This window comes from Stenotrophomonas sp. STEN023 (assembly GCF_056760135.1).
The window spans coordinates 1-90635 of the sequence record NZ_JBRREF010000009.1 but is presented as its reverse complement, the minus strand read 5'-3'; the positions used below and the strand labels follow the sequence as shown (position 1 = coordinate 90635).

Genomic DNA, 90635 nt, shown 5'->3' with positions numbered 1-90635 from the left:
GGCCGTGCCTGGTCCCCCGCCCCGGGGGGGTTGGGGGGGGTGCCCCCCCACAACCCCCCCCCCCCACCCCGGTTTTGCCGGTTTCCCGCAGAACTCACCGCGTCGTATTGAACTTCACTTCCACCCGCCGATTGGGCAAGAGGCACTCCCTCAGCTTCGCTCCGCTCATGCCGTCGCAGGCCTGTACCTGCTCGCTGTCACCGCGCCATTGGTAGCTGATCACGTCCGCAGCAATTCCTCTGCTGATCAGCAGCTGACGCACGGTCTGTGCACGGCGTTCGGACAGGCCCTGGTTGTACTGATCGGTTGGCCCCTTCAGGCGGTCGGCATGACCGACCAGCTGCACACCGGTAATGGTTCGCTTCTCTTCGCCAATGCGGCGTAGAACATCATCCAATCCGCGTAGCGACTCGGCACGGATATTCCGCTGCCTGTCCTTGTCGAAGTCAAACACCACGTTGGCGGTGAGCACCGCTTCCTGTGGTGCGGTGATCGCGGGCGCAACGACACACTGCCTGGCCAGCGCCTCGGCGTCATTGGTGAGGTCTTCGGCAATCTGGATATATGGCTTCGAGTGCCGCCACTGCTGCTGGTTGAATTCGTTGCCGGCATGCACCAGCTCGACCTCGCCACAGGCCACTGCCTGCTGCGCGCATTCAAACCCCGGGGTTCCGTGGATGACGCGCAGACGCTTCCACAAGTCCTCGCGCAAATAGCGCGCATCGTTCACCAGGGGTGTGTCCGTCGGCATCGGCGAAACGCTGCGCTCCATGCCATCAATCAACTTCACCGACTCATCCAACGCCAGCTGCGGGAAATCGCTGCGGTCATTGCGGCTGTACTCGTGGAAGGACACATCCAGCCAGCATTGCGCCTTGGACAGGTGGTAATCGCGTACCGGGCGCCCACCGTCGTTGAGCGCCTGGATCCTGTTCTGGGTGGCCTGGTAGCGGGAATGATCCGCGTACAGCGCCTCATCGGTGATACGGGCCTTCTGCGGCAACAACGCGGTGCGTTGTCCCGCATCTGGCTGCTGCGCCGCCAACGGTGCCGTGCAGGCGGTGCCCAGCAGTATTCCCATCATCAGTCGCGTGCGACGAAGTGTCATGTCAGGGTCCTCAATGCTGCGCCGGCTTGCGGTAGCGGTTGTCGTCGCGACGGAAGAGATCCTCGTCGAATTTGAAACGCAGGCGGATGAAGGCGCCTTCGTCGGTGTACTCGTAGCCGGCCAGATCCGGATCGGCCTCGAAGCCAACGAAGTTGTAGCCCGCAGACAGCCACAGGTTCTGCCGCAATAGCCGCCCAACCTCCAAGCCATAAGCGTACTGGTTGCTGCCGTAGTCACCACGGAAGGTGGTCCCGAGCAGGCCAACATCCCAGTTCTCGGTGATGTCGTACACCACGCGGCCGGAGAGCAGCACGCCACGGAAGCTGTCATCCACTCGCGTCCCGTCGTTGTAGGCGAAACGGTCTTTCTGCCACTTGGCTGCAATGCGGCCGGTCAGCCACCACGGCCGTGACGGATGCCAGTCGGCATGCGTCGAGACGATGTGGGCGGCAGTGCGGATGTCCTGGCCCACGTCCTGCAGCGAGGTACCATCGGCACCCATGCCGCTCTTGTCGGACTCCAATTTGTACTCGTACCTGGCCAGCGCATTGATGCGGTTCCTGTCGGTATCGCGGTAGGCAACGCCAAACTGGAAGCGGTCCTGCATGACGTCACCGCGTGCCTTGTAGTCGGTGGCAAGCAGGTAGTTGCGGGCAAGCAGCGTCCAGTCACGGTTGAGCTTGCGTGCCCACATCAGCTGGAACAGCGTGGTGTTGAACTCCTCGTTGGTGGCGGGCGTGCTGTCTACGTCACCTGAGATGCGGTACTCCAGGCGCATGGCACCACGCCAGAGCGGGTTGGCGCTGTAGTCCAGACCCAGGGCCAAGGCCGTGGAATCGCCACTGTCGCCGTCGTAAATCTTGACGTGCTCAGCGGCGGTGCTCAGGCGCAGGCCTTCGCGCACGCTCCAGTCGTTGCGGATACCCGATGCCATCTGCACATCGCGTCCGGCAATGGCATCGCGGAGGCGGTACTCGCTGAACACCTGGGTGTCCTTGAGGTACGTGCTGTCCACACCGAATACCAACGCATCACTTTCCCTGTCGGTGGTCGTGATGCCGTAGGCGCTGGTCAGGCCGGTCTGCTTCTCGTAGCGGCCATACAGTCGATTGCGCTCGCGCAACTGGTAGTCAGCACCCAGGGCAACCCGGTTGCGGTCCTCGCCATTGACGTCCTGTTCGTACTCGCCGCCCAGCACCAGCTTGTCGGTGACTTTGTAGCCTGCACCGACATGCACGCTGTCCGACTCCAGCTTGGTGCCAATCGGCAGGCTGCTGGTGGGCACCGTGCCGCCGCTGCGGATGATCGGCAGGCCGGTCAAGGGATCCAGTGGTTGCTGGCCATACCCCAGCGCACCGCCGGCCGCGCCTGTGGCGAAGCCGCCACTAAGACCACCGGTACTGCCAAAGGGCGCCAATGATGACCACGGCGAGTAGGCACCAATGGTCTCGCGAATGCTGCGCACGCCCAGATCAAACGTCAGCCGCTTGGTCGCATCGATGCGCACACCTGCACCGCCCGCATCGCGATCACCACCATCCGGGTTGCGGTCCTCGCTGCGCATGGCCTCCACGTAGATCTGGAAGCGCTCGTTGACCGTCCAGTTCAGCTCCAGGTCGTACTCACCACGCCCGCCATACAACGGCGAGGACGGGTTGTTGAAGGTCGGATCACTGCGGCCAGCAAACAGCCGCGCATCGAATGCCTTGCCATCGTGGGCGAACTCAAGCCGGTAGGCGTTGCCTGCGATGTCACCGCTAAGGTTCTGCAGGCCGGGCGTTGCGTACTGGTTGATGGCGTTGGTATTGACCTCGCTCTCGGTACGCGCCGCTTCCAGCACCATCCAGGTGTTGGGCCCGAAGCGGAAGCCCAGGTTGGCGCTGCCCATTTCGAATGCAGCGAAAGGATTCTCGTCCTTCACATACGACGCGCCAGCTTCGACGTACTTGTTGACGCGGAACTGGGCATCCACACCATACACCCAGAACTTCTCGGTGCCTTGGTCCAGCTCATAGGTCACCCGCAGCGAAATCGGGTTCAACTCGCTGTCGAAAGCAGGCAGGAAGCTGTTGAGCAGGATGCGCCCGGAGAACGGCTCAAAACTGTAGTCGATCAGCCGCCCCAAACCACGCACATTGATGATGCGACTGGGCTGGTTGCGGTCGCGGGTGATCACCTCTACCCGCTCACTGCCTTCCAGCACGGCGCTGTTGCGCAGCGCATACGGCCCGCTACCCTGGCTGGGGAACTCATCGATCACCTGCCGCAATGAATCCTCCATGGCGAACACATTGCCGCGCACACGCTTGCCCTCGAAGTGCCAACCGAATCCAGTCGCGGTGCGGTTATAGGTGCCCAGGCTGCGCATCACCGCCTTGCCGCTGGCACTGATGCCGGTTTGCGTGGTCAACGTATCGCCGGTCTGGAAATCGCCATACATCATGTAGCTGCGGTTCTTGTCGACGCGCACGTACAACCGCTCGGCCGAGCGTGCATCGAAGCCACGCAGGGACGAGTCACCGTAGACCGGATAGAACTCTTCCGGCTGGATGTCACGCAACAAGCGGCCGCGCACCTCCTTGTCCGAGTCGTAGGCGGCGGTAAGCAGGTACTCGCCTTTGATCTTGCCCTTGACGAAGAAGGCGGTGCGTGCGGCTGCGTTGGCCTTGCCGCTGTTGAAGTTGCGCTCCCAGCGGCGGATGTCACGGTCGAAGCCATCGTCACGCCGCGCCGTGTCCAAGGTGGCACCGTTGCGGAAGTTGACGACGCCTTCGACCAGACCGGTTGCCAGCAGCTCGCGCATCTCCGGCAGGAAACTGACCGTGTTCTCGGCGGTGACACCTCCGGAGGTGATGCGCACCAGCACGTCCTGCGGCACGTCAGGCGCCAGCAGATCGAACTCGGCGCTGCCGTTCTCGACCGGCAGCTGGATACCCGGCGTGCCACGGTCGGCATCCAGGCGACCCGGCCCGAGCTCGTCGGTGCGGCCACCCATCAAGCGCACCCGCCCACCGCTGTATTCGATGGTGGCGAAGCGCTTGCCCGCCAGCAGCTTGCCATCGGCGCCCAACAGCTGGACCCGCACATGTACCGGCGACTGCCCATCGGCGGGCACGCCATCGCGATCCACGTCCACCCGCAGCGTATCCACATCCGAATTGACGCTGTAATCGACGGCGCCGGACTGTAGATCGATCGCCTGCGGCTGCCCATCGCTTGAACCCAGCGACTGCGGGTTGGCAACGGTGCTGGAGCTCAATGCTCCGTCGAAGCGATGGCTGTCCGCCAACGTCGCAACCTCTCCTGCACCTGGCCGACCTGCGCAGCTCCTGCGACCGCAGCTGCCGGCGGACCTCCCTCGGCCGTGACTGCAGCCGCGTTGGCGCCGCCCTGCACCACCGGGTTACCGGCTCCGCGCTGTGCAGCTGTCAGCCGCTCGGTGCCGCGCGGCGCAACAATGCCCGGCACCTGGTTTGCCGAATCGGTCGCACCAATCGGCGCGCGCAGCGGCTGTGCCTGGAAGCTCAGTGGCAGGCCCGGCAGTTCGGTTTCCGGTGCGCCGATTTCGCCCTGCGTACGGCGGGCCTTGACCTGCTCCAGCACTTCGTTTGAGCCGCTGCCTTCAATGAAGTCGGCACGGTGCAGCTCGCCGTTCTTCAAATCGATGAACAGGCTGTCAGCATCACCCAGATTGCGGTTGCTGCTGGTGGTCAGGCGCGAGCCGCGCGGCAAGGTGCTGGCATCCACCTTCAGCGTATGGCTCTTCGGTGGCAAGCCGCAGTAGCTGTACTTGCCTTCCGAATCGGACACCATCCAGGTGCCGTCATTGAAGTACAGGCGCACGCCCGGGATACCGATCTCCTCGCGGTCCTGCAGGTGGTTGTTGTTGCTGTCCACGTAGATCTTGCCCAGTACGCAGGCCTCGTCGGTGAACACGCCCCCCGTCACCCGCACCCGGTACTGCGCCGGGTTGGAGGTCACCCCACCCGGATACGGATACAAGGTGCCCGGGTCAACGCAGCCACCCACCGTGGAACAACCATGCGCCTGCGCGCGATTGATGCCGTCGCCCTGCATCGCACCCACGCCGATGCGTACGCGGTAGGTCAGCAGCTTCTGCTGGCCCAGGCTGATGCCGCCAACATTGAACACCAGCCGCGGGCCAGGCTTGCCGAACGGATCGGCAATGCCGCCGCCGTCCACCCGCGCCGTGCCGTTGATATAGGTGAAGCCAGGTGGCAGGTTGTCGATGACATTGACCGTCTGCAGCGGCTCACCCGCCGTCTGGCGGATGCTGATGGTGTACAGCATGGTGTCACCGATCTCGACGACCTGCTTGTCACCGGTCTTGCTGATCACCAGACCCGGCGCCACCGCCGGATCCAGCGGCAGGTGGTTATGCACGATGCTGGCAGTGGCCGAACCGGCAAACAGGCCCAGGAAGTACTGCGTGCCAGTGCCAACCGGCGCGGTCGGCGCCGTCGCCTGCGGCTGCACCTTGAAGGTGGTGCCCGATATGCCTGGCGGCGAGAGGCTGCTGGCTTCGGCCGGGATGATCGCCGACCGGAAGGTATAGCCGGCCGGTGGTGTCACCGTCAGCTGGAACTCGCAGCGGCTGGGCGCGGCCGGCCCCAGCAGGAACTGGTAGTAGCCATCGCTGCCAACCGTCATCGATATCTGGTTGCCACTGATGCTGTAGCCGCCCTGCCCGCCATTGAGCACGCCGGTCGCCGGGTCATAGCCAGCACACATGCCCACCGGCGCCAGGGTCACGATTGCACCCTGCACCGGGTTGCGGGTTACCGCGTCATAGACAACGCCGCTCGGGTCCACCGGCAGGCTCTGCTGCGGCAGGTTCTCGCCAGCGCGCAACACCACTTCCAGCTGGGTGATGCCGTCGCCGTCAACGCGACAAGTGCTGCTGGTGCCGTTGTTGATCGCGTTGCCCGAGTTGCATGGTGCAGGCGGGCCGGCAGCGGTTTCGCCGGTTACCGGGAAGCCCCATAGCACCCCGCTCTGCGGATGCCGGAAGCGTACTTCGTAGCGCGTGCCCGGCAGCAGGTCGTTGAAACGATAGCTGCCATCTGCACCAGTGCTGGCGGTGCGGATGACCTGGCTGCTGGCCGGGTCGTACAACTCCACGGTCCAGTTCGGCAGGCGCACGTCGCCACCATCAAGCAAGGCGTCATCACTGCCGATGTCGAACCAGACCGTGCCTGACAGCGATGCGGCATCCTGCACCTCGGTGAGCAGCTGGCAGGCATTCTGGGTTATGGCCGGGTCGCACAGCGGCAGCTGGGTCACGTCACCGTCGAACGCGCCCTGTTCGGCCGGCGACGGCGCATGGTCGGCATCTTCACCACCACCGCGCACGATCACCGCATTGTGGATCGGCGATGCCGCTGCGGCTGCAGCACTCACGGCCACGCTTACCGTGATGGCATCGGGCGAGGTAGCACCGCTGGCCAGCACCGTGCTGCTGGTGCAGCTGAACCGGTCTGCGCCAGGCGCACCTGCGCAACTCCAGGCATTGCCGGTCGGGGTTGCGGCCAGGGTGATGCCTGTCGGCAAACGGTCATCCACCTGATAGCTGCCCACACTGGGCTGCGGGCCGATGTTGCGCACGCGCACGGTGTAAGTAGCCGTATTGTTGACGGTGAACCGGATTGGTTCAGCACGCTTGCTGACCACAAGATCCGGCGTATCGGCTATCTCGCCAAAATTCTGCTCGATCGATACCTGACCCAAGGTCAGGGTGATCGCGCTGATTGCCGACGGCACCGTGGCCACCGGCGTGGCAACGCCCATCGGCGCACCATTGACCGTCCCCGCTGTGGTGATGCCGTTGGTGGTGTCCGGCGGCTGGTTGGGTTCGGTGACGGTATAGGTGCCCGGACGCAGGTTGTCGAACAGATAGGCACCATTGGCGTCGGTGACCACGCTGACCGGCGGCACGATCGCACGCAGATTGCCTGCTGGCAGGTCGTCGTCGCCGGTGAGCTGCAGGGTGACATTGGCAATACCGGATTCACCCGCGTCGATGACGCCGTTCTTGTTGTTGTCGTAATACACCCGGCCGGCAATCGACGAACTGGCGATCTCGCCGAAGTTGTTGTCGATGCTCGCCTCATCCAGGTCCAACACGATGGCACTGATGACCGATGGGGTAACGCTGACCGCTGTTGCCGTACCACCGGTGCTGCCGGCGACCGTGATGCCGTTGCGGGTATTGGCGGGCTGGTCGGGCTCGGTGACGATGTAAGTACCGGGTACCAGCCCGGCGAACAGATACGCACCATTGGCATCGGTCGACTGGCTGAGCATCACAGGACGGTTGTCGCGGTCGGTTCCGGTGAGCTGGATGTCGACGCCGGCGATACCGGTTTCGCCGTTGTCGATGAGACCGTTGTTGTTGGCATCCAGCCACACCTTGCCGGCCAGTGAGCTACCCACCGGCTCCTCGCCGAAGTTGAAGTTCAGGCCTTCGCTGGCACCGATACCCAGGCTGAGATCAATCTGGCTGATGCGATCGGTGGTGGAGGTGTCGCCAGACACGGCAGTGCCTGGCACACAACCGCTGGGGCAGGCCGCGCCATTGACGGTGCCTGGATTCACCGCCGTCGAGCGGTTCCGGTACATGCCCGCAGGCAGCGGCTCGCGCAGCGTGTAGCTGCGGCTGGGATCGAGATCGATGAACTGATACGCGCCAGTTGCATCAGTGGTTGTGGTCCGCAGCACGGCCGAGCTGGCAGCGTCGAGCAACTCGACGGTTGCACCGGCAATCGCCGGGTCGCTGCCGGCGGTGCGCAGATTGTTGAAATCGGCATCCACGTAAACAAAGCCAGACAAGCGCGCGTTGATGAACTCGGGGAAGTTGTAGCGCACGCCATTGCTGTTGACCGGCACCGGAATGGCGCTGTAGCTGGAGTTCGGCGCACCGGCCGCATAGATGCCGCCGAGCGACGGTGCCAACGGTCCGCTGACCGGCGGATCCACCGGACCATTGGCAAAGCCCAATGGTTGCGTCTGCGCGATGCTGTAGCCACTTGAGTTCGATGGTGACAGATTGCCGAAACTGTAGTCGCCATTGGCATCGGTGATCGTAGTGAGGTTGACCGGGTTGTCATATTCGTCGGTGCCGCTCAACGCCAAACTGACATTGGCGATACGCGGTTCGACCGCAGCCGCCTGGGGAACGCCACCGTTTCCACCACTACGGTCACGGTCCTGGAATACCGTACCGGTGAGCGTGGATGCGGTGACATTGATCGGGGCGGTGGCGGTATTGTTGCCCGCATCGACGTCAACCTGCTCGGTGCTCACGGCCACGGCATTGATTGCATTACCGCCGGGCGGAAGCACATCCCAGCGCACCGGAATGATCACCCGCACGCGCCCGTGGTTGGCGCCCTCCGAAGTCACGTCACCTACATTGCAGATGACGTTCTGCCCGTTCTGGCTGCAGCTGCCAGTGCCATTGGGTTGATCATCCAGCAGACTGGCAATATCCGGCCCGATCTTGCGCCAGCTGATCGACGTGCCGGTAACCACCATGTCCGGTGGCAGCGTATCGACAATCACCGTGCCGGTCCCGTTGAGCGGGCTACTGCCACTGCGGTCTCGCGACAAGCTGTTGCCCGGGCCGTTGTTCTGCACATCGAACACCCAGAAGAACGGCTCGCGTATCGACACCGTGCTCACGACCGGCGGCAGCGCCACGCTGGGATCAGGATCCGGCGGCGTGAGCCTGGATACGGCGCGTTTGCTGATCGAAAGGTCCACCTTGCTGCGGATCGCCGTGGTCTCGCCTTCGCTGTTGTTGGCCGGATTGCGCTCAGGCTCCGCAGAGTCAGCCACCGCCACGTTGGTGAGCACGTCGCCGCCCGCGCCGGGCTGCGACGAATACTGATAGCGCAGATACAGGAAGGAAGTGGCGTTGATGCCAATCACACCCACGGTATCGTTACCGGGGAAACCTGCGCCAGGCACTTCGCATTCCACCGTCATCGTAGCGCCGACGGTTGGGTTGCTACCCGCCGTCAACGGGCATCTGATCGCTGCGAACGGACCGGTCGGCGATGGCGAGGAGCCGACGAAGTGCAAGGTCTTGCCTGCTTCCGGGGTGATGCTGTCGGTGATGGTCACGCTGCTAGCCACCGACGGCCCCAGATTCAGCACACTGACCCGATAGGTGATGAAGTTGCCGCTGGGATCGTTGGGATCGTAGGGCAAGGGATCCACGCCGCCGGTAAAGCCGGTGTCGTCCTTGTTGACTACCAGGTCCACGTCACCGTCGGCCACCGTCAGGATGGCGGTTTTTTCGTCATCCGCCTCAGTAGCAATGCTGTTGTACTCGAACTCGCCATTGACATCGACGCCGCCGCTGGCGTCAGGCGTGCCGTCACCATCACGATCGAAGAAGAAGTCGGCGGTATTGGTGTAAACCCGCAATGGACCACCGGCGATTGGATCGTCCAACGGCCGGATCTGCACGGTCATCGTGTGTTGCTGTCCCCCCGGTATATCCAGTGGCGTACAGGTCAATATCAGCGTACCCGCGGCGGCGCCATTGGAGGTGACATTGAGCAGACCGCCGCTGCCCGGCGACAGCGTCACGCCACCGGTTGCGGTCGGAACACACACCGTGCTGCCACCACCACTGCGGGTGTCGTTGACCAAGGTAAAACCGGGGTCATCCGCGCGCAGGTTGATCACATCGCGGAACACCACAGCCGGCGCCAGCGATGGGCCTTCGTTGAGGTAGTCGATGCGATAGATGGTGTCGATGCCAACGCCACCCGTCGCGCCGGTGGTGATGTTCTTGGCCACGGTCTTTACGTTGGACACCCGCGGCACGCGCACATAGTCCGAGCCGGTGTTGTTGCCCGGGTCGATCTCACCGGCAGCACCCGGCACCGACGGGTCAATGCCTGCACCGGCGGTATTGCACCAGGAACCTGCCGGTGCGGTACTGGAACCGCAGGTAGCCGCCGGACGCGAGGCACTGTCGGCCAAGGGGCCGCTCAGATTGACCACGATATCGATTGATGTATTGGCCGCCAGAGCCGTTGTGCCGGACTCGCAATGCAGGCCACCCGACGCACTGACCGAGCAGGTCCAGTTGGCCGGTGCCTGCACGCTGGCACTGGTGCGCCCGGCCAGGAAACCCGGCAGCGTGTCCTCGACCACCACACCGGTGCTGGCATCCGGTCCGGCGTTGCTTACCGTGATGGTGTAGCTCATGCCGGTATAGCCGATCGGCAAGGTGTTGTCGGTGGTGCCTACGCCGTTGGTACGCTTGGCGATACTCAGGTCGGCGCGCAGCGGCGACGGGGTAATGCCGGCACCGTTGCAGTCGTTGACGTTGTTCGGGTCGCCAAGGCCGCTGCCGGTACCGGGCTCCAGCGAGTTGCCGCTTCCACCTGTACAGGCGGTATTGGTCAATGTGGAACCTTCGGCCTCGGGATGAGCGAAGCTCTGCAGCCGCAGTGGCGCGGCGCTTTGGCCCATCGCCAGCGGATACTGGTCCGGGTTGAGGTTGCAGGTGACTATCTGCCGCGTACCTGCAACATACGGTGTCGCCGTGCAGGTCCAAGGTGTGGTGTTGGATGGGAAGTACTCTTCGCCGATTGCCAGCGTATCAACCACCTGCACATCGCTGAGCGCCGGTGCCGGGCCCTGGTTCGTGACGTTGATCGTGGAGGTGATGATGTAGCCGCTACCGGCCGGGGGCTGGCCCGGTCCAGGCCAGGTAGGCACCAGCTGCGGCGCCTTGGTCTTGCCGAGACTCAGGTCGGCACCGTTCGGCAGCACGGTGAAGTTCGCGGTGCTGTCGTTGTTGACGGCATTGGTATCGGGCAGGCTGCCGCTGACGGTTGCGGTGTTGGCCACCGCGCCATTGCTGCCGGGGCCGGTCAACGGTACCCGGGCGACAATGGTGAACGTTGCACTGGCACCTACTGCCAAGGTGGCCGGGGCCGGCAAGACACAGCCGTGCACGGTGCTGGCGCCATTGGTTGTGCAGTTCCACCCAGGCGCATTCGCGGTACTTTCGATCAGGAAGCCGGCCGGCATCGGGTCGGTCCAGGTCACGTTCTCGGCCGGACTCGGGCCATTGTTGGTCACCGTCACCGTGAACGTGATCAATTCGCCTGGCAAGGCTGGAACAGGCGTCGCGGTCTTGTCGATGGCAAGGTCGGCGCCGGCAGCGATGGTTACGGCCGCATCATCGGTGTTGTTGCCGTTGTTCGGATCAGGGGTACCAACCGCGTTGACCGTGGCGGTATTGACCACGCTGCCACTGGCCACGTCGACCCTGCCCCTGAAGGTATAGGTCGCGCTCTGGCCCACACCGAGCGCGCCCGCATGGGTGCCGTTCTGGTTGTTGAAGTTCCAGCTGCCAGCAACAGCCTGCGCACTGCCAGGCACGTAGGTAACACCGCTGGGCAAGGTATCGGCGACGTTGAAATTGGTTGAGATGCTGGGACCGTTGTTGGTGACGGTAATGGTGTACGTCACTTCACTGCCGGCAACGACAGGATCAGGAGTGGCGCTCTTGGCCATGCTCAGATCGCCGGACTGCGTCAGGGTCGTGTTCTGCGTTGCGAGGTTGTCACCTGCGTTGGAATCACCGGCGAAGAACGGATCGGTGGGTTGCAGGCTGGCAAGCGGTGTGCCGGCGGCAGGTGCAGGTTGGCGGCCCAACGCAGCGACGATATCAACGGTACCGGGTCCAAGCCCTGCTGTACTTACCTGCAGGTCTATCTCGAAGGAGTCACCGTTATTGAGCGCCTGGGGAATGACGCAGACGACGCGCGTGCTGACCACGGCATCGACGCTGCAGTAAGCCGGCAGGTTAACCGCAGTGGTCCCGGCCGGGAGATCGAATGCAGCAATCGCATCTGGCACCGCTTCAGGGCCACCGTTGGAGAGCACCAGCTTGTATTCGATGACGCCACCTGCCGGCACCGGATCAGCAGTCTCGGAAAGGCTGTTGATTCCCAGGTTTGCCGCAGCGGCCACTGGCGCCCAGCCCAGCAGAATCAGCACACGCATCGAACCTAAAAGATATCTGCCCAAAAGGCGCGCAGCGCCATCAGGCCGTACCGGAGAACCCGCCACAAGCAACTGCGACATCGCACCTCTCCAGAACACCCATTACACGAAAGAAGGCGCTGCCATCATTCCCACGCAACAGCGCCAAAAGTCAGCCTTGATCTACAGCGCGAAGCGATCACCGCGCTTGCGCGGTGTCGCTTTCTCAAAACCCTGAGCAACCTGAATGCCCCGCGGCGAACGTTGCATGCGGATCCGTGAAGCGGATGTCAAAAAAATGGCTTTTATTTTGCTGAATACACGAGCACTTGGTGTGTGATCGGAATTACCAAAAATAAACCGCGTTCCGATGCTCAACACACGCCGCCTCTTTTAGTTTCACTAGTAAAACTAGAGGCCATAAAACCAAATCCCCTCCAGCGATTGAGGCTCTCGCCGGCAGCCTGTTCGCAGGTTGACCCGGAAAGCCAACACCTGCAGGTCATTCTTCCGCAACCAGCCGCATCGGCCAGCGAATCAACAATTTATTGGGAATGGAGAAACACGAACCGCAAACCCAACAAGCGACGTTTACCGATGTGGTCACGCATCGGCTAAAGCGCCGATCGTACTCACTTGCGATACCTACCTTGTCGGAGCTGTTGCCGCTCGTCACAACCGACAACCCGCATGAATTATTTTCTGGAAGGCAGTGATGTCAGCCCACGATTCTCGGCTTTCGCTGCTGAGCCCTGCTTGGTCTGCGCAGATCATCTGCCGGAGCCGTCGTGTCGCGCCTTGATCTGCACGCACACACTGTTCACCCGATTCCGAAGCATCCTGCGTAACGCTCCCCTTTACAGGTGCCAAGGCAAGCCTCGATGGCTGGGAAAGGTGCAATGCACGCCATCCCCCACCCGGGTTTCGCCTGTTACTCTTGGCCGCCATGGAAGCCTCCTGCGCCACCAGCTCCGCTGCGCTCACCATCCTTGCACTGCCCACGGCAGCTGCAATGCTGCGCAATGGCACACCTGCAGCTGTCGACGGCGCATCGGCATGCAGGTCCTCCGTCATGATGCCTGCCCTCCCGGCCTTCCCATCGCCGCGTCAGATGCACTGCCCCCGACAACACAGCTCTCATGTCTGACCTTCAGCCTGGCACGCCCCTGCACTACCGTCTCGATGACCTGCGTATCGATGTAGCGCGGCAACGCGTGGTGCGCGATGACGGCCAGGTTCTGGATGTCGCCGGACTCAGCTTCCGGCTGCTGCACTATCTGCTGACCCAGGGCACTCGGGTGGTCGGCTTTGATGCTCTGATCGCCAACATATGGGCACCGGCCATCGTCAACGAGGAAACCGTCACCCAACGTGTGCGCCTGTTGCGCCAGGCCCTGGGCGACGACGGCCGGCAGGCACGCTACCTGCGTTCGGTGCGCGGCCAGGGCTACCAGCTCTGCAGCGAGCCACGGCTAGACGATGCGATGGCAGCATTCTCGCCTCCGGCTGCGCCCTCTTCGGCAGCGGCAGCAACCCGTCGCCTTGCAATCGCAGCGGCTGCTGGTCTGCTCATGATCACTACCGGTCTGGTCTGGTGGCAATGGCCGGGACCGGCTACGCCAGCGACTTCACCACTGCTGCAACGCGCCGACTATTACGCAGGCATCGGCCAGCACGAGAACAATGAACGCGCCTTGGTCTTGTACCGCCAACGCCTGCAGGAAGCGCCCGACGATGCACAAGCGAAACTCGGGATTGCCCGTGCCCTGGCCGCCCGCACCTGCCTGTACAACGGCAGCAGCTCCGATGCCGAGCAGGCCCAGGCCTTGGCCGAGGCTGTGATCGCCCGGCAACCAAACTCGGCTGCCGCCCATGCTGCGCTGGCCTATAGCCACGATTGCCGTGGCCAGATCCAGGCCGCGCTGGTCGGCTATGAGCGTGCAGTGCAACTGGACCCGAGCGCCGATTCCAGCCGTGCATCGGCGGCCTACCTGTATGCGCGCCAGGGACGCTTGGGCGACGCCCTCGCCGCCAACATGGCGGTGCGTCATCCCGAGCGGGTGCGCTTCTGGGAGCTGCAGGTTGCCTCCAACCTGGACCTGCTCGGCTACACCGCAGCCGCTGAAGCCCGATACAAACGCAGCTTCCAGTTGTACCCGGACAACGTGTTTTCCAACATCGCCTGGCCGGAGTTCCTCCACGAACACGGCCGCAGCGGTGAAGCGCAGGCCGCGATGGAAGAGGCGATAGCACGCGGTACCGAACACGCACAGCTGTATCTGCTTGCCGCCGAGCTGGCACTGCGCCGCGGCGACCTCGATGCAGCACGCAACGCGGCGCGGCAGGCACGCGTGCTCAAGCCACATGCCAGCCTGCCAATGACGATGGCGTGGATCGTGGCTGCGGAAGCCAAACCAGCCGCATCGGTACTGCGGGCCCGTTCGCTCGAGCTGCGTTCTGGGCTCGGCAAGGGCAGCGATGCGCAGGATGGCATCGATGCCGCACTGCTGGCCGAGCTGGCCGGCGACCGCGATGCAGCGCTGTCGGCATTGCAGGCCGCAGTAGCCGCCGGCTATCGCAACGCCGGCTACCTGCGGGTGTCGCCATTGCTGGACGGGATTCGCAGCACGCCGGGCTACGCACAAGTAGTGCAGGCCGTTGATACGGCAGTGGCCGCCGACCGGGCGCGATTGATCGCATCCGGTCAGCTACCAACCGATGCCCTGGCGGTTACGGCAACGCGCTGAGGATGTAGTCCTGCAGCAGCTTCTGGGTTTCCTGGTGCATGCCCCGCTGGTTGAAGCGGGTGCGCGTGACCACCACCACCAGCTGCTTCTCCGGCACCACGAACACCGCATTGCCACCATTGCCGGACATCGCCCAGGCATGCACCTGCTTGCCACCGGCCGTGAATGGGAAGCGCCAGATCTGGTAACCATAGTCGGCATCGAACGGGGTCTGCGCGCGCACCTGGATCATGGCCTGCGTCCACGCAACGGGCAGCACCTGGCGACCTTTCCAGCGGCCACCGTCGACCAGCAACTGGCCCAGCTTGGCCAAGTCGCGGCTGCGGTACTCGGTGCCGCCACCGCCCATTCCCACCCCTTCGGACGAACGGTTCCACACCGATTTCTCGATTCCCAAGGGCCGCTCCAGCACCTCGGCGGCGAAGCGCTGCAAGGGCATGCCGCTGGCGCGTTCGACAATGGCTCCAAGCATGAAGGAGTTGGCCGTGCAGTAGGCAAAGGCGCGCCCATGCGGACTATCTGCAGGGCGCTTGTTCCACGACGCATAGCCGCGTTCTGGCAGGTCCAGGGCGAAACCGGTCCAGTCGGCGCTGACATACATGCGCTCCTCATGCCCGGCCGAGTACTCGTTGTTGTCGTCGCACTCCCACTGCGCGCTCATCGTCAGCAGGTCTTCGAGCGTGATTGCGCTCTTGAACGCACCTGGGTGCGCGGGCGTCCTGTCCGGAAAGAAACCCAGCACCGGCGCCTTCACCCCACTGATCATGCCGCGGTCAATGGCAGCACCTACCAGCATCGCGGTCACGCTCTTGGTCAGCGAGCGGGTGTTGTGCAGGGTGCTGCGATCAGCGCCGTTGAAATAGGTCTCATGCACCAGCGCTCCCCGGTGCACCACCAGCACGCTGGTGGTATCCGGTGTCTGGCCGCTGTTGATGGCAGCGTCCAGGGCGCTGAAGCGGGCGGCATCAAGGCCATGCGTGGCGGGAGCGGCGAGCGTCCAGTCATCAGCTGACGGCGACAACGACGCGGCGGTGACGGAGACCGTACCCAGCAACAGGGCGGTGAACAGGGGAAGGCGGATCAACAATGACATCGGGGTGCTCCATGGGTGGAGCGCCCAGCCGAACATTCCCGCGAATGAAGCACCTGATGCCTGCATGAAGATTTATGAAGTCTTTCGCGATCAACAACTTGGCGAAACCAAAAATGCGGCAGCAGGTCTATTGGATTTGTGGGAGCGGCGTAAGCCGCGAAGCCGACGTCGCTCGAACATCTGCACCATGGCATCTGATCATGTGCTTGCTTCGCGGTTTACACCGCTCCCACAAAGGTCCGAAAGCCGGGGCCAGCATCGGGTTTCCTTGGAACCCAACCCTGACCCCGGCTTGGCCCTTCAACTACAGCGCCGACCGGTCAGTGATGAACACCGGCAGCGGTACATCCAGCACTTCAGCACTCAGCCCGCGCCCGGCCAGGAAACCGGCGATGTTGTCAGCGATGGCAGGGTTGCCTACCCACATCTCGTTGTCATGGCTGGCGCTGCGCACCAGCAGCTCCTTGCCATTGCTGAAGCCGGGCAGCAGCGCCTGGGCATTGGCATGCGGGGTACGGCCGTCCAGCGTGCCGCTGACGAACAGCACCGGCACGTTGCTGCGCAGAGGCGCACGGAAGGCCTCACCCAGGTCCAGCATGCCCAGGCCATCAGCCACCTCCGGGAACGGGAAGTTCAAGGCATCGCCAAGCAGGCTTTGGCGCGCCTGGGCCGCGGCCAGCGCACGCCGTTGCGGGCTCTGCCCGGAAGCCACATCCATCGCCGTCGGCATGGCGCGCCAGCCACCCAAACCCTCACGCACCATCAAGGCGATGGCACCGAGCAGGTCGTAGTTGCCAGCCTCGGCCTCACGCAGTGCCAGCGGCAGCATGCGCTGGGTGGAGCGGCGGCCAAGTGCAATCGCTATTGCCATCTGTGCATCGAACTCGCCGATGGTCACCTTGCGCCCGTCATGCATCGGGCTGCTGCCCTGCCCCGGCTGTTGCCGCAGCTTGGCCAGAACACGCTGTGCCGACCCCTGCAGATCCTCGAAGCCGTCTTTCCTGGCGATGACCGCCAGATCAGCCAACAAGGCATCGCCAGCCAGCGGCAGCTTGAGCGTGTCGTCGGGGCCTTCACTGCCCATCAGTACCACGCGCTCCAGGCTGTCCGGGTGCCGGCGCACGGTGGCCAGCGCCAGATGCGTGCCGTAACTCATGCCCCACAGGCTCAGTTTGGGCAGCGCCATCGCCTTGCGCAGGTACTCGATATCGTCGGCACTCTCGGCGGTGGTATAGGCGCCCATATCAACCCCGGCGTCCTTCCAGAACGCAAGGCAGCTGGCCAGTGCGGCCTTTATTCCGACCAGGGCTGCGTCACGCTGCAGCGGCTGGGCATCGGCAAACTTCTGCTCGTGCGGGCACTCGGGCGGCATCTCGGAGAAATCGGTGCCGCGCTGATCAAGCAGCAACACGTCGGTCTCGCGGCGGACCCGGTCGAATACCGGCCAACGCGGGCCGAGCGCGGTCCCAAAGCCAGAGCCACCCGGGCCACCGGCCAGATAGACCACCGGGGCAGCGCTGCGATTGCCACCGGTCGCCGGCAGACGCACGACGCGCAGGCGGATACGCGGTCCGTCCGGCTCGCTGTGGCGACGCGGAACTTCGAGGAAGGCCTCTTCGGTGGCGATGGTGCCGTTGCTCTTGGTCTGCATTGCATAGGGTGCGAACACCAGCGGTGCAACCGAGTCCTTGGCCAGCACCGGCGAGGCGCAGGCCAGCGCCAGGCACAGCACCAACAGGCGACCGGTACGTCCCAGCTTCCCCTTGCCGGTCACACGCACGCCGCCAGCGTCGTGTCGATGCCCGGCGACAAGTGATGCGTTTGAACGAGCCGCCAAGGACTGCAGGCAAGGACGGCAAGCACTGGAAACAGACAGAGAGTTGTTGGACATGGCGGGCTCCGACTAGATGGGAAGGTGGGTGTTGCCGTGGCCTCGGCAACCCGGAGAAACCTCCCGTTGCCCTCACCACGGAGCCAGCATCCCTCCCCCAACAGCGCTTGCGGGGCGCGCGTCCGCCGAACAGCTCCAACTCACCGCCCAGCGTCTCCACACAGCCGATACGATAGGCCCATGCCGATCCTACGAATCCTGAGCGTACTGGCCGTGCTGGTCTTCGCGGTCGCCGCGTGGCTGGCCGTGCTGCTGCGCGACGTCAACAGCGTGCAAGTGCTGAGCGGAGAGATGGCGCCCGCCAGCGTGACCGCGGCTGGCGGCCTGCCGCCCTCGCCGCTTGCGAACACCAAGTGGCAGCCAATCGATCAACAAAGGCTGGCCAGCTGGCGCGGCCCGTACTGGCTGCGCTGGCAATCACCCGCGTCCACCCAGCCGGACGATGGCGGCCGCGCCCTGCGGCTGTCATTGCGTGGCGCCAGCCAGCTCTACTGGAACGGCCAGCCGATGCTGGGCAATGGCGTCGTCGGCACCAGCGCCGAGCAGGAGCAGCCCGGCCAGGTCGACATCACCCGGGTACTGCCGCCCTCCTCGCCCACTGGCACCGATGAATTGCTGGTGCTTGCGTCCAGCCACCATCAGCAGTTCGGCCTGTACAGCGCCGATGCACTGGTTGCGGTGGCGCCGGCCGTGGTGTTGTACCAGCGCATGGTCCTGCCCTGGTTGATCGCGGCCCTCGCCACCGGTGCACTGGCCGCAGCCTGCCTGTACTTCCTGGCGTTGCAGCACGGCCGGCCGCAGATGCCTGGCGGGCGACTGCTGCTCGCCCTGTGCGCGGTTGGAATCGCCCTGCCGGTGATCGAAGGATGGCGCCCGTTGCTCGGCTATCTCTACCCATGGCACGGCCTGCGCCTGTATGCCCTACTGGCGTTGCATGTGGCAGCAGCCATGCTGCTACCTGCTTATCTGGCCCGCCGCTACAGCGTGTCCGTTCCCAAGGGTCTGGGCATCGCCTATGCGACCGCACTTGTACTGACTGCCGTGCTGCTGCCCAGCTTCGATATCCGCTCGGCAGTAGCACTGCTGCTGAGCCTGTTGGCCTCGGCAGCACTACTGTTGCGGGCACATGGTGAGCGCGAAGAACGCTGGCCGATCCTGGCCCTGCTGGTCGCCGGCGTCCTGGCCTTGCTGTTTGCGCCCGGGGCATTCCTCGATGGCCCCTACTTCCTGCTGCTCGCGGTGCTGATGGGCTTCCTGCTGCTGTGCCACGCGGCCCAGGTGCGGGCACTGGACCTGCACAACGCACGTCTGCGCGAAGAGCGCGCAAACCTGTCACTGCAACTGCTGCAGCGTGGCATCCAGCCACATTGGTTGATGAACACGCTCACCTGCCTGCAGGAGCTGATCGAACAAGCGCCGACAAAGGCAAGCCGCCTGGTCGAATCGCTGGCCGAGCAGTTCGACCGCCTGCGTGAAAGCAGCAGCCGCCAAAGCGTTCCACTAAGCGAAGAACTGGCCCTGTGCCGCAACCATCTGGATATTGTCGGCCAAGCCCTGGATCAGCCGATGACGCTGGAGGTCGACGCCAACGACCTGCAACTGTCGCTGCCGCCGGGCGTGCTGCATGCACAGGTCGAGAATGCCTTGACCCATGCCGGCGCAGTGGCCTGCGCACAGCGCCCGTTCCGTCTACGCGTGCAGCGCGAGAACCAGCATTGGATTCTGGAACTGCGCAGCGCACGCGGCTCCGCACCACATCGTGGCCAGGGCACCGGCACCCGCTATATCGAGGCCAGTCTGGCCGCCTCCCATCCCAACCGCTGGCACTACAGCCAAGGCGCCGATGGCGCCGACTGGTGCAGCCGGATCGAGCTCACATGCGCATATTGATCGTTGAAGATGAGCCGCTGGTCCGCCAGCGCCTGCTGCGCCTGTGCGCTGAACTGGCCGGCGCCCGCGCCCGCTTCGATGCGGTTGCCGACCTCGATGCCGCCGGCGACCGGCTGCAGCGCAGCGTCTACGACGGCCTGCTGCTGGACCTCAACCTCGGCGGCGAAGATGGCTTCGACCTGCTGCGCAGCGCGGTGGCTGGCCGCTATCACTGTGTGGTGGTGTCCGCCCATCGCGAACGCGCCCTGCAGGCTTTCGAGCACGGCGTTCTCGATTTCGTACCCAAGCCATTCTCGCGCGAACGCCTGGGCCAGGCACTGGAAAGGCTACTGGATGTGGGCCGCTACAGCTCGGGCCGCGCACGCTATCTCGGCATCTGGCGTGCGCAGGGCACGGCGCTGGTTGAACTCGCCGATGTGCAGTGGATCCGTGCCGACGGCGACTACAGCGAACTGCGCATGCGCGACGGACGCAGTGAGCTGCACGACAAATCATTGGCAGGACTCAGCGCCGTGCTGCCGCCGGACTTCATCCGTTGCCATCGCTCCTACCTGGTCAACCTGCGCCACATCAGTACCCTGCATTCGGGTAGCGGCAGTCGCTACTGGTTGGTACTCAATGGTGGTGGGGAACTGCCGGTCGGGCGCGCCCATGTCGCCGGCTTGCGGCAGGCGCTAGCGCTTGAGTGAACCAGCAGGGCACTGGATACACATGAGCTCCGTAGCCCGGGCAAGCGCAGCGCCCCCGGGGCAGAGCGGATTGCTGATGGAGCGCCGGCGCTCCCATCCAGGGAGAGCCAGCAGCTGACGGACGGGAAGTCCCGGGTGCGCTGCGCTTACCCGGGCTGCATGATCCTGCTGAAACTGTACGACCTTGGTGAAGTCGGCGCTGGAGTCTCCAGCCGCTGCTCAAGGGCGCGTTGTTGGTAAACCAGCCTTGCTCAGCGCCTCTTCGAAATCTGCCTTGTGCTCGTCCACCAAGCGGGCGAGCAGGCCTGGAGCAACAAATGCATCCTGGTCACCACGCATGCGTCGTTCTTGCCGTTCAAGAATGCCGGTGGTATCCGGATGCCCGCTCAAGACGATGTCCGCATGCATCGCACCAAGTTTGGCGAAGGTCGTGCGGAAGTCCTCGACGATACCGGGATAGCTGCGATTGCCAATCAAGGTATTGCCGGCAACCGTGATGCTGCACAGGAACAACAGCTCGCGCGGCGTGCCGCGATCATTCACGGTCATGCTCCAACTGGTACAGCCGGCGGTATGCCCCGGGGTGAGGTGTGCAGTCAGTTCGACATCACCAACCCGGACCTTCTGCCCGTCGCTGACGATCTGATCCACCTTGATCGGATCGAAGGGCTGGATGCCGTAGTTGTTGTCACCCTGGTTCCTGCCATTCTCCAGTGCCCAGCGATCCCCCGCGCTGGCGGCATAGCGGGCACCGGTGTCGCGCTTGAGTGCTGCCATCGCACCGACATGATCGGCGTGAGCGTGACTGCTGAGCAGCAGCCGCACATCATGCAGTGGAACGCCGATGCTCTCGATGCTGCGCTCAATCTGCTCGGCGTTGGCAGCGAACGGCGCATCGAGCAGGATCGAACCCTGCTCCGACACAATCAGGTACGCCGCAAGTCCTTCCGTGCCTACGTAGTAGACGTTGTCGACGACATGAAACGGCTTGATCGGCGCCGTCCAGTCCGCCGGCGGGCCTGCAATTGCGGACGCCACCATCACTCCGGAAGCCAGCACTGCCGTCATCCGCAATCCCCAACGAATCCCCTGCTTCTGCATCATCTGCGCACCGTGCCTGTAAGGTGCAGGAACTGTGCGCCGCGCAGGCATATGCGACAAACGCGTAGAACTGGGCGGAGGCATGAATAATTCCTGGGTCTTGCCGCCCAACCGCGCGTGGCGCGGCACAAAACGTGCCAAACACCCCGCCAACCGACATTGGACGGCCGGCGTTCCCGGTGCACTGTAATTGCGATTTTCCGGCGCACAATCTTTACGGTGTTTTCACCGCTTCGTATCACCACCGGTGTGGGGCCAGCAGTATCTTCGCGTCCATCCACCCCGAGAAGCCACAATGATCCGTCGATCCTTGGCCCTGCTGCTTCCGTCCCTGCTTGCCATGGCAATGCTATCGGCCTGCGACTCCTCCAATACGCCAACTGCAGCCGCTGGAAAACCACTGGCGGCGGGAACCAGCGAACTACCGTTGTTCGAAACCTTCGGCGACCTGCATCGCGACATCGGCAGCAACGTGCCGTTGGCGCAGCGCTACTTCGACCAAGGCCTGCGTCTGGCCTATGGCTTCAACCATGAGGCTGCCGGACGCGCCTTTGCCGAAGCCGCGCGCCTGGACCCAAGCTGTGCGATGTGTATCTGGGGCCAGGCATTGGTGCTGGGGCCGAACATCAATCTGCCGATGGAACCAGCGGCCGCCAAAGACGCAACCGCTTTCGCAGCGCGTGCGGCCAGCCTGGCAGCCAGCGCGCGCCCAGTAGATCAGGCCTTGATCCTGGCGCTGCAGAAACGCTACACCGATCCCGCACCGGAAGACCGCAAGCAGCTGGACCGCAACTACGCCGATGCGATGGCTGCGGTAGTGGCGCGGTTCCCTGGAGACGATGATGCCGCCACCCTGTACGCCGAGGCCTTGATGGATCTCTCGCCGTGGGCCTACTGGCAGGACGGCAAGCCCGCCGAGTTCACGCAGACACTGGTCGGCGAACTGGAGCGCGTACTCGCACGCAATCCGCGCCACATCGGCGCGATGCACTACTACATCCACGCCATGGAGTCCTCGCCCGAGCCCAGGCGCGCCGAGCCCTACGCCGATGCATTGGCCGCGTTGGCACCGGGTTCCGGCCATCTGGTGCATATGCCCGCGCATATCTACATCCGCACTGGCCGCTACCACGATGCAACCCTGACCAACCTGGCCGCAACCAGCGCCGACAAGGACTTCCTTGCTGTCTGCCGTGGCAGCAATGGCGTCTATCCACTGGGCTATGTGCCGCATAACTGGCACTTCGCCACCATGACCACCGGCCTGACCGGCTCGCGCACGCTGTCCATGCAGGCCGCCAAGCAGACTGCGGATAGGGCCGATCGCGCGACCATGGGCGAGGCGCCGATGCAGTTCATGCAGCAGTTCGTGGTGACACCGCTGCTCACCCAGGTCCGCTTCGGCGATTGGGACGGCATCCTTGCCGATACCAGCACCGCACCCGAACTGCCCTATCCTGCCGCGATCCGCCACTTCGCCCGCGGCATGGCTCATGCACGCAAGGGCGCATTGGACCAAGCGGCCCGGGAAGCCGGAGCGCTGCATGCCATCGCCACTGATACGGCGATGGCACAGGTCAGCTTCTTCGACATCAATCATGCCGACAGCGTATTGCGCGTGGCCGATGCATTGTTGCGTGGCGAACTGCTGCGCGCGCAGGGTAAACACAGCGAAGCAATCACTGCCCTGCGAGAAGCAGCAGCCGCCGAAGATGCCCTGGCCTACAACGAGCCCGCCGACTGGCCGCTACCGGTGCGCACCTATCTTGGCGCTGCACTGTTGGAGACAGGTGATGCCAAGGCAGCCACCGAAGCCTTCAATCAGGACCTGAAGACCTATCCCGCCAATGGCTGGTCGCTGTATGGCTTGGCGCAGGCGCAACAGGCCTTGGGCCAGACCGATGCCGCCGCCGAGACCAGGCGTCAGCAGGCTGCCGCTTGGCAATGGGCGGATGCGCCACTGGCTGCCGCGCGCTACTGAGCCAGCACCGCTTGCAACGGCATGGGCCAATCCGCCTCTGCCGATACCTCGGCCATCGCCGCAAGTGCGGCTGCCTCACGCTGCTGCCAGCTGCCGCGCAGCTGGCGGCAGGGAATCTTGCGGGCTTCAAGCTCGCGCAGATACCAAGCGTGTTGCCAGCAACGGAATACCTCATCGCGCCGGGTACCGTCCTGCACGAACGGAACGTCCGGGTCACATAGCAGCACCAGGTCATATCGCCGCGTTGCCAGCTCACGCAGCTCCGGATCGACCCGACCAAACATCGCCTCGGCGTACAACAGGGTCGTCAACGGCGAGGTATCGCATACCAGCCAACCGGTGGCGGACCCCAGCAGATCCATCTCGCGCGCCACCTGGGTCTGCGCGATATGCAGCAGGTCCGTCTCCTGCAGCTGCCCATCCTGCGCCTCCCATAGCTCGCGCCCATATTCGGCCGCGTGCACACTGCCGCAGCGTTCGGCCAGTATCCGTGCGAGCGTGGACTTGCCGGTGGATTCCCCCCCCAGCAGCACAACCCGTTTGACGAAATGCCGGTATACCTGCGGTGCCAGCTGATGCCGCCGCGCATGCAGATCGGCGCGCAATGCCGTGCCCGATACCGGCACCGCTCGCCGCGCTGGGTCCACTGCCACATGTGCCACCACACCGCCACCATGCAGCTGCTGTTGCTGCGACAGGAGCGCGGCGAAACCTGGACCGTAATCCTCGCTGGTAAAAACCAGATCCACTTCGCTTTGGATTACCTCGCGCAGCAACCACGCCATGAACAGCCGATGTGTCTGGTCGCCGGCGTCGTTGTCCGGCAGGCATTGCGGCGGCAGCGCCAGACGCTGGCAATGCGCGGCCAAGCGCGCGTCATCGAGCACCCATAGGCTGGCATCGGGATACAGCGCACGCAGCCAGGCCTCACGGCGTGCAGGCCCCATGCCGGGAAACTCGGGCTTGGTGTAACTGACCACGACCAGCTGATCGCAAGCGGCCTGTGCATGATCCAGCAGCAACTGGTGCCCGCGATGCAGCGGGCAGAACTTGCCCACCACCAAACCGATCCGCATCCTGCTCACACAGTCGTGCCCTGTTCGCGCCACAGCCGGCGCCAATGCCGCCAGGCCAACCAGGCGTTGATCCAATATGCCGCATACGACACGGACGTCAGGGTGAGCCCGCGCGAGGCGTACAGCGGCACCGCGATGGTATTGACCAGCACCCACACCGGCCAGGTCTCGATGCGCCTGCGCATCAACAACAGCTGCGCCAGCACCGACAGGCACAGCACCGAGGAATCGGCGAACGGCGCGTAGGCATCGGTGAAGCGATGCAGTACCAGCCCGTAAGCGGCGCCAGCCAGCAGGGCACCTGCACCCATCAGCAGGAAGCTGCGCATCGGCGTGCGCTTGATCGGCAATGCGGCGTGGCTGGCACTGGCGTGCCAGTTCCACCAACCGAACATGCTGGCGACGACGAAGAACACCTGCAGCAGCACATCGGCGTACAGCTGGGTATGCCAGAACAGCAGGCCGAACAGCGAGCACCCAATGATCCCCGTCCACCAGGTATGCACGCTGTTGCGCGCCGCGCACAGGATGGACGCGGTGGCGAAGGCGTTGGCGGCGATTTCAAGTGCGGTCATGCGCCCAGGCCTTCGTTGAGATCGGTGGTGTATTGCAGCACTTTGTCCTCCGCGTGCATCAGCACGACCTGCACAGGCAGCTCGTCCAGGGTGTGTTGCAGGGCTGCTTGCGCCTGCTGTGCGTAGCCGGCCTCGGCGGCCGGCAGATGCAGGTTGACGCTGCCATCGCCCTGCTGGTGCACACGGAAGCGCGACAGCGGCAGCGCCGCCAAGGCGTGGGTGAGGTCGATGTTGTTGATCCAGCGGCCACTGCGGGTGCGGTAGCGTACCGGTCGCCGGCCCTGCAGGTCGACAATCATCGGCACATCGCCACACATTGCAAGCGCGCCACGGTCGCCGCTGCGGTAGCGCAGCAACGGCAGGCAGAAATTGAAGCCACCGGTCAGGGTGATCTCACCGACCTGGCCATCGGCAACGGCACGACCGGCATCGTCCAGTACCTCCACATACATGCCCGGCTGCAGCAGCACGTGGCCACCGGCGGCGGCGTCATGCACCGCCAGCGGGCCGGCTTCGTTCATCGAGTAGATGTCCAGTACCGGGCAGTCGAATTGCTGTTGCAGCATCTGCCGCAAACCAGGCGACAACGCCATCGAGACCGACAGCAGCGCGCGCGGCCGGTGGCTCAGTCCCAACTCCAACAAGGTCGCGAAGGAGATCGGATCACCGGCAATCACCTCCGGCTGCAGCGCATCGATATAGCGCGCGCGGTCATCAGGATGGCGCCACTCATCCGGATGCAGGTTGATCTTGGCCAGCCCGGATTCGTCCATGCTTGGCGTCACCGATACATAGGTGAAGCAGCGTTGCTGCATGCCCAGCAGCATCACGCCCATCTGCCCGCGACCGTTGCGCAGCTGTACGCCCGCGCGAGCCAGCGCACGCTTGTGGTAGGCCAGATAGCGACCGGCCACGATTGGATGCGAGGGCAGCACCAGCGGGTGGCCGGTAGTACCGGTGGTACGGAAGTTCATCATCCGCTGCAACGGCACCGGATCTGGCACGAACTGAGCGATGTCGGCGGCCAGGTCACCGCGGTGAGTGGTGGCGATGTCCTCGAAACATGCGGCGCGACCGCGCGCGCGGAAGTACGGCACCTGCGCGGTCACCTCGTCGACGAAGGCTCCCAACCACGACGGGGGGGAATCCGGCTGCCACTGGAAACCAGCGCCGAGGATGTCGTCTTCGTACCCACGCAGTTGTTGCACTTCCTCGGCGAGCAGTCGATTGCCGCTCTGGTTGCGGTAGCGCGGTGCTGCCGGATGCTCACGCATCCGCTGCAGCATCGCCCTGCCCGCTTCGCTCAAGGTGGGATAGCGTTCGCCGTCTTGAGGGTCCTGATTCACTCGCGCGTTCACTCGCGCGTCCATTTGTCCGCCGATTCCTCGGCGGCCTTGCGTGCCAGCGCCTCGCGGATGGCACGCGCGCGCGCTTCAGCAGCGCGGCTGGCTTCGAGCAGGCGACGACGCTCGACACTGCTGACGCTGGCCAGGCGATCGGCTGCCTGTGCCGCGGTTTCACCGGCAGGCAGCAGGCCAAGGCGGGCGACGGCCGTACGCACCAGTTCCTCGCGCCGGTCCGGGTCGTGCAGGTAGCGGTTTACCGCGGCTTCCGCTGCCAGTGCAGGCACCGCTTCGGCAAACACCGGCAACAGCGCCTCGCGCGGGAAGCGCAGCGCGTGCCAGGCCTCGTCGGCGAGCAGCCAGGCCATCACCGCGGACAGGCTCAGCTGATTGGCGGTGACCGCCGCCAGGTTGCCGGACAGGCTGGCCTGCAGCGCAGCAGGCAAGGCGACGCCGTGCAGCGCCAGCACGTCATTGACCACAGCGGCGACCTGCAGCTGCCCGTCGCGGCCACGCCGTGGCGGATCGAGGAAGTCCGGTGGTGTATCGATCAGGCGACGCAGCAGGGCGTCCAACGCGGCGCTGTTGCTCATGGTTGGTTCCGTAAGGTGTTCTTCATTGACCTGCACCGCCCAGCGACTGGTAATGGCGTTGGCTGAAATCACGGGCGAAGGCCAACAGGTCGGTCATGTCGCGCACGACGTGGATATCCCAGCCCTGCTCGCGTGCACGCAGCAGGTCGGCGGTCCAGCCTTTGGCGCCGGCCAGGCTTGCCGGCAAAGGACTGTAGAGATTGAGCGCCATGGTGCCGCCGGCCCGGCCCGCACGCAGCGCCTGCGCGGCGACGTCCCAGCCGCTATTGCCGCGCTCGTCCTGCTCGAACATGGTGGTGATGCCGTCATCGGAGATATGCAGGATATGCACGGCACGCGCAGCCGCCGGCCGCTGTGCGTAGGTGCTGCGCAGGCGATGGATGGGAAAAGCCGTTGCGCCACCGAAGTAACCCACCAGCACCTTGAGGATGTCGTCCTCGCTGCGCACGAAGCCATCGGTGTGCAGGCATTGCTGCTTGCCGCTCCACAAGGTGGCCTGCACGCGCGCACCCGCCCGCAATGCCGACAACGCGATCACCGCACCGGCCAAGGTCAGCCAGGAGGTGACCTGCTGCGGATCGGGCATAGAGCCGGAGCTGTCCACGTACAGGTCCAGATCAATCGGATCGTTGGCAGCTTCGTTGCCCGGCGCCGGCCCCATCACCCGCTGCACCGTGGTCACCCCCGGCACCACGGTGGGCGACTGCATCAAGGTCTGCAACCAATCCACCGCGTCCAGCGGATCGCCAGGCTCCCAGGGCTCCAGCCCTTCAAGTTCGAGTTCCTGTGCCTGCGGCTGCGGGCTCACCGGGAAACGGATCAAGTGCGGCAAGGCACGTTCGCGGTAGTAGCGCACGGCGAATTGCTGCGGGTCCATGTCCAACCCGGCCGCTCGCAGGATCTCGCCGTACTCGAACGGCTCGCGGGTCTGGCCGTGACCGGGCGCGCTGGTCGGCAATGCGTCCTCCGCCACCACGTCTGCTGCACCAGCATCTTCCTCCCCAGTGATGCGCGGATCGAGCGCTGGATGCAGCACCGGCGCAAGTTCGTCTTCTTCCAGCCGATCCAGTCCCACCGGTTGACTGCCGCGCCCGGCATGGCGGGTATCCATCAGCGCATCCACGCGCGCGTCGCTGACCGTCTCCAACAGATGCGGCAACAACAAGGCACTGAAACGACTGGCACCTTCCATCCATTCGCCGGCATAGGTGCGGATCACCCGCGCGCCCAGCCAGGCATCGCCGCGCAGGCCTGCAGCTTCCAGCGCTGGCCCGCCCAGACTACCGGCGGGCTGCTGCCACAGCTGTTCGTAGATGCCCATGTACAGCTGCCACAGCGGTGAACTGCCGCTGGCGCCGCTGGCAAGGCGCTGGTAGATCTCGGCCATGCGCAGGCCGCATTGGCGTTGCAGGCGGTCGTTGATCAACAGGTCGGTATAGAGGTTGGCGACCATCGGCGCATGTGCTTCCAATGTCGGCAATGCGCGATGGATGCGCGCCAGCAGCCGCGCGTGATCGGTGGCCGTGGCTGGTGCCAGCACGTGATGGCCGATCTCGTGGGCGAGGATCTCGCGGGCGTGATCCTGCAGCCCCAAGCGCTGCACCTGTGGCAGATCGATCACCACCCGCTGGTCGGCCAGGCGGATCATCGCGAAGCTGCCGGTAAGGCCCTCCTTCGCTGCCTCGACACTGCTGTCGCACAGGCGCGGGTCCTGCAACCTGGTGAAACGGCTCCAATCAGCCAAGGCCAGCGGCCAGGCGGCGCGCCAGTTGGCCAGCAGGCTTTCCTGTTCGACGCTGCTCATGCCACGCCCGGTAGCAGGCGCACATGGTGCGACCAAGGCGAATACAGGGCGATTCCCGCCGGCCCAGCCACTGCCATAAGGCCATCAGCGGGTGCAGCGTAAGCGATGGCAGTCGCGCCAATGCGCGCGCCCTGGCTGTCGATTGAAAGCTGCGTGGCCGGCGCGACCCGCGCGGCAGCAAACTCTGCTGCATTGGCGGGCAACACCACGCCACCGAAGGCATCGGCAATCAGCAGGTAATGGCGGTCGCCGCTACGTGCGATGAAACCTTCCGCGCTGGCGCGCAGCTCCGGCGGTGCAGCGAATGGACCGCCCAGGCCGCTGAAGCCGCCAACCGTCTGCCCCTGCACGCTTGCCGCTGCGCCCTGCGGATGCCACCAACGCTCACTGCCGAGCCGGCTGCGTAGCGACGGCCACTGCGCTTGGTCGACGCCCAATGCGTCCGCCGCCAAGTCGGCAGGCAGATCGTCGGCCTGCGCCAACGCTGCCACACGCAGATGCGCCATACCGACCTGCCACGCACACAGCGCGCCGACGCTGCGCAAGGCCGCCGTACTCTCGCAACGCGGCGCCAATGCCGCCATCTGCTGCAACCATGCGCCAACGCGCACGCCCGGTACCTCGTGCATGCGCACGACCGCATTGCTCAGTGCGCCCAGCGTCTCCAGCGGTGCAACTGCGATCAGTGCTGCAGCCGGTGCGGCCAGCTGCTGCCACGCGGCATCCACCCACGGTAGCCGAGCTGCCGGCCCTGCCAGCCCCTGTGCAACCAGCTCCAAGCCCAGCTCGAAGGCCACTTCAGTGGCCGCCGGCATTGCCGCTTCGTCCACTGCAGCAACCGCCAGGCACAAGGGGTCCAGCGTCTGCGCGACGAAGACCGAGAACGCCGCGGTATCCAGGGTGGGCCAGCGCTGCCGCGCTTCGGCAACCTGCTGGTTGAGCAGGCTGCGGCGCGATGCCAGCAGGCCGGTCAGGACGGGCGACAGCATCTCAGCGCGCCTGCTGCCAATGCAGGTAATTGGTATAGCGCTGGTGCAGGTACTTGAGCTTGAGCAGGTCGTCGTACAGATGACCGTAGAGCTTGCGGCCCTTCACCCGTTCCTCCACCAGCCGTTCGATGCGCGTGAGGCGCGCACGCGTCTCGCGCTCGCTGACGCCATCCAGGCCACGCGCGAACTGCGCGGACAGCTCGCCGACCGGATCGTTGCGGTCCAGGTCCAGACGGTCGTATTCGGCATTGGAGCTGTCCAGCAGCCAGCGCAGCCAGCTGAGCCGATCGCTGCGATAAGCGGCGTTTTCCGGCAGCGCGAAGAACGGTGCATCCAGATCGGGCTGCAGCTTGTCGTTGAGCACGAACGGCAACACCTGGCGCACATCGTCCAGCGCGACCGCGGCATTGCCACGGAACCATGCCAGTGCCTTGGCGAACATCAGCAAGGTCATCAGGTTGCGTACCGACAAGCCATTGCGGGTCTGGCAGCCGAGGTCCTTCATGCGATCACGGCCGGAATCGGCGGCGATGGCCTGGGCCCAGTCAACGCCGGCCAGGCGCACGGTGTCCTTGGTCAGGTACTCGAACTGCGCTCCTGCCGTTTCCATCAATTCGAACTGGCTGCTGAAGAATTCGATGCGCCTGCGCACATCCTGCGGCACCTCCACCGCACGGATCTGTTGCAGCATCTGATCGCCTTCGTCCTCGCTGAAGATGATCTCGCGCGGCACCACTTCTTCCGGACGGATGTTCTGCTCGATGCGCAGCAGCATCTCTTCCAGGAAGCGCGGATTGAAGGCCAGCGCCTGCACCACCACGTCGATACGGTCGCGCAGCGCCTCGATCACCTGATAGGTGCCACCACCACGGTCGTCATTGGCGGTGAGGTACCACGCCGACTCCGGGCATTCGTAGACCTGGTTGAGCACTTCGGCGTAGTTGTCGCCCATCACCGTCAGCAGCGCGCTCTGGGTGCGGGTGGGAATGCGGTTGTACTCGTCGATGATCTTGACCCGCATGCCCAACCAGCTGCGCCAGGCGATGCGGATCTGCGACATGTCCTGCGCGGCGACCAGATCGGCCGGCAGCGGATTGCCGAGCAGGTCGGCGATGGTCATCTGCGGGTGACCATGCTGCATGGCGCGACGCACCTCGCGCACCGGGTAACCGGCAAGCACGCCCATCAGGATGGCGCTGGCGGTCTTGCCACGGCCGGGGCCGCCGACGAACAGGCATTTGCGGCGGGTGGCGAAGGTCAGCAGCGGCAGCAGCACGTAGCTGGAATAACTCTGCGCCGATGGCAAGGTCAGCTGGCGGCGGGTATCACCAACATTGAAGCTGGCCGAGGGACCTGCGTGGTATTCGATGTCGTAATGCGGGCTGATGATGGCGTTGTTGACGATCCAGAAGTAGGCCTGGCGCAGCTTCTCGTCCAACGCCAGCGGCGCGGCATCGGCGGCGCCGGCCAACTGCACCGGTCCTTCATACAGTTCGGCCACATCGAAGGTCCGCGCCACCGGCTCGGCCTTCGGGTTGGTTGGCGCCTGCGACAGGCGCTGGAACAGGTTGAATGGCGACACCGGGCGTCCCTTCATCACGGAACCCGGATTCTAACGTGGGGGCCGTGAGCTCGGCCGCCGCTCAGTCAGCCGCCTGCGCGGCCTGCTCGAACTCGAACACCTGCACGCGTTCGCCAGCGGATACGGTGGCCGTCAGCTGCCGGCCATTACGCTGATAGGCGATCCGCTGCGGAAAGTCATGCTGGGGGTTCTCGAACACTACCGACTGCGCGCCCTGCTCCACCAGCGCGAACCTGACCGGTGCGGGATTGCCGGCAACATCGGCGACGTAGTACAGCTGCCCGCCTTCGTCGACGATGCGCAGACGCTCCTGGAACCGCAGCTCGTCCTGCCGATAGCTGCGGCCCTCACCTTCCAGCGCATCCGCCTGCCGACGCCAGTGCTCTTCACCGCTCGTACCGGCCGCCATGCCGGTGCGTTGCCAGCTGCCCAGCAGCCAGTCCAGCGATGCCAGCTCCGCCGCAGCTGCCGTCACGGCACTGGCTGCGCCGATCAGCAGGATCAAGCAGAGCAAGGACCTGCGCATCAGCCGCGCGGCGGGATCAATGCATCATCCAATGCGCTTGCCCGCTGCCATGCCGGACGGGCACGCAGGCGCTCGCCATAGGCGGCAAATGCGTCGCGCGCAGGCATGCTCTTGAACATCTGCCCCCACAGGATCTGGCTGCCGACGTAGACGTCGGCGGCGCTGAAACGCTCGCCGAGCAGCCACGGCGATGCCGACGCGGCCACCTGCTCCAGGGTATCAACGGTCTGATCGAAGCTGCCATAGCCGACCGTGCCCGCCTTCTCCAGCGGCGCAAGCAGGCCCAGCGCCTTGGCGCTGACAGCAGCCTCCACCGGCCCGGCGGCAAAGAACAGCCAGCGCAGGTAACTGCCACGCAGCGGATCATCCAGCGCGGGCGCCAGTCCCGCGGCGGGGAAGGCATCGGCCAGATAGGCACAGATCGCGGCAGCCTCGGTCACCACCACGCCACGGTGCACGATGGTCGGCACCTTGCCCATCGGATTGATGGCGAGGAATTCCGCGCCTTTCATGCTCTGGCCGTATTCCAGCACCTCGGTGCGATACGGCTGGCCCAACTCCTCCAGCATCCAGCGCACGATGCGCCCGCGTGACATCGGGTTGGTATAGAAGACGATCTCTTCTGCCGTGCTGCCCATGCGCCTGCCTCCGGAGGATGAGGCGGCAGTCTAGCAACTGCGCCCCAGCGCCGGGACAGGTGAATGTGCAGGACTCAGCCTTGCTCGCGCGGGCGCGGCGGTGGCGCCGGTGGCTCCACGCCCTTGCCCTTCAGGCAGGCGTCCATGGTTTGCCGGTCAATCCTGGGCCGGGCCGATCCGCCTTGCTCACCAGCCGCAGCTGCAGCACCGCCGCCTTGCTCGGCCAGGCAGGCATCAAAGGCCTTGGTGAATGCCGGATCACGCGGCGGTGAATGCGGCGGCGGACCACCGGGGCCGCCACGGTGCGCGTCGGGCGGTGGGCCATCCTGGCAGCGCCCAAGTGCAGCGCAGCCGGCAAGCGACAACAGCAGCAACGAAGCCGCAAAGGGTGTGATCTTCTGCAGTGATCTACGCATGGAATGCTCCGGGTTCAATGAGGAAAGGGACGCCGCATTGCGGCGAGCAGGTTGTCGGACAACGGGACCAGGCGCGCACGGATGTGCTCGCGTCGTGCGGCATCGAAACAACGCTGGAATTTGCGGCGATCACGCAATGCCTCGCCCGCGCCCTGTTTCCAGGGTTCATCGCTGCGCACCAGAGCGCTCAGATCGGCTGATCCCGCAGTCGCGCAATCGACGACGTCGCAACCGAGGAACGCAAATATCCGCGCCAGCTCCTGCTGCGGCTGTGCGATGAGCTGCTCGTAGCGCACCCAGAGATGACGACGATCATGCAGCCACATCTCGCTTTCAGCGACGGCGCGGTTCCAGCGATCAATCGCGCGATCGACATCCGCGTAGACATGCCAGGGCCGATAGCGCGCGGCGGCCGCATGCAGCGATGCCACGACTTCTTCACCATCACGCAGCAGATGGATCACCCGCGCACCCGGCAGGTGCCTGCTGATCGAGTGCAGATAGAACAGGTGGTCGGGTGTCTTCTCCAACCAGAGTTGTCCGCCGGAATCATCGCAATGCGCCGCCAGCGCATCGGCAAACGCCTGCAACTGTGCGCCGACCGGGGCCAACGCCGATGGCGATGCCGCTGCCAGCTCGGGAACGCCGGCCCAGGCACGCCGAACCTGTCCAGCGGGAACCCAACCCAGCCAGGCCTGCAGCGAATGCCGCATGCCATGCAGCTGTTTCCAGCGCCACGCCCGTGCTGACTCGCGATGGCGGTCGCCGTAGCGCAGCAGCCGCTGCAGGAAATGCGTCTCCGGCAACGAGACGATATCCGGGTGCGTACTCAGCAAACGCTGCAGCAAGGTGGTTCCCGAGCGCGGGCAACCCACCAGGAATACCTGGCCGATGGCAGCGCTCATTCCTTCACCCGCAGCAGCGCCGGCAGCGACCGCCGCCGCAATGGCAACCCTTCCGTTACCACGCGCTGGAAGCGATGGGTGAAGGCATCCTGGTTGTCCACGAAGTGCTCGCGCGCCTGCCGTGACAAGGTATTCAAGGCGCCGTCGGAAAGCTGCAACGCGCGTGTCACCGCGAGCTCGATGCCAGCCGGGTCGACGTAGTAGCGCCATACAAGATCGCGCTTGACCGCCTCGCCCGGCAACATCAGCAGCCCGCGCCGCGCGCTCACCAGTTCATTCATTGGTTCGCCATCGGTGGTCAGCGTCACCGCGCCCACGCTCAAGGCTTCCATCAGATAGTGACCGTAGCCTTCGGTCTCGGAGGGACAGATATGGAACAGGCATTGGTTCTGCAATCTGCGCAGCTCGGCCTCATCAAGCACCGCAATGCGATGGTCGATATTGTCCGCCGTCACCTTCGGGCCGGCAGTGCGCGGGTTCTGCACCACGACCAGCAGTGGCCATTGCGGGTGCCTGCGCCATGTATCCAGCAACACCTGCGTGCCTTTGGCACTGCTGCGTCCGGCCAGATGGAAGAACACACGCTGACGCCGCACATCGGGCAACATGCGGTCCTCGCTGGTGAAGCCGATATAGCGGGTGGTGCAACCCAATCCGGCGAAGATGCGCTCGGCGTGGCGGGTCTTGCACAGCACCGCATCGAACCGGGCCAGGCTGGGGTGCCAACGCGGCAGGAACCACTCCGGATTGGGCAGCAGGAAATTGCGTTCGGCCAAGGGCAGGCAGCGTGGGTATACGCGCTCGGAGAATATCTGCAGCGGCACCCGCCCCTGCAGCAGGCGACGTCCCCACAGACCGGCGACTTGCACGCGGGTGCGGCTCGTACTGCCAAGTCCCACCCGCTCGGTTGCAAACAACGGCGCCAACAAGCGCTGCATCAGATCCAGGTCACGGCTCAGGCCAACGCCGTTCTCGCGACTGATCAAACGAACGCACGGAGTTGTCATCGTGGAGGCGCCAGAGTGGGATGGCGCACTCTAGCCAGCAGCTTTCACCTTCCGATGCTGAACCGGGCGACAGCGCGCCCGGCGCTGACAAACATTGACAAATTGGCGCGCTATGATGCTTCGCGCGGCCCCGGATGCGGAGTCCCCCCAGCACGGCCGCAGCGAAAGGAAGCCCATGCCCACCCATCTCCTGGTGGTCGACGACGATCCCGATCTGCGCAACCTGATAGCCGACTTCCTCGGCCAGCACGGTTATAGCGTGGCCACCGCCGAAAGCGCTGCACAGATGCGCCTGGCCATGAACAGCCAACGCCCCGACCTGGTGGTGCTGGACGTGATGATGCCCGGCGAAGATGGCTTGAGCGCGATGCGTCAACTGGTCGGCGAACGCAACGCGCCGCCGGTGATCATGTTGAGCGCGCTGGGCAGCGATACCGACCGCATCATTGGCCTTGAAGTGGGCGCCGATGATTACCTGTCCAAGCCCTGCAACCCGCGCGAGCTGCTGGCGCGCATCCGCGCCCGCCTGCGGCGCGCGCAGGCCGATGCCGAGCAGACCCAGAGCCCGCACCCGGTCTACGAATTCGGCGGCTGGCGGCTGGACGCGCTGCGCCGCGACCTGCGTGATCCCGACGGCGTCTACGTCACCTTGTCGGACAGTGAATTCACCCTACTGCGCGCCTTCGTCGAGCATCCGCAATGGGTGCTGAGCCGTGACCAGTTGCTGGACAACGCCCGCAACCGTGGCAGTGATGTCTACGACCGCGCCATCGACAGCCAGATCAGCCGCCTGCGCCGCAAGTTGAATGACCGCGGCCATCCGGAACTGATCCGTACCGTGCGCAACGAGGGCTACCTGCTGCTGCCGCCGGTACGCCGCCTGTGAAGCGGCCGCTGTCGATCTTCGCCCGCACCTTCCTGCTGCTGCTGGTTGCCTTGCTGGTGGCGCTGGCGCTGGGTATCGGCCTGCTGCTGACCCGGCCTCCGGTGCGTCCGGCAGGCGTGCCGCTGTCGGAAGTGGTGGCGCTGCTGTCCAGCGAACTGCCCTCGGCCAACAGCCGCCTGACCGTCGCCGACAGCGCGCGCCAGCCCACCTGCCCGGAAGGCCATCAAGCCGACCCCTTCATGCGCGCGCGTCTGGCCGGTTGGCTGGGCGTGCCGCTGGATCAGGTCCAGTACTGCGGCGGCATGCGTCGGTTGGGGCCGGATATGGGCATGCACATGCCACCGCCGCGCCGTTTCGGGCCATCCGCGGATGGCAGCAACGGGCCGCAGCCCGACCAGACCATGAATCGCCCGCCACCGATGATGCAGAACGCGCCGCCTGTCGACATCGGCCGGCGCGCCAACGCGCCTTTGTTCGGTGACTTCATGGTCGCGCTGCACAGACCGGACGGCCACTGGCGCAGCGTCACCCACCGCATGCCCGGTCCGCTGCCGAGCGTGGCCAACCATGTCTTGTTGCTGTTCCTGCTCGGCGCGTTGGCGATGCTGCCGTTGGCGTGGTGGTTCTCGCGTGCGCTGTCCGCACCGATTCGCAGTTTCGCCCAGGCCGCCGATCGGCTCGGCAGCCACCCTGGCACCGCACCGCTGGATCGCACTGGTCCAGCCGAGCTTGCCCGCGCAGCGGACTCGTTCAACACCATGCAGGCGCGTATCAACCGCCTGATCGATGAGCGCACCCGCACCATCGGCGCGATTGCCCACGATCTGCGCACGCCGCTGGCGCGGCTGTCATTCCGCCTGCAGGCCTTGCCTGCGGAATCCCGCGACAAGGCCAGCGCCGACATAGACGAGATGAGCCGGATGATCGCTGCCGCGCTGGATTTCCTGCACGGCCAGTCGCAGCCCGGCCCACGCGACCGCCTCGACTTCGCCAGCCTGGTGGAAAGCGCGGTCGACGATCTCGCCGATACCGGCCTGGAAGTGAGCCTGGGCAGCGCCGAACCAGCGCTGCTGCTTGGCGACCCACTGGCATTGCGGCGCGCGGTATCCAACCTGATCGACAACGCGCTCAAGTACGGCGGCAGCGCGCGCCTGCAGTTGTACCGCGATGGCGGCAATGTCGTGCTTGCCGTGGACGACGATGGTCCCGGCATCGATGCCGCACGCGAGAACGAGCTGTTCCTGCCGTTCGCGCGCGGCGACGAATCCCGCAACCGCGATACCGGCGGCATCGGCCTGGGCTTGTCGGTCGCGCATGCGGTGGTGCTCGATCATGGTGGAACCTTGCGCCTGCACAACCGCAATGAAGGCGGCCTGCGTGCATTGATGACGCTGCCTTGCCTGCCGGCTGATCAGGCTGGCCTTGCCTGAGAAGGCGCGTCATTCCCGCGCAGGCGGGAATGACGGCATAAGGGCGAAGGCAACAACAAAGTCGAACGCCTGAACCCTCACCTCACCTCGATCACCCGCATTTATCAGTACGCAAACTCGCCAAACAACGGATCAACGCTGCCATTCCAGCGGCCATGGAACAGCTCCAGCTTGCGCTCGGCGGCGGTCTTGCCGGAATCCACGATCTCCTGCAGCACATCCAGGAAACGGGTTTCATCCTGGCCATCGGCATTGAGCGCGGCACGACGGCGCAGGCCATCGCGCGAAATCGCCAAGGCCTCGCGGGCCAGATCACGCACCGTGCCATTGCGGAACGGCAGGTTCATCGCGTGCTTGGGCACGCCATCGCGCAACACGTTGCGCTCGGCCAGGCTGAAGTCCTTGACCAGGTCCCAGGCTGCATTCAACGCGGTCTCGTCATACAACAGGCCAACCCAGAATGCCGGCAGCGCGCAGATGCGGCTCCACGGGCCACTGTCGGCACCGCGCATTTCCAGATACTTCTTCAGCCGTACTTCCGGGAACGCGGTCGTCGTGTGGTCGGACCAGTCACGCAGGGTCGGCAAGGCGCCCGGCAACACCGGCAGCTTGCCCTGCAGGAAATCACGGAAGCTCTGGCCACTCGCATCGTGGTAGATGCCGTCGCGGTAAGAGAAATACATCGGCACATCCAGCAGGTAGTCGACGTAGCGCTCGTAACCAAAGCCATCCTCGAACACGAAATCGAGCATGCCGGTGCGGTCCGGATCGGTATCGGTCCAGATGTGCGAGCGGTAGCTGAGATAGCCGTTGGGCTTGCCTTCGGTGAACGGCGAATCGGCGAACAGCGCGGTGGCGATCGGCTGCAGGGCCAGCGACACGCGGAACTTCTTCACCATGTCCGCTTCGCTGGCGTAATCCAGGTTGACCTGGGTGGTGCAGGTGCGGGTCATCATGTCCAGGCCGAGCGAGCCGACCTTGGGCATGTAGCTCTTCATGATCTGGTAGCGGCCCTTGGGCATCCACGGCATGTCCGCACGTGCCCACTTGGGCTGGAAGCCCATGCCGAGGAAACCCAGCTGCAACTCACCAGCCACCTGCGTCACCTCATTGAGATGGCTGCCGGTTTCCACGCAGGTTTCGTGCAGGGTTTCCAACGCAGCACCGGAAAGCTCCAGTTGCCCGGCCGGCTCCAGGGTCACCGAGGCACCATCACGCAGCAGGGCAATGGTGTTGCCATTCTCCTGCACCGGCTCCCAGCCGAAGCGGGTCAGCCCGTCGAGTACTGCATTGATGCCGCGCTCGCCTTCAAAGGTGGGCGGGCGCAGGTCATCCAGGCGGAACCCGAACTTCTCGTGCTCGGTGCCGATCCGCCATTGCGACTTGGGCTTTTCACCCGACGCGATGCTCTGGACCAACTGGTCGCGGTGGGTGATGGGTGTGTCAGCGACGTGGCTCGGGCTCGACAAGGGCAGGCTCGCAGAATTCTGGTCAGGGCGGGAAGGTGGGGGCCAGCCCCCGCCATCGCAAGGGCGCACTATATCGTGGCGTACCTTGCCATCGTGTCACGGCAGCGGTTTTCAGCGTCCTATAAAAGCAGACTTGACCGCCGCAGGCGCTGCGCCTGCGAGTCATTCCGCGGCTGACCGGGCACTCGCCCTACACTGTATGGATGAGCCGCACCCACCATCATGAAACCCATCGCTCGGACCGTGTCGGCTGGCTGCGCGCCGCCGTGCTGGGCGCGAATGACGGCATCGTCTCGGTCGCCGGGCTGGTGGTCGGCGTGGCTGCCAGCGGCGCCAGCCCCTCGGCGATCCTTGCCACTGGCGTTGCCGGCACCGTGGCCGGCGCCATGTCGATGGCCGCTGGCGAGTATGTCTCGGTCATGTCCCAGGCCGATGCCGAACACGCCGATCTGGCACTGGAACGCCGCGAGCTGCACGAGGACCCGCACAGCGAGCTGCAGGAGCTGGCCAGCATTTACCGCCGTCGCGGCCTCAGCCCCGAGCTTGCCCAGCAGGTTGCCGAGCAGCTGACCACCCACGACGCCCTCGCCGCGCATGCGCGCGACGAGCTGGGTATCACCGAGGAATTGCGCGCCCGCCCGCTGCAGGCAGCGGCCGCGTCGGCCAGCGCTTTCATCGTTGGCGCGGCACTGCCGGTACTGACCGCGCTGCTGGCCCCGCACATGCTGGTAGCGCAGGTGACCACCGCCGCCACCCTGGTCGGACTGTGCATCACCGGTGCGCTGGCGGCACGCGCTGGTGGCGCACCGGTGCTGCGCGGGGCGTTGCGGGTGGTGTTCTGGGGCGCATTGGCAATGGCCGCAGCCGCCGCCATTGGCCGTCTGTTCCAGATCACGGTGTAACGCATGAGCATCCACGCCGACGCTACCAGCAACCTGCTGGCCCAACTCTCCTCATTGGTCGACTGTGAGCGCGCCGAGGGCTACGCCTGCATCACCGCGCGCCGCGAGCACGGTGCAAGTTCGGTGGACATCCCGCAGCCACAGTTCGCCATCCTGCTGCAGGGTCGCAAGCACGCCCGCACTGCGCAGCAGTCACTTGAGTTCGGCCCGGGTGACCTGTTCCTGATCACCCGTCGCAGCCGCATCGATGTGGTCAATATTCCCGATCCACATAGTGGTCTGTATCTGAGCGCCATCGTGCCGCTATGCCCGGAAGTCCTGGCCGCGGCGCGCGCCTTGTGGAGTGATGCCCTGCCCGATGCCGGCAATACGCTGGCGCGCCTGCCACTGGCCGAGCACGGAGCAGCGCTGCTGCAATGGCGGCAGGCATTGCAGAACGGCCAGTACACCGAAGCACGGCTGGCCTTGGCCACACTGGTGGTGGCGTTCTGCCGGCGCGGCCACGGCAGCCTGTTGGTGGCGCCCGAACCAGGCCTGGGCGATCGCATCCGCGACCTGGTTGCCGCGCAGCCAGAGCGCGATTGGCAGTCGCGTGATTTCGAATCGCACCTGGGCATCAGCGGTGCCACGTTGCGGCGGCGCCTGGCCAGCGAACAACTCAGCGTGCGCGAGCTGGTTGCCGACACACGGTTGGCGCATGCCATGCAGTTGCTCTACACCACCCGCCTGCCATTGAAGACCGTGGCAGCGCGCGCCGGCTATCGCTCGCTTGGCAGTTTCAACAAGCGCTTTGCCGCGCGCTATGGGCTTGAGCCGGCGGCTATCGGCAACAGTTGATCGCGATGCGAGCGTTTCGCGCACCATTGTGAGCGAAACGCGAGTGCACTCCGGCGCAGCATGAAGGCTCCACGGCATAGCCGTCCCTGCAGGAGCCCCCATGCGTATCCGCCGCCGCCACCGTATCGCCGCTGCCTTGTTGATCCTTGCCATCAGTTGCGGCGCACAGGCGCGCAGCACCCATGCCCCGCAGCAGCAGGTTGCCGGTGTCTATCACCAGCAGATCGGCGAACTGCAGGTCACCGCCTTGTTCGACGGCACGGTGGCACTGGGCCGGCAGGCACTGGTGGGCATTGATGCCGGCGCCGTCACCCGGCTGCTTGAGCATGGCTATGTGCCGGAAGATGGCAAAGGCCTGCAGACCGCGGTCAACGCCTATCTGGTGCAACGCGGCGATCATCTGAGCCTGATCGACACCGGCACCGCGCAATGCTTCGGCGCCGGCATTGGCCTGGGTCAGGTGCTGAGCAACCTGCGTGCCGCCGGCTACGACCCAGCCGAGGTCGATGACGTGCTGCTGACCCACGCCCACCCTGACCACATGTGCGGCCTGCTCGATGCACAGGGCAAGGCGGCCTTCCCGAAAGCCACGGTATGGCTGTCGCAGGCCGATGCCGCGTACTGGCTGGACTCGGCCAGCGAAGCCACCGCTCCGCAGCCGCTACGGTTCGCGTTTGCCCTGGCGCGCGCTGCAGTCGCGCCTTACGCAGCCGCCGGCACGCTGCACCGCTTCGCCCCGGGCGAGCGCCTGCCGACCGGGATTACCGCGCTGGACAGCCACGGCCATACCCCCGGCCATGTCTCGTATCTGCTCGAAGGCGGCAGCGGCCAGCAGCTGCTGGTGTGGGGCGACATCGTGCATTTCCACGCGGTCCAGTTCGCCCGTCCCGACGCCGCATTTGAAGCCGACAGCGACCGCACCGCTGCAATTGCCAGCCGTCGTCGGCTGATGGCGGAGGCGTCAGATCACGGCTGGTGGGTAGCCGGCGCGCACCTGCCGTTCCCGGGCCTGGGGCATGTACGTCGCGAGGGTGAAGCGTTTGCGTGGGTGCCGGGTGAGTTCTCACCGTTGAAGTGACGCTGTAGCTGTAGCTGTAGCTGTTGCTTTGGCCGTTGCTGCTGCCGTTGCTGCTGCCGTTGCTGTCCCCTCTCCCGTATACGGGAGAGGGGTAGGGGTGCGGGCAGCTTTGGCTTTGGCTTTGGCTTTGGCTTTGGCAACAAGCACAAAACCACAAAACAAAAACGCCGCCCTGACAAGGCGGCGTTTGTTGTGCGGTGGATACTGACAGGGCATCAACTTCGCGGCTTACGCCGCTCCCACAATCCAGACATTGTCAGCTTCGCGGCTTACGCCACTCCTACAAGGCTCACGCCGCTCCCACATCCCCTGCACCGTCGGCTGCCGGCGGGTTCAAGCCCAGCCAGCCGCCGATGATGCCGCGTGCTTCGTCCACGCCCTGGCGCGACTCGCCGGAGAAGGTCTGCACGCTGACGGTGTCGCCAAAGATCGAATGCAGTTCCTTGCGCACCTTCTGCAGGGTCTGCATCTGCTGGCCACGGCCAAGCTTGTCGGCCTTGGTCAGCAGCGCGTGCGCGGGCAGGCCGCGCTGTACCGCATAACCCAGCATCTGCCGGTCGTAGTCCTTCAGCGGATGACGGATATCCATCACCACCACCAGGCCCTTGAGCGCGTTGCGGGTGCGGAAATACTGGTCGATGAAGGCCTGCCAGTGGGCCTGCAGGTCCAGCGGCACCTTGGCGTAGCCGTAGCCGGGCAGATCGACCAGGTGCGCCTCGGGGGTTACCTCGAAGAACACCAGCTGCTGGGTGCGGCCGGGGGTCTTGGAGACGCGGGCCAGGGAATTTTGGCGGGTCAGCGCGTTGAGCGCGCTGGACTTGCCGGCGTTGGAGCGACCGGCAAATGCCACTTCGGACCCCAGATCCGGCGGCAACTGCCGCGAATTGTGGGCGGAAAGGTGGTAACGGGCGCGTTCGATGAGCAATGACATATGCATAGGATCGCATGTTGCGACGCCGCGCGTCGGCTTGGCCGCTGTCCCGGGTCCACCCGCCCTGTCGATTTTGCTGCACTGCTGCGTTGACCGTGCCGCAAAACGCCGTTGATAATCCGGGCGATGCCGGCGGAAAGCCCCGCCCGGCCCGGTCCACACGGAGCTTCAGCATGCGCCATGCTCGTGTTCTTGCCGTTGCAGCACTGGTAGTCCCCGTAATCGCCGCCGTCGCCTTTGCCCAGAGCTCGGTCATCGCCGTGCCGGACAATGCGCCCGTGCAGACCGCCTCGCTGGAGGTCGACTTCAGCAAGACCAAGCCCGGTGATGCCAAGGCCGGCGAAGCCAAAGCCGCAACCTGCGCGGCCTGCCATGGTGCCGACGGCAACTCTGCCGTGGAGATCTACCCGCGCCTGGCCGGCCAGAGCGAGCGCTATACCGCCAAGGAGCTGGCCTTGATTGTCAGCGGCCAGCGCACTGAGGGCGCGGTGGCGGCGATGCTGCCGTTCGTGCAGGGCATGACCCCGCAGGACATGCGCGACATCGGCGCCTTCTTCGCCACCCAGAAATCCGGCGCCGGCGTTGCCGACGACGCCGTGGTCAGTGAAGGCCCCTACGAAGGCATGAAGTTCTTCGAAGTCGGCCAGAAGCTCTACCGCGGCGGTGACAGCGCCCGCAACATCCCGGCCTGCATCGCCTGTCACGGGCCAACCGGCGCAGGTAACCCGGGTCCAGCGTATCCGCATATCGGCGGCCAACATGCAGGCTATGTCGTTCAACGTCTGCAACGCTACCAGTCTGGCCAGACCGGCGAAGCCGATGCCGCGCAGTTCAAGATCATGGCCCAGATCAGCCACGCGCTGACCGGACAGGAGATCCAGGCGCTAGCCAGTTACATCCAAGGCCTGCATGATCGGGCCAACGATGCCACGGTAGCCAGCGCTGCCGCGCAACACTGATACCCGCCGGTCGCTCCGGCGACCCGGCAACTGCCCCATGCAGACACGCCGGCCGCGAGGTCGGCGTCTGTTTTTCCAACGGAGACTCCCCACGATGAAGTTGTTCCCCCGACTGTTGCTGATGCTGCTGGCAATAGCCCCGCTCTCGGCCTGTGCCGCCTCCCCTACCGCGCTGGTCGAAGGCGATGACTATGAACTGATCGCCGAGCCGGGCCCGTTCGCACCGCTGGCCGGCAAGATCGAGGTAGTCGAGGTGTTTGGCTACACCTGCCCACATTGCGCCCACTTCGAGCCGCAGCTGGAAGCCTGGGTCGCCAAGCAATCGGCTGACGTCCGCTTCACCCCGGTGCCGGCGGCATTCGGCGGTTACTGGGATTCCTACGCACGCGCCTTCTATGCCGCCGAGCAGGTCGGTGTACGCCAGCGCAGCCATGCCGACGTGTTCAAGGCACTGCATGTGCAGGGCAGCCTGCCGGTGCAGAACGTCTCGCCGGATGAACTGGCCACGTTCTATGCCCAGTACGGCGTGCAGCCGCAGCGCTTTGTCGAAGCCCTGCGCAGCCAGCAGGTGGATGACAAGGTCAAGTACGCCCGCGCCTTCGCCATGCGGGTCAAGGTCACCGGCACGCCGATGCTGATCGTCAACGGCAAATACCTGGTCAAGGGCAAGACCTTTGATGACACCCTGCGCATCGCCGGTGCCCTGGTGGCCCGCGAACGCACTGGCGCCGGCCGCCGCTGAAACCCAGGCTGAAGCCCGGCTGAGCCGGGTCACCTGTTCAGCCGAATACGCACATAATGCGTCCCTGCGCGCGCCGGTTGCAGACTCACTGCCCGGCGCCCCAACACACCCTGCTGGAGATCCCTCACGATGAAGATCCGCTTCGCCCTGGCCCTGACCGCCCTGTTGCCGCTGATGGTTGCCTGCAAAGCCCAGGATGGCACCGCTGACACCACCGCTCCGGCAGCCCCGGCCGCCACCGAAGCCGCTCCGGCTGCTACCCCGGCTCCGGCCGCTGATGCAGCCGCCCCGGCCGCCGCAGCTACCGCAACCGATGCCCCGGTCGCGACTCCAGTACCGGCGCAGGCCCGCCTGGTTGGCCCGGAGCCGGTTGCCGGCACCGACTACGTCGCCATCGAAGGCGGCCAGCCGTTCCAGCCGGCCACCGGCAAGGTCGAAGTTACCGAGATCTTCGGCTACGTCTGCCCGGCCTGTGCCCGCTTCCAGCCGCTGATCAGCTCGTGGAAAGCTGGCCTGCCCTCGGACGTGAACTTCGTCTACGTACCGGCTGCCTTCGGCGGTACCTGGGACAACTACGCACGTGCCTTCTATGCCGCAGAGACTCTGGGCGTGCAGGAAAAGACCCACGACGCGCTGTACTCGGCCATCCACATCGAGCAGACCCTGAAGGGTGAGCGCGGCAGCGACTCGGTCCAGGACATCGCCAACTTCTACGGCAAGTACGGCGTCGACCCCAAGACCTTCGCCGACACCATGGGCAGCTTCGGTGTCGCCGCCAAGGTCAACCGCGGCAAGCAGTTCGCCCAGCGCAGCAAGATCACCGGTACCCCGTCGCTGATCATCAACGGCAAGTACCTGGTCAAGGGCAAGGGCTATGAGGACATGCTCCGCATTGCCGACCACCTGATCGCGCGCGAACGCGCCGCCAACGCCAAGTGAGGTATCAAGGGCCTCGGCAACGAGGCCCTTGAGTTCGACCCGTCGTGAAATCCCCTACCCAGACATTGCGATTGCTGACCGCCAACATCCAGGCCGGTTCCAGCACCCGCCGCTACAGCGACTATGTGACCCGCAGCTGGTCACATGCGCTGCCTGCCGGCCAGAAACGCTCCAGCCTGGACGCGATTGCCAAACTGGCCAGCGGCCGCGACATCGTCGGCCTGCAGGAAGCCGATCCGGGCAGCCTGCGCTCGGGCTTCACCAACCAGACCCACTACCTGGCCGAACGTGCGGGCTTCAACTACTGGGCGCACCAGCCCAACCGCCGCATGGGCGGCGTGGCCTCCAGTGCCAATGGCCTGCTGAGCCGTCTGGAACCGGTAGAAGTACAGGACCACGCCCTGCCCGGCCGCATCGGGGGCCGTGGTCTGCTGGTCGCCCGCTATGGCGATGGCAAGGAAGGTCTGACCGTTGCGGTGGCCCATCTATCACTGGGCACCGGCTCGCGGCTGTCGCAGCTGGACTTCATTTCCGACGTACTGGCCGATCATCCCAACGCGGTATTGATGGGCGACTTCAACTGCAAGGCTGACCGCCCGGAAATGCGCGTGCTGTACCACAAGACCCGGCTGCAGCCGCCGAGCTGCCTGGTACCGACCTTCCCCAGCTGGGGCCCGGACCGCGCCATCGACCACATCCTGATTTCCGACAACCTGAAGATGCTCGACACCCGCGCCGTTCCGGCCGCGCACTCGGATCATCTGGCCGTTGAAATGGAAGTCGAAGTCCCCGCCGACAGCCTGCGCTGAGCGCCGCTTCAGCCTGCAACCGCTGCAGGCGGTGGCCGCCGCCGCGCGGTCAAGGTACTGCCCGCCGACGCCAACACCGTGCAGCCGATCGCCAGCCATTGCAGGCCGGTAAGGTGCTCGTGCAGCAACAGCAACGCCCACAACGCTGCCACTGCCGGCTCCATGCTGATCAGGATGCCGAAGGTTTCCTTGGGCAGGCGCTTGAGCGCCATCATTTCCAGCGACATCGGGATGGCACTGGACACCACCGCCACCACGAAGCCCGCCAACAGGATCTTCGGCTCCAGCAGCGCCATGCCGGCGTGTGCAACGCCGACCGGCACCACCACCAGCGACGCCGCCAGCAAGCCCAGTGACACGCTGTGGCCGGCATGCAGATGGCCGGTGCGCTTGCCGTAGATGATGTACAGCGCCCAGCAGAATGCAGCACCCAGCGCATACATCACCCCAACCGGGTCCAAGGCCTGGCCGCCGTCCAGCGGCAGCAACAGCACCAGCCCGACCAACGCACAGCCGACCCATACGAAATCGATCGGCCGCCGCGAAGAGAACATCGCCACCGCCAGCGGGCCGGTGAACTCGATGGCAACGGCAATCCCGAACGGGATCGTGCGCAGCGCCATGTAGAACAACAGGTTCATCAGCCCCAGCGTCAGCCCGTAGCGCAGGATCGCCGCGCCATCAGCGCGGCTGGTGCGCCAGCGCCATGGCCGCCACAGCAGCAACAGGAACAGCGCCGAAAAACCCACGCGCAACGCGCTGGTGCCTTGCGCACCAATGATGGGGAACAGGTTTTTGGCGTAGGAGGTGCCGATCGACAACGAGGTCACCGAACCGAGCACCGCCAGCACCGGCAACAGCGATGCGAATCGGGAATTTTGCATGCGCCTAGTGTATTCGGCCTGCACTACAACCGGCAGCGGCGACGGCAGAACAGTGACTGATCAGCAGATGCTGCAACGCTGGGGTGGCAGCACCAAGGCAACCACAGCCGAAGCAAGCCATCAGCTACCACGTCGGGCAGCTGATGCCTGCCACCGCGCGCCCCTACTGAATGAAGGCGATACGCTGCATCTTGGCGTTGTTGGCAGCCGCCAACACCTTGGCCATCACCTGGTACTGCGCATCGGGTGAGGCATCGATGCGTAACTCGGGCGAATTGCCCTCATACAGATCGGCCTGCGCCTGCAGGCGCGCCTGCAAGTCACCGATCGCCAGCAATTCTCCATTCCAGTAGAGCTGGTCGGCGGCGTCCACCCGCAGCTCGATGGGTGGTGGTGGATCGACTCGTTGCACGATCTTGTTGCTGTGCTGTGGCAGATCGACAGGGATCGGCACCGACACCATCGGCGCGGTCACGATGAAGATGATCAACAACACCAACATCACGTCGACCAGCGGGGTCACGTTGATATCGGCCAGTGGACGCCCGCTACTGCCTGCTGCACTGAATGCCATTCCAGTTCCCCCAGGGCGAGGCCGGCTGCCTCAAGGCCGAAGCTACGCCTGCCTTTGCGGGTTTCCACCAGCCCTGCCCTGCGCCGTTCAGCTTTCGTTGGCATGCCAGCGCCGGGCCGACCCGTTCATGTGCGGGTTGGGCTGTCGCTCGGCCATTGACGCCGTGGCCGTTATCCTTCGGCCATGAACAAATTTCTCCTGCCGTTGGCTGCCCTCACCGCCTTGGTCAGCGCCTGCGCCCAAGCCCAGAACCTGGACGCGCAGCGCACCGCGATGCGTACTGCCATCGACAACGCCGAGCGCGGCCAGTTCGATGCCAGCGCCGCTGCACCACTGCGTAACCACCCACTGTATGGCTGGCTGGAATTCAGTGCCCTGCGCCGCAACATCGACACGCTGTCAACGGCGCAGGCAGAGGATTTCCTGAAGCGCTACCAGGGCCAGGCGGTGGCCGAGAGCTTCCGTTCGGTGTGGTTGCCGGCACTTGCCCGCCGCCAGGACTGGCCGACACTGCTGGCCAACTGGAAAACCAGCAACGATCCCGGCCTGCGCTGTGCCGAGCTCAATGCACGGCAGGCCACCGGCAAGGCCGACGCGCAATGGACCAGCGACGCCCAGTCCGTCTGGCGCAGCGCTGGAAAGTCGCTGCCCGATGGCTGCGACCCGGTATTTGCAGTCCTCGCCAGCCGCGGCGGCCTGACCCCAGCGCTGCGTTGGGAACGCATCGACGCTGCCGCCGATGCGCAGCAAGCGGCGGTGATGCGCGCCGCCGCACGTGGTCTGCCAGCCACCGAGCTTGCCCAGGCCAATGACTACGCCGCCTTCGTCGACAAGCCCGACGCGCGCGCCCTGAACTGGCCAAAGAACGAACGCAGCCGTCGCATCGCCGTCGACGGCCTGCAGAAGCTGGCCAAGGCCGACCCCGGCGCCGCCGAACTGCAGTTGCCGCAGTACGCCCAGGCACTTGCCTTGAGCGCCGAGCAGCAAGGGCAGGTGCTGTACGAGATCGCATTGTGGACAGTGGCGTCCTACCTTCCGGATTCGGCGCGGCGCCTGGCCGCCGTGCCCGAATCGGCCTATGACGAACGCCTGCACGAATGGCGCACACGCGAAGCGATGGCACGCGGCGACTGGCCGGCGGCATTGACTGCCATCCGCAAGATGCCGGCCAGCCAGCGCAACGATTCACGCTGGCGCTGGTTCGAAGGCCGCCTGCTGGAAAAGACCGGCAAGCCCGCCGAGGCGACCGCACTGTACCGAGCCGCCTCGACCGAGCCTACCTTCCACGGCTTCCTCGCCGCCGACAAACTCAAGCAGCCCTACAACCTGTGCCCGTGGAATCCGGGCGACAGCGCAGCGGCAAAGAGCGCAGTTGCCCGTGACCCCGCGCTGGTACGCGCGATCGAGTTGTTCAAGATCGAACGCCCAAGCTGGGCCGCACGCGAATGGGCCGAAGCCTTGTCACGTTTCGACGACAGCCAGCGCCGTCTTGCCGTGGAAGTGGCCAGCAACAACGGTTGGTTCGATCGTGCAGTGTTTGCATTGAAAGGCCCGCAGGAGATGCGCCTGTACAACCTGCGCTTCCCGCTGCACCACGACGACACCATCCGCCGCGAAGCCGCCCGCAACGCCTTGGATCCGGCCTGGATTGCTGCCGAGATCCGCGCCGAGAGCATCTTCAATCCGAACGCACGCTCGCCGGCCAATGCCATGGGCTTGATGCAGGTATTGCCCGCCACCGGCGCCAGCGTGGCCAAGAGTATTGGTTTGAGCGGCTATGGCGGTGCGGCCAGCCTGTACGACTCGGACACCAACATCGCCATCGGCACCGCATACCTGCGGCAGTTGATGGACAAGTACAGCGGCCTGCCCTACGTCACCATCGCCGCCTATAACGCCGGTCCCACCCCGACCGCACGCTGGCAGAGCCAGCGCCCGAACTACGACCCGGACTTCTGGATCGAGACCATCAGTTACAAGGAAACCCGCGAGTACGTGGCGCGCGTGCTGGCTTTCAGCGTGATCTACGATTGGCGTCTGAACAACAACGCCCTGACCCTGAGCGACCGCATGGTCGGCAGGACCCAGGGCGCGCGTAAAGCCTTCAGCTGCCAATCGGCTCCGTAACGCCTGTAGTGCCGAGCCATGCTCGGCACTATCGCTTCAGCCCCTCTCCCGCTAGCGGGAGAGGGGTTGGGGTGAGGGCAGCTTTTTCGCTTGCAAAGCCCCTGCCGAGCATGGCTCGGCACTACCGCTTCTGCCCCCTCCCTTTCGCGTAGCGAAGGGGAGGGCTGGGGAGGGGTTGGCTTTTGAGGCCTTCCGACATTGTCAGCTTCGCGGCTTACGCCGCTCCTACAAAACGCCCCGCCCCCTGCCAAGCATGGCTCGGCACTACATGTGCAACACCGCATCCGACTTATCATGACCGCATGAAGACTTATCTTGTCGGCGGCGCTGTCCGCGATTCACTGCTCGGCCTGCAGGCCGGTGACCGTGACTGGGTGGTGGTCGGTGCCACTCAAGCGCAGATGGAGGCGGATGGCTTCAAGGCCGTTGGCAAGGATTTCCCGGTCTTCCTGCATCCGCTGACCGGTGAGGAATACGCACTGGCACGTACCGAGCGCAAATCCGGTCGCGGCTATCGCGGCTTCGTGGTCGATGCCGACCCCTCGGTGTCGCTGGAAGAAGACCTGCAGCGCCGCGACTTCACCATCAACGCCATTGCCCGCGACGAGGAGACCGGCGAACTGGTCGATCCCTGGGGCGGCGTGCGCGATATCGAACAACGGGTGCTGCGCCATGTCGGCCCGGCCTTCGTCGAAGATCCGCTGCGGGTGCTGCGAGCGGCACGCTTCATGGCCCGCTTCGCCCCCCTTGGCTTCACCCTGGCACCGGAAACCGCCGCACTGATGCGCGAAATGGCTGCCAGCGGCGAACTCGATGCCCTGGTGCCGGAACGTATCTGGCAGGAGCTGCGCCGCAGCCTGAGCATGAAGCAACCATCAGCCTTCCTGCGCTGCCTGCACGACACCGGCGCACTGGCGGTGATCCTGCCTGAGGTAGACGCGCTGTACGGCGTACCGCAGCGTGCCGAATTCCACCCGGAAGTGGATACCGGCGTGCATCAGGAAATGGTCAGTGACATGGCCGCACGGCTGGCACCTGGCGACGACCTGATCGGCTTCGCCGCGCTCACCCATGATCTGGGCAAGGCCTTGACCCCGACCGACGAACTACCGCGCCACATCATGCATGAACAGCGCGGCCTGAAGCCGCTGGCCCAGCTCTGCGAGCGCCTGAAGATTCCGCTCGACCATCGCCAGTTGGCAGAAGCGGTCTGCCGCGAGCACCTCAACGTGCATCGCATCGACGAACTGCGCGACGCCACCGTACTGGAACTGATCCAGCGCTGCGACGGCTTCCGCCGACCCGAACGCATCACACAGATGGCCCTGGTCTGCGAATGCGACAAGCGCGGCCGGCTCGGCTTCGAAGACAGCGACTACCCGCAGCGGGCAACCCTGCTACGCCTGCATGCGGCTGCGTTGGCGATCAATGCACGCGACATCGCCACGGAAGGCCTGCAAGGGCCGGCCATTGGTGAAGCCTTGAAGAAGGCACGGATCAAGGCGATCAGTACGGCGCGGTGATTGCCAGCCGCTGTCGCAGCCGTTGGATGTTGTGGGAGCGGCGTAAGCCGCGAAACTGGTAATGCAACAACAAAACCAGCTGCCTGCAATTGCATGATCTTTCGTTGCCTTTCGCACTAGTGGCTTCACGGCTTACGCCGCTCCCACAAACCCACAACCGGCCACTTCAGATCTTCAGATAGATCCTGCGGCGATCCATCCACGCCATCGGCAACCACCAGATCGCCACGAAGCTCAAGGCCATCGCCAGCGAGGCGAACTGTGCGCCGCCCAGCGGGGTCAGCCAGCGGTTGAACAGCTGCTCCCACAGCCAGTTCCAGCTGCCGGTGGCCATCATCGCCAGTACCACCGCCGAGGAACCGGCATAGGCGGTGATCGCGTTGACACCGAAGCGGCGACCGAGCGCCGGCCATTGCCGGCAATCAATCAGGATGTGCGCCAACCACAGGCCCGCAAATGCCCATCCGCCCGTCCACAGCACATACGACGAGGTCCACAGGTTCTTGTTCAAGGGCAGCCACTGCGCCCACAAGCCGCCGGCAATCAACAGCAACACAGCAGCAGGCAGCAACCGCCACGGACGCTGCCGCAACAGCGCACCGGCACGCAGGCCGAGCAAGGTCGAGGCAAGTGCACCCAGCGTGGACATCAGGCCTTCCGGATCATGGCCATGACCTGTCACCGGATCGTACTGATACAGCAGCGCCCCAAACAACGTGGTATCCACGCGGCTGCTGAGATTGAGCCACGGCTCCAACGAGCCACCTGCCACCAGTAGCGCAGCGTAGCCGGACAACAACACGCCGATGCACAACCACTGCAGCCGCGGCTTCAACCAGATCGCCGCCATGCCCGCAAGCGCGAAACACAGGCCAATGCGCTGCAGCACGCCCCATGGCCGGTAATGCGCCAGGTCCAACCACCACCAGGCTAGAAAGTGCAGCAACAAGCCCAAACCGAGGATGCGGCCGGCGCGGATCAACACCGTTCTGCTCAACGCACCACGATCAGCTCCCTGCTCCACCCGCGGTACCACGCCCAGCGCGATGGACACGCCGACGATCACCAGGAAGAACGGAAACACCAGGTCGGTCGGCGTGCAGCCGTTCCATTCCGAATGCAGCAGCGGCGCGTAGACATGGCTCCAGCTGCCGGGATTATTGACCAGCAGCATGGCCGCCACGGTGATGCCACGCAGGGCATCCACCGAGGCATAACGGATGGCTTTGTTCATGGGCGCTACTCTCAGGCCGAAACTCAGTCGCGCTGGCCGGCAATCCAGGTGCCCTGCACCTGCAGATCGCTGTCCAGCAGGACGAAGTCGGCCTGGTAGCCGGCCGCAATGTGCCCGTAGCGATCATCCAGACCCAGGAACTGCGCCGGATACGTCGATGCCATGCGCGAGGCTTCGGCCAGTGACAAACCCAACAAACCAACGGTATTGCGCACGGCGGTGATCATGTCCAAGGCCGAGCCCGCCAAGGCACCGGCTGCGTTGCGGACCACGCCATCAACGGCGGTGATGGTCTCGCCGTACAGCTCGAAGGCCGGATTATCCGAGCCCACCATCGGCATCGCATCGGTGACCAGGAACACCTTGCCGCGCGGCTTGGCTGCCAGCGCCACGCGCAGGCTGGCCGGATGTACGTGCACGCCATCGACGATCACGCCGCACCAGCTGTCGGCATCTTCCAAGGCCGCGCCCACAGCACCGGGATCGCGCCCCTGCAGCGGCGACATGGCGTTGTACAGATGGGTGAAACCGGTGATGCCGGCATCCAGACCGGCGCGGATCTCGTCGTAAGTGCCAGCGGTATGACCGGCAGCAACGATGGCGCCATTGGCTACCATCTGCTGGATCGTCGCCGCCGGCACGCGTTCGGGTGCCAAGGTAATCAGGGTGACGCCGTTATCCAGCGCCGTCGCCATGCGTACTTCATCGGCATCCGGCACACGGAACTTGCCGGCATCGTGCGTGCCCTTGCGCGCCGGTGCGATATACGGGCCTTCCAGATGGATGCCGAGCACGCCCGGCACCTTGGCGGCAATCGCCTCGCGGGTCGCCTGCACCGCGCGCGCCATCACCTCGGCATCGTCGCTGATCAGGGTCGGCAGCATGCCGGTGGTGCCGTAGCGGCGATGCCCAGCCACCATCGTGCGCAATGCATCGACATCGGTCTGGTTGTTGAACAGCGCACCACCACCGCCATTGACCTGGGCGTCGATGAAACCGGGCAGCAGCCAGCCACCGCCCAGGTCCACCTGCGCGTCGGCCGCGGCAACCGCCGGGTCATCGCTGGCGACGACCGCAGTGATGCGGCCGTCTTCGATCAGTACCGCGACATCGTCATGGAAGTTCTCGCCGGCAAGTACCCGGCCATTGCGCAGCGCGGTTTTCATCAAACCGTTTCCGTCACCTTGTTGAGGTGCGGCGGCAGGTCCGGGTTGTTGCCACGGCGCAGCGCCAGTGCGTTGATCGCGCGGTAGAAGCTCTGGATGGTCAGCAGCGGTGCGCACAGCGGATGCGGAGCAGATGCGGTCGGCAGGTTGCCGCCCTCGCCGGTCAGCCACACCTGTGCGCCGCGTGCAGCGAACTCTTCGGCCACGGCACGGGTGCCGGCGCCGGTTTCGTCGGGCTGCGCGAAGGCAAGCACCGGGAAGTCGCGGCCAACCAGCGCCATCGGGCCGTGCTTCACTTCGGCTGAGCTATAGCCTTCGGCGTGCAGGCCGCAGGTTTCCTTGAACTTCAGCGCGGCTTCCTGCGCGGCGGCCAGGCCCGGGCCACGGCCGAGCACGAACAGGTTGTGCGCATCGACCAGACCCTCTGTCACTGCGGTCCAGTCACATGCCCAGGCGTCGGACATCGCGGCCGGCAAGGCATCCAGCGCGGCGATCAGGGCCGGATCATTCTTCCAGTACGCGCCCAGCTGCAGGATCGCCGCCAGCGACGCCAGGTAGCTCTTGGTCGCGGCGACACTGCGCTCGACGCCGGCGCCCAGCGGGATGACGGTTTCGGCCAGCAATGCCAGCGGCGAATCCTCGACATTGACCAGTGCCACCACGCGCGCACCAGCAGCCTTCGCAGCCTCGGCATTGCGCAGCAGGTCGGGGCTTTTGCCCGACTGCGAAATCACGATGTACAGCGCGCCGCGCAGCTGCAGCGGCGCTTCATACACCGAGCCCACCGATGGCGAGGCCGAGGCGGTGACCAGGCCGAGCTGGGTCTCGAACAGATACTTGGCATAGGTAGCCGCGTGATCGGAACTGCCACGGGCGCAGGTGACAACGAACGGTGGCGGGTTCTGGCGCAGGTCGGCGGCCAGGGCCTGCACCACGTCGCGATTACGTGCGAACTGGGCGGCGATGACAGAGGCGCTTTCGGCGGCCTCGTTGAACATCAGGGTTTCGGTTTCACTCGGCAGTGCCATGGATCGTTACTCGGAGAGGTCGGGGGGAGATGAAGGAGGTCGCGACGGCTGCTGGCGCAGCGGTGCGGTGGAACCACGTACCACCAGCTGCGGTACGAAGCCCTGGTTCTGCAGCTGTGCCGGGCTGTCTTCGTAGGCGTCGGTGCGCAGCTGGCTGATCAACAGGCGCGCGGCATGGCGGGCAATGTCGCCGGTAGCCTGCTTGGCGGTGGTCAGCGCCGGCCACGACTGGCGCGAGAACGGGCTGTCCTCGAAACCGGCGATGGACAGGTCGTAAGGCACGTTCAAGCCAGCCGAATTGGCCGCAGCCAGCACGCCAGCGGCAATTTCGTCGTTGGAGCCAAAGATGGCGGTAGGCGGTTGGCGCAGCGCCAGCAGGCGGCGCGCACCACGGAAGCCATCATCGAAGGTGTAGTCGCCAGGGATCACCAGATGCTTGTCCAGCGGAATGCCGTAGTCCTTCAGCGCCGCTTCGTAGCCGGCATAGCGCTCGCCGCTGCTACGGTGCGAGGTGCCGCCCCACAGGAAACCGATGCGCTGGTGGCCGAGCTGGATCAGGTGCTCGGTGATCTCATAGGCTGCATCGCGGTCATCGACGAATACGCAGGGGCCGTCGCCCGGGTCTTCGGTGGCAGCAATGATGCGCACGGTCTTGATACCGCGCGCATTGAGCGCGGACACCAGCTCCGGGCGCTCGGACATCGGTGCGGTCAGCACCAGCCCGGCCAGGCGCGAACGCTGCACCCAGTCGGCCAGTTCCTCGGCCAGCATCGGTGAGGTCGAGTCGCAGGGATGGATCTGCAGGCCGAAGCCGGTCTCGCGGCAGGCCGACAACACGCCGTTCTGTACCCCGATGATGTGGTACGGATTGGGGTTGTCGTACACCAGCCCGATCACGAAGGTGGTGTTGCTGCGCAGGTTGCGCGCGGACGGATCGGGCTCGTAGTCCAGCTCGGCCACCGCGCGCAGTACGCGCGCGCGGGTGGCCTGCATCACCGAAGGCTCGTTGTTGATCACCCGCGAGACGGTCTTCAAAGAGACCTTGGCACGCTCGGCGACATCCTTGATGGTGGGTCTACGCATTACCGGTTCCCGCGTTGGCTCGATTGCCGCCATGATGCTTGATTCAGGCGCCACGTGCCTTGCCCGCGTTATGGCCAACGGTGCCGAAGTACAGGATGTACAGGTAGCAGGGGATCATCAGTGCGGCGAACACCAGCTGGAAGTGCTCCGGGTACGCATGCTTAAGCAGGGCGAAGGCCTGCGGGATGATCGCGCCGCCGGCAATACCCATCACCAGCAGGGCCGAGCCGATCTGGGTGAAACGGCCCAGGCCGCGGATCGCCAGCGGGAAGATCGCCGGCCACATCATCGCGTTGGCAAAGCCCAGTGCCGCGACGAAGCCCACCGACACGTAGCCGTGGGTGAAGTACGCGCCCAGGGTGAAGACCACGCCAAGCACGGCCGACACTGCCAGATACTTTTCCTGCGAGATGAAGCGCGGGATCACCAACAGGCCGATCACATAACCCACCAGCATCGCGAACAGGGTGTAGGAGGTGAACAGCTTGGTCTGGTCCAGCGGCAGGCCGAAGGCATTGCCGTAGGTACCGATGGCGTCACCGGCCATCACTTCCACGCCGACGTAGACGAACAGACACATCACGCCCAGCCACAGGTGCGGGAACTGGAAGATGCTGCGCTTGGCGGCCTTGCCGTCGTTGGCCACGGCATTGGCCTGGTCCGGCTGCACTTCCGGCAGCGGCGAGAACAGTACGCCAACTGCCACCAGCAGCAGCACACCGGCAATCACCATGTACGGCGTGTGGATCTTGGCGGCGAAGGTATTGAGCAGGTCAGCCTTGGTGGCAGCGTCTGCCGCCTGCACCTGGCTTTCCAGATCGCCGATGCCATGCAGCACAAACGTACCAATCATCACTGGTGCGATGATGCCGGCGATCTTGTTGCAGATGCCCATCAATGCGATGCGCTGCGCTGCGCCTTCGATGGGCCCCAGGATGCTGATGTAAGGATTGACTGCGGTCTGCAGCAAGGCCATGCCGCCGCCGATAACGAACAGACCAGCAAGCGCGCCGCCAAACCAGCGCTGCGTGGCGAATTCACCAAACGCCATCGCGCCAACCGCCATCACTGCCAGGCTCAACGCCAGGCCCTTCTTCATGCCGGTGCGGCCGAGGATCCACGACGCCGGCAGGGCCAGGAAGAAGTACGACAGGTAGAACACCATCAGTACCAGGAAGGCTGATACCTCGTTCACGTCGAAGGCCAGCTTGACGAAGGTGATCAACGGGCCGTTGATCCAGGTACAGAAGCCGATGATGAAGAACAACACGCCGACGATGGCAATGGACGACGCCATGCTGGTACGCGGCGTCGAGTCGGGAACAGCAGACATGGGCAAAGCTCCTGCGGATGCGGGAGACGGATCGGGCCGTCCGGCGATTTACGTGGGAACAACGTTGTCACATTTATTGTTTGCTGCGGACAAGTTTGTCAACAACGCAGCTCCGCAGGGTTATTCCGGCAACTCATCAGGAATGTCCCACAAGCCCGCAAGAATCAGGCTTTCGGCGTAAAACCCCGCAAGTTAAGCGGCTACACGCTATCGGATGCAACAAATGCAGGCGGCACAAGGTTTGCGCAGACACGCTGCGGCGCAGCATCGAAAGTTTCAATTATTCGTTGACATCGTTGTCAGAACGATTACAGACTCGCCCCCGAATGGCGCCCCCTCCGGGCGCTCCGCCTCGCCATAGGGAACCCGAGTGACCGCTGTCGTCCCCCCACTACAGACCACCCGCCTTGACCCCGCCAGCCGGCCCTTCTTCGCCGCCGACGTGGGTGGCACGCACGTCCGCGTCGGCCTGATCCGGGCGGCGGCAGCAAACGACCCGTCCATCGATGTGCTGTCCTATCGCAAGTACCGCTGTGCGGACTTCGCCAGCCTCAGTGCGATCCTGTCCGACTTCGCCAGCCACAACCCGCCGGTCGAGCACTGCGTGATTGCCACCGCTGGCTACGCCCTGCCCGACGGCACCGTGATCTCCGCCAACCTGCCGTGGCCGCTGTCCTCCACCCGCATCCGCGATGACCTCGGCTTTGCAGGTGTGCATCTGGTCAACGACTTCGAAGCGGTCGCGCATGCCGCCGGCCATATCAGCGCCAGCCAGGTGTTGCAGCTGACCGGCCCGGCCGAAGCCGAACGCGGCCCGACCCTGGTGATCGGCCCGGGCACCGGCCTGGGTGCAGCGGTATGGATCCCGGTCGGCAACCGCGCGGTGGTATTGGCTACCGAAGCCGGCCAGGCCTCGCTGGCCGCCACCACCGAACTGGAAATGGCCGTGCTGCAGCAGATGCTGCAGGACCGTCCGCATGTGTCGATCGAACAGGCACTGTCCGGCCCCGGCCTGCTGAACCTGTACAACGCGCTGTGCGCGGTGCGCGGCGTCGCGCCGGTGCACACCACCCCCGATGCCGTCAGCGCCGCCGCCTGCGATGGCAGCGATCCGCTGGCCGTGGAAACCCTGCAGCTGTTCTGCGGAATCCTCGGCTCGACCATCGGCGACATGGCCCTGCTCTACGGCGTGCAGGGCGGCATCTATCTGGCTGGCGGCATCCTGCCGAAGATCAGCCAGTTTCTTTTGAACAGCACCTTCGTCGAGCGCTTCCTCAACAAGGGGCCGATGCGCAAGGCGTTGCAAAGCATTCCCGTGAAGCTGGTAGAGCACGGGCAACTGGGCGTCATCGGCGCCGCCAGTTGGTATCTGGAAAAGTCGGCCACGTAAGCCTTCAGCAGCATAAGCAACAGATCCACCAGCAGGACCCGTAGTAACGCGGCACACAGTGCCAATCAATCTTGATGTTGAGGAGAGACAACATGCATCGCAAGACTATGCTTTCGGCAGCCATCATCAGCTGTCTCGCTTTCAGCGCACACGCGCAGGAAGCCGCAAAGACCGCCACCGACCTGGACACCGTGACCGTCACCGGTATCCGCGCCAGTCTCGAAAAGTCGCTGGACAGCAAGCGCAACAACGACACGGTCTCCGAGTCGATCACCGCCGAAGACATCGGCAAGTTCCCGAACACCAATGCCGCTGAAGCCATGGCACTGATCCCGGGCGTCACCATCGACCGCCGCTTCGGCCAGGGCGAGCGCGTCAGCATCGACGGCACCGATCCAAGCCTCAACCTGAGCTTCATCGATGGTCACCCGGTGGCCCAGGCCATCTGGCTGTACGGCGAATCGCCGAACCGCGGCTTTGACTACACCATGCTGGCCCCGGAAGTGCTGGGCCGCCTGGAAATCATCAAGTCCTCCGAAGCCCGTCTGCCGGAAGGCAGCCTCGGCGGCACGGTGATGATGCATTCGCGCAAGCCGCTGGACATGGACGCCAACTCGGTCAGTGGCTCGGTCGGTTACAGCTACAACGACCAGGCCGAAAAGGGCAGCCCGAACATCTCGGTGCTGTACAGCTGGAAGAATGACGACTCCACCTGGGGCGTCAACGTCGCCGCACAGCGCCACGAAGAAAAGGTCGATCGCCAGGGCATCGAGATCTTCGGCTACAGCACCGTTGCCGACTTCGCCGCAGTCAATCCGAACGTTGCCGCGCAGATTGCCAAGGGTGAGCTGCGTCCAACCGATCGCGTCGCCCAGGAAGTCAACGTTGCTTACTTCCAGCAGGAGCGCAAGCGCGACAGCGCATTGGTGAACCTGCAGTTCAAGCCCAACGACCAGTTCGAAGGCACCTTGAGCGGCCTGTACATCAAGGAGAACTTCGACAGCTACAACCAGTCGATGTACAACTTCATGACGCAGAACAACTCGTCCATGCAGGCCGTCGACTACTTCAACCCGACCGGCCCGGGCGGCTTCGTCACTGGCGGTCACACCAATGCCAATCCGGGCAGCGGCACCGGCATCATCTACGACAACCAGGTGCGTTTCTCGGAAGTGACGACCAAGGGTGTTGATCTGGACCTGCAGTACCGCGGTGACGGCTGGAAGCTGGGCGGCAAGATCGGCACCAGCAAGTCCTAGAACCCGAGCATCAGCCAGTACCTGATCGAGCCGGTCTACAGCGGCGCCTACAGCTGGGACTACCGCAAGGGCTTCCAGGCCGACGATCAGGCTGACTACTACGACCCGGCCAACTGGGGCAACATCTTCGGCAACAACGGCGTGTTCAGCTCCGAAGCCAAGGACAAGTACGCGCAGCTGGATTTCAGCAAGAACTTCGACAGCATCTTCAACCAGTTGCTGGTCGGCGTGCGTCGCACCGAGCACACCGAGAACTACGGCCTTGGCGTGTACGGCGGCGTGCGTACCGGCACCTTGGCCGACGTCGGCACCATCGGCAACACCAATCTGCTCGGCAGCATGGGCGGCGTGTTCGGCAACACCAGCCACCACCCGCAGGTCGGCCAGGGCAACGTGATCAACTGGATCCATGGCAGCCCCGTGGATTACTCGCGCTCTGACGCTTCCAGCCTGTTGAACAACACCTGGGAACTGGAGCAGAAGACCACCGCCGCTTACACGCAGCTGAACTTCTCCACCGGCGCCCTGCGCGGCAATGTCGGCCTTCGCTGGGTCCAGACCAAGACCGACAGCAGCGCTTATGTGTATGGCGACAACGTGCCGGTGCTGCCGGCACCGGCCGACTGGTGGCAGACCAGCAAGAGCAAGAAGAGCAACATGCTGCCCTCGCTCAACCTTGTCTATGACAACGGCGGCGACGTGGTGCTGCGCGCATCCGCTGCCAAGGTCATAGCCTGGGCGCCGTACAACCTGATGTCGAACAACCTGTTCCTCAACGACACCATGATGACCGGCTCGGGCGGCAACCCGGATCTGGATCCGTACAAGGCCTACAACTTCAACCTGTCGGCCGAGTGGTATTTCGCACCGCAGTCGATCCTGGCCGGCTCCGTGTTCCTGAAGCAGACCCAGAACTACGTACTGCAGACCCCGGGCACCGAGCGCCGCTACAACTCGATGCGTGACAGCAACCCGGCTACCTGGGCCACGACCGTTGGTTCGCATGGCTGCCTGGCCGATGGCTTCTGCGACTACAGCGTCACCCGTCCGCGCAATGCCGGTGGCGCCAGCGTCCGCGGCTTCAACGTCAACTACCAGCAGGCGTTTGGCGATACCGGCCTGGGCCTGATTGCCAACTACACCTACGCGACCGGCGATACGGATGCGGGCAACAACATGCCCTATCTGTCGCGCAGCACCGTCAGCGTCAGCCCGTACTTTGAAAACGAGCAGTTCAGCGTCCGCGTCAACTACAACTGGCGCAGCAAGTACGAGGGCGTGGGCTATGTCGCTGGCGCACCGGCCGCAACCACCGCTGCGTATGCCGACCTGAGCGCCAGCCTGGGCTGGAACTTCACCGACAACCTGAGCCTTTCGCTGGATGCGATGAACCTGCTGAACGAGAAGTACAAGCAGTATGTTGCCCAGGAAGAGGCGCTGGCAGCGGAGTACTACACCGGCCGTCGCTACATGGCCAACCTGCGCTTCAAGTTCTGATCGATCCCGGCACGCACCATCGCCGGTTAGTGTGACCCGCCGGGCCTGGATCATTCCGGGCCCGGTTTTTTTTGGCCTTTGATGTAGTGCCGAGCCATGCTCGGCAATGCCCTTGCCCATGTTGTGCCGAGTCATGCTCGGCAGCGGCTCCGCTCGGCAATGCCGGCGCTGCCGAGCATGGCTGGGCACTACAGCAACAGCAGCAGCAACAACAGCAGCAACACCTTGCCGAGCATGGCTCGGCACTACACAAGATTCCTGCGGCACTACACACTGCCGCCCAAGCACAGACAGGAGCTCCGCCCATGACGAAGTCCTTCCACAAGCGCAGCCGCGCGCCGTGGCTCAGCAGCTGCGTATTGCTGGGCATGTCCGCCCTGCAGGTACAGGCCGCCGACACCACCTCCGCCCCTTCGCTTGTCCCCCTGCCCGCCAGCTACCAGGCTGATGGCGGCAAGGACTTCGTGCTGCAGAGTTCCGCCCGCGTCGGCGGCAACGACGAGGCAGCACGCCGCGCCGCCGCGCAGTTCGTCACCCTGCTCAAGCAGAACGGTGGCCCGACCCTGGCCATTGCCGACAACGCCAGCAAGGCACAGATCCGCTTCCGCCTCGATCCATCGGCAACCAATACCGCCGAAGGCTATGCACTGAAAGTCTCCAACACCGGCATCGACGTCAGCGCCGGTGATGACGTCGGCCTGTTCTACGGTGCGGTCACCGCCGCCCAACTGCTGACCGGCAACACGCCCGGCCATGTCGCCGCCGCCACCATCAAGGACACCCCGCGCTTCCCGTGGCGTGGCTTCATGCTGGACTCGGCGCGCCACTTCCAGAGCATGGACGAGATCAAGAAGCTGCTCGATGCGATGGCGCAGCACAAGCTCAACACCTTCCACTGGCATCTCACCGATGACCAGGGCTGGCGCATGGAGATCAAGCGCTATCCGAAGCTGACCGAAGTCGGCAGCTGCCGCGTGCCGCTGGGCGATGCCGGCATCAACGCCGCCACCGGCGAGCCGCGCCAGTACTGCGGCTACTACACGCAGGAACAGATCCGCGAAATCATCGCCTATGCGGCCGAGCGCCATATCCAGGTGATCCCGGAAATCGACGTCCCCGGCCATGCCACCGCCGCCATCGTCGCCTATCCGGAACTGGGTACCACCGATCAGAAACTGGTCATCGACAACCAGTGGGGCGTGTTCCAGAACCTGTTCAACACCGAGGAAAGCACCTTCCAGTTCCTGGAAAACGTGCTGGAAGAAGTGATTGAGATGTTCCCGTCCAAGTACGTGCACGTCGGCGGCGACGAAGCGGTCAAGGACCAGTGGATCGCCTCCAGGCGCGTGCAGGAGCGCATGCGCGAGCTCGGCGCCAAGGATGAGATGGAAATGCAGAGCCATATCATCAAGCGCCTGGAGAAATTCCTCGAACAGCACGATCGGCGCCTGATCGGCTGGGACGAGATCCTCGAAGGTGGCCTGCCACCGGAAGCGACGGTGATGTCCTGGCGTGGTACCGAAGGTGGGCTCAAGGCCGCCAGCGAAGGCCACGATGTGGTGATGTCGCCGGTCACCCACATGTACATGGATTACCTGCAGACCGAGTCGCCAAACGAGCCGCCGGGCCGTCCGACCACCATCACCCTGCAGAAGGCCTACGAGTTCGAGCCGGTGCCGGCCGAACTTGCTGCCGACAAGCGCGCACACATCCTTGGCCTGCAGGCCAATATGTTCAACGAGCACACCCGCAACGACCAGAACCTGGAACACAACCTGTTCCCGCGCCTGGCCGCGGTCGCCGAAACCGGCTGGAGCCCGCAGGACAAGCGCAACTTCGGCAACTTCCTGCAGCGCCTGCCGCAGCAGCTGCAGCGCTATCAGGCGATGAACATCGCCTATGCGAAGACGCCGTTCCAGGTCGACTTGCTGGACAAGGGCGAACACCGTACTGGCGCAGTGCAGGTGAGCTTGAACAACCCGCTGGGCTACCCGGTGCATTACACGCTGGATGGCAGCCCGGTCAGCGCCAGCTCGCCGTTGTACGCACAGCCGCTGCAGTTGAAGGTGCCGCTGCAGGTGCAGACCGCCGCGTTCTTTGGCGGCAAGCCACTGGCCGCCGCCAACACCTTCAAGCTCGACGCTGCATCGCTGCTGGTCCGCGAAGATACCCAGCTCGGCCTGTGCCCGAATGGCGGCAAGCTGCTGCTGCGGCTGGAAGATGACGGCCCGGCCGAGGGCGAGCGCGAAGTGTTCAACGTCAACATCTTCAACCCGTGCTGGTTGTGGAGTGACGTGGATCTGTCGGGCATTGCCAGCATCAAGGTGCGTGCCGGTCGTATTCCGTACAACTTCCAGCTGGCCCACGACGAGCCGTCACGCAAGTTCGCACCGGCGCGCACTGCCCATGGCGAAATGGAAATCCTGGCCAATTGCGAAGGCAAGCCACTGGCCTCGGTGCCGCTGCCGGCCGAGCCGAATGCCGACGGCTTCCTTGAGCTGGACGCCAGCATCACCGCGCCGGCAACACGTGGCGACCTGTGCGTACGCTTCACCGGCGACACCCGCCCGAACATGTGGACGCTGGACTGGATCAAGCTCGAACCGGGCAAGTGATCCACACAACGGTCTGATGCAGGCAGAAGGCCACCGCATGCGGTGGCCTTCTGCTGTTTGGCGAGATGTAATTCCGGCAGCTGTTGATGTGGCCCTTTTTGTAGGAGCGGCGTCAGCCGCGAAGCAACAGATGCAACCGCCCGCATTTGCCCGCTCGCCAACCAGCTGCATGCGCACGTTCCTTCGCGGCGACGCGATGACCCTCGCTTCATTGCTGTCAGCTTCGCGACTTACGCCGCGCCTACAACAACACGCCCCCCTCTCTTGGGCCGATGGTTGTGGGAGCGGTGTAAGCCGCGAAGCCACGGTTACTTCAGCCACCAGAAAGCCCGCTGGCCGGCGCCAGAGGCGTGCCTGAGGCATGGAACCTCTGCTCCTCGCCGCTGCGGGCTTCGCGGCTTACGCCGCTCCCACAAGCCATCTCGCCGTGCCAAAAAATTTCACGCCATACAAATAGAGCCATCCATCCTCCTGCAAAACCAGCATTGAATTTCATGTGAAACGAAAATACTGCCTTAACTCATTGAATTAACTCATTCAACCGTCCTTGCTAGGCAGTGAAAATTTTTTGCAGTGCGCCTTGACATCGTTGTCACGAAGCGCTGACACTCCGCATGCCGCAACGCCATCAGGTGTCGCGCAACTTCCAGGGGACGTGCGTGGTTGCCAGCCGGAATCCAACAGCCAAGCTGACCACTCCTGCATCTGCTGCGCCGCTGCTGGCCGCCGATGTGGGCGGCACCCACGTTCGCGTCGGATTGGTGCAGCCGGGCAGCAGCGCCAGCGCGCCCATGCAGTTATTGGCCTACCGCCAGTACCGCTGCGCCGACTACCCGGACCTGAGCAGCATCCTTGCCCAGTTCCCGGTCGACCGCGCCACGGTGCGTGAGTGCGCCATCGCCAGTGCTGGTTACGCCCTGCCCGATGGCACCGTCATCTCCGCCAACCTGCCGTGGCCACTGTCCTGCAATCGCATCCGCGACGACCTCGGCTTCGCCGCCGTGCACCTGGTCAATGACTTCGAAGCCGTGGCCCATGCCGCCGCGCATATCGACGATGGCGACGCGCTGCTGCTGAGCGGCCCCGCCGTTACCAGCGAAGGTCCGGTGCTGATCGTCGGCCCCGGCACCGGCCTGGGTGCGGCGTTATGGATCCCGAATGGCAACCGTTCGATGGTGCTCGCCACCGAAGCCGGGCAGGCCTCACTCAGCGCCAGCACCGCCCTGGAAATGGCAGTACTGCAACAGATGCTGCAAGGCCGCAGCCATGTCGCCATCGAGCACGCGCTGTCAGGGCCGGGCCTGCTCAATCTGTACAACGCCCTGTGCGTAGTCCGTGACTGCCACGCAACGCACCGCACACCCGATGCGATCAGCGCCGCCGCCTGCGATGGCAGCGATCCGATTGCCGAGCAGACGCTGCAGCTGTTCTGCGCGATCCTCGGCTCGACCATTGGCGACATGGCGCTGGTATACGGCGCCCAAGGCGGCATCTATCTGGCCGGCGGCATCCTGCCCAAGATCAGCCAGTTCCTTTTGAACAGCAGCTTCGCCGAACGCTTCCTCAACAAGGGACCGATGCGCGAGGCGCTGCAACGCATTCCCGTGAAGTTGGTAGAGCACGGGCAACTGGGCGTCATCGGCGCCGCCAGTTGGTATCTGGGACGCAGGGAAATAGAACCCGTCGCGTCGAATCCTGCAGTACCGCAGGTGCATGGGGCTGTCTGCTCGTGCACGGGTTCCCACTGAAAAAATCCGGCCGGTTCACCGGCATCCAACAATGATGAGGAGAGACATCATGAGGTACCGCAAGTCTGTTCTATCCGCCGCCATCGTCACCTGCCTGAGCTTTTCCGCGCACGCGCAGGAAGCCGGCAAGGATGCCACCGAGCTTGACCGCGTTGTCGTCACCGGCATCCGCGCCAGCCTGCAGCAATCGCTGGAAACCAAGCGCAATGCCGACGCCATCGTCGACGTGATCACCGCCGAGGATGTGGGCAAGTTCCCGGCCACGAACGTCGCCGAAGCGATGACCATCATCCCGGGCGTCACCATTGATCGTGCATACGGCCAGGGTGAAAAGGTGTCCATCCTGGGTACCGATCCGGCATTGAACCGCACCCTGCTCAACGGCCAGTCCATCGCTTCCGGCGACTGGAACATGTCCGACTTCCCGACCCGAACCTTCAACTACTCGCTGCTGGCACCGGAAGTGGTCGGCAAGCTGGAAGTGTTCAAGTCGCCGGAAGCACGCATCGATGAAGGCTCCATCGGCGGCACCGTGATTGTTTCCACGCGCAAGCCGCTGGACATGCCGGAAAAGGTCAGCATCTCCGGCCGCGTCAGCTATGGCCGCAATGATCGCGTCGAGAAAACCGATCCGAGCGCCTCCGCCGCTTTCGCCTGGAAGAACGAAGCCGAGACCTTCGGCGTCATCGTGTCCGCCCAGGCCTCGAATGAAAGCATCCGCCGCGACGGCATCGAGTCCTACGGCATCGTCCGCGCCAAGGACTACATCGGCGGCCTCGGCGGCTCCAACGGCTCGGTGACCAACCTGCCGACCGACTGGTCGGTGGCCCCCAACCCGGATGGCTCGCAGCCCACCTCGCCGGCAACCTGCGTCGGCAAGTGTGCCGAGACGCTGTACGCCAATCCGGATGCAGTCGGCCCCAACTCGACCAGCGCCCATTTCTTCGAACAGGAACGTGAGCGCAAGACCTACTCGCTGGCATTGCAGTTCAAGCCCGTCGAGCAGATGAACATCGAGTTGAACGCGCTGAAGATCAACGCCAACTTCGATCACATGGCGCAGTCGATGTTCACCCACCAGGGCAATACCTGGAACAGCCTGAAGACGCTCACCGACATCACCGTCAAGGACGGTCTGATCACCAGCGCCAGCCACAAGAACGGCCTGGTCGTGTTCGACCTGCAGAACCGTCGTGCCCAGGTGGATTCGGCAACCTACGACATCAAGGTGGACTGGAATGACGAGCGCTGGTTCGCCTCCACCCACATCGGCCGCACCAAGGCCGACGGCGGCCCGAAGCAGGTGTTCGGCGAGTTCCTCGCACGCACCGACTACACTTGGTCGATCGCTGATGCACCGGGCAAGCCGGGCAGCGTCGAGTTCACCGGCGCCAATCCCTTCCTGAATCCCGACCAGTTCCAGATGGATGGCGGCTGGGGCGCAGACCCGACCAAGCCGACCTGGAACACCGGCTGGGGCGGCAACCTGGTCGAGAAGCCCACCACCGACAAGGAAACCTACGGCCAGGTCGACTTCGGCATCAAGCTCGATTCGCCGGTTTACCTGGTGCGCTTCGGCTACAAGCAGCGCAAGCATGAAACCACTCAGATCCAGCGCGGTATCGGCCTGGCATCAGTGGCCGGCTATGGCGACGCCAAGGCCTCGGATTTCGATCCGCGCGTACTGCCCGACAACTACCTGAAGGGCTTCAGTGGCTACGGCGATCTTGGCGATCGCTTCACCATCGATGGCTGGAAGCTGGCCGACTACATCACCAGCGGCAAGTGGTTGGCGCCGTGGCAGACGATGCCGGTGGTATCGCCGTTCAGCGCAGAGGAATTCGCCCGCAACAACTGGTCGATCAATGAAGACATCGGTGCCGCTTACCTGCAGGCCGACTTCAGCCTTGATCGCGTGCGCGGCAACATCGGCGTGCGCTATGTACGCACCGACCTGGAATCGGGCAGCTACGCCTGCAATACCGGCCTGGCCGGCTGCACCCAGGGCGGCTGGTCCGCCGAGAAGCTGGCCGCGTCCTATGACCACGTGGTGAAGAAGAACAAGTACAACAACCTGCTGCCCAACTTGAACGTGGCCTTCGACGCCACCGACAGCCTGGTGCTGCGCGCGTCCGTCGCCAAGACCATGGCACGCCCGAACTACACCGATGTGTCGTCCTACCTGTGGCTGTCCGATACCGCACTGACCGGTGGTGGCGGCAACCCCAGCCTGAAGCCCTACCTGTCGACCAACGTGGACTTCTCGGCAGAATGGTACTTCTCGGAGAACGCGATCCTCGCCGGCTCGATCTTCTACCGTGATGTTTCCGACTACATCCTCACCGAGTCGACCCCGGAAACCCATTGGAACCAGAACCAGAACAAGAACGACACCTATCTGGTTGACCGTCCACGCAACGCCGGTGACGCCAAGATCAAGGGCTACTCCGTCGCCTGGCAGCAGAACTTCGGTGCAGGCTTTGGCGTCATCGCCAATTACACCTACTCCGATGGCGAAGCCACCGGCGGCCGCCCGCTGCCGTTCAACTCCAAGAACCAGTTCAACATCAGCCCGTTCTTCGAGAACGACACCTGGACCGCACGCGTCACTTACGGCTGGCGTGACAAGTACTTCACCCAGGTCAGCGCAGGCCGTGAGCTGTGGACCATGGATTACGCCTCGCTGGACGCATCGGTGGCTTTCAAGATCACCGAGAACCTCTCGGTCGGCCTGGATGCGATGAACCTGCTGGATGAGGAGTACCACTCCTACTCCGGTGTGGAGCAGCTCACCCGTGGCGCCTACCTGAGCGGCCGTCGCTACAACGCATCGCTGCGCTTCAACTTCTAAGCCAGCACCAACGCTGCACCTGTTATCCGCTGTTCTTTCTCCTCCAGCGGGCCTGGGTTTTCCAGGCCCGCTTTTTTTGTGCCCGTGCAGGCAATCGCTGCAATGAAGCGGAACCGCAATTACCAATGAATTAATGCTGAACATAATTTTCATCCATCAAATCAATAGCGTTGAATCAATTTCAGTAGATATGAATGGAAATCTGCTTTCATTGCAAAAAAGCCTTGCAAATAGCAATAAATGCATGAAATCGGCCTTTTAAACACGGCTTTTTTCATGAAAATTATTTTTGCAAAAAGCAATAATTCGCCGCAAACTTCACTCCTGGCTGAACACCGGTAGTCCCGCGCTCCACCCAACACACCGAGGCATGACGTGGACAAGCATCGCCAGCAACACCTCCACTTTTTCCACTTCGGCAGCCTGTATCGCAGGGCGGCCGCGCGCGACGTCATCCCCACGACCGCCCCTGACTGACGCCAGATTCCACGCGGCCGGCCAACTCGCTGACCGCGACCATCCAACCGCATGCCCGCCCGGGCTGCGGCAATCACTGACCGGCTCGCATTCGTCGGCCATCCATCAGCAAAGGGAGAGAGACCTTTGAACCACCGCAAGTCGCCGCTCACCGCCGCCATCATCAGTTGCCTGGCAATCAGCTTCTCCGCCGCCGCCCAGGACGCACAGAAAGAAGCCACCGAGCTTGACCGTGTCGTCGTCACCGGTATCCGCGCCAGCCTGCAGCAATCGCTGGAGACCAAGCGCAATGCCGATGCCATCGTCGACGTCATCACCGCCGAGGACGTGGGCAAGTTCCCGGCCACCAACGTCGCCGAAGCGATGACCATCATCCCCGGCGTCGCCATCGACCGCGCCTTCGGCCAGGGCGAGCGCGTCAGCATCCTCGGCACCGATCCCTCACTCAACCGCACCCTGCTCAACGGCCAGACCATCGCCTCGGGCGATTGGAACATGTCCGACTTCCCCACCCGCACCTTCAACTACTCGCTGCTGGCACCGCAGCTGGTTGGCAAGATCGAGGTGTTCAAGTCGCCCGAAGCACGCCTGGACGAAGGCTCGATCGGCGGCACCGTGATGATCAGCACGCGCAAGCCCCTGGACATGGAAAAGTCGCTGACCATTTCCGGTCAGGTCGGCGTGACCCGCAATGAAGTGGCCAGCACCAACGATCCGAACGCAGCGCTGCTACTGGGCTGGAAGAACCAGGCCGAGAACTTCGGCGTGGTGTTCTCGGCACAACGCGACGAAGAAAACATCCGCCGCGAAGGCTACGAGGCATTCAACGTCATCACCGCCAGCGCATTCAATGCGTCCATCGCCAACGGCACCTGCGCTGGCGCCTGCGCCGACGCGATCCGCGCCAACCCGAACGCCATCGGCGTCAACTCGGCCGGCGCCGGGTTCTTTGAGCAGGAGCGCAAGCGCGACACCTATACCCTGAGCCTGCAGGCCAAGCCGGTGGACAAGCTCGACATCGAGTTCAATGCCTTCGCCATCGATGCCAGCTATGACCATCAGACCCACCCGATGTTCATCAACCAGGGCAACAACTTCCACAGCGGCGGCAGGCTGACCGACATCACCATCAAGGATGGCATCGTCACCGGTGGCAAGATGAAGAACGCGCTGTCGATCTTCGACCTGCAGAGCCGCTGGGCCGAAACCGAATCGCGCACCTACGACCTGAAGGCCGCCTGGAACGACGAACGCTGGTCGCTCAGCACGCAGATCGGCAGCACCCGTGCCGATGCCGGCCCGCGCCAGTTCTACAGCGAATTCCTCGCCCACACCGACTACGAGTGGAAGGTCAAGGACTCCGACACCAACCCATTCGAAGTCAGCTTCCCGAACGGCAACCCGTTCACCGACCCGTCGCTGTTCCGCTTCGAGGGCTGGGCAGGCAACGTGGTCGAGAAGCCGACTGTGGACAAGGAAAAGTACGGGCAGATCGACTTCGGCCTGAAGCTCGACTCGCCGGTCTACCTGCTGCGCTTCGGCTACAAGCAGCGCGATCACTACGTCGGCCAGGTGCAGCGCGGTTTCGGCCTCAACACCGCCGCCACCAACAGCGCCGGCGAGTTCGGCCCGCGGCCGATGCCGGGGGACTATCTGTCCGGCCTTGGCAATGGCGGCGCACTCTCGGATCGCTTCACCGTTGATCCAGCCAAGCTGTACGAGTGGATCATGAGCGGCAAGTGGTTGGCGCCGGGCGCTTCGATGCCTGCGCTGTCGCCGTTCAACTCCGGCGAATTCGCGCGCAACACCTGGTCGATCGAGGAAGACAGCAAGGCTGTCTATGCCCAGGCTGATTTCAGTTTTGATCGCCTGCGCGGCAACATCGGTGTCCGCTACGTGCGCACCGAGACCACCAACGAAGGCTACACCTGCGCCAACAACGTGAACCCCTGCCCGCAATGGGAAACCGTCGTCGCGGGCAAGAAATACAACAACGTACTGCCCAACCTCAACCTGATCTACGACCTCAACGATGATGTGGTGCTGCGCTTCTCCTCGGCCAAGGTCATCGCCCGCCCGAACTATGCGGACATGTCCAGCTACATCTGGCTGACCGACCTGAACCTGTCCGGTGCCGGCGGCAACCCTGACCTCGACCCGTACCAGTCCACCAACTTCGACTTCTCCGCCGAATGGTACCTGTCGGAGAACGCGATCCTGGCTGCTTCGCTGTTCTACCGTGACGTCAAGGACTACATCCTCAACCAGTCGCAGAAGGAAACCCACTACAACATCAACCAGAACCGGGACGATCTGTACGACGTGACCCGTCCGCAGAACGCTGGCAATGCCAAGGTCCGCGGTTACTCGCTGGCATGGCAGCAGGGCTTCGGCGCGGGCTTCGGCATCGTCGCCAACTACACCTTCTCCGATGGCGAGGCCGATGATGGCCGTCCGTTGCCGTTCAACTCCGAGCACCAGTTCAACATCAGCCCCTACTTCGAACAGGGCGACTGGAGCGCACGGGTCACCTATGGCTGGCGCGACAAGTACTTCACCCGCATGGCTGCGGCCAACACCCAGGTGTGGACCGATGACTACGCCTCGCTGGACGCCTCCGTCGGTTACCGCATCAACGACAACCTGGCCATCCAGATCAACGCCATGAACCTGCTCAACGAGAAGTACCACAGCTACTTCGGCAGCAAGGCGCTCACCAATGGCCTGTACACCACCGGCCGGCGCTACATGGCGTCACTGCGCTTTGATTTCTAAGTCAGGCAACCGCTGCTGATACCGTACCGCGGGCCCGGTGCGCCGGGCCCGTCCCGTCCTCCGCATTCACCTCTCCACGACCCTGGCCGGGCCATCACGATGCATGCCTCCTTCTGCAACAGTGCTCCTGTACAGCGCCAGCAACACGCCTGGAAGCGACTGCTGCCCGTCTGCCTGTTGGCAATCAGCAGTCTCGCCAAGGCACAAACAACTGATCTCTCCGGCTACTGGCTTGGTGAGATAGGCAGCGCACGCGAAAAGGTCGTGATGGGATTGCAGCTGCAGGCCGACACCGACGGCCGCTACGACATGCAACTCGACCTGCCGGTGGCCCACCTGCAACGCCTGCCGCTGCCCGACAAGGCCGACTTCAACAACAAGGTGCTGGCGCAGAACGCACTGCACATGCGTCTGCAGCAAACAGGCAACCGCCTTGTTGGCAGCATGCTTGGCGAAGGCGAACAGGTCAGCCTGCGCCGCGCCAGCCGCGACCAGTTGCCTGCTGCAGCGCAACCGACCACCGACGCGGCGGCCCTGCCGACACCACGCTGGAGCACCCGCCTGGGCGGACAGATATTCGCCTCCCCGGTAATCCGCGAAGGCATCGCCTACATCGGCACGACCAGCGGCGCCGTATCTGCAGTCAAACTGGACGACGGTGCGCTGCTGTGGACCGCAACGACCGGCTATCCGGTGTATGCCAGCGCATTGGTGACCGGCGATGCGGTATTCGTGAGCAGCGATGGCGGTTACCTGCATCGCCTCGACCGCCATAGCGGGCGCGAACAATGGCGCTCCTCCATCCAGGGCAGCCAGACCAGCCGCCAACCACCGCATCCCCAACTCGCCGCCTGGGAATGGCAGGCGCCGCGTCCGCTGCTCATCGACGGGCAGCTCCACATAGGCGGTGCCGACGGCACCGTGCAGGCGCTGGATGCGAAAGATGGCGCCATGCGCTGGAAGACGCAATTGTCCGGCCGCATCCTGCACAGCCCCGCCAGCGATGGCAGACACCTGTTCATCGTCAGCGAAGCAGGTGCCGTGCAGGCATTGGCGCTGCGCGATGGCAGCCCAATCTGGCAGTACCGCATGAAGTCCCGACCCGGAGCAGCGCCGATGGTGCACGCCGGCCGCGTGTTCACCAACGATCGTAGCGGCGTGCTGTACGCACTCGATGCGGCCGATGGTCGCCCGCTTTGGCACAGCCAGTTCTGGACGTCGTGGATAGAGTCGGAACCCGCCTTCGATGGCAACACGCTGTATATCGGCTCTTCCGATCTACGCAAGATCAGCGCGATCGATATCCGCAACGGACACGTGCAATGGCGCACCGATGTGGGCGGATGGAGTTGGGGCACGCCACTGCAGCTGGGCGATCACCTGATTGTCGGCATGGCAGCGGGCAAGCCGTATTTCCTTGAACACAGCGCCGGTATCGGCCTGCTCGATCGCCGTGATGGGCGCCTGTTGGCGCGGCGCACAGTGCCGGCCGGGCATGGCTTTCAATGGGGCATCGCTGGCAGTCTTGCTACCGATGGCAGCATCGTGGTGGCCGCCGACATCGAGGGAGTGCTGAACGGCTTCGCCCTTGATGCGATGATCCCGAAGCGCAGCAGCGCTACCTCCCCGCCATCACCTGCAATGCTGCAGGTCGGCTCCGTCTTGCCTTCCTCCCCCCTTGGATCGCAGCAACCGTAACTTCAACCGCGAACGCACCAGCGTGCGGCTGCACGCCAGCCGACATTCAGAAGAGGATTCACGATGACCGGACACCGACTTCCCACCCATGCACTGTATGCCGCGCTGCTGCTTGCAGTGGCCGCGCCCAGCGGCCATGCGCTTGCTGCCACCACTACCGCGCCTGCGTCGTGGCAACAACCGGTGGAAGTCACAGGCGCCAGCATCATTCCGCGCCCGGTATCGGTGCTGCCGGGCAATGGTCGCTTCAACGTCGACGCATCGACCCGTGTCATCGCTGCAGACGCTGCCAGCGAAGTCGCCGCACAGTTCACCCAGCTGCTGGCGCGCACCACGCCGCTGCAACTCAAGCCCAGCAGCAGCGGTCAGGCCAAGGGAGCAATCCAGTTCCGCATCAACAAACCTGCCGCCAATGCCGCATCGCCGGAAAGCTATTCGCTGCGCATCAACAGCGATGGTGTGCTGGTCGAAGCCAGCGACGCACGTGGTCTGTTCTATGGCGCGATGTCGCTGTGGCAGCTGCTCGCCGCTGCGCCCACGAACACCGTCACCTTGCCGGCGATGCAGGTTGAAGATGCGCCGCGCTTCAACTGGCGTGGCTTCATGCTCGACTCGGCGCGGCACTTCCAGAGCATCGACGACATCAAGCTGATCCTCGATGCAATGGCCACGCACAAGCTGAACACCTTCCACTGGCATCTCACCGATGACCAAGGCTGGCGCATGGAGATCAAGCGCTACCCGAAACTGACCGAAGTGGGCAGCTGCCGCGCTGCTGCTGGCGAAGCCGGCGTTGGTCCTGATGGCAAGCCGCATCTGTATTGCGGTTACTACACCCAGGATCAGATCCGCGATGTGGTGGCCTATGCCGCCGCGCGCCACATCACCGTCGTGCCGGAGATCGACGTGCCCGGCCATGCACAGGCCGCGGTTGCTGCCTATCCGGAACACGGCGTGGTCGATGGACCAACCCAACCATCCGCCAATTGGGGCGTGAATCCCTACCTGTTCAATCCGCGCGAGGAAACCCTGCAGTTCCTGGAAAACATCCTCGCCGAAGTGCTGGAGATGTTTCCCGGCCAATACATCCATATCGGCGGCGATGAGGCAGTGAAGTACCAGTGGCAGGATTCGCCGCAGGTGCAGGCCTATATCCGCGAGCTCGGCCTGAAGGACGAGGAAGCACTGCAATCGCATATGCTCAAGCGTCTGGAAAAGTATCTGGAAGACCACGACCGCAAGCTGATCGGCTGGGACGAGATCATTGAAGGCGGCCTGCCGCCACAGGCCACGGTGATGTCCTGGCGTGGCATCGAAGGCGGCATCGAGGCAGCCACCCATGGCCACGACGTGGTGATGACGCCGGGCAACACCTTGTACCTGGATTTCCTGCAGACCAATCTGCCGGAAGAACCGACCGGCCGCCCCAAGTTCACCTCGATGCAACGCGTCTACGCGTTCGACCCGGTGCCGGCCGAGCTGACCCCGGCACAGCGCAAGCACGTGATCGGCGTGCAGGCCAATATGTGGACCGAGCACACCCGCAACGGCAAGGATCTCAAGCACAACGTTTTCCCGCGCCTGGCGGCGCTGTCCGAGATCGCCTGGACGCCGCTGCAGAACAAGAGCTACGACGACTTCCTCGCACGCCTCCCGGCGCAGTTGCAGCGCTACAAGGCGCTGGGCATCGGCTATGGCCAGACCGCGCTGTCGGTGGCGATGAAGCGCCAGGACGATCGTGCGGCTGAGAAGGTGACGGTGGAACTGTCCAATCCGCTCAGCTACCGCGACATCCGTTACACCACCGATGGCAGCACGCCGACCGCGCAATCTCCGGCCTATCCCGGCGCATTGACCTTGCCGGTACCGACCGTGCTGACCGCGTTGACCTTCTTCAACGGCAAGCCGGTGGCCGACAAGCCCAGCCAATGGAACTTCGATGCGCAGTCGCTGCTGACACGCACCGACAAGACCCTGGCGCAATGCCCGCAGGGTGGCCGCCTGCTGCTGCGTCTGGTCGACGACAACCCGCTGCACGGTGAACGTGACAACTTCGACGTCAGCATCTTCAACCCATGCTGGTTGTGGGAAGACGCGCAATTGCAGGACATCGCCTCGATCAAGGTCCGCGCTGGCCGCATTCCCTACAACTTCGGCCTGCTGCGTCCGGAGGAAGCCAAGCGCGGCTTCCGCAAGCCGATGAGCCAGTACGGCGAGTTTGAAGTGCGTGCCGGCTGCGAAGGCCGCGTGCTGGCCACGGTGCCGCTGCCGCAGCAGCCAGGCAAGGATGGCTTCATTGAACTGGAAGCACCGCTGCAAGCCGGTGCCGTGCAGATCACCGACCTGTGCATGACCTTCAGCGGCGATACCCGTCCGCAGATGTGGGTGCTGGACCAGGTGCGTCTGCAGCCGAAGCAGTAAGGCCCGGGGAGAAATCGCCGGGAAGGCGCGGTGCGGTACGTGAGTCCTCTCCACCCACGTCCCGCACCGCACCGACTTTGCAAAATCACCGGCACCATGACGGTGCCTGTGATGACGCCAACGTAGCAGCCCAGGTACCGCCAGCGTAAGTGCCAAAACAGCGGAAATGGCTGATTTATCTAAAGAATTAAGTTGCAGTCGCAACCAGCGCGAGTACGTTGCATCACTGCCAGATCAGCGCCGTTGCAGCCTGAGCAGCAGATCCTGCAGCGGCGTCAGCGCTGTCAGCATGCCGATCAGTACACCGCTGGCATTGGCAAGCGCATCCATCGAATCAGCCATCCGATTGGCCGTCAGCGCACCTTGCGCCCATTCAATACCAATGCCCAGCGCCACCAGGCCGACGGCTACCCAGCACAGCGCGCGGCGGCTGCCGAACAACTGCACCGCACTCGCCGACAGGGCGAAGTACGCCAGCACATGTTCGACCTTGTCGCTGTTCTGCGGCAGGTTCATTTCAGGCAGCGGAATCAGGCAGACCACGATCACCGTCAGCACCGCCGCACACCACAGGCCCAACCAGAATCGCTGATGACGCAGCGGTTTCAGCGCCGTGCTTACAACCGCCACGTCAGGTCACCGAGCAGGAACGCCGCCGACATGTCGACGTCACGACTGAAACCCATCACCTGGAAGCGCTCGCCCATTTCGGTCGGCAAGGTCAGCCGCTTGAGCTGATCGCGCAGGCGTATCTGGCCGACTTCATCGGTGCGCGCCTCGGCCTGCAGCAACAGATCGGTGATGCCGTTGCCGAGCAGGAAATTGGCCTGGTTGCTGTAACCAGCCAGGTCGAATCCGGCATTGGTACCGGCTTCGGCGAGCGCGGTGAAATCCACCGATGCAGTGATGTCCTGCAGGCCTGGCCACAGGAACACGTCGTTATGCATCCGGTGCCGGTAGAACGCACGCATCGTGCCGTCGGTGCGGTCGTGCTGGTAGAACTCGCTACGCGAATAACCGTAGTCGACGAACAGCATCGCACCACGCTGCAAGCCACCGGCCACGGCCTGGATCCAGTACGGCAACTGCGGCAGCACTTCGGAACGGTAACCGTGCGCGAACGGGCGCTCCAGATAGCGCTCCACATGCCGCACCGCGCCCAGCATCAGCTGGTCGGCTGGTTGTGCACCGCGCACGAAGCGGCCTTCGCCGTCGAGCTCCACCGTTTCTTCGTAGATCTCGCCTTCGTCGGCGAGGAAGCGCGGCGTCGGCAACGCATCGATCACCTCGTTGGCGAACAGCACGCCATCCCAGTCGTCATCGAAGGGACGATCCAACCACTCCACCAGCGCAAACACCGGCGGAATCAGCGCGCGCTCAAGACGTTCGCGCTGGCGCTCACGCAGGTCGGCGCTGGGTTCGAGGATGGCGTAGCGCTCGGGCAGCGCATCCAGCTCCAGCAGGCGCTTGAGCATGATCTCGGCGAATGCACCGCTGCCGCCGCCCAGTTCCAGCATGCGGGCCTGCGGACCGAGCTGGTTCAGTACCGGCGCCACCGCATTGGCGGTGGTGGCGGCAAACAGCGAGCCAATCTCCGGCGAAGTGACGAAGTCACCGGCCGCGCCAAACTTACTGGCGCCTGCGCTGTAATAGCCCCAACCCGGTGCATACAGTGCCAACTCCATGAAGCGTGAGAACGGCACTGCACCGCCCTGGGCGAGGATGTCCGCACGCAGGTGCGCGGCCAGCTGCTCGCTGTGGGCGAGCGCGTCTGAATCGGGGGTTGGCAGGTCGGAATGCATGATGCGGCGGTTTGCGAGGACAATGCACAGGATAGCTGAGTAAGGAAATCCCAGATGACAGAATCCCAACGGGTGGCCCTGGTCACCGGCAGCGCGCGCCGCATTGGCGCCGGCATTGCCCGTCACCTGCATGCCCATGGCTACCGCATCGCCCTGCATGCGCACCAGTCCAGCGAGGAGCTGCAATCACTGGCCTTCGACCTGGAGAGCGAGCGCGCGGGCAGCGTACTGGCGCTGGAGGCCGATCTGCGCGACGTGGCCGCGCTGCCTGACCTGGTCGAACAGACCGTCGGCCAGTTCGGCCGGCTGGACGCGCTGGTCAACAACGCCTCCAACTTCTTCCCTACCCCGTTCGGGCAGGTGCAGCCGGAGCAATGGGATGAATTGTTCGCGGTGAATACGCGCGCACCGTTCTTCCTGGCACAGGCCGCCGCACCGCACCTGATCAAGCAGCGCGGCGCCATCGTCAACCTGACCGATCTGCACGCCACCCAGCCGCTGCGCGAGCACCCGGCCTACAGCTCGGCCAAGGCCGCGCTGGAGATGGTGACGCGTTCCCTGGCACTGGAGCTAGCCCCGCATGTACGGGTCAATGCCATCGCCCCCGGCGCCATCCTCTGGCCCGAACAGGGCAAGAGCGAGGCGGCCAAGCAGAAGCTGATGGAGCGCACCCCGCTGGACCGCCTGGGCACCCCGCACGAGATCGCCTCGGCGGTACGCTGGCTGCTGGATGACGCCGGCTACATCACCGGCCAGACCCTGCGCCTGGACGGCGGCCGCCTGCTGACCTGAACCCTCGCGACCGTAGTGCCGAGCCATGCTCGGCAGGGGCGTTACCAGCGAAAAGCCGCCCTCACCCCAACCCCTCTCCCGCAAGCGGGAGAGGGGCTCAAGAACCCTTGGCCGCCCAAGACTTCTGTAGTGCCGAGCCATGCTCGGCAGGGGCATTACCGGCTAGGCCAATGCCGAGCATGGCTCGGCACTACCGCTTCAGCCCCTCTCCTGCGAAGCGGGAGAGGGGGTGGGGTGAGGGCAGCTGTTCGCTGGTAACGCCCTGGTAAAGCCCCTGCCGAGCATGGCTCGGCACTACAGGTGAAGCCTTACAACACCACCGTATCGAACGCCTGCCCATATTGCGGGTGCTGCTGCCACATCAGCTGCAGGCTCAGCCCGCGCACTGGATCAACAAATTCCGGGGCGATATCCGCCAGCGGCTTCAGCACGAAGGCGTGCTTCAACTCCGGGCGCGGGATGCGCAGATGGCCAGGGCCTTCCACCACCAGGTCGCCGTAATACACCACGTCGATATCCAGCGTCCGGTCGCTGAAGCGCGGGCCGGAACGGTCGCGCCCATGTGCGTCTTCCACCGCATGCAGCCAATCGTCCAACTCGCCCAGCGGCAGGTCGGTCTCCAGCATCACTGCGTTGTTGAGGAAGTCCGGGCCGTCGAACCCCACTGCCGGGGTGCGGTATGCCGGGGAGACGCTGATCGTGCCAAAACGTTCGCGCAACACGGCAACAGCCGCTTGCAGGTAGTGCCGCGGTTGCAGGTTGCTGCCCAGGCTGAGGAGCACGGTGGTCATGAGTTGGTTTGCCTGCAGGCCCACCCACGCCACGATGGGCGAGCTTGAGCACTGCATCGTAGGAGGGGGCGCACATCATAGGCCAGCCATTGCCAGCCCGCATATGCCGTCTGTGTTGCCTTCAGCCCACACCCAGCGCGTCGGCGACCGCGCGGAACACCCGCTGCATCTCCAGGGGCTTGGGCAACACATGCACGCTGATACCCGACGGTGCCTCGCCATCGGCGAATGCCGGCGCATTGGCGTCCTCCAGCACGATCGCCGGGCCGCGATAGCCCATCGCCTGCATCTCCGCCAGCAGCTGGCCGGCCGACAACAGTGGAATGCCGCTGTCTACCAACACTACGTCCGGCAAGCCCGCCTCCTGCAGGTGGCGCATCGCCACCGCGCCATCGCTGGCCAGGCGCATGCGATAGCCCTGGCTGGACAAGGCATTGCCCAGCAGCGACAAACGGGTGGCCTCGTCATCTACCACCAGCAAGCGCTCACCATGGCCGACGCGGGTTCTTTCCAGCGGCTCGGCATCCTCGTTGCCGCTGCTTTCGCACATCGGCAGCAGCAACTCGAAGGTGGTGCCCTCGCCCAGCTGGCTCTGCACCTGGATCTGCCCGCCTATGCTTTCAACGATGCGGTGACAGGACACCAGGCCCAGCCCGGTGCCCTCCGTCTTGGTCGTGAAAAAGGGCGTGAACAAACGCTGCACGGTGGCCGCATCCATGCCGATGCCATCATCGCTGACGCGGATGCGCACCTTGTCTTCCTCACCCGTCACACGTTCGGCAATCAGGCTCAAGCTGCCGCCGTCGGGCATTGCCTGGATGGCGTTGAGCGCAAGATTCAGCAAGACCTGCTGCAGTTCGGTGTAATTGGCCTCGACCGCCATGCGGTCATCGGACACCTCCAGATGCAGCTCGGCATTGCGCGGCAAGCTGCTCTTGAGCAGCATGCCCACGGCCTGGAACAGGCGCTGCAGCACGATACGTTCGCTGGGCTGGCGTGAGCCACGCACGAAGGACAGCATCGATTCGACCATCTCGTGGCCGCGGCGGCCGCACTCGGCAATGACATCAGCCAGGCGGATGATCTTGGGATCGTCACTGCGGTCGCGGATCAGGTCCGGAATGATCAGCAGCGGCTGCAGGATATTGCGCAGGTCATGGCTGAGCCCGGCGGCAAGCAAGGCCAGGCTCTCCAGGCGTTGCGCACGCATCAACTCGTCTTCCACCCGCAGCCGCTCACGCTCACTGCGGGTCTCGCGTACCAACCGCGCCACCGCCGACGGCAGACGCGCCGGCTGGTGCTTGATGATGTAGTCGTTGGCGCCGTGTTGCAGCGCCTCTACCGCGGTCTCCTCACCCATCGTGCCGGAGACAAAAATGAACGGAACACTGGGGTGCAGCTCACGCAGGATGTGCAGCGCAAAGTAGCCGGAAAACCCGGGCATGCTGAGATCCGACAGCACGATGTCCGGCATCCATTCGGTCAGCGCCGCGCGCATGGCCGGCTCACTGTCGACACGCTCGAACGTGATCTCCAGCCCAGCCTCAAGCAGCTGGTCGACGACCAGCTCGGCATCCTCCGGCGAATCCTCCACCAGCAGGATTCGCAACGGCCCCAATGGCGCTCCCTTGTTCGGCATCTGTGCTTACTCGTGCTCCGGCGCTTGGTTGATCAATGCCCAGAAAGTGCCGATCGTCCGCACCGCCTGGAAGAACTGGTCGATGTCCACCGGCTTGACCACATAGGCGTTGACGCCCAGGTCCCAGCTGCGGGCCAGGTCGCTCTCTTCGCGCGAGGAAGACAGGATCACCACCGGCAGGCGCTTGAGTTCCTCGTCGGCGCGGATCAGCCGCAGCACTTCCAACCCGTCCATGCGCGGCATCTTGATATCCAGCAGCAGCACGGCCGGCAGGCCTTCCTCACGCTGGGCGAAGGCGCCGCGCCTGAGCAGGAAATCCATTGCCTCGACCCCGTCTTCCACATGCACGATGGGATTGGCCAGTGATGCATCACGCAGCGCGTCGATCGCCATTTCGGCATCGGCTTCGCTGTCTTCGGCAAGCAGGATGGTGCGCAGGGGACTCATTCCACGGTGTCCTTGTTGGGTACGTCGGTTGTGGTTGCCGGGGGCAGAATGAAACTGAACGTTGCGCCTTTATCCACCTGTGCATCGGCCCAGATACGACCGCCATGGCGGGTAAGCACCCGTCGCACGCTGGCCAGGCCAATACCGGTGCCTGGATATTCCGACGCCTTGTGCAGGCGCTGGAACACGCCAAACAGCTTGGAGGCGTATTGCATGTCGAAACCAGCACCGTTGTCGGTGACGCTGAACTGGTGGCTGCCATCCGGCAGCTGCTTGGCACTGATCTCGATCACCGCCTTGTCGCGGGCGGCGGTGTATTTGACCGCGTTGCCAAGCAGGTTCAGCCAGACCTGGCGCAACATGTTCTCGTCGCCGATCAGCATTGGCAGCCTGCCGATCTTCCACTCCACCTCGCGCACCTTCCCCTCCGCGCCGGCTTCGTTCTTCAGGTTGGAGTCCAGCAGCGCACGGGTGTCGGCCACCAGCGACTGCATGTCCACGCGCTGCAGGCGCATCGCACCGCGCCCCAGGCGCGAGTAGACCAGCAGGTCATCGATCAAGGCGGCCATCAGCTGCGCCGAGCTGCTGATCACGTTGAGGTAGTGCTGTGTCTTGTCGTCTATGGTATCGCCAAGATGGCGACCCAACTTGTCGGAAAAGCCCGCGACGTGTCGCAATGGCGCACGCAGATCGTGCGAGACGGAGTAACTGAAGGCTTCCAGCTCACGATTGACATCGGCCATCTGCTCGACCTTGCCTTCGAGCTGGTGGTTGAGTTCCTCCACATGCTGTTGCACGGCGCGCTGCACAGTGACGTCACTGATCGTCATCAGCACCACGTCATCTTCCGCGTCAGGCAAGGCCATGCGCCGGGCATTGATCAGCATGGTGCGATTGATGCCATCAACGCTGCGCTGCTGGTGTTCGAAATCCCACAACTCGCGCCCACGCAGCAATACATCCGCCAAGCGCTGGCGTACCAGCGGGTCGTCCCACGCGCCATCGCCGATGTCCTGCAGCTGGCGCAGGCTGATATCGGCATCATCAACGCCATACAGCTCGGTAAATGCGGCGTTGTGCAGCACCACCCGCAATTTGCCGTCGAGCAGCACGATGGGCTCACGCACTGTCTGCAGCACCGCAGCGGCACGAGCGCTGGCCTTGCTCAGGCGCAGCTCAACATCGGCACGGCCGCCAATCTGCCGCTTCAGCAGCCACAGCACCAGCCCCAGCAGCAACAGCTGCACCACCAACGCGGTCCAGGTAACCATCGACGCCAGCTGCTGCTGGTTTCTTGCCTTGGCCGCGCGCTTTACCAGCAGCGCATCCTCGTGCTCCTGCAGTTCCTGGACCAGCTGCCGGATCGGGTACTGGAAGGTCATCTCCTCGATCAGCTCGCGCTGTCGCGGCGAATCGGTGCTGGCTGCAATCTCCCTGGCCAGCGCCATGCGCCGCTCCAGCATCGAGTCCATCTTGCCGATCCGCACCAGCTGTTCAGGGCTGTCGCTGACCAATTGCGCCAGTTCGCTGATATTGACGTCAATGCGATCGGCCATCTGCAGCCGTTCCTGCAGCGCCGGCGAATCGATACCCTTGGACAGGGTCAGCGCAGCCGACTCCACGTCCCGGATGTCGGCCTGCAGGTTGTACAGGCGTGCGCCCACCGCCTGGGTGTGCGCAACCCAGTTCGCCGCATTGATGCTGTCCGCAGCCAGCCGCTGCAAGGTCAAGGCCGGCACCACGATGATCAACAACGCAGCCAAGCCCAGCCCGTACAGGCGCCAGCGGCTCCAGTCATCGTCGGTCAATCGTGTCGCCATCCCTTCCCCTGCGTGCTGACGGACCGGCGCGTGACGCGGCGGCCCGGAGTTCGTCGACCGTGTCGACCCGGGGTCAATCGATGGCAGCGTGACCGGCACGACAGCATCGCTGACTGTCAGCCAAGGATTGCACGAATACGTGTACCCGTGCACTCCCTATTAACATGGCCTGTGCGCGTCAGCGCATGCACGGCGGAAAGCCTCAGCTCGAACTGCCTGCAGGCTTGATCGCGTGCCCACCAAATTCATTGCGCATCGCCGCCAGCATGCGGTCGCTGAATGAATTGGACTGGCGCGAGCGCAACCGCTCCAGCAACGACAAGGTGATCACCGGTGCCGGCACATCCAGCTCGATGGCCTCGGCCACGGTCCAGCGGCCTTCACCGGAATCCTCCACGTACGGGGCGATGCCATCCAGGGCCGGATTTGCCTGCAGCGCGTCGGCACTGAGATCCAGCAGCCACGAGCGCACCACGCTGCCATGCCGCCAGACCTCGGCCACCTTGGCCAGGTCCAGGTCGAACTCGGCCTTCTTCTCCATCAGCGCAAAGCCCTCGGCATAGGCCTGCATCATTCCGTACTCGATGCCGTTATGGACCATCTTGCTGAAATGGCCCGCACCAACCGGGCCAACATGCGCCCAGCCGCGGTCAACCGCCGGTGCCAGTGCCTTGAACAGCGGCGACAAGCGCGCCACCACCTCGGCCTCACCGCCGATCATCAGGCAGTAGCCTTCCTGCAACCCCCACACGCCACCGCTGGTGCCGCAATCCACGAATGCGACCCGGGCCTCGGCACAGCGTGCAGCACGTTGCTGCGACTGCTTGTACCAGGAGTTGCCGCCGTCGATCACCACGTCACCGGCTGACAGCAGCGGCAGCAGGCTGTCCAGCGTGGCATCGACCACCTTGGACGGCACCATCAACCACAACGCACGCGGGGCCGGCAGTGCCTGCACCAGGGCCGATAATGTCTCCACCGTGGCGATACCGTGGGCTGCCACCTGTGCCCGCGCCTGTTCGCCCGGATCAAATCCGGTGACGGCAATCCCCGCACGCTGCAGACGCTGTGCCATGTTGGCACCCATGCGGCCCAGGCCGATCATTCCCAATTCCATGCTGAAGCTCCTCCGACGGTAGTGACTATCCTGCTGCGCAAGCCCGCAAACGGGCCTGCAACCAGCGTTGGTAAATGGTGGTGTGCAGGTTATGCAGCACCAGCTCGATGACAAACGGTGTACGTGGATTGCGGTCCAGCAGACGCGCGATGTGATACCCGAGCGGACGCACGCCCTGGTGATGCACGTACAGCATCAGCTCGCGGTACACCGGATCGGCCAGCACCGCATCCATCTGTGCCAGCACCGCCTGTTGTGGCACCGACAACACTGCACGCAAGCCCGCGTCACGCTCATACAGCAGTCGCTCGAAGCGTCGCCAACCGCCGCCTGGCAACTGCTGCGCCAGCTCCCACAACTTTTTGTTGAGTGCATCGTAATGGACGAAGCCAGCATGCCGCGCCAAGGCCTCGGCTGCTGCCGCACTGACATCGGTGATGACGAAGTTCTCGGCCTGGTTGTTGATGTCATCCAGATACGCAGCGTCGAAAGCATGCACGATATAGCCCGGCGCGCCCATGAACGCCTGCCGACCCAGCGCGGAGGTACGCACCGCCTTGCCGTCACCAAACAACTCGCCTGCGCCGCTGCCCAGCAGGATGCTCGGGGTGTCATGCAGGCTCAGGAAGGTGCCGATCGACAGTTCGCCGGGGCTGAACGCGGTATCGAAGGCAGCATCACCGAACAACTCACGAAACGTCGCCAGCTGCGCCACCTGCCGCCCTACCCCGCATTCGGAACGCACCCGGCCGGAATAGAAGGCCTCCAGGGCCACCGAATTGCGTGCCTGCGGTACATAGCCGCGGCCAAAGCTGCGGAACCGCTGCCAGCCCTGCGCGCGGGCACCGCGCGCGCCAAACCCAATCCAGCCCAGCTGCAACGCCGAGAAGCGATAGCCGGGGTTGTCCTGCAAGCGCGAGCTGGCGGTGCGCGCCGCATCACCGAGTTTGAAAGCGTAGGCGCAGATGCTCGCCGGCTGCTGCAGTACCTGCGCGGCCAACTGCTCGCGTTGCGCGGTGCTGTAGCCGCGTGGCACCAGCAGGCGCAGATCACCCTGCATCTGTGCTTCGGCCAGCGAAGCGCGTCGGCAGGGATCACCGCCAGTGATCTGCGGCGTGGACGCTTCACCTTGTTTCAGCTGCCAGCCCAACTCCTGCAGCAGCGCCATATTGCAGCCTGCTTCAGCCAGCAACGGCACCGCCAACGCAGACAACAACAAGGTCCATCGGCCAGCCCGCTGCGTTGCGTGCCAGCCAAACCTCATCGTGCCGGTTCCAGCGGAACCGGCGGTGTCGCCTGTTCCACGTAGTACTGCAGGCGGCCGAAGAAATTGCGATAGAACTGCGCATCCTGCACGGTGCTGCTGGCAACCCGCACCAGCGAGTCGTCGTTGCTGCCGAACGGCAGCGACACCGAGCCCAGCGCGCCAACGCCGACGCTGGCCGAGGTCGGCGACTTCTTCAGTGCGTAACGGTCCTGCACCGCGCTGACGAACACCTGCGCCTTGCCTGCACCCTGTGCCGCGCAGGACACCCGCAGCACCAGTTGCTCGTGTACCTCGTCCTTGGGCTGGAAGTTCTTGTTGCCTTCCACATTGCTGGCGTCGGCACGGGTGATCGCATAGCCCTGGCCGAGCAGCGCGCGGCGCGCGGCTTCACAGGCCTGAGCCGGTGCAGCATCGATACTGCGTGTATAGGTATCGCCTGAATCAAAGGATTCGCGCAGCAAGGTGCTGTCGGCGGCTTTACCACCGCAACCGGCGAGCAGCAGGCTCACGCCACTCAGCGCATGCAGCAGATGTCGGCGCATGGGCACCTCCACAGTCAGCGTAGGCCCACAGCATAACGCCGCCAACGTAGGGCTACGTTGACGGCGTTGAATGCGTGCACAAGCTATTGTCGCTGCGCTCAGCTCGGCTGTGCGCAGCGCGGTGTCAGTCTGCCCAGCGGCCCGGGCCGGTGGACTGCGGCAGCACCTGTGCCGACAGCGGACGGTCCTTCTCCAGCACATTGAGGGCGTCGGCGAGGATCGATGCCGATTCCTTCAACAGCGGATCCGGACGCTTCTCGGCAGCCTTCTCGCGGGCGGCATCCTTGACGATGTCGCGCTCGTTGCCGGTCAGGCCGTCGTCGGTGCTGTCTTCGGCCAGCGGATCCAGCGGCAGGCCCAGGTCCTTGCGGATCTGCTGGCGCTGCTTGCGCTGTGCTTCCTGCTTGTCACGCTCGGTGCGGCGCTCGGCCTCATTGAGCGAGACATACTTCTTGGCAGCCTCGGTGCGGAACTGCTGCACGTCTTCTTCCCACCACTGGAACTCACGGTCGGCGCGGATGCGCGTGGCATGCAGGGTTTCCAGACGCGGCACGATCGGTGCGAAGTTGCCGTACTGGGTGTGCGGCACGGCAGCAATGCGGGTCCACGGCAGCGCGTTGTCGTAGGTGCTCTCACCAAACTCGCTGGCATCGACACTGGCCGGGAAGGCCAGGTCCGGCACCACGCCCTTGTGCTGGGTGCTGGAGCCACTGACGCGGAAGAACTGGGCGATGGTCAGCTTGACCTGGCCAAAGCGTTCCTTCTCGCTGGCCGGCCAACGGTCCAGCGGTACCACGTTCTGCACGGTGCCCTTGCCGAAGGTGGTCTCACCGATCACCAGGCCACGGCCGTAGTCCTGGATGGCGCCGGCAAAGATCTCCGAGGCCGAGGCCGAACCACGGTTGATCAGCACTGCCAACGGGCCGTCCCAGGCAACCGCCGGGTTGCGGTCGCTGTTGACGGTGACGCGGCCACCGGATTCACGCACCTGCACCACCGGGCCCTGCTCGATGAACAGACCGGTCAGTTCGATGGCTTCATCCAGCGAACCACCGCCGTTGTTGCGCAGGTCCAGCACCACGCCGTCGAGCTTGTCGGCCTTGAAGCCGGCCAGCAGCTTGGCCACGTCACGGGTGGCGGAGGCGTAGTCGGCAGCATTGCGGCGACGGCCTTCGAAGTCCTGGTAGAAGGTCGGCAACTTGACCACACCGATGCGGCGCTCCTGCTCGCCACCGACGCCCGGGATGGTCATCGTCTCGCCCTTGGCGGCCTGCTCGGACAGACGGATCTTCTGCCGGGTCAGGGTCAGCATGCGGTGCTTGCCGTCCACGCCTTCGGCGGCCGGGATGTACTCCAGGCGTACCTGGGTGTCCTTGGCGCCACGGATCTTGCCGACCACATCGTCGATGCGCCAGCCGATCACGTCCTCGACCGGACCGGAACGGCCCTGGCCAACGCCAACGATGCGATCACCGGCCTTGAGCGTGCCGTCCATCGCCACCGGACCACCCGGCACCACTTCACGGATCACCACCATGTCGTCCTGGCGCTGCAACTGGGCACCAATGCCCTCCAGCGACAACGACATGGCCTGGTTGAAGTTCTCGGCCGTGCGCGGGGTGAAGTAATCGGTATGCGGGTCGACGGCGCTGGTGTAGGCGTTCATGTAGAACGAGAACACATCCTCGCCCTTCACCTCGGTGATGGACTTGAGCAGGGTGTCGTAACGCTTGTCCAGGGTCTTGCGGATGTCGGCGGCCGGCTTGCCGGCCAGCTTCAGCCGCAACCAGTCGTTCTTGACCGACTTGCGCCACAGCTCATCCAGCTCGGTGCTGGTTGCCCACGGCACGTCCTTGCGGTCGTAGTTGAAGCGCTCTTCAACCGTGAAATCCGGCTCCTGGCGCAGCAGGCGGCGGGCATAGGCCACGCGCTCACCAACGCGCTGACGGTACACCGCGAACACCTGGTAGGCAGGGTCCAGCTCCCCCGAACGGATGGCATCACCGGTCTGCGCGGCCAAGGGCGCAAAACGATCCACGTCCTCCTTGGTGAAGAACTGCTTGCCGCTGTCCAGCGACTCCAGGTAACGCTTGAACACGTCCTGCGAGGTCGCCGCGTCCAGCTGGCGCGGGCGGTAGGCGTAACGGCTGTCCGAAAGCAGGCCGTAGACCAGCTTGGAGGTGGTGGCCTGGTCGAGTGTCGCTGCCGAGGGCAAGGCCGAATCAGCGCGCGCCAGCAAGGCGGCGGGAGCGGTCAGCGCGAAGGCCAGCAGGAAAACGGGAACTCGGTAGTTCATCAAAGTACTCGTGGCACCGAATGTTGTGGGGAGACTGCGGGCAAGTACGACACACCGACAGTGCCGAAAGTTTCGGCACTTGTCACCTTGCTCGGCTCCAGAGTAGCTGCCGGCCCGTAGCAGTTTGTGAATCGCCGCGGTGGCACTACTCGAATTGACGCGATCCCGGCTGCGGCAGTGGGCCGCAGCGGGATGTCAGGCTGTTGTTCAGACAGCGACGCCGGCACCAGCGGCCTGCTGGTCGGCATGGTAGGACGAACGCACCATCGGGCCGGAGGCGACGTGGGTGAAGCCCAGTTCGTAGCCGTAGTCCTCGAACGCCTTGTATTCCTCCGGCGTCCAATAACGCAGCACCGGGTGGTGGTGGGCGGTCGGCTGCAGGTACTGGCCGATGGTCACCATTTCCACGTCGTGCGCGCGCAGGTCACGCAGGGTGGCCTGCACCTGCTCGAAGGTTTCACCCAGGCCGAGCATGATGCCGGACTTGGTCGGCACGTTCGGGTGCTGTGCCTTGAAGTTCTTCAGCAAGGTCAGCGACCACTGGTAGTCCGCGCCCGGGCGTACGTTGCGGTACAGGTCCGGCACGGTTTCGATGTTGTGGTTGAACACGTCCGGCGGATTCTGCGCCAGGATTTCCAGCGCGCGCTCCATGCGGCCCTTGCCACGGAAGTCCGGGGTCAGCACTTCGATGCGGGTCTTGGGCGACTTCTCGCGGATGGCAGTGATGCAATCGACGAAGTGCTGGGCTCCGCCGTCACGCAGATCATCGCGGTCGACGCTGGTCACCACCACGTACTTCAGGCCCATGTCGGCCACGGTCTGGCCAAGGCTGGCCGGCTCGTTGGCGTCCGGCGGCTTGGGCCGGCCGTGGGCCACGTCGCAGAACGAGCAGCGACGGGTACAGACCTCGCCCAGGATCATGAAGGTGGCGGTGCCATGGCCGAAGCACTCGTGGATGTTCGGGCAACTGGCTTCCTCGCACACCGTCACCAGACGGTTCTCGCGCAGCTTGGCCTTGAGGTTGGCCACGGCATTGCCCGAGGGAATGCGCACGCGGATCCAGGAAGGCTTGCGCAGCACCGGCGCGTCGGCAAACTGCACCGGCGAGCGGTTGATCTTGTCACCGCCAAGCTGTTTGACACCGGCCTGCAACGGCGCGGACGGAATGTCGCCCTGCACGACCTGCAGGGGAATGGAGCGCGTGGTGGTTTCAGTCATGGCGTTATCAGCGGTCTCAGAGCCGCGTAGTCAGATCGGGCAGTTCGGGCGTCGGCTGCAAGGCCAGGCCGAACTGCTGGGCCAGATGGGACAGCAGCACCGACTTGACCGCTTCGATGCCCGAAGGACCGCCCAAGTCTAGCACCGAGGTCACCTGCATCCCGGCGTAACCGCAGGGGTTGATGCGATGGAAGGGTTCCAGGTCCAGCGACACATTGAACGCCAGCCCGTGGAAACTGCAGCCGCGGCGAACGCGGATGCCGAGCGCGGCGATCTTGGCGCCGCCCACGTAGACACCGGGCGCGCCGTCCATGCGTTCGGCACCGATGTTCCACTCATCCAGCGTATCGATGATGGCCTGCTCGATGCGGCACACGTAGTCACGCACACCGATGCCGAGCCGGCGTAGGTCCAGCAGCGGGTAGACCACGATCTGGCCGGGGCCGTGATAGGTCACCTGGCCGCCGCGGTCCACATGCAGCACCGGGATATCGCCGGCCGCCAGCACGTGTTCCGGCTTGCCGGCCTGGCCCAGGGTGAACACCGGGTCATGCTCGACTACCCAAAGCTCATCGCTGGTGTCGTCGGTACGGGTATCGGTGAACTGCTGCATCGCGTGCCAGACCGGCTCATAGCCCTGCCGGCCAAGATCGCGCAGCACTGCCGGACGCAGCGCCTTGCGCGGCGTCTCCACAGCACAGGCGGTTACAGCGTCCACTTCACTTCCGGGTGGTCACGCATCACCTCATGGGCGGCGTCGTACTGCTCGCGGCTGCCGGCCTTGAAGGCGATGCGCACCGAGACGTACTTGCCGTTGGAGGACTCTTTCCAGCTGATGCGCTCTTCCAGTACCTCAATACCGGCGCTTTGCAGCAACTTGGGCAGCTCCGTCTCCAGACCGATATTGGCCGCGCCCATGGCGCTGAGCTCAAAGGTACCGGGGAACTGGAAGCCGTGTTCAGGGTTGTCGGACTTGATTTCCATGCCGCCATTATCGGGGCGAACGCCCACAAACCCAAGGCCACAGCCGATTTACAGCCTTCTACAGGCGCACGGTAGTGCCGAGCCATGCTCGGCAAGGGGCTTTACCAGCAACGCTCGCTGTAGGAGCGGGGTCAGCCGCGAAGCTGGCAATCCACATCGCTCCGTACTGTCCGCAACCTGAACGCCTACGGGCTTGGGGGGGGGGGGGGCCGCCGGCCAAAAAAAATTGAGGGGGCGGCCCGGGGCAGCGGGGGGGGGGGCGGGCGG

The 90635-nt window shown here is 64.4% G+C and carries 63 protein-coding genes and 1 pseudogene; 24 read left to right on the top strand and 40 right to left on the bottom strand.

What is annotated here, in order from left to right; all coding sequences use genetic code 11:
* Positions 1–94: 94 nt before the first annotated feature.
* From ACVOLV_RS04295 to ACVOLV_RS04285, 3 genes are read right to left on the bottom strand one after another with little or no spacing between them, the layout of a single operon-like run.
* A complete protein-coding gene (locus tag ACVOLV_RS04295) occupies positions 95–1108 on the bottom strand; it encodes an OmpA family protein (RefSeq protein WP_481553303.1) in 1014 nt (337 codons plus the stop codon).
* A 10-nt stretch (positions 1109–1118) separates the two neighbouring features.
* Complete coding sequence (locus tag ACVOLV_RS04290) at positions 1119–4397, bottom strand: hypothetical protein (RefSeq protein ID WP_481553302.1); 3279 nt, start codon at positions 4395–4397, stop codon at positions 1119–1121.
* The gene (locus tag ACVOLV_RS04285; protein WP_481553301.1) at positions 4364–12163 is read right to left on the bottom strand and encodes an SdrD B-like domain-containing protein; all 7800 of its coding nucleotides are present in this window, start codon (positions 12161–12163) and stop codon (positions 4364–4366) included. Before ACVOLV_RS04285 ends, ACVOLV_RS04290 begins: the two co-directional genes overlap by 34 nt.
* Positions 12164–13281: 1118 nt before the next feature.
* Between ACVOLV_RS04285 and ACVOLV_RS04280 the strand changes: the two genes are divergently transcribed.
* Positions 13282–14889: a winged helix-turn-helix domain-containing protein gene (locus ACVOLV_RS04280; protein WP_481553300.1), complete on the top strand. Its 1608-nt coding sequence runs from the start codon at positions 13282–13284 to the stop codon at positions 14887–14889.
* Here the strand turns inward: ACVOLV_RS04280 and ACVOLV_RS04275 are convergent.
* Together ACVOLV_RS04275 and ACVOLV_RS04270 are read right to left on the bottom strand one after the other, a co-directional pair.
* Positions 14873–15973, bottom strand: coding sequence for a serine hydrolase domain-containing protein (locus ACVOLV_RS04275; protein ID WP_481553305.1), 1101 nt, complete (start codon positions 15971–15973; stop codon positions 14873–14875). The two genes, ACVOLV_RS04280 and ACVOLV_RS04275, sit on opposite strands and share 17 nt — an antisense overlap.
* Before the next feature lie 313 nt (positions 15974–16286).
* On the bottom strand, positions 16287–17873 hold the full coding sequence (locus ACVOLV_RS04270) for an alpha/beta hydrolase (protein WP_481553299.1): 1587 nt from the start codon (positions 17871–17873) through the stop codon (positions 16287–16289).
* A gap of 180 nt (positions 17874–18053) precedes the next feature.
* On the opposite strand from ACVOLV_RS04270, the gene ACVOLV_RS04265 reads away from it, so the two are divergent.
* Together ACVOLV_RS04265 and ACVOLV_RS04260 are read left to right on the top strand one after the other, a co-directional pair.
* On the top strand, positions 18054–19763 hold the full coding sequence (locus tag ACVOLV_RS04265) for a histidine kinase (RefSeq protein ID WP_481553298.1): 1710 nt from the start codon (positions 18054–18056) through the stop codon (positions 19761–19763).
* Positions 19751–20452 (top strand): LytR/AlgR family response regulator transcription factor, encoded by a 702-nt coding sequence (locus ACVOLV_RS04260; RefSeq protein WP_481553297.1) that lies wholly within the window; start codon positions 19751–19753, stop codon positions 20450–20452. The genes ACVOLV_RS04265 and ACVOLV_RS04260 overlap by 13 nt, the downstream gene beginning before the upstream one ends.
* 219 nt (positions 20453–20671) lie before the next feature.
* Here ACVOLV_RS04260 and bla read toward each other — a convergent pair whose 3' ends face one another.
* Positions 20672–21556, bottom strand: coding sequence for a subclass B3 metallo-beta-lactamase (bla, locus tag ACVOLV_RS04255; RefSeq protein ID WP_481553296.1), 885 nt, complete (start codon positions 21554–21556; stop codon positions 20672–20674).
* Between the two features lie 292 nt (positions 21557–21848).
* On the opposite strand from bla, the gene ACVOLV_RS04250 reads away from it, so the two are divergent.
* Positions 21849–23534, top strand: coding sequence for a hypothetical protein (locus ACVOLV_RS04250; protein ID WP_481553295.1), 1686 nt, complete (start codon positions 21849–21851; stop codon positions 23532–23534).
* Here the strand turns inward: ACVOLV_RS04250 and ACVOLV_RS04245 are convergent.
* The 12 genes from ACVOLV_RS04245 to ACVOLV_RS04190 form a co-directional block, all read right to left on the bottom strand.
* Positions 23528–24610, bottom strand: a complete 1083-nt coding sequence (locus ACVOLV_RS04245; RefSeq protein WP_481553294.1) for an AAA family ATPase — start codon at positions 24608–24610, stop codon at positions 23528–23530. The genes ACVOLV_RS04250 and ACVOLV_RS04245 overlap by 7 nt on opposite strands.
* A gap of 5 nt (positions 24611–24615) precedes the next feature.
* Positions 24616–25185, bottom strand: a complete 570-nt coding sequence (pnuC, locus tag ACVOLV_RS04240) for a nicotinamide riboside transporter PnuC (protein WP_481553293.1) — start codon at positions 25183–25185, stop codon at positions 24616–24618.
* Complete coding sequence (locus ACVOLV_RS04235) at positions 25182–26555, bottom strand: AMP-binding protein (protein WP_481553292.1); 1374 nt, start codon at positions 26553–26555, stop codon at positions 25182–25184. Before ACVOLV_RS04235 ends, pnuC begins: the two co-directional genes overlap by 4 nt.
* Positions 26540–27121: a hypothetical protein gene (locus ACVOLV_RS04230; protein WP_481553291.1), complete on the bottom strand. Its 582-nt coding sequence runs from the start codon at positions 27119–27121 to the stop codon at positions 26540–26542. Before ACVOLV_RS04230 ends, ACVOLV_RS04235 begins: the two co-directional genes overlap by 16 nt.
* Positions 27122–27143: 22 nt before the next feature.
* Positions 27144–28925, bottom strand: a complete 1782-nt coding sequence (locus ACVOLV_RS04225) for a hypothetical protein (protein ID WP_481553290.1) — start codon at positions 28923–28925, stop codon at positions 27144–27146.
* Positions 28922–29914 carry a hypothetical protein gene (locus tag ACVOLV_RS04220; protein ID WP_481553289.1) on the bottom strand — a complete coding sequence of 331 codons (993 nt, stop codon included), beginning with the start codon at positions 29912–29914 and terminating at the stop codon, positions 28922–28924. Before ACVOLV_RS04220 ends, ACVOLV_RS04225 begins: the two co-directional genes overlap by 4 nt.
* Before the next feature lies 1 nt (position 29915).
* Positions 29916–31511, bottom strand: a complete 1596-nt coding sequence (locus tag ACVOLV_RS04215; RefSeq protein ID WP_481553288.1) for an AAA family ATPase — start codon at positions 31509–31511, stop codon at positions 29916–29918.
* A gap of 46 nt (positions 31512–31557) precedes the next feature.
* Positions 31558–32022 (bottom strand): DUF6265 family protein, encoded by a 465-nt coding sequence (locus ACVOLV_RS04210; protein ID WP_481553287.1) that lies wholly within the window; start codon positions 32020–32022, stop codon positions 31558–31560.
* Entirely contained in the window at positions 32022–32660 is a 639-nt protein-coding gene (locus ACVOLV_RS04205) for a glutathione S-transferase family protein (protein WP_481553286.1), read from the bottom strand. The genes ACVOLV_RS04210 and ACVOLV_RS04205 overlap by 1 nt, the downstream gene beginning before the upstream one ends.
* A 74-nt stretch (positions 32661–32734) precedes the next feature.
* Positions 32735–33076, bottom strand: coding sequence for a hypothetical protein (locus tag ACVOLV_RS04200; protein ID WP_481553285.1), 342 nt, complete (start codon positions 33074–33076; stop codon positions 32735–32737).
* A 14-nt stretch (positions 33077–33090) separates the two neighbouring features.
* Positions 33091–33981, bottom strand: a complete 891-nt coding sequence (locus ACVOLV_RS04195; RefSeq protein ID WP_481553284.1) for a sulfotransferase family protein — start codon at positions 33979–33981, stop codon at positions 33091–33093.
* The gene (locus tag ACVOLV_RS04190) at positions 33978–34988 is read right to left on the bottom strand and encodes a glycosyltransferase (RefSeq protein ID WP_481553283.1); all 1011 of its coding nucleotides are present in this window, start codon (positions 34986–34988) and stop codon (positions 33978–33980) included. Before ACVOLV_RS04190 ends, ACVOLV_RS04195 begins: the two co-directional genes overlap by 4 nt.
* A gap of 175 nt (positions 34989–35163) precedes the next feature.
* Between ACVOLV_RS04190 and ACVOLV_RS04185 the strand changes: the two genes are divergently transcribed.
* Both ACVOLV_RS04185 and ACVOLV_RS04180 read left to right on the top strand, forming a co-directional pair.
* On the top strand, positions 35164–35874 hold the full coding sequence (locus tag ACVOLV_RS04185; RefSeq protein WP_481553282.1) for a response regulator: 711 nt from the start codon (positions 35164–35166) through the stop codon (positions 35872–35874).
* Positions 35871–37304, top strand: coding sequence for a HAMP domain-containing sensor histidine kinase (locus tag ACVOLV_RS04180; RefSeq protein ID WP_481553281.1), 1434 nt, complete (start codon positions 35871–35873; stop codon positions 37302–37304). Before ACVOLV_RS04185 ends, ACVOLV_RS04180 begins: the two co-directional genes overlap by 4 nt.
* Before the next feature lie 104 nt (positions 37305–37408).
* On the opposite strand, the gene ACVOLV_RS04175 is transcribed toward ACVOLV_RS04180, so the two are convergent.
* A complete protein-coding gene (locus ACVOLV_RS04175; RefSeq protein ID WP_481553280.1) occupies positions 37409–38773 on the bottom strand; it encodes a glutamate--cysteine ligase in 1365 nt (454 codons plus the stop codon).
* 203 nt (positions 38774–38976) lie between these two features.
* On the opposite strand from ACVOLV_RS04175, the gene ACVOLV_RS04170 reads away from it, so the two are divergent.
* The 3 genes from ACVOLV_RS04170 (at position 38977) to ACVOLV_RS04160 (ending at position 41590) form a co-directional block, all read left to right on the top strand.
* Positions 38977–39675, top strand: a complete 699-nt coding sequence (locus tag ACVOLV_RS04170; protein ID WP_481553279.1) for a VIT1/CCC1 transporter family protein — start codon at positions 38977–38979, stop codon at positions 39673–39675.
* Between the two features lie 3 nt (positions 39676–39678).
* Complete coding sequence (locus tag ACVOLV_RS04165; RefSeq protein WP_481553278.1) at positions 39679–40512, top strand: helix-turn-helix domain-containing protein; 834 nt, start codon at positions 39679–39681, stop codon at positions 40510–40512.
* A gap of 100 nt (positions 40513–40612) precedes the next feature.
* Positions 40613–41590: an MBL fold metallo-hydrolase gene (locus ACVOLV_RS04160; protein WP_481553277.1), complete on the top strand. Its 978-nt coding sequence runs from the start codon at positions 40613–40615 to the stop codon at positions 41588–41590.
* A 289-nt stretch (positions 41591–41879) separates the two neighbouring features.
* On the opposite strand, the gene yihA is transcribed toward ACVOLV_RS04160, so the two are convergent.
* The gene (yihA, locus tag ACVOLV_RS04155; RefSeq protein WP_481553276.1) at positions 41880–42521 is read right to left on the bottom strand and encodes a ribosome biogenesis GTP-binding protein YihA/YsxC; all 642 of its coding nucleotides are present in this window, start codon (positions 42519–42521) and stop codon (positions 41880–41882) included.
* A gap of 173 nt (positions 42522–42694) precedes the next feature.
* On the opposite strand from yihA, the gene ACVOLV_RS04150 reads away from it, so the two are divergent.
* The 4 genes from ACVOLV_RS04150 (at position 42695) to ACVOLV_RS04135 (ending at position 45970) form a co-directional block, all read left to right on the top strand.
* A complete protein-coding gene (locus ACVOLV_RS04150) occupies positions 42695–43480 on the top strand; it encodes a c-type cytochrome (RefSeq protein WP_303747452.1) in 786 nt (261 codons plus the stop codon).
* Positions 43481–43574: 94 nt separating this feature from the next.
* Positions 43575–44222 (top strand): thiol:disulfide interchange protein DsbA/DsbL, encoded by a 648-nt coding sequence (locus ACVOLV_RS04145; protein WP_481553275.1) that lies wholly within the window; start codon positions 43575–43577, stop codon positions 44220–44222.
* A 129-nt stretch (positions 44223–44351) separates the two neighbouring features.
* Positions 44352–45161 (top strand): thiol:disulfide interchange protein DsbA/DsbL, encoded by an 810-nt coding sequence (locus tag ACVOLV_RS04140; protein WP_481553274.1) that lies wholly within the window; start codon positions 44352–44354, stop codon positions 45159–45161.
* 71 nt (positions 45162–45232) lie between these two features.
* On the top strand, positions 45233–45970 hold the full coding sequence (locus ACVOLV_RS04135) for an endonuclease/exonuclease/phosphatase family protein (RefSeq protein ID WP_481553304.1): 738 nt from the start codon (positions 45233–45235) through the stop codon (positions 45968–45970).
* An 8-nt stretch (positions 45971–45978) separates the two neighbouring features.
* On the opposite strand, the gene ACVOLV_RS04130 is transcribed toward ACVOLV_RS04135, so the two are convergent.
* Together ACVOLV_RS04130 and ACVOLV_RS04125 are read right to left on the bottom strand one after the other, a co-directional pair.
* Positions 45979–46854: an EamA family transporter gene (locus ACVOLV_RS04130; protein ID WP_481553273.1), complete on the bottom strand. Its 876-nt coding sequence runs from the start codon at positions 46852–46854 to the stop codon at positions 45979–45981.
* A gap of 163 nt (positions 46855–47017) precedes the next feature.
* Complete coding sequence (locus ACVOLV_RS04125) at positions 47018–47428, bottom strand: ExbD/TolR family protein (RefSeq protein WP_481553272.1); 411 nt, start codon at positions 47426–47428, stop codon at positions 47018–47020.
* A gap of 183 nt (positions 47429–47611) precedes the next feature.
* Here ACVOLV_RS04125 and ACVOLV_RS04120 point away from each other — a divergent pair, with 183 nt between their 5' ends.
* Together ACVOLV_RS04120 and ACVOLV_RS04115 are read left to right on the top strand one after the other, a co-directional pair.
* Positions 47612–49555 carry a transglycosylase SLT domain-containing protein gene (locus tag ACVOLV_RS04120; protein WP_481553271.1) on the top strand — a complete coding sequence of 648 codons (1944 nt, stop codon included), beginning with the start codon at positions 47612–47614 and terminating at the stop codon, positions 49553–49555.
* 302 nt (positions 49556–49857) lie between these two features.
* A complete protein-coding gene (locus ACVOLV_RS04115) occupies positions 49858–51078 on the top strand; it encodes a multifunctional CCA addition/repair protein (protein WP_481553270.1) in 1221 nt (406 codons plus the stop codon).
* Positions 51079–51244: 166 nt separating this feature from the next.
* Here ACVOLV_RS04115 and ACVOLV_RS04110 read toward each other — a convergent pair whose 3' ends face one another.
* Genes ACVOLV_RS04110 through ACVOLV_RS04090 form a run of 5 tightly spaced genes read right to left on the bottom strand, consistent with a single transcriptional unit; the run spans position 51245 to position 56922 of the window.
* Positions 51245–52312 (bottom strand): acyltransferase family protein, encoded by a 1068-nt coding sequence (locus tag ACVOLV_RS04110; RefSeq protein ID WP_481553269.1) that lies wholly within the window; start codon positions 52310–52312, stop codon positions 51245–51247.
* Between the two features lie 23 nt (positions 52313–52335).
* The gene (gene nagA, locus ACVOLV_RS04105; RefSeq protein WP_481553268.1) at positions 52336–53478 is read right to left on the bottom strand and encodes an N-acetylglucosamine-6-phosphate deacetylase; all 1143 of its coding nucleotides are present in this window, start codon (positions 53476–53478) and stop codon (positions 52336–52338) included.
* Entirely contained in the window at positions 53478–54506 is a 1029-nt protein-coding gene (locus ACVOLV_RS04100; RefSeq protein WP_481553267.1) for an SIS domain-containing protein, read from the bottom strand. Before ACVOLV_RS04100 ends, nagA begins: the two co-directional genes overlap by 1 nt.
* A 6-nt stretch (positions 54507–54512) precedes the next feature.
* Complete coding sequence (locus tag ACVOLV_RS04095) at positions 54513–55589, bottom strand: LacI family DNA-binding transcriptional regulator (protein WP_481553266.1); 1077 nt, start codon at positions 55587–55589, stop codon at positions 54513–54515.
* Between the two features lie 43 nt (positions 55590–55632).
* Positions 55633–56922 (bottom strand): sugar MFS transporter, encoded by a 1290-nt coding sequence (locus ACVOLV_RS04090; RefSeq protein WP_481553265.1) that lies wholly within the window; start codon positions 56920–56922, stop codon positions 55633–55635.
* 370 nt (positions 56923–57292) lie between these two features.
* Between ACVOLV_RS04090 and ACVOLV_RS04085 the strand changes: the two genes are divergently transcribed.
* From ACVOLV_RS04085 to ACVOLV_RS04050, 8 genes and pseudogenes are all read left to right on the top strand, one after another.
* On the top strand, positions 57293–58312 hold the full coding sequence (locus ACVOLV_RS04085) for a glucokinase family protein (RefSeq protein ID WP_481553264.1): 1020 nt from the start codon (positions 57293–57295) through the stop codon (positions 58310–58312).
* A gap of 92 nt (positions 58313–58404) precedes the next feature.
* A pseudogene (locus ACVOLV_RS04080) lies at positions 58405–61068 on the top strand (TonB-dependent receptor).
* A 305-nt stretch (positions 61069–61373) separates the two neighbouring features.
* Positions 61374–63683, top strand: coding sequence for a beta-N-acetylhexosaminidase (locus ACVOLV_RS04075; RefSeq protein ID WP_481553263.1), 2310 nt, complete (start codon positions 61374–61376; stop codon positions 63681–63683).
* Positions 63684–64297: 614 nt separating this feature from the next.
* A complete protein-coding gene (glk, locus tag ACVOLV_RS04070) occupies positions 64298–65431 on the top strand; it encodes a glucokinase (RefSeq protein ID WP_481553262.1) in 1134 nt (377 codons plus the stop codon).
* Positions 65432–65480: 49 nt separating this feature from the next.
* Entirely contained in the window at positions 65481–68282 is a 2802-nt protein-coding gene (locus tag ACVOLV_RS04065) for a TonB-dependent receptor (protein WP_481553261.1), read from the top strand.
* A 603-nt stretch (positions 68283–68885) separates the two neighbouring features.
* Positions 68886–71534 (top strand): TonB-dependent receptor, encoded by a 2649-nt coding sequence (locus tag ACVOLV_RS04060; protein ID WP_481553260.1) that lies wholly within the window; start codon positions 68886–68888, stop codon positions 71532–71534.
* Between the two features lie 99 nt (positions 71535–71633).
* Positions 71634–73232 carry an outer membrane protein assembly factor BamB family protein gene (locus ACVOLV_RS04055; protein ID WP_481553259.1) on the top strand — a complete coding sequence of 533 codons (1599 nt, stop codon included), beginning with the start codon at positions 71634–71636 and terminating at the stop codon, positions 73230–73232.
* A 63-nt stretch (positions 73233–73295) separates the two neighbouring features.
* A complete protein-coding gene (locus ACVOLV_RS04050; protein WP_481553258.1) occupies positions 73296–75653 on the top strand; it encodes a beta-N-acetylhexosaminidase in 2358 nt (785 codons plus the stop codon).
* 234 nt (positions 75654–75887) lie between these two features.
* On the opposite strand, the gene ACVOLV_RS04045 is transcribed toward ACVOLV_RS04050, so the two are convergent.
* Both ACVOLV_RS04045 and ACVOLV_RS04040 read right to left on the bottom strand, forming a co-directional pair.
* Positions 75888–76283, bottom strand: a complete 396-nt coding sequence (locus tag ACVOLV_RS04045; protein WP_481553257.1) for a VanZ family protein — start codon at positions 76281–76283, stop codon at positions 75888–75890.
* The gene (locus tag ACVOLV_RS04040; RefSeq protein WP_481553256.1) at positions 76271–77455 is read right to left on the bottom strand and encodes a class I SAM-dependent methyltransferase; all 1185 of its coding nucleotides are present in this window, start codon (positions 77453–77455) and stop codon (positions 76271–76273) included. The genes ACVOLV_RS04045 and ACVOLV_RS04040 overlap by 13 nt, the downstream gene beginning before the upstream one ends.
* Positions 77456–77509: 54 nt before the next feature.
* Here ACVOLV_RS04040 and ACVOLV_RS04035 point away from each other — a divergent pair, with 54 nt between their 5' ends.
* Positions 77510–78247 (top strand): pteridine reductase, encoded by a 738-nt coding sequence (locus ACVOLV_RS04035; RefSeq protein ID WP_481513788.1) that lies wholly within the window; start codon positions 77510–77512, stop codon positions 78245–78247.
* Between the two features lie 308 nt (positions 78248–78555).
* Here ACVOLV_RS04035 and folK read toward each other — a convergent pair whose 3' ends face one another.
* The 11 genes from folK to ACVOLV_RS03980 form a co-directional block, all read right to left on the bottom strand.
* On the bottom strand, positions 78556–79038 hold the full coding sequence (gene folK / locus ACVOLV_RS04030) for a 2-amino-4-hydroxy-6-hydroxymethyldihydropteridine diphosphokinase (RefSeq protein WP_481553255.1): 483 nt from the start codon (positions 79036–79038) through the stop codon (positions 78556–78558).
* Between the two features lie 121 nt (positions 79039–79159).
* The gene (locus tag ACVOLV_RS04025; RefSeq protein WP_481553254.1) at positions 79160–80677 is read right to left on the bottom strand and encodes an ATP-binding response regulator; all 1518 of its coding nucleotides are present in this window, start codon (positions 80675–80677) and stop codon (positions 79160–79162) included.
* A gap of 6 nt (positions 80678–80683) precedes the next feature.
* Positions 80684–81124, bottom strand: coding sequence for a response regulator (locus ACVOLV_RS04020; RefSeq protein ID WP_481553253.1), 441 nt, complete (start codon positions 81122–81124; stop codon positions 80684–80686).
* Complete coding sequence (locus tag ACVOLV_RS04015) at positions 81121–82944, bottom strand: sensor histidine kinase (RefSeq protein WP_481553252.1); 1824 nt, start codon at positions 82942–82944, stop codon at positions 81121–81123. Before ACVOLV_RS04015 ends, ACVOLV_RS04020 begins: the two co-directional genes overlap by 4 nt.
* A 202-nt stretch (positions 82945–83146) precedes the next feature.
* A complete protein-coding gene (gene gnd / locus ACVOLV_RS04010; RefSeq protein ID WP_481553251.1) occupies positions 83147–84175 on the bottom strand; it encodes a phosphogluconate dehydrogenase (NAD(+)-dependent, decarboxylating) in 1029 nt (342 codons plus the stop codon).
* Entirely contained in the window at positions 84087–85325 is a 1239-nt protein-coding gene (locus ACVOLV_RS04005; protein ID WP_481553250.1) for a hypothetical protein, read from the bottom strand. The genes gnd and ACVOLV_RS04005 overlap by 89 nt, the downstream gene beginning before the upstream one ends.
* On the bottom strand, positions 85322–85870 hold the full coding sequence (locus tag ACVOLV_RS04000) for a DUF2242 domain-containing protein (protein WP_481553249.1): 549 nt from the start codon (positions 85868–85870) through the stop codon (positions 85322–85324). Before ACVOLV_RS04000 ends, ACVOLV_RS04005 begins: the two co-directional genes overlap by 4 nt.
* A gap of 124 nt (positions 85871–85994) precedes the next feature.
* Positions 85995–88166, bottom strand: a complete 2172-nt coding sequence (locus ACVOLV_RS03995; RefSeq protein ID WP_481553248.1) for a carboxy terminal-processing peptidase — start codon at positions 88164–88166, stop codon at positions 85995–85997.
* 207 nt (positions 88167–88373) lie between these two features.
* The gene (gene lipA, locus ACVOLV_RS03990; RefSeq protein WP_481513795.1) at positions 88374–89384 is read right to left on the bottom strand and encodes a lipoyl synthase; all 1011 of its coding nucleotides are present in this window, start codon (positions 89382–89384) and stop codon (positions 88374–88376) included.
* A 16-nt stretch (positions 89385–89400) separates the two neighbouring features.
* Positions 89401–90102 (bottom strand): lipoyl(octanoyl) transferase LipB, encoded by a 702-nt coding sequence (gene lipB / locus ACVOLV_RS03985; RefSeq protein WP_481553247.1) that lies wholly within the window; start codon positions 90100–90102, stop codon positions 89401–89403.
* Complete coding sequence (locus tag ACVOLV_RS03980) at positions 90090–90368, bottom strand: DUF493 family protein (RefSeq protein ID WP_481553246.1); 279 nt, start codon at positions 90366–90368, stop codon at positions 90090–90092. Before ACVOLV_RS03980 ends, lipB begins: the two co-directional genes overlap by 13 nt.
* Positions 90369–90635: the final 267 nt, after the last annotated feature.

What these genes read in the sequence shown, in the direction of transcription:
- bla (WP_481553296.1), bottom strand. Translation starts at nt 21,556, where the DNA reads ATGATGCAGAAGCAGGGGATTCGTTGGGGATTGCGGATGACGGCAGTG.
- lipA (WP_481513795.1), bottom strand. Translation starts at nt 89,384, where the DNA reads ATGACTGAAACCACCACGCGCTCCATTCCCCTGCAGGTCGTGCAGGGC.
- ACVOLV_RS04145 (WP_481553275.1), top strand. Translation starts at nt 43,575, where the DNA reads ATGAAGTTGTTCCCCCGACTGTTGCTGATGCTGCTGGCAATAGCCCCG.
- ACVOLV_RS04040 (WP_481553256.1), bottom strand. Translation starts at nt 77,455, where the DNA reads ATGCATTCCGACCTGCCAACCCCCGATTCAGACGCGCTCGCCCACAGC.
- ACVOLV_RS04270 (WP_481553299.1), bottom strand. Translation starts at nt 17,873, where the DNA reads ATGTCCAACAACTCTCTGTCTGTTTCCAGTGCTTGCCGTCCTTGCCTG.
- ACVOLV_RS04035 (WP_481513788.1), top strand. Translation starts at nt 77,510, where the DNA reads ATGACAGAATCCCAACGGGTGGCCCTGGTCACCGGCAGCGCGCGCCGC.
- yihA (WP_481553276.1), bottom strand. Translation starts at nt 42,521, where the DNA reads ATGTCATTGCTCATCGAACGCGCCCGTTACCACCTTTCCGCCCACAAT.
- pnuC (WP_481553293.1), bottom strand. Translation starts at nt 25,185, where the DNA reads ATGACCGCACTTGAAATCGCCGCCAACGCCTTCGCCACCGCGTCCATC.
- ACVOLV_RS04160 (WP_481553277.1), top strand. Translation starts at nt 40,613, where the DNA reads ATGCGTATCCGCCGCCGCCACCGTATCGCCGCTGCCTTGTTGATCCTT.
- ACVOLV_RS04055 (WP_481553259.1), top strand. Translation starts at nt 71,634, where the DNA reads ATGCATGCCTCCTTCTGCAACAGTGCTCCTGTACAGCGCCAGCAACAC.
- ACVOLV_RS04095 (WP_481553266.1), bottom strand. Translation starts at nt 55,589, where the DNA reads ATGCGTAGACCCACCATCAAGGATGTCGCCGAGCGTGCCAAGGTCTCT.
- ACVOLV_RS04265 (WP_481553298.1), top strand. Translation starts at nt 18,054, where the DNA reads ATGCCGATCCTACGAATCCTGAGCGTACTGGCCGTGCTGGTCTTCGCG.
- ACVOLV_RS04195 (WP_481553284.1), bottom strand. Translation starts at nt 33,981, where the DNA reads ATGAGCGCTGCCATCGGCCAGGTATTCCTGGTGGGTTGCCCGCGCTCG.
- ACVOLV_RS04140 (WP_481553274.1), top strand. Translation starts at nt 44,352, where the DNA reads ATGAAGATCCGCTTCGCCCTGGCCCTGACCGCCCTGTTGCCGCTGATG.
- ACVOLV_RS04150 (WP_303747452.1), top strand. Translation starts at nt 42,695, where the DNA reads ATGCGCCATGCTCGTGTTCTTGCCGTTGCAGCACTGGTAGTCCCCGTA.
- ACVOLV_RS04220 (WP_481553289.1), bottom strand. Translation starts at nt 29,914, where the DNA reads ATGCTGTCGCCCGTCCTGACCGGCCTGCTGGCATCGCGCCGCAGCCTG.
- ACVOLV_RS04020 (WP_481553253.1), bottom strand. Translation starts at nt 81,124, where the DNA reads ATGAGTCCCCTGCGCACCATCCTGCTTGCCGAAGACAGCGAAGCCGAT.
- ACVOLV_RS04225 (WP_481553290.1), bottom strand. Translation starts at nt 28,925, where the DNA reads ATGAGCAGCGTCGAACAGGAAAGCCTGCTGGCCAACTGGCGCGCCGCC.
- ACVOLV_RS04185 (WP_481553282.1), top strand. Translation starts at nt 35,164, where the DNA reads ATGCCCACCCATCTCCTGGTGGTCGACGACGATCCCGATCTGCGCAAC.
- ACVOLV_RS04130 (WP_481553273.1), bottom strand. Translation starts at nt 46,854, where the DNA reads ATGCAAAATTCCCGATTCGCATCGCTGTTGCCGGTGCTGGCGGTGCTC.
- folK (WP_481553255.1), bottom strand. Translation starts at nt 79,038, where the DNA reads ATGACCACCGTGCTCCTCAGCCTGGGCAGCAACCTGCAACCGCGGCAC.
- ACVOLV_RS04205 (WP_481553286.1), bottom strand. Translation starts at nt 32,660, where the DNA reads ATGGGCAGCACGGCAGAAGAGATCGTCTTCTATACCAACCCGATGTCA.
- ACVOLV_RS04210 (WP_481553287.1), bottom strand. Translation starts at nt 32,022, where the DNA reads ATGCGCAGGTCCTTGCTCTGCTTGATCCTGCTGATCGGCGCAGCCAGT.
- ACVOLV_RS04005 (WP_481553250.1), bottom strand. Translation starts at nt 85,325, where the DNA reads ATGAGGTTTGGCTGGCACGCAACGCAGCGGGCTGGCCGATGGACCTTG.
- ACVOLV_RS04025 (WP_481553254.1), bottom strand. Translation starts at nt 80,677, where the DNA reads ATGCCGAACAAGGGAGCGCCATTGGGGCCGTTGCGAATCCTGCTGGTG.
- ACVOLV_RS04285 (WP_481553301.1), bottom strand. Translation starts at nt 12,163, where the DNA reads ATGCGTGTGCTGATTCTGCTGGGCTGGGCGCCAGTGGCCGCTGCGGCA.
- ACVOLV_RS04295 (WP_481553303.1), bottom strand. Translation starts at nt 1,108, where the DNA reads ATGACACTTCGTCGCACGCGACTGATGATGGGAATACTGCTGGGCACC.
- ACVOLV_RS04075 (WP_481553263.1), top strand. Translation starts at nt 61,374, where the DNA reads ATGACGAAGTCCTTCCACAAGCGCAGCCGCGCGCCGTGGCTCAGCAGC.
- nagA (WP_481553268.1), bottom strand. Translation starts at nt 53,478, where the DNA reads ATGAAAACCGCGCTGCGCAATGGCCGGGTACTTGCCGGCGAGAACTTC.
- ACVOLV_RS04250 (WP_481553295.1), top strand. Translation starts at nt 21,849, where the DNA reads ATGATCCGTCGATCCTTGGCCCTGCTGCTTCCGTCCCTGCTTGCCATG.
- ACVOLV_RS04100 (WP_481553267.1), bottom strand. Translation starts at nt 54,506, where the DNA reads ATGGCACTGCCGAGTGAAACCGAAACCCTGATGTTCAACGAGGCCGCC.
- ACVOLV_RS04090 (WP_481553265.1), bottom strand. Translation starts at nt 56,922, where the DNA reads ATGTCTGCTGTTCCCGACTCGACGCCGCGTACCAGCATGGCGTCGTCC.
- ACVOLV_RS04125 (WP_481553272.1), bottom strand. Translation starts at nt 47,428, where the DNA reads ATGGCATTCAGTGCAGCAGGCAGTAGCGGGCGTCCACTGGCCGATATC.
- ACVOLV_RS03980 (WP_481553246.1), bottom strand. Translation starts at nt 90,368, where the DNA reads ATGGAAATCAAGTCCGACAACCCTGAACACGGCTTCCAGTTCCCCGGT.
- ACVOLV_RS04190 (WP_481553283.1), bottom strand. Translation starts at nt 34,988, where the DNA reads ATGACAACTCCGTGCGTTCGTTTGATCAGTCGCGAGAACGGCGTTGGC.
- ACVOLV_RS04200 (WP_481553285.1), bottom strand. Translation starts at nt 33,076, where the DNA reads ATGCGTAGATCACTGCAGAAGATCACACCCTTTGCGGCTTCGTTGCTG.
- ACVOLV_RS04165 (WP_481553278.1), top strand. Translation starts at nt 39,679, where the DNA reads ATGAGCATCCACGCCGACGCTACCAGCAACCTGCTGGCCCAACTCTCC.
- ACVOLV_RS04170 (WP_481553279.1), top strand. Translation starts at nt 38,977, where the DNA reads ATGAGCCGCACCCACCATCATGAAACCCATCGCTCGGACCGTGTCGGC.
- ACVOLV_RS04245 (WP_481553294.1), bottom strand. Translation starts at nt 24,610, where the DNA reads ATGCGGATCGGTTTGGTGGTGGGCAAGTTCTGCCCGCTGCATCGCGGG.
- ACVOLV_RS04230 (WP_481553291.1), bottom strand. Translation starts at nt 27,121, where the DNA reads ATGAGCAACAGCGCCGCGTTGGACGCCCTGCTGCGTCGCCTGATCGAT.
- ACVOLV_RS04280 (WP_481553300.1), top strand. Translation starts at nt 13,282, where the DNA reads ATGTCTGACCTTCAGCCTGGCACGCCCCTGCACTACCGTCTCGATGAC.
- ACVOLV_RS04015 (WP_481553252.1), bottom strand. Translation starts at nt 82,944, where the DNA reads ATGGCGACACGATTGACCGACGATGACTGGAGCCGCTGGCGCCTGTAC.
- ACVOLV_RS04235 (WP_481553292.1), bottom strand. Translation starts at nt 26,555, where the DNA reads ATGGACGCGCGAGTGAACGCGCGAGTGAATCAGGACCCTCAAGACGGC.
- ACVOLV_RS04110 (WP_481553269.1), bottom strand. Translation starts at nt 52,312, where the DNA reads ATGAACAAAGCCATCCGTTATGCCTCGGTGGATGCCCTGCGTGGCATC.
- ACVOLV_RS04065 (WP_481553261.1), top strand. Translation starts at nt 65,481, where the DNA reads ATGAGGTACCGCAAGTCTGTTCTATCCGCCGCCATCGTCACCTGCCTG.
- ACVOLV_RS03995 (WP_481553248.1), bottom strand. Translation starts at nt 88,166, where the DNA reads ATGAACTACCGAGTTCCCGTTTTCCTGCTGGCCTTCGCGCTGACCGCT.
- ACVOLV_RS04215 (WP_481553288.1), bottom strand. Translation starts at nt 31,511, where the DNA reads ATGAAGGGACGCCCGGTGTCGCCATTCAACCTGTTCCAGCGCCTGTCG.
- ACVOLV_RS04260 (WP_481553297.1), top strand. Translation starts at nt 19,751, where the DNA reads ATGCGCATATTGATCGTTGAAGATGAGCCGCTGGTCCGCCAGCGCCTG.
- ACVOLV_RS04115 (WP_481553270.1), top strand. Translation starts at nt 49,858, where the DNA reads ATGAAGACTTATCTTGTCGGCGGCGCTGTCCGCGATTCACTGCTCGGC.
- ACVOLV_RS04120 (WP_481553271.1), top strand. Translation starts at nt 47,612, where the DNA reads ATGAACAAATTTCTCCTGCCGTTGGCTGCCCTCACCGCCTTGGTCAGC.
- glk (WP_481553262.1), top strand. Translation starts at nt 64,298, where the DNA reads ATGCCGCAACGCCATCAGGTGTCGCGCAACTTCCAGGGGACGTGCGTG.
- ACVOLV_RS04050 (WP_481553258.1), top strand. Translation starts at nt 73,296, where the DNA reads ATGACCGGACACCGACTTCCCACCCATGCACTGTATGCCGCGCTGCTG.
- ACVOLV_RS04000 (WP_481553249.1), bottom strand. Translation starts at nt 85,870, where the DNA reads ATGCGCCGACATCTGCTGCATGCGCTGAGTGGCGTGAGCCTGCTGCTC.